Here is a 109,249-nt window from a genome sequence, read left to right on the forward strand (position 1 = left end):
AAAAGCACCCCGACGAGGGGAGTGAAACAGTACCTGAAACCGAACGCCTACAATCAGTCGGAGCCCCCTTGCGGGGTGACGGCGTACCTTTTGTATAATGGGTCATCGACTTGGTCTCACGAGCAAGCTTAAGCCGTTAGGTGTAGGCGTAGCGAAAGCGAGTCTTAATAGGGCGCATGAGTTCGTGGGATCAGACCCGAAACCGAGTGATCTAGGCATGGCCAGGTTGAAGGTAAGGTAACACTTACTGGAGGACCGAACCCACATCCGTTGAAAAGGATCGGGATGAGCTGTGCCTAGGGGTGAAAGGCCAATCAAACTCGGAGATAGCTGGTTCTCTGCGAAATCTATTTAGGTAGAGCGTCATCCGAATACCCCGGGGGGTAGAGCACTGGATGGGTAATGGGGCCCCACAGGCTTACTGATCCTAACCAAACTCCGAATACCCGGGAGTACTAGATGGCAGACACACTGCGGATGCTAACGTCCGTAGTGGAGAGGGAAACAACCCTGACCTACAGCTAAGGCCCCCAATTCATGGCTAAGTGGGAAAGCAGGTGGGACGACCAAAACAACCAGGAGGTTGGCTTAGAAGCAGCCATCCTTTAAAGATAGCGTAACAGCTCACTGGTCTAAACAAGTTGTCCTGCGGCGAAGATGTAACGGGGCTCAAGCCATGAGCCGAAGCTTAGGATGCCGTAAGGCATGGTAGCAGAGCGTAGTGTGACATAGTCTCATTCCTCCTTCACGTCTTCGGGCGTATTGGAGGAGAGAGGCTTTCGATGAAGCCGGCGCGTGAGCGATCCGGTGGAGAGATCACTAGTGAGAATGATGACATGAGTAGCGACAAAGAGTGTGAGAGACACTCTCGCCGAAAGTCCAAGGGTTCCTGCTTAAAGCTAATCTGAGCAGGGTAAGCCGGCCCCTAAGCCGAGGCCGAAAGGCGTAGGCGATGGGAACTAGGTTAATATTCCTAGGCCAGGAGGATGTGACGGATCACAGGTGTAGTTCAATCTTATCGGATTGATTGGGCTGCTGAGTGGTTCCTGGAAATAGCCCTCCATCAGACCGTACCCTAAACCGACACAGGTGGACTGGTAGAGCATACCAAGGCGCTTGAGAGAACGATGTTGAAGGAACTCGGCAAAATACCTCCGTAAGTTCGCGAGAAGGAGGCCCGGTTCCTAGGCAACTAGGGGCTGGGGGCACAAACCAGGGGGTGGCGACTGTTTATTAAAAACACAGGGCTCTGCGAAGTCGCAAGACGACGTATAGGGTCTGACGCCTGCCCGGTGCCTGAAGGTTAAAAGGAGAGGTGAGAGCCTTGAATTGAAGCCCAGGTAAACGGCGGCCGTAACTATAACGGTCCTAAGGTAGCGAAATTCCTTGTCGGGTAAGTTCCGACCTGCACGAATGGCGTAACGACTTCCCCGCTGTCTCCAACATCGACTCAGCGAAATTGAATTGCCTGTCAAGATGCAGGCTTCCCGCGGTTAGACGGAAAGACCCCGTGCACCTTTACTACAGCTTCGCACTGGCATCAGGATTGTGATGTGCAGGATAGGTGGTAGGCTTTGAAGCAGGAACGCCAGTTCTTGTGGAGCCTCCCTTGAGATACCACCCTTCGCACTCTTGATGTCTAACCGCGGTCCGTTATCCGGATCCGGGACCCTGCGTGGCGGGTAGTTTGACTGGGGCGGTCGCCTCCTAAAGCGTAACGGAGGCGCGCGAAGGTTGGCTCAGAGCGGTCGGAAATCGCTCGTTGAGTGCAATGGCAGAAGCCAGCCTGACTGCGAGACTGACAAGTCGAGCAGAGTCGAAAGACGGCCATAGTGATCCGGTGGTCCCGAGTGGAAGGGCCATCGCTCAACGGATAAAAGGTACGCCGGGGATAACAGGCTGATACTGCCCAAGAGTCCATATCGACGGCAGTGTTTGGCACCTCGATGTCGGCTCATCTCATCCTGGGGCTGGAGCAGGTCCCAAGGGTACGGCTGTTCGCCGTTTAAAGAGGTACGTGAGCTGGGTTTAGAACGTCGTGAGACAGTTCGGTCCCTATCTGCCGTGGGTGTAGGAGACTTGAGAGGAGTTGCCCCTAGTACGAGAGGACCGGGGTGAACGATCCACTGGTGGACCAGTTGTCGTGCCAACGGCAGTGCTGGGTAGCTATGATCGGACAGGATAACCGCTGAAGGCATCTAAGCGGGAAGCCCCCCTCAAAACAAGGTCTCCCTGAGGGCCGTGGAAGACCACCACGTCAATAGGCCGGAGATGTAAGCGCAGCAATGCGTTCAGTTGACCGGTACTAATCGCCCGATAGGCTTGATTTGATCCAGTAACAGAAAGACAAATCAAAAACATACACACCTTGGACCAAGGATGGCTGTGTCGCGCCAAGCGACACTGTTGATTGACATAATAACCGTGCGGGAACGCGCATTCGCAAGCGAATACGCTGCCTCCCGCGCGTCGCCTTTTTGCAAAGCAAAAAGAGCGACGGGGGCTTTTCCTCGGTTTGGTGGTCATAGCGCAAGTGAAACACCCGGTCCCATCCCGAACCCGGAAGTTAAGCACTGCCGCGCCAATGGTACTTGGGCTCAAGCCCCGGGAGAGTAGGTCACCGCCAAACCTAGAAAAAGCCCACAATCAAAATTCTCTCTTACGATATCGAACTCATTCGACCCCGGCCTCAAGTAGCGTAAGCAACAGGCCGAAAAACGGTCTCAAGTAGCCGAATAGGCGGTAGACCACCAAAGTGTCGCGGGATGGAGCAGCCCGGTAGCTCGTCAGGCTCATAACCTGAAGGTCGTAGGTTCAAATCCTACTCCCGCAACCAAAAATACCTGCATGATTACAACACACTAGCGCCCCAAGGGGCGCTCTTGGCGTTTGGGACGTTTGGCCTCGGTGCTACAACGGTGCTACGCTGTGGGGCAAACTTCAAATACCTCAACGTAGCGACACCGACAGTCGCTGACGCCGAACCTTACCAAACAAAGAAAACTAACGCGCGTCCACCGTCAGTGCTGTCAGCACCGTCAGCCAATAGAAAGTTTGCCGTCTGTATCCCTTGAAGGTCAGCTTGGAGCCCTTAGTGCGCATTATTCCGTCCCAAAGAGATTCGCCCTTACGGCGAGACAAGTTCAGCCGTGAGGCATCCCGGCCTCTTCCATGGCGGTAAGCCAGCGTTCCAGAGCGCCGGAGGCATTCCACATCCTGGTTTCCATGTCTCTTACCCGCGCGACGGTCCAGTCCGGGTTCTCTGAAAGGTAGTTGGCCATCGCTAGTGCCGCAGCGTTTTCGTCGCCAACGCAATGGTGGATGGCCGCGAGGAGCTTATTGGCCGCGGTTGGCATTGAGGGCACTGACTTGAATGCGTCCAGGGCCTTGTCGCACTCTCCTTTCTGCCAAAGCGCCCAGGCCTTGTTCCATTGCAAGTCAAAGTGCTTGAGCGGATCAATGCGTTCGAGATTTGCAAGTGTCTGCAAGGCCTCGTCCGTCTTGCCCATGTATATTTGAGAAACCGCGAGCCCATTGCCAACGATCGTCGACGAAGGGTTCAATTCGATCCCACGCTGAAAGGCACGTTGCGCGTCTTCGACTTCGCCATTGAACATCAGCGCCCGTCCGAGGGCATGGTAAGCGAGGAAATTGTTTGGATCGAGCTCGACGCCACGACGGGCCAGATTGTACATCCGTTCACGAAGTGCCGACTCATCGCCGTCGACCCATCCGTAATGGAGGCCGATACGCAACGACAGGGCTTGGCCCAAAAACCCCCACGCAGAGTCGGGATAGTTCCGTATGGATTTCTCCTGTTCCTCGATATTGGTCAGGAGGTTTTCGCGGGTAAAGCTGCGCATGATCCGGCTTTGTGCCGCATTAGAGATCATTAGGGCGCTGACATCCCCGGAGGTCATGCTGGCCTCGGCGGTGTCAATCACACTTGTCCCAACGGCCAGGGCAATCTTTCGGCTGATTTCACTGTTGGCCTCCAGCATCGCACTTAGAGGAACGTCAATCTCGTCCGCCCAGATATGAGCCTCTGTGGCACCCTCGATCAGTTGGGCTGTGATCTTTAATCGAGAGCCGTTGTACTGCTGGCTTCCTTCAAGAACAAAATCGGCTCCAAGCGCCTCAGTGATTTCTGCAATCCCTTGCGGCGAATCGCGAAACTGGAAACTGGAGCGGCGGGAGATGACGGTCATCTGCGGAAACCGCGCCAATGCAGTTATAATGTTCTCGCTTATGGCGTCACTCAAGAAACCAGTGTGTGGTGCAAAGGAGAAATCTTCGAAGGGCAGCACCGCAACCACAGGTGCATGGACCGTGTCGTCAGAGCGCGCCAAAACATAGGCGCCGATCAGTGCTGCAAGCATTAAAACGGCCACCAACAGTAAGGAAATAGGTAGATTCAGCAATCCCACGTTTGCGGCGTCCGGGACGGGCAGAATTAGCCTGTAACCTTGACGCGGAACAGTCTCGACAAGGCGTTTTTCAGAATCGCCCACGACACGCCGAATCTCGGCAATGCATTGCGCAACGCTGTCGGCTGCAACGGCTCGGCCCGACCAGACCTCGTCGATCAGCGCTTCGCGCGATACTGTCCTGCCTTGGTTTTCCGCCAATGCCTTGAGCACTTCACGGGACTGGTGCCGCAGCTCGGCTTCATTTCCCTCCAAGTCGTAAATCCGTCCGGTGGCCGGATCGACCTTCACCATTCCAAGGCGGATTTCAGAAGATTTCAAGTTATTTCGTTTGGCAAAACGCAGTATCTCGCCCTCCAGTTGGACTATCACCCACGGGCGTCAGGTCCATATTCCAAAAGACGCCCTTCAGAAACTGGGAGGGGCACCAACCTCTCCCTAGATGGAGAATAGCTTATGAAATGCTCGGCGAGAATAGCGAGACTTCCCTTGTTCGGAACGGCGCGGGCGATTGCTCCGCCTCGGATTCTCGCAATCATTGCAGCAGTAGCCATCTCCAGTCCTGCAATTGCCAATAGCTTTGACCTCAGCACGCCGCGCGAGAATGCGCCCCTTCGCCAATCCGACGGAAGTGAAACATTTCAGCTACGTCCGGGCGAGTGCAGCGACCTTGAATACTTCTCCGACGAATTGCAGATCAGCACCTCCGATTGCGGACGCTCACGGAACAGGATCGAGTACTTTGAGACATCCACGTCGAGAGCCGGAGATCGGCGTTTGTACGAGTGGGAAATCCTCATTCCGGAAGACTTTAGCTACAATGCACTCAACGCGCGGTTGACCGCCGGCCAATTCGAGACTGGCACCGATATGCTTTATGGTTTCGAACTGAACAACGATGGCTACACGTTCCGCGCCAAGGACTGCATTTCCGCGGAGGATTTCGGAGAATGGCACAAGGTCTCAGTGCGCATCCAATACGATTCAACGCCACGCAAATCCCTCAAGGATCAGACCCCCGGTGTTTTTGTCGTCGAATGCAACGGTGAGGTGATCTCGGACTCAACCGGCAGACCCAACATTACCGAAGGTGGTGAAGTGCAATTCAGATATGGTCTATTTGGCGCCAAGGATATCCCTGCCACGGACAATGTCTCTGTTTCGTTTCGGAACGTCCGAGTGTCGGACTGGTAAGACTCGGCAGCTTGGCGGAACCGATATTTTAATCTTCAGAGTTTTCACAACTCGGCGTGGTTTACATCGCGTGTCGGGAATCCGATGGCGGCTTTGTCCGCGTAGCAGACGCGAGCCCACCCCCGGCATCCGCAACGGCAAGCACAAACAAAAAACGCCCGACCCAAGGAATCGAGCGCGTTAGCCAAAAAATTGTTGAGCGAACTTTCAGCGATTGCTCAATTCAATCACCCGCATCCCGGCCTTTCCTTCACGGCTGAACGCGATGTTCACGCCCTGTCGCCGCAAGACAGGTTGTACCCGTCGCAGCGCCGCGCCAAACCGTGCCTCGTTGCGCGGAAAACTGTGGCTGTCCTCTGTCAGTGCCGGGAAACGATCCCGCAAGGTTTGCTTCAGCTCGGTTGCGGTGCCGCTCCAATGCTGCCGCCCTTCCATTAATGAAAGGATCGCCAGCGCGACCGGGTTGGCCTCAACAGCGGCTTGGTCACTGCGCGCGCGATTGGCCGCGTAGGAGTCCAGAAACGCGCCCTGAGACCATCCAAGGGAGCCTTCGGCAGCAACCACCCATTTAGCGAAGTCTGCCATCCTAGGGGCTTCTGAGAGGCTCACTGAGTCAATCCGGCCCAAGGCGCAGGACACCGCGTCCAACAGAGCGCCCAGAATATAGGGCTTGGCCTTGGCAAAATCGCGGTTAAACGCGCCCAAGGTTTTGCGCCTACCGGGTGGGATCACCGGCAGATGAACGCCAATGGCGCGATCCGCCAGATCAGGTCGCGCCGCCAGATCGGGAATACCGTTCAGCAAACAGGGCCGCGTCGCGTTGAACAATACCTCGTCGCTGTCAGTGTGCAGCTTGCGGGTACCAAATCCGCCACCCGTAGCAATCCGGCAGAACGCATCTGCCATCATTGGGCGGATGGTCGAGAGATTGTCAAAGCTCAGAACGTGGTTGTGCATGGCAGCAATCACCAAATCCTGTTCGGAATTGGGCGTGCTGCGCGTGCTTGGGCTGGCCGGGTCAATCAGATCGCGCAGGGTTTGCGCGGTGGTGCTTTTGGCGCTGCCCTGTTCACCTGACAGGATCAGGATAGGGTAGGGGCCTTTGGGGTGGAAACATCCCAGAACCCATGCCACCAGCATGCGGAAATCATCTTCGCTGTCGACATTCAGAAAATCGCGCAGAAACTCGATGCCATTCTCATGCCGTTCCGGCACTGGCAACGCCTGCATGGCTGGTGAGCGTCGAAACCGCGCGGGCGGGTGGCTGACCACCTGCCAGCCCTCGGACGTGATCGCCACAGCCTGCCAATCGGTGTCGCCAAGGTCGAGATAGACCGTGCGCCCGATCGAGGCGATGCGGCTGGACACCGGATAGGTCTCGCCTTCGAACCGCGCCACCCCTTCCAGCATCCGGCGTTTGTCATCCAGCGCGGCATTGGAGGGCGCTTTGCCTTCGGCCTTGTAATGGGCATAGGCCAGATAGTTGCGGAAGGTCGATGATCCGACAGGCCAGTGCTCAAAGTGACCCTTGGCCCGTAACGTTACATAGGGCTCACCCTGCGGCGTGTTCCAAAGCTCAAGCCCATCCACCAGCGCCGCACTGCTATCGTTACGTATAGGTGCAGGTTCATCCCTATGTATAGGTAACGTATACGGGTCGGGGTTTTCCTTATGATACATAGGGGGATGCGGGTCATTGGCGGCAGGCCGAACCTTACTTGTAAGGTAGGCGGCAGTTGCATCCGGCAAATCACACGCAACGCTGTTTATCAGGGCGTCAATCTCGCCTAGTCCCCAACCTGCGGCAATGGCGTCGGCCACGTCCCAGCCCCTATGTATTGGTTTAGGGATCAGACTCGATGAATCATGCGCTTGAATCAGTGCGTCACTGATCGGAAGGATCAGAGGTGTCGCCCTATGTAATGTAACGAGCTCTTCGGCCAGTTTGGCGGCATAGCTCTGTCCCGGCTCATCGTGGTCAGGCCAGATAATGACAGTACGGCCTGCCAGCGGTGACAGGTCAGTTTTTGCCAGCGCCTTGCTGCCGCCAAAGCTGGTAGAGGCTAGATACCCCAAGCCCGTCAGAACATCGGCACACTTCTCCCCTTCAACCCAGATCACCGGCTGATCCGGGTTCGCCTGGGCGATCCGGTCCAGATGATAGACCGGGCGCAACTGGGGTGCTTTCCATGCGTCCTTGGTCACGTCGTAGGGCAGAAAGAACTTGCCCCTGCCGTTGCCCTCATAGCGATTGGCGACGAGCACAGGCGCACCCGTTCTGCTGCGATAAACATGCTGAGTGTCAGCGACACCGGCTGTCGGGTGGCGAAGGTCGGGCAGCGCGCTCATGCCTGCACCCCCAGACGTTGCGCCAGTGCACGCGCGGCCTGTCCTTGCTGGACCCCGTTCAGATAGGCAAAGAGGCTGATGGCATCCCCGCCTTTGTCATCTGTGGCAAAGTCTGCCCACAACCCGCTGTCGAGATTGATCCGAAACGAACCCCGCGAGCGATCTGCACGGGTGGGGTTCAGCGCCACCCATTCGCGGCCAATGATCCGGCCATCCGGCAACCATTCGGCCAGAAGGCTATGCAGATTGATCCGGGCCAGTTCAGCAATGGCCGCGAATTCGATAGGCTTCCAACTACCAGTCATTTGCAACCACCTCCTGAAGACGCGCGATCTCGAACGCTTCTACATCTCCCATGCGATAGCGGACCAAGCGGCCAACTTTGACATAAGCCAGCGGGTAGCGTTTGGTGCAACGCCATGTGGCAAGGGTGGTTGTGGACACGCCGAGGCGTTCCGCGACTTGCTCGGGTTTGAGCAGGGTGTCTGCCTGTTTTGCGATCATGATAACCTCCATCAATTTAGATCGATGAAGGGAAACCTAGAGAGCGATTGGGCAGGCCGAAACGCGTGAAGCAGGAAAGAAAAACTGCTTCCTACATAGGAAAACATGCCGGTTAACTGCCACGTAATGTGGCGAAAATATGTCTATATCACCCGCATTACCGTGACCACACGCGCGCGCGTCAGGTCCGGATCAAGTTTTTGGCCGATCAAATGAATCACATCTACAGCCGTTGCTTTGTTTTGCTTTGTGGCCGGATCGTAGCGGCCCGCATTAAAGGGGCGCATGGCGTTGCGCTCCCAATAGGGGCGAAAGGCGCGGGCTAACGCCGCAATCGGCTGGCTTTCGGTTTTCTTCGGCCTGCGCGACCAACGATCCAGATCGGCCTCATGATAGCTGCTTGGGGTGTCATGCTCGCCCAAAGCAACCGTTTCTGCGGTCGCCTTATGCAACAGTTCGAGAAACGCCGCGACATGGCCGACAGGATCGCCGGGGCCAAATGCACCTTCGATCAGGTTTGCAATTCCGGCGGCGCTTGGGTCGGCTGATCGGGCTTGTTTTTCCAGCGCGTCGGCCAGTTTCCCGGAACAGTTTGGTGAAGCCTGCACACGGGCAAGGTCCACTAGTACCGGCTCAAGCTTGGCAGACAATGCGGACAGGCGGCGGTATTCCATTGCCCCCGGTTTGCGTCGGCGCATTTTGCGGCGTTCGCGGACGTAGGCTCGCGCCGCTGCCTCAACCCCTTTGCGCAGTTCGTCAACATTGGCTTTGGGTCCCATCAGCATCTCAAGTTCAAGCATGAACCGGGCATCGTAGAGGCGGTGTAACTCAGACAGGAAACCGTGGCCCACCATGAGGCGCTGCCACGGTGCAGTTGGTCTTGCTTCGATGTCGGGGAGGGTGTTGTCAGCCTGTTCCATTATGCCGCTTGTTCAGGAAAACCAAGTCAAACGCCAGAGGCTGACAGGACTGACAGTGCAGACGGTGAAACTAGGGGTGGTCTGCCTGAAGCGATCTTTCCTGAATTAGTAGGTCTTTGGTGAATGCGAACAGCTCAGCCTTGGTTGGTTCTAGCAGGAAGGCTACACATCAGTCGTTCGCTGCTAGCGCAGGACTGGGCCTCAACGTCGGCGACAATGCACAGGAAGCGGGCTTTGAATCAAAGATGTAGTGATTTGGAGCCGTGGACAGCGGCTATGCGGGCAAAGCTGCCATTTGTGTCGTCCAACCGCTATATTATTTTGTCCAAGTTTCCGCGTGTTGCCGCGATCTTCTGAGCATTAGATGTTTCTTTCACGCCCTCAGTAGTCAGGCGTTTCTGCTGTCTTGCTATCTCAGCCCGAGATTCGACAAAACGCTCGAAAAACCAAGTGATTAGGGCAGGAAAACCAAAACGCAGCAGTAGAATGAGTACGGCGGGTGGGATTATATATTCCATCCAATAAACATCGTTCTTACCAACGAAGAATTCAACCAAACTGCGAAATTGAAACGGACAAGCCAATTCTCAGGGGGCGTACACTGGGCTCTAAAAGCTGTCATCCGCATTGTTTGGTCGCTCATCAGGTATTCCAACGTCGACTGTGCGGACAAAACCGACTTTGGATTGTAAGGAAGATTGCCCTTCGGTAGTCTTGGATTATTGTCCTGATATCCATCTCAAAGGGTAACTGTCTGAGTATGAAACAGATAATTTGGCCAATGGCACTACTGATGCTTATTGCGTTAAGCACTCAAACGGCGGCAAGTTTTCCGCCAATAATCCGCTTTATCGAACAACTGCTTGACCACCCAATCTGCGGATTTCCCAAGGCTTCAAAAATTGAAACCGCCAAATTAGCTTATTTCACATTGTACCGCGATCCAAGCGACTGCAATGGCAGCGGATCTGGCCGGTTCTGCAAAACACTAATTCGCGACAATATCAGTGGAAGCTGCCGTGAATACGGCCATACAAAGGGCCACATAGGAGTCGATGACAATATTCCACCAACCGTGACCCCACCGAAGGGGTGGGCACCATCTGTCACCGGTTCCTGGCCATTGTATTTAGTGGATTCTGAACGTGGCAGCATATTGTATGAGCAGCCCCAAATTTATATTCGGGTACCCGATAAAGCGGAACTGAAAGAGGAAGTATCCTTCAAGTAAGTTCGTATGGTCAGGTCGCAAAGGGCTCTTTCCGCCCTAGGTAGACTTTGAAAACATCAACTCTGTCGCCTTGTCCACACTCTCCCTGACCGGGTCTAGGTTTAACCTTGCGTAGATTGCTGTGGATTGTTGGGACCGATGCCCGAGAGACTTACCAATAATGTATCCATTGGCCCCCGTTGCCGCCTGATAGCTGCCCAAGGTGCGACGCAGGTCATGAATGCGCAGGTCTTCAATCCCTGCCTCTTTCAGGATCCGGCTCCAAGCTTTCTTGGGATCGGCAAGGTGGCCGCTTTTGCCCGAGCCTTCAAAAACGTAGGGGCTGTCTGACTTGAGCTTTCGTTCGATTAGCAACTCAACTGCCTGTTGGGGGAGATGAACCGTCAACGGGTCTGCATTCTTGGTTTCTTCGATCCGCCATGTGGCCGATGTGAAGTTGATTTCTTTCCACATCATTGCCAGCGTGTTTGACTTTCGTGCCCCTGTCAGAAGGGAAACCATAAAGAAATCTCTTGCGGCCTCGTTGGGCTCCTTGGCCAATGCCTCAAAGAAGCGAGGCAGTTCGTCAGGCTGCAAGAATCTGTCGCGGCTTTGTTCCCGAAACTTTTTGATACCAACAGCGGGGTTCACACCCTTCCACCCCCATTCAATGGCCTTGTTGAATATGGAGCGAATACGTTCAAGCAAACGGTTGGCCTGATACAAGCCGTTGTCCTTGCCGATCTTTGCATGAAGCCTTTCTACCTCAGCCCGATCAATGCTGGAAATCTTTCTGCGGAACCAATGCGACAGATATTTGTTTACTTCCCGCTCGTCATATATCCACGACTTCTTATGCACCTTGGAATACTTGTCCATGTATTCGGTAAAAAGCGCCCCAAAGGTCATTTCATCCCGAATGGCCTTTTTCTCTTTCTGAGGGTTCGCCCCAGACGCGATGCCGCCCTTGGCCTTTGCTGCCGCCTTGCGGGCCTGTTCCACGGTCATGTCAGGAAATTTGCCAAGCAACAGGCGTTCGGGTCGCCCTTCGATCCGTTTGTACAGGTAAAAGCTCTTCGATCCTGCCGCCGTCACAGCCAAAACCAATCCCGCTTCCCGTTCGTCATAGTAGTAGTCCCGTGATCCTTTCTTGGCGGCAGGGGCTTTCGAAAGGGCTGCTTTGGTGAAGTTCAAACGGTGACTGGCCACGGTATATCCTTTAGGTGTTTTGGTGCTACCGAAAGTTGACGGTGCTACACTGGTGCTACACCGGAGAGCAATTTTGGACAATGTGGAGAATGCTTACAACAAGCTAAAGCATAGGTAACATATTGATAAATCATGCAAGAAATAACCTTAGCAAATAACAGCAAACATACGACAATGAGGCTCATAACCTGAAGGTCGTAGGTTCAAATCCTACTCCCGCAACCAAAAATAACAGCCAAATATCAAACTCTTAGCATCGAATAACGCGAGGCTCTTTGCATTGCGCAAACTCAACTGGAAGCACTGTGGAAGCAAACTGCGCGCAAAATGGGTGTGGTGAACGCGCAACAGGGGCACCCCAGTCAGTCTTTTCTGCCGACGTTTTCTTCGAACGCAACCTTGAAAGCCGCCTGTTTCTCGGGGCCAGCCTCGGTTTGATACTTGGATTTCCATTCGTCCATCGTCATGCCGTAGAAAATCTCGCGGGCTTCATCCTTGCCCAGTTCGATTCCCTTTTCGTTTGCCGCTTCCTGATACCAGCGCGACAAACAGTTGCGGCAAAACCCGGCGAGGTTCATCATGTCGATGTTCTGAACGTCCGTGCGGTCTTCCATCAGGTGCTTTTGCAACCGGCGAAATGCGGCAGCCTGAAGTTCAATTTCGGTTTGCTTGTCCATGAAGTGGCTCCGGATGGCGATTGAGTTGCTTCTGACCTAACAATCCAGTGGACCCGTTACAAGAATCAGACGTGCCGAAGCGCCTTTTCACATCAGTTTCAATGCCAGCCACGGCACGATGCAGAAAACCAGCGTCAGGATTTTGTAGTTCGCAAGATACCTGAAATAGGCGCGTTTCACGTCGGGGCGTTCCATCCGAAACATCCTGCCGTGAATGTCGGCAATCCAATCCTGCAATAGCAGAACCATCAGGGTGGTAAACAGAAGCACCGCTATATTGAGCACGGCCATCCAACCAAAAAACGTCGTCAAAAACTCTCGTGTCATAATGACCCCCTTTCCCAGTTTATATGGGGAATGAAGGCCGTGCTCACAACAGCGTGATGCGCGGTAAAGCACACGAAAGACTTGCGGTCAAAGGTCGCTGGCTGCCAATGCATCTTCCAGGATTGGAGCCAATCGCTCGGCCCATTCCCTTTGCCCCGCATGGTCTGCGATCAAGTCGTTGCGCAGCTCGATCAGTGCGTTTGGGCGTCCGAACGCGGTACAGTGTTTGTCGATCGCATCCCCCGGCAGTATTCCGGTATACGGCTCGTTGACGCCAACGCACAGATCATCCTCGGCCTGAAGCCTTTCGATCAGAGGGCGTGAGAACCGCTGGTCCAAGGTGTGCAGCACGCCAATATGCCATGGGCGCGGTTCACGACCACGCAGTTGGCGGGTGAAGGAATGCATCGAAACGATCACCGCATGGGGCAGGGCAGCCATTTGTGCCAGTGCCTCGTGGTAGGGGCGGTAACACATATTCAGGCGACGTTCGCGTTCGACATCATCTGCATGGCGATTTCCCGGGATGATTGACCCGTCATAGAGCTTCATCAACAGCGTCGGATCGTCTTCACCCCGGTTCGGGTCGATGACCAACCGCGAGAAGTTGGCGGCAATCACCGGCGCGTTCAGGATCTCACCCAAGTGTTTCGACACCTCATACGCGCCGACATCATAGGCGATGTGGCGTTCCATATCCTCGCGCGGCAGACCGAGGTCGCCGCCATTTACGTCTGGGGGAACAGTATTGGTTGCGTGGTCGCATGTGATCAGCCAGCGCGACGGGCGATCCGCACCGTGGACGAAAAACGGAGTGTATGTCATGAGCCTGTCATCTAGTTTGCCGCAGGTGTAGGGCAGTTGCTTTGAAAAGGGAATTGCGCAATAAGCACCGAAACGATGTTTGCGGTAACATTTTGCGGAAGCTGATCCGCAAACCTGAGATGACGTAAGGAGGTCTTTGCTAATGCGACGCCTGAGAAATGTGAAAATCGTGGCGACGCTGGGGCCAGCGTCAAATGACTATGACACGATTCGTGCCCTGCACGAGGCTGGTGCGGATGTCTTTCGTCTGAACATGAGCCATGGCAGCCATGATGAGATCCGCGAACGGCACAAGATCATTCGGCAGGTGGAAAAGGACCTGGACAGCCCGATTGCCATTCTGGCCGACCTTCAGGGGCCCAAGCTGCGCGTTGGTGTCTTTGCCAACGAGGCCGAGGAACTGGAAGAAGGTGCAGCTTTCCGGCTCGACCTCAACACTGATGCTGGCGACGTCAACCGGGTCTGCCTGCCGCATCCCGAGATCTTTGCGGCGCTGGAACCGGGCGCGCGCCTGCTGGTGAATGATGGCAAGATCCGTCTGATCGTTCAGGACTGCGGACAGGATTATGCAAATTGCGTGGTTGAGGTGGGTGGCACGATCTCGAACCGCAAGGGCGTCAACGTTCCTGACGTGGTGCTGCCGCTGGCGGCTTTGTCGGCCAAGGACCGAGATGATCTGGAGTTTGTCTGCCAACTGGGTGTGGACTGGTTGGCGCTGAGCTTCGTGCAGCGCGCCAAGGACGTTTTCGAGGCGCGCGCGCTGGCCGATGGCCGCGCGGCGATTCTGTCCAAGATTGAAAAACCTGCGGCAGTAGAGGCGTTTGACGACATCCTTGATGCGTCGGACGGGATCATGGTGGCCCGCGGCGACCTGGGTGTGGAACTGCCTGTATCTGCCGTGCCTCCGATCCAGAAACGCCTGGTTCGAAAATGCCGTGGGGCAGCCAAGCCCGTCATCGTCGCCACCCAGATGCTGGAAAGCATGATCGAAAGCCCGATGCCGACCCGTGCCGAAGTGTCGGACGTTGCGACGGCGATCTACGAAGGCACCGATGCCATCATGCTCAGCGCGGAATCGGCAGCCGGTGCCTATCCGATCGAAGCGGTGCAGACGATGAACAAGGTTGCCATCGAAGTCGAAGCCGACCCGACATATACGCAGATCATCGCCGCCTCGCGTACCGCCAAGGGAACCACCGTTGCGGATGGGATCGTTGCCGCGGCGCGCGAAATAGCCGAGAAGACCGAAATCAAGGCGATCTGCTGTTTTACGCAAAGTGGCACGACAGCCGCATTGACCGCGCGCGAACGTCCCGGTGTTCCGATTATCGCAATGACGTCGCTGATGGGAACGGCGCGCAGGCTTTGCCTGACCTGGGGTTGCAACTGCGTCATGACGCCCGAGCTTGAACGGTTCAAAAGCGCGGTTGTAAACGCAGCGCGCGCCGCAAGGGCAGGGGGATTTGCAACCGAGACCGATCAGATCGTCGTCACTGCCGGCGTGCCGTTCAACGTGCCGGGCACGACCAACATTCTGCGCGTGGCCCCGTGTGACGAGCGACTGATCTACAGCACGGATCCCGAATAATCAGAACGGGTATCAAAGCCCGGACACCCGTTGGCCAACAGGCTCTTTCACGGCTTCCATGACCGTGAAAGAGCTGGTTTGGTGAATCCCGGGCAGCTTGTTGATTTTCTCACCCAGTATCATCCGGAAATGCGCGATATCGCGGGTGCGGACAGTCAGCAGGTAATCGAACGACCCTGCCACCATCAGGCAGCTTTCGATTTCCGGCACATCGCGTACGGCCTCGTTGAATTTATCCAGGGATTGCTCGGCCGTTGCGGTCAGCGACACCTGTACGACGGTCAGAAGGGCCAGCCCCATTCTCTCTTTGTCGACGATGGCGCTGTAGCCCTTGATATAGCCGTTCTTTTCCAGCCGTTTCACGCGTTCCGAACAGGGCGTGTTTGTAAGGTTTACGCGCGCCGCAAGCTCAACTATTGAGAGCCGGCCATTGGCCTCAAGCTCGTGCAGGATGCGCTGATCGATATTGTCCAATTCTCTACTAATCAGTAAATCTTCCTGTTTTTTTAGTGCAGAACGATAATTTACACTGAGTATAGGCCAAAAAAATCCCCAATTCCTAGTGAAAATTCCTGATACTTACCAAAGGGCGGTCTTATTGAAAGTTCCAAGTTCCGGCTGCCCTGCCGGGGGCACGGGCCCCGGCCAAATGAAAAAAATGGAGGAACGACATGACAACAAAGATTGTCATAGGACTCGACGGGACAGAGACCGGTGAGCGCGTGATTGCCTTTGCCAAGGATTTGGCAAGGTTGATCGGCTCGTGTGAACTGGTGGTCGCTTATGTGATCGAATGGTCCCCTTACACCTTTCAGACACCGGAAGAAAACGCGCAGCGTCACAAGCGAAGGGAAGAAGAGGTTGATCTGGCAACGTCGCGTATCGTGACGCCTGCCGTTGAGGCCCTCAGAGAGGCTGGTTTCGAAGCGCAGGGTGTTGTTCGTCATGGCGACGTGGCGGAGACCTTGAACGCCATTACAATGGAAATGGGCGGCTCGCAGATCGTTGTCGGCCGGTCTTCGGCAGACGGGATCAAGAAACGTATCTTCGGCAGTTCGACCCAGAACCTTGTGATGCATGCCGATGTTCCGGTCACGGTTGTGAACTGAAGGGAGGGACAAAATGAGAATGCTTAAACAACTCGGCGCCTCAACGGCCGCCGCTATTGTCGCCAGCCCTGCCTTTGCGCAAGATGCTCCGGGGCTTGATGAAAAAATCAACCAGGCTTTCGCTGACCTGACCGGCCCATTCGTCAGCTTCATCTTCGCACCATTCCCCGGGACCAGCTTCCCGTGGATCGTGATGTGGCTGGTCATCGCAGCGACGGTCTTCACTCTGTACTTTGCTTTTGTGCAGATGCGGTTCTTCAGTCACGCAATCAGTCTTGTCAAAGGTGACTATTCCGACCCCAACGATGCAGGCGAGGTCAGCCACTTTCAGGCTCTGGCCACGGCGCTTTCGGGCACAGTCGGCCTGGGGAATATCGCGGGTGTCGCTGTTGCCGTCGGCATCGGCGGACCGGGTGCAACCTTCTGGATGATCCTGGCGGGTCTTCTGGGGATGGCGTCGAAATTCACCGAATGTACGCTGGGTGTGAAATACCGCAACGAGTACGAAGATGGCACCGTTTCGGGTGGCCCGATGTACTATATGTCCAAAGGGTTCAACGAATTGGGCTTGCCGGGTGGCAAGATCCTTGCGGTTTTGTTCTCGATCTTCTGTATCCTTGGCGCGCTGGGTGGGGGCAACATGTTCCAGGCCAATCAGGCGCATCAGCAGATCGCGGGCATCGTGGGCGATTATCCGGGCTGGATTACAGGGCTGGTCTTTGCAGCGGTTGTTTTCATGGTCATCGTCGGCGGCCTGAAGTCCATCGCACGGGTGACTGAAAAGGTCGTACCGTTCATGGGCGTTCTCTACGTTCTGACCGCTCTGGTCATTATCCTGATGAATGCGGATATGATCGGCTGGGCCTTTGGCCAGATCTTCGCCGGTGCCTTCACCGGTCTGGGTGTTGCAGGCGGCATGGTCGGCGCGCTGATCCAAGGCTTCAAACGTGCGGCGTTTTCGAACGAAGCGGGTGTTGGCTCGGCAGCGATTGCACACTCGGCTGTTCGGACCAAGGAGCCGATCACCGAAGGCTTCGTTTCCTTGCTGGAACCGTTCATCGACACCGTGGTGATCTGCACAATGACCGCTCTGGTCATCATCATCACCCAGCAATTGATCATCGACCCGGAAACCGGCAACTACATGCTGAATGAGGCCGGTACGGCGATTGCCACTGTTGACGGCAACTCGGGTGTCAGCCTGACCTCTGCCGCCTTCGGCAGCGCATTCGGTTTCTTCCCGTATATCCTGGCGGTTGCGGTGATCCTGTTTGCCTTCTCGACTATGATCAGCTGGTCCTATTACGGCCTCAAGGCCTGGACCTATCTGTTCGGTGAGGGCCACACCAAGGAACTGGTGTTCAAGGTCATTTTCTGCATCTTCGTTGTCATCGGGGCGGCGGCCAATCTCGGCCCGGTCATCGACTTCTCGGATGCGGCGATCTTTGCGATGGCGGTTGTGAACGTCTTTGCGCTCTACTTCCTGATGAAAGTGGTGCGTCAGGAGCTGGCGTCCTACTCCGAGCGTCTGAAGAGCGGCGAAATCCGTAAATTCAGCCACTGAACCCTTCCACCGGGGCGATCAATATCGCCCCGGTGCCTGACCGGGCTGTAAAAAGCGCAGATTCTGGTCCAAACCCCCTTGTCAGCATAGGCGAACTTGCGTAAACGGCGCTTCTGATCGCGTGACCGGCCGAGATGGCATGCCGAGTCGCGTCTGAAACCGAACCCGAAAAAGGAGACGGAAATGCCTAAGATGAAGACCAAGTCGAGCGCCAAAAAGCGCTTTAAGGTGACTGCGACCGGTAAGGTCCTTGCTGGCCAGGCCGGCAAACGGCACGGCATGATCAAGCGGACCAAGAAATTCATCCGCGACGCCCGTGGCAACACCACCCTGTCCGCCCCCGACGCCAAGATCGTCAAGGGCTACATGCCCTACGACCGCTAAGAGGAGATTAAGACATGTCCCGCGTTAAAGGTGGAACCGTAACTCACGCCCGTCACAAGAAGGTCATCAAGGCCGCCAAAGGTTACTATGGCCGCCGCAAGAGCACCTTCAAGGTTGCCCGTCAGGCCGTCGACAAGGCCAACCAGTACGCAACCCGCGACCGCAAGAACCGCAAGCGCAACTTCCGCGCGCTGTGGATCCAGCGTATCAACGCTGCTGTGCGTTCGCATGACGAAGCACTGACATATTCCCGTTTCATCAACGGCCTGAACCTGGCTGGTATCGAAGTGGACCGCAAAGTTCTGGCCGACCTGGCCGTGCACGAACCGGAAGCGTTCGGCGCGATCGTCGCCAAAGCTCAGGCTGCTCTGACAGCCTGATCCTCTTTCGAGAGACAATGAAAGAAAGGCCGTCCCATTTTGGGGCGGCCTTTTTCTTGTGGCCAGCGGCGTAATCCGTGCGCTTGTTGGACCAGAATGATCCCGCCTTGTCGCATCGGCGTTTGCCCAACATTCTTCATGCATGCGCGGTTTGATCTAGATCATGCAGTTATTACTCCAAGATGATGTATATGATTTTTTGAATGTTTAGGGGAAAGGTGAAATCATGACACTAAACTGGAAAATTGGAGGTGTGCTGCTGGGGCTCGTGTTCTTCGGAGCCGTTCTTCTGGTCAAGCCAATCGGTGTTTCGACCCAATTCGTCATTCTCGACGGGATCATCGCGGATGCCGTCAATCCGGAATTCGTAACTCAGACGGATGACGGCTACAGTTCAACCAATGCCTACTTGGCGAAATCCAATGGAAAATACGCCAAACACGTATCCAATCCGTTGAACTACAGCTTTGTCTTCGTTCTGGCGATGGCTGTGGGGGCATTCTTGTCGGTCAAGGCCCGTGGCGGTCTGGAACCCGAAGAAAGCAAGCTGCCCAAGGTCTGGCGCGAAAACTATGGCGATACCCCTTGGGCCCGATACGCGGTCGCGCTTCTGGGCGGCTTCGTCGTTCTGTATGGGGCCAGGTTGGCCGGAGGGTGCACATCCGGTCACATGATGTCCGGCATGATGCAGATGGCACTGTCCGGATATATCTTTGCAGCTGGGGCATTTGCGGCGGCAATTCCCACGGCAATGCTGGTCTATCGGAAAGGATAAGGCGATGGAAATCATTCTTGCGATCATCATTGGTGCCGCTTTCGGAGCCGTTCTCGACCGGGTCGGCGCGGCAAACCCAAATTGGATTGTCGGCATGTTGACGCTGCGGCGGCTCCACTTGATGAAAACGATCCTCCTTGCAATCGGAACCGGTTCGATCCTGATGTTTGGCGGGCAGATGCTTGGTTTTGTGGATGTCGGCCACATGTCGGTGAAGTCGGCATATGTCGGCGTCTTCATCGGCGGGTTGTTGATGGGTGCGGGCTGGGCTGCATCGGGGTACTGCCCAGGAACAGGGGTTTGCGCAGCGGCCTCGGGTCGCCGTGACGCCTTGTTCTTCATCTTCGGAGGTCTGCTCGGGGCCGCGGCCTATATGGCGACATATCCGGCCTGGAAGGCCACGGGCCTTCTCGATGGAATTGCGGGTGGCAAAGTTACCCTCGGTACAGTTCCGGGGTCAGCTTACGAGGGCGTCTTGTCAGTATCTGGCGACATTCTCGGTATCGCTCTGGGGGCCGTTTTCGTTCTGGTTGCATTCATTCTGCCGGACAGCTTGATCGGAACGGACGAAAAAGTTGGCGTTGCGGCCGAATAACCGCGACGGGGCCGTACAGATTCAAGATCGGACACCCGACAAAAAAACCGGCGCGAAATGCGCCGGTTTCAGTTTTACTTGCCAAGTTCGGCGAACTTACCCGAACACACGCCCCAGCGCGCCATCCACAGCGTCGGTGATCTGGTCAATGTCATCCGCCGTCGCGATCAGGGCGGGCGAGAAGCAAAGCGTGTTGTTGCGGCTTGGGATCGAGCGGTTTGTGACACCGATGATCACGCCCTGGTTCATACAGTCGGCCACTACCGCCTGTGCCAGTTTCTCGTCCACAGGCTCTTTGCTAGCACGGTCTGCAACCAACTCGGCACCCAGGAACAGGCCCTTGCCGCGCACGTCGCCGATGACCTTGTGCTTTTCCATCAGTGCCTGAAGGTTGCCCATCATGCGGTCACCCATGGCCGCGCAATTGCCCAGCAGGTTTTCATCCTCGATGATGCGCATGTTTTCGATCGCAGCAGCCGGACCGGCAGTGCAACCACCAAAGGTCGAGATGTCGCGGAAATAGCTCATCGGGTCCGAAGCATCATCCTTGAACATGTCAAAGACCTCCTCGGTGGTGACCATGCAGGCAATCGCGGCATAGCCCGAGGCCACGCCCTTGGCCATGGTCACGAAATCCGGCTTGATGCCGTATTGCTGATAACCGAACCATGTGCCGGTGCGGCCCACGCCGCAGACAACCTCGTCGATATGCAGCAGCACGTCGTATTTTTTGCAGATCTCCTGCACGCGCTGCCAGTAACCCTCGGGCGCTTCGATCACGCCGCCACCTGCGGTCACCGGCTCAAGGCACAGCGCGCCAACGGTGTCGGGGCCTTCGCGCAGGATGACCTGTTCGATCTGGTCTGCCGCCCATTCGCCGAAATTCTCTTCGGGGGCACCGTCCAGTTCGTGCTTGCGATATTCCATGCAGTGGGGCACGCGCACGAAATCAGGTGCAAAGGGGCCGTATTGTGCGGTGCGCTCGTCCTGACCGCCTGCCGACATGGTTGCCAGCGTCGAGCCGTGATAATCGCGGTCACGATACAGAATCTTGGTCTTTTTGCCGCCGTACTTCTTGTGCGCGATCTGGCGCACCATCTTGAAGGCTTTCTCGTTCGCCTCGCTGCCTGAGTTGGTGTAATACACGCGGCTCATGCCGGGCATCTTGTCGATCAGTTGCTCGGCAAAGATCGCGCCGGGGATCGAGCCGGCCGAATTGGCGAAATAGCACAGCTTCATCAGCTGGTCGTAAACGGCCTTGCAGATCGATTCGCGGCCATAGCCGACGTTGACGGTCCAGACACCGCCGGAAACCGCATCCAGATGCTCTTTGCCTTTCTGGTCCCAGACGCGCATGCCCTTGCCTTCGACAATGATGCGGGGGTCATTGGTTTCAAAGGGTTTGTGCTGGATCAGATGATGCCAGATATGGGCGCGGTCGGCCTCGACCACGCGGGAAAGATCGTTTTCGTTGAACGTGCCGTCCATGACAAGTCCTTTCAGTGAGGTGCGGTGCACGGGGTGCGGAAATGGTGTGCCCCGGCATATGTTTAAGATGCTTCAGATCACCGCGAATGGCCGGATCTAAGTAGGGCCAGATCGCACCATCCCGTATTGCCAGTCAATTAGGGCATCGAAATACTACGGATTTGTCAGAGCACCAAGTTTGTGCTCAAGTCGCGCAAATCGAGTGCAGGGAGGATCAGCAGTTGGCAGCGACCAATATCTATGAGCGTCATTTGGACAAATGCCGGGCGAATTACACACCCTTGTCGCCCCTCTCGTTCATCGAGCGCACGGCGCAGGTTTATCCCGATTACCCGTCGGTCGTTTATGGCGAGCGGCGGTATACCTGGGCTGAAACCTATGCCCGGTGCCGCCGGCTGGCAGGTGCCCTGAATGCGCGGGGTATCGGAAAGGGTGATACCGTATCAGTTATCGCTGCAAACATCCCCGAACTGTACGAAGCGCATTTTGGTGTGCCCATGGCGGGCGCCGTATTGAACGCCATCAACACGCGCCTGGATGCGCCGATAGTCGCTTTCATCCTGAACCACGCCGAAGCCAAGGCGTTGTTGGTTGACCCCGAGTTTTCCGGTGTCGTGAAAGAGGCGCTGGAGCAGGTTGATCATGACATTCTGGTAATCGACATCGAGGATCCCAGCTTTGAAGGCGGTGAAAGGCTGGGCAGCCTGACCTATGACGCCCTGATTTCAGAGGGAGACCCGGAATTTGACTGGTCACTGCCCGAGGATGAATGGGACGCGATCACGCTGAACTATACGTCCGGCACAACGGGCAATCCCAAGGGCGTGGTCTATCACCACCGCGGCGCCACCCTGAATGCACAATCGGATTTGCTGGACTGGGATATGCCCAAGCATTCGATCTATCTGTGGACCTTGCCGATGTTTCACTGCAATGGCTGGTGCTTCCCCTGGGCCATGGCCGCCAATGCGGGCGTGTCCGTCTGTCTGCGCGCCGTGCGCGCCGAGCCGATCTATGCGGCATTCCGGGATGAGAAAGTCACCCATTTCTGTGGCGCTCCCATCGTTTTGAACATGTTGGCCCACGCGCCGGATGAACTGAAGGACTTTGACCATCAGATCAAGGTGATGACCGCGGGCGCTCCGCCGCCGGCCGCCGTGATCGAAGCGATGGAGGCGATGGGGGTCGAAGTCACGCACGTTTATGGCCTGACCGAGACCTATGGGCCTTCGGTCGTTTGTGCCTGGAAGGATGAATGGAACGACAAGGGACCCGAAGACCGTGCTGCCCTGAAAGTACGGCAGGGCGTGCGGTATACGGCGCTGTCTGGTCTGATGGTGGCCGATCCCGAAACGATGGAACCCGTGCCCGCAGATGGCGAAACCATGGGCGAGATCTTTATGCAGGGCAACGTGGTGATGAAAGGGTATCTCAAGAACCCTGATGCCACCGATGGGGCCTTCAAGGGCGGCTGGTTTGCATCCGGCGATTTGGGCGTCATGCACCCGGATGGCTATATCGCGCTCAAAGACCGGTCCAAGGACATCATCATTTCAGGCGGCGAGAATATCTCGTCCGTCGAGGTCGAGGGTATCCTCTACAAACACCCGGCAGTCATGGAAGCTGCGGTTGTGGCCCGGCCAGACGAGAAATGGGGCGAAACCCCCTGCGCCTTTGTCGAGCTGAAGCCTGACGCAACCGCGACCGAGGCAGAGCTGATTGCTTTTTGCCGAAACAACATGGCCCATTTCAAAGCGCCCAAGACCGTGGTGTTTGGCACCCTGCCGAAAACGTCAACCGGCAAGGTGCAGAAATTCGTTCTGCGGGATCAGGCGCGGGCGCTAGGCTGAAGCGTGCCAAAGATCGACAGGTCCAGATCCAGCATTTCACCCATCCAAATCGCGCGATCGCGGTGATCGGCCAGATGGTCGCCGGTTTCCGGGTGGGTGAAAACGGTAAGGCCCCGCCGGTTCAGCATCAACCACGGTGTGACCTGGTCGAAGGCATCAGCCGCAAAGCTCAACTGGCAGCTCCAGCGCGGGTGGGGGCCGACATTGCGGCAATGCATGCGTCCCATCCGCACGGGGAACAGACGGGCGGCCTCTTCGCAGACCTGTTGTGCCGTGTTCTGCGTGTCGGCGTCAAAATAGACATGGGCGTGGTATCCGGTGATCTGGGGCATCAGAACCTCTTTTGCTTTGATGAAACAAAGCTAAGTCCGATCGGGCCAGACGCCTAGGCACACAGGCACACAGGGCCTGTGCAAGCTTATTGGGGTGCGTGCCTGTCAGGATGCGCCGCGACAAATGCCGGGTGACCGGCGCAGGCCTTTTCGACACCCAGCAGACGCGGCATGTCGGACAGGTCGACTTTCCACCGGCGCGCATTGTAGATCTGGGGGATCAGGCAGATGTCGGCGAGGCCGGGTTGTGAACCGACGCAATAGGGGGTTTGTTCAAACTCACCCAACATGGTCTCGAAGGCCTGCAACCCCGGCCGGATGAAGTGTCGCATCCACTCTCCGGGCATGTCGGATGGGTCTTTGCTGAGGGCGGTCGCATGACGTGCAACTGAAAGGTTGCAAACAGGGTGAATGTCCACCGCAATCGCATAGGCCAGCGCCTGCACGCGCGCGCGCCCTGCTGCATCGTCGGGCAGAAAGTTCAATTCACGTGTCTTGTCCAGATAGTCGAGAATGGCCAGAGATTGCGTCAGCCGCAGCCCGTCAATATCCAGAACCGGAACGAACCCTTGTGGGTTTCGGGCAATATGTGCATCGCCCTTGTGTTCGCCATCCACCAGGTCGACCACAACCGCGCGATAGTCGATCCCGGCCAGATTCAGGGCGATCCGCACCCGATAGCTGGCCGAGGAGCGCCAATAGTCATAAAGGACGGTTTTGCTCACATTCGAATCCGTCACTTGTCGGCCAGGGTGGCGGCGCGAATGGCGTCAGACAACACCGCCTTGTCGCCGATGTGATTGGCCAGCACCAGAACCAGCCGGGCGTTCAGCGCGTCACTGTCGGCTTTATCAAGCCCTTCATGCGCGGCCAGCAGCTCGGCATAGAAGTCGTCGGCATCGTCGATATTCGGGGATAGGATCAGGTCAGACATCGCGCTTACTCCTTGCCGCAGGCTCTGCGGATCGCATGGCGGAAACTGTTTTCTTCATAGCTGTCCCGCCGCGCCGCCACGTGCTGATCGGGGCGGATCAGATAAACGGCGCTGGTTGCGTCGCCCAGATAGCGACGTTTCAGCGCCAGGGTCAGATCATCCTTGACCGACAGCGCCAACCGCGTGACCTCGACCCCGTCTTCTTCCAGCACCTCCGGGGCATCCGCGTCAATCGTCAAAAGGGTGAATTTGCCTGCCAGTTTGGGCAACAGGAACGCATCACCCAGCGGCGCGTCCGGGCAGGCCGAGCCGGGGCGCGTCTCGGCTGGGCCATCCAGCGCGTCGGCAGAATTCAGGGTCGAGCCGTCATAGGTGCAAGGTTGACTCAGGCGTCCTGAATTCACCAACGGACGGGCAAACTCGTACTGCTCGCTCAGGTCCAGAACCGCATCCCGCAGAACCCGAGACATTTCGGATTTCGGAGTGATGAAATCGGTGGACCGGCTGGATTTCTGGATGTTCTCATCAGCCCCGTGCACGCGTTCCGCGTCGTAGCTGTCCAGCAGGCTTTCGGGGGCTTTCCCATCCAGGACCAGTTTCAGTTTCCAGCACAGGTTGTCAGTGTCTTGCAGGCCGGAATTGGCACCGCGCGCGCCAAAGGGGCTGACCTGATGCGCGCTGTCGCCTGCGAAAAGGACCCGTCCTTTGCGGAAGCTTTCCATGCGGCGGCACTGGAAGGTATAAATCGAGACCCACTCCAGCTGAAACTCGACGTCGTCGCCCAGCATCGCCTTGAGGCGCGGGATCACATTCTCGGGGCGCTTTTCGCGTTCCTTGTCGATGTCCCAACCCAGTTGCAGGTCGATACGCCAGACATTGTCGGGCTGTTTGTGCAAAAGCGCGGATTGCCCGCGATTGAACGGAGGGTCAAACCAGAACCAGCGTTCCGAGGGGAAATCGGCATCCATGATCACGTCCGCGATCAGGAAATTGTCTTCGAAAACACGCCCTTCGAAATCGATGCCCAGCATCCGCCGGGTGGGCGACGCGGCACCATCGCAGGCGATCAGCCACTCGGCCTCGAGTGTATAAGGGCCTTCGGGGGTTTCGACCTCCAGCCGAACGTGATCTTCGTGCGTACCGATTGCATCAACCTTGTTGCGCCCGCGAATCTCGATCGGTGCGCCGTCTGCCTGCAACTCGCGCACGCGTTCCACAAAGAAGTTTTCAAAATGGTATTGCTGCAAGTTGATGAAGGCCGGGTTGGCGTAACCTTCGTCCGGTTGCAGGTTGAATTCATAGACCTGACGATCATCGAAAAAGACTTTGCCGCGGTCCCATAGAACGCCTTTGTCGACCAATCGCTGGCCGCAGCCCAGCCGGTCTGCAATTTCCAGCGTGCGTTGAGAAAAACAGATGGCGCGGCTGCCAAAGCTGACCTTGTCATTTTCGTCCAGAACCACAACTTCGACCCCTTGCTGAGCCAGGTCGATGGCGGCGGCCAGACCAACCGGCCCCGCACCGATCACGATGACCTTGTGCCTGACGGGCGTCGGGCTGTCCTGATCCGGGCTGCGTTCATATCCGTAAAGCGGCGTTTCAAAGATCTTGTTCATGGGCTCCCCCCAAAACAGATGCACCGATGTGCTGCATGTCCTGTCCCCCGGCGACGGGCGCCGGAGGTCTTAGATTATGGTTTCATCGAATCCCGCCGCACAAAACGATCTGGATCAAACTCGACCGTTTTTCGTCAGCCTTGCAGCGCTTCCCACATCTCGAGGTCGCGCTGGGCGGTCCAGATGCGGGGCGTGTCAATGCCGCGCGCCTCGTCATAGGCGCGGGCCACGTTGAACGGCAGGCAGTGCTCGTAGATCGCGTAATCGGCAAATTTGGGGTCACATTCAGCGCGGACTGCGTCCCAGGCCTCTTTCAGGGAGCCGCCGCGCGCCGCGACCTTCGCCGCCGGCCGGTATGTGCTTTCGACAAAATCGCGGGTGTTCTCGATGGCCGCATTCACCATATCCTTGCCGACCAGCGCATCGCCGCGCCCCGGTGCAATGGCGTCGACATCGAACCACTTGATCTCGTCCAGCGTGTCACCCCAGTCGCTGAAATGACCATCGCCGCAATAGCAGGCCGAGTGATATTCGACGATATCGCCGGTGAACATAACGTTCTGATCCGGCACATGGATGACGATGTCGCCTGCCGTATGCGCGCGACCCAGATGCATCAGGTCGATCCGGCGGTTGCCCAGATACACCGTCATCGTATCGCTGAAGGTGGTGGTGGGCCAGGTCAGGCCGGGGATGCTTTCATGCCCTTCGAACAGGCGCGGGAAGCGCTGGAATTCGCTGTCCCAGTCTTCCTGACCCCGCTCGACGACCATGGCGCGGGCCATGTCCGACATCAGGATCTGCTGCGCGCCGAACGCGCTTGCGCCCAGAACACGTACTGCGTGGTAGTGGGTCAGGGCCACATGCGTGATCGGTTTGTCGGTGACGGAACGCACGCATTCGATCACCTTGTTTGCCAGACGCGGAGTCGCCTGCGCCTCGACGATCATCACGCTGTCGTCACCGATGATCACACCCGAGTTCGGGTCGCCTTCGGCGGTAAAGGCATAGAGCCCTTCTCCGACTTCAGTGAAGCTGATCTTTTTTTCCGACATGTCCCCCTGGGACGCGAATGCTTTGGCCATCTTGGTTTTGTCCTTTTGCGGTTGCGCGGAAGGCAGAGGTTGGATGCCTCCGGCGGGAGTATTTGGGAAAAGATGAAGATCAGTGCGTCATCTTTCGTAAGGGTTCTCGAGCGCGGGCAGCAGCTTGCCCACACAGTCGCCGAAGCCGATCGTGTAGCCATCGCCCTTGGCAGCCCCTTTAAGGGTCAGGGTATCGCCGTCCTCGATGAAGCTGCGGGATTCGCCGGTATCCAGTGTGATCGGTTCCTTGCCGCCCCAGCTGAGTTCCAGAAGCGAACCGCGGCTGTCCTTCGTCGGCCCCGAGATCGTGCCCGACCCCAGCAGGTCGCCCGTGTTCATCGGGCATCCTGATGTGGTGTGATGCGCCAATTGCTGCGCAGCGGAATAGTACATCTGGTTGTAGTTGGTCCGGGCAATCGTCGTGGCGGGTTGCCCGGCAGGTGCCATGGTGATCGCCAGATCGATGTCATAGAGCATCGGGCCGCAATCCTTGAGGTGATCCAGCAGTTCGAATTCGCGGGGCGGCGTGTCACAGCGGAATGGCTCGAGGGCCGCCTTGGTCACGATCCATGGGCTGATCGAGGTTGCCGTGGCCTTTGCCTGAAACGGGCCCAGCGGCTGATATTCCCATGCCTGGATGTCCCGTGCGGACCAGTCATTCAGAAGCACGTAGCCGAAAATATTGTCATCCGCTTCCTGCACGGTGATCGGACCATCTGAGGGTGTTCCGACAATCGCGCCCATCTCAAGCTCGATGTCAAAGCGACGGCTGGGCAGGAAGGCGGGCAAGTCCTGATCGGGGGCTTTCAGCTGACCCCAGGGGCGGCGAATATCCGTGCCCGATACCACGACCGAAGATGCACGTCCGTTGTAACCAATGGGAATGTGCAGCCAGTTCGGCGGCAGGGCGTTTTCCGGCCCCCGGAACATGGTGCCCACGTTGAAGGCATGGTTTCGGCCTGCGTAGAAATCGGTGTATTCGCTGACCGCAAAGGGCAGATGCATTTCCGCATCTTCTTGTTTGACAAGCAGCGGCTCGACCTTGGCTTGTTCATCTGAACCTTCGGCCAGAAGGCTGATCAGCCGTTCGCGCAGCGCGGTCCAGACGGCCGGACCTTCCTCCATCAGAGGGTTCCAGAACGGCATGTCGAACAGAGGCTCATCGGTCAGGGAGATCAGACCCTCGGCCTCGGCTGTGGTAACGTCAAGGATCATGTCACCGATGGCCACGCCGCAGCGCGGATCATCGCCTTCGGTCGAGAAGACACCATAAGGCAGGTTGTTCAGTGGGAACGGATGTGTCGCGTCATTGGCCGACGCAACCCAGGAAGTCATCAAAGGCATGTCTTGCCCCTATTTTGTTATGTTCTAAGAGGTTCGGAAGGATTTTGGCTTTGGAACGGAGATAGCAATAGCACGAAGCCGCCGCGGTTGTGGCATGTCATATGCACGAGGCATCGCTGCACACCGGTTGCCGAGGCGTGTCGGGTCGGCAACCGGTTCAACTCCGGCATGTTCAGCGCGGGCAGGACGACGGCAATGAAACTGAACCAATGGCGGTTCATTTCTTGCCCGGCGTTCCGTCGAACTTCTTCTCAAGCGATGTCCAGCAGTCGATGTAATCATCCTGCAACGGCGCCTCGGTGGCGGCAAACGGGGTCAGGTGCTGCGGGAAACGGGTTTCGAACATGAACGACATCGTCTGGTCCAGCTTGTCCGGCCCCAGGTTGGAATATGACGCCTTGTCAAAAGCCTCCCTGTCGGGGCCGTGTGGGATCATCATGTTGTGCAGGCTTGTGCCGCCGGGAACAAAGCCCTGCGGTTTCGCGTCGTACTGGCCGTAGATGTTGCCCATCAGCTCGGACATGATGTTCTTGTGGTACCACGGCGGGCGGAACGTGTCTTCCATCACCATCCAGCGTTCGCGGAACAGGACAAAGTCGATATTGGCCGTGCCGGGCTGGCCGGACGGGGCCGTCAGAACGGTAAAGATCGACGGGTCGGGATGGTCAAACAGGATCGCGCCGACGGGGCAATAGTTGCGCAGGTCGTATTTATAAGGTGCATAGTTGCCGTGCCATGCAACGACATCCAGCGGGCTATGGCCGATCCTGGTGGTGTGGAATTGCCCGCACCATTTGATTGTCACGGTAGATGGGGTTTCACGATCCTCGTAAGCCGCCACAGGTGCCTTAAAATCGCGTGGGTTCGCCATGCAATTGGCCCCGATCGGTCCGCGACCCGGCAGCTCAAACTTCTGACCGTAATTCTCGCAGACAAAGCCGCGTGCGGGGCCTTCCAGAACCTCAACCCGGTATAGCAAACCACGCGGAATGATCGCGATTTCCTTGGGCTCCAGGTCGATGATCCCCAGTTCCGTCGCAAATCGCAGGCGCCCTTCCTGTGGCACAACCAGCAATTCGGAATCAGCCGAGAAGAAATAGTCATCGACCATGGATTCCGTGACCAGATAGATGTGGCTTGCCATGCCGACCTGCGTGTTCACATCACCTGCGGTTGTCATGGTCCGCATACCGGTCATCCAGTTCAGACCTTCATCGGAATGCGGGATGGGATCCCAGCGGTACTGGCCAAGGCTGATCACATCCGGATCAATGCAGGGGGCCGATTTCCAGTAGGGAAGATCGATTTTTTCATAACGATGCGAGTGCTTTACGGACGGGCGAATGCGATAGCACCACGTACGCTCAGGTGGGTTGGCGGTAAAGGCCGTGCCGCTCAGCTGCTCTCCGTAAAGACCATAGTTGCACCGTTGCGGGCTGTTCATCCCTTGCGGCAGGGCCTCGGGCAAGGCCTCGGTTTCAAAGTCGTTCCCAAAGCCTGGCATATAACCTGCATGAGTTCCGACAGGCGTCGCAGCCTGTGTCAGCGTATGCGGATCAGTCGGACGATTCATTGCGTTTTCCTCCGTTTGCTGCTTGTCGGTTAATAGTTGATTTTGTAACTAACAAGCATGACACACGATGAATCCGAAAAAAATGATGACTTTGATTTGCAGAATTTTCTGCCCTTCCTGCTGAATCAGGCGGCCGAGCGGGCTTCGCTTGAGTTTCAGGCCGTTTACAAGGGCCGCTATGGGATGCTCAGAACCGAATGGCGGGTGTTGTTCCATCTGGGGCTGTTTGGCGAGATGACCGCCAAGGAAATCGGCGCGCGTGCCAGAATGCACAAAACCAAGATCAGCCGTGCGGTCGCCAAGCTGGAAGAGCGTCGATATCTGAAACGCACGCGGGACGAAGCGGATCGGCGGGCGGAATGGCTGACACTGACACCGGCAGGACAGGCTGTGTATCGTGACCTGCGCGGTGTTGCTGCCAAGTACGATGCGAAACTGTCAGGCCTGTTCAAACCGGAAGAGGCCGCGTTGTTGCGTCAAATGCTGCAAAGGTTGTCCGGTTTGGACTGACCTATGGCAATTGATGCGTGTAGCCCCCAAATGGGGATCATGCTTGATACGGACATTAAAATGACCTCGCTAGATTCCGCTTCGGCTTCCACAGATTCTCTGATCGATTGGCTGGTCAACAAGGGGCTTGAGGGCGCCGGGCAAGAAGAGTTGTTGGAAGGGTTTTGTACCCGATTGGTAGATATGGGTGTTCCGTTGATGCGCTTTCATGCGGCGCAATCGACCCTGCATCCGGTTTACGGCGGCACCGGTTACAGCTGGTACAACGGCGCGGGTGGCGAATCCGAGACGTTTGAATACACGGACACGCCCAGCGAAGTTTGGCAGCAAAGCCCTCTCTATGCGCTGCTGAATGAAGATCTGGATGAAATCCGGGTCAAACTGGTCGAGCACAACGAACCCAGCCGCTTTCCCCTGCTGAACGATCTGCGCGAAGTCGGAGCAACCGATTATTATGCCACGGGCCTGTCATATGAAGGGGCGAAACAGCTGCGCCCGGACGGCACGAAAAAGGTCAGCGATGGCGTTCTGATGTCCTGGACCAGCGACGCGCCGAACGGATTCGAAGACAGTGATCTGAACCGAATACAAACTGTACTGCCGCATCTGGGGCTGGCGCTCAAATCCGCCAAGAACCACGATCTGGCCAAGGATCTGATGCGGGTCTACCTGGGCCGGGATGCCGGTCGCCGGGTTCTGTCGGGTGAAATTCGGCGCGGGTCCTTGCAGCAAATCGATGCGGTGATCTGGAATTTCGACCTCGAAGGCTTCACCACGCTGTCCGAAGACCTGCCGGGCCATGAGATCATCGACATGCTGAACGACTATCTGGCCGTTGCCGTGGGTGTGGTGCATGACAAGGGCGGTAACATCCTGAAATTCATGGGTGACGGGCTGATGGCAATGTTCGATGTCGGAGAGATCGACGAAGACGCCCGTGCCGCGCTTGATGCCGTGCCCTTGTTGCAGTCCCGCATGGATGAATTGAACGCAAGACGCCGCGCGCAAGGTCTGCCGGTGGTCAACTACACGCTGGCCCTGCATTCGGGCGAGATTCTCTATGGCAATATCGGGTCCGAAACGCGGCTGGATTTCACCGTGATCGGCCCGGCTGTCAACCAGGCCGCCCGCATCGCGGGAATGCACCGGTCTTTGGGTCAGAGGATCCTGATCTCGGACGACGTCGCCCGCGCTGCACAGCGCTGCGCGCAGGAACTTGTCTCGGTCGGCCGCTACATGCTTCGCGGTGTGAATGAGCCGAAGGAGCTGTTTACGGTATACAGTCCCGGCGGGCCATCAGAAACCAAGTAAAACTGCGGTTATTTCGTTCAGCGGTACCGAAGCTGAAAGACGTGATGGCGCGTCTCGGTTCAGCTGGACATGAGCGGCGGGTTAGCCCGAATGTTCAAGAAAAATGCGACTTTAATCCAATAGCTGGTTTGAGCTTCCAGCGGAGGTCGTGGCAAGACTGTCGGGAGGCTATCGTCCTGCGCAAAGAGCGCTTCCATTGGCTTCAGAAAATTGCTGATGCTACGCTGGCCTGTTTTTGAGGATGCATGACCGACCTCAATGATTTTGAGAAGATGGAGCGCGAAAGCCGGGCCAATCCAGCTAACCGCTTCTTGCCAGCCTCAAGGACCTCCTTCGACCAACTGTAATACAGGCTCGTGGCTATTCTTTCGCGGCGACACAACTCCGCTATGCTGTCCTCACCACGAAGCCCATCCAAAACAATGCGGATCTTTCCCTCTGCTGAATGTTGTCGCCGCGTCTTCCTGCGGATGTCTTTGACGACCCTCTCTGCCGGTGCTTTGTGTTTCCAGGATTTCATTCTCATCTCCACTATCTAATGGTTACGATGAGCCTGAAATCCTCCGCTACGCAATCAACCTATTCTGTTCCATGAGCGCTGATGTCAGACATGCGCAGCATCGCTTTTGGGAGCGTAGCCAGTCATAAAGCGAGACGCAATTCGCTCTGATCTGGCGGCACATACTCGCTCTCAAGGTATGAAACACAATGGCGGTTTTCTGGTCCCGGCTCCGTCCGTCATCGTTTCGGCCGTTCGCTGCTGACTTTTGCAAATTCTTTGTGATTATGCGTGTGCACCGACTGGCATCTTTGTCCCGCTAGCCGGATTTTGATTTCGCCTGAACCGAGCGGATGACCTACAGAAACCGTCAGATGAACAGTTCGAGCCAAATCGGCAGAGGCCGCAATTCGCGCCTTTGTCTGGTTATCGATACGCTTTGCCGGCCGCGAGACAGCTTCGGGTTTCTTGGGCTATATTTCTCCATAAGACATAGGAGAACTGTATGCGCGAGTTTAGAAATGCCCAAGCCGCCGATGCGGATCGCTGCTTCGAAATCGAGACCGCGGCTTACGAAGGTGAAGAGGCTGCGACACACGCCAAAATCTGCAAACGGATCGAGACCTACCCCGATGGCTTTCTGATCCTTGAAGTGGATGGAACGGTCGTTGGCTTTATCAACTGCGGATGCGCTCATGTGGTTGAAATGTCTAACGAGGAGTTCAAGGAACTTATCGGCCACGACCCTGACGCGCCCAATGTGGTCATCATGTCCGTCGTCGTAGACCCGACCGAACAAGGCAAGGGTTATTCAAGGTCTCTGATGGATGAGTTTGTCAGGCGCATGCAGCAGATGAACAAGGCAACGATCCATCTGATGTGCAAAGAGCATCATGTGTCGCTCTACGAGAAGTTCGGCTATAGCTACCTGAGACGGTCTGCCTCCGACCACGGAGGAATGGCATGGCATGAGATGAGTATGGGACTTTGAAGCAAAGCTTACTGACCCTCAGCTAAACGGACATACGGCCCTCCAAACGGAACGGCAGCTTTGTCCGCAGAGCGGCCGCCGAAACAACAGATCAGAAATCAATCTCCACACCCGGCAGGTTCAGCTCTTTCATCATGTCACGCAGTTCCTGCCGGGCGGCGATGTTCGAGATGTTCAGCTGTTTGACGCCGATGTCCTTCAGGTCCAGCAGGGTCAGGCCGCGCGGGAACAGTTCGCGGAAGATAACCCGCTCGGAAAAGCCCGAGGCGACCCGAAAGCCGATGCGCTGGGAGAGCATCTCGATCGCGCGCTGCATCTTTTCCTTGTTGACCATGCGCTGCGTACCGACCCGGTTGCGAACGACGACCCAGTCGATGGGCTTCAGCCCAGCCTGTGCCCGCAGTTGACGAGCGTTCCAGACCATTTCGGAATAGACGGACGGGCCAAGGATCTTCTCTCCCTTCGAGTCGATCCGCGCCAAAAGGTCGAAGTCAATGAAGCTGTCGTTCAACGGGGTGATCAGCGTGTCGGCCAGTGAATGCGCCACCTGACTCAGACGGGTATGAGACCCCGGGCAGTCGATCAGAATAAAGTCGCTGTCGCTTTCCAGTTGGGATACGGCAGCAGACAGGCGATGGTCATAGATGTTCTCGCCCGGTTTCAACGTTGCGGCGTCGATCTCGGGCAGGTCATGGTGGCGCGGGCTGGGCAGAGTCAGGTCCGAGCTTTTGAGGAAGTTGTTGCGGTTCTCGAAGTATCGTCCCAGACTGCGCTGGCGCAGGTCCAGATCCAACGTGCTGACCTTGTGTCCCAATCGGGCCAGCGCGGTCGCCACATGCATCGACACGGTCGATTTGCCTGCGCCACCCTTTTCGTTCCCGACCACAATGATATGTGCCATGCTTGTATTCCCAAGTCTCGCCGTGCTTCACTACACGTTGTTGTCAGCCACTATATGTTGTGTCGGCGGCGAAGGAAAGAACCTCAAGCGGCGCTTTCGGGCATTATCAGACTCTAATCGGGAAAACCCAACGCCGTGCACGGGTTACACAGGGTGCTTGCCATTGCAATGGCGCTGATTCACTGTCGAAAAACGGTTTCAGCAAGGAGAATTCTGTTTGGAGCACCTGTTCCTGAACGTACTGAACGTGGTTTTGCCAGTTCTGATCTGCGCTGGAATTGGCTATGCTCTGGCCGTGATTCAGGCGCCTTTCGACAACAGGGTCATTGGCGGGATCGTCTCAAAAGTCGGCTATCCGACATTGATCATTTCTCATCTGTCGAACACCAAACTGGCCGTGGGCACGTTTCTTGACATGATGACCGCCGCTGCCCTTGCGGTGGCCGGTTTCGGGGTTTTGGGATATGTCGGGCTCAAGGTTCTTCGCTTGCCGGTGAGGGCGTTTCTGACGCCGTTGATGCACGGGAATGTCGGCAATATCGGCCTGCCAATCACTTTGCTGGCGCTGGGCGATGCAGGTATGGCCTATACCATGGCGTTCGTGGTGGTGGTGCTGATCAGCATCTTTACCGTCGGCATGTGGATCCCGGCCGGAGAATTCTCGCCCAGGAAACTGGCGACGTCCCCGATTATCTACGCCGTGGGCCTCGCTCTGATCCTGATGGCAACGGGGCAGAGCCTGCCGCAACCGGTCGCGAAGTCCTTTGACATCTTGGGTGGATTGTCGATTCCGCTCATGCTGCTGACACTGGGGCATACGCTCGCGACGCTGCGTGTGAAAAGCCTGGGTCGCGCGTTTCTGCTGACGGCCCTGCATCTGGCGATGGCCGTTGCAATTGCCAGTGTTCTGATCTGGTTGTTTGGTTTCACGGGAACCGAGCGGGGTGCGCTGATTCTGTGTTGCTTGATGCCTTCATCCGTGGCGACTTATCTGTTCGTCGACCAGCATGTTCCGGAATACGGGCCAGATGTGGCCGGGTTCATTCTTGTCTCGACGCTCAGCACCGTCCTGGTGCTGCCCGTTGCGCTGTCTTACTGGATCTGACGCATCCCTATGCGCAAGGCCAGAAATCGTTAAACTGATGTTGATTGTATTCAACAGTCTTGGTCAGTGGGTGTTTTATGGGCGACGAGAGCTCGGCGAATGTATCTCCGCAGTCCCGCGCCCGCGTGGTGCTGGCCATGACGGCCATCTGCATGATGGTCGTGGGGTTCAACACCACTGCTGTGACCACCATCTTGCCCAACCTCAAGGCCGAGTTCGATTTGACCCCTTCAGGAGTGCAATGGGTGATGGCCGCGTATTCCGTGACCAGCGCGACGCTTGTCTGTATCGTTAGCCGGTTGGGGGACATCACCGGCAAGATGGGTGTTTTCTTCATTGGCATGATCGTCTTTGCAATCGGGTCGACCTCGGCCCTGTTGGCGCAGGATGGGGCCATGCTGCTCGTCGGGCGCTGCGCGCAAGGTGCAGGCGCGGCGGCGTTGTTTGGCACCTCTTTGTCATTGTTGACGGCAGCCACGCCCGAGGAGCAGCGCGCCAGCGTCACCGGCATCTGGGGGGCGATTGTCGGACTGGCGATTGGTGTCGGGCCTGTCGTCGGCGGCGCATTCGGCCATTATGTCAGTTGGCGCGCGATTTTTGCAGCCGACCTGGTTCTGCTGGCTGTGGCCTTTGCCATCGGGCTGCATGTCAGCAAACGGAAATATGTTCCCGATACCCGCCTTGCCGGGGCAAAGTTCGATTATGCGGGGGCCGTTGCCATATTGTTTTTCCTCGGGCCATTGTCCTTTGCGCTCAGCAACGGTGAAAGCGGCGGGTGGACTTCGCCTCTGACACTGGTGCCTTTGGGCGTGGCGGCCGTGTCGGCAATTGCCCTTGTCATCGTATCCCGCCACAGCGACGACCCCCTGATCGAGCTTCGGTACTTTCGCCATCCGCGTTATCTGATGGCGGCGGCGGGGATGTTCTTTACCGGCTTTACGCTGTTCTGCTTCTTTGTCTATTTCAACACGTTCGTCCAATCGCCCGATGCTTTTGGGTATTCGTCCATCGGTGCGGGGCTGGCGATCATGCCGCTCAGCCTCAGCATGTTTGTTATATCGGTCACCGCGCCCCGCTTTCTTGCCCCCTACAGCTTTCAGTGGCCGATCGCGATTGGCCTGGGGGCAATGGCCTGCGGGTTTCTGCTGTTGATGGCAACCACGAACACCACGCAGTTTTCCGAAATCTGGTGGAAGCTGCTGATCGTCGGGGTCGGGCTGGGCATCTGCTTTTCGCTGTTGCCTCGTCTTGGTCTGCGCCTGCTGCCCGAGCAACACGTCGGGCAGGGTTCGGGGGTCATAAATGCCTGTCTCTATTTCGGAGCAACACTTGGCGCCGTGGTCGGAGGCCTGGCTGAAGCAATCACGAAACGCCGTGGTCTGTCCGAGGTGATCGACGCGTTGCCTGCCGGGTCAACCCAGCGCGAGGATCTGGCCCATGCGCTGACACATGGAACGCCGAGCCAGATACAGCAATTGATCTCGGGGATGGATCCGGCTGCAGGAGATGCACTGGCGAAGGCCCTGCGGGATATGCAGGACAACGCCTTTGACAATGCCATGTTGGTTGCCGCGATTGCGGCGCTGGCCGGGATGGCTCTGGCACTGATGTTGTTGCGTGGGCCGGTTCCGCCCGTACACAGTGCGGCGGACTTGACCCGCAAACCGCGATAACCTTGTCCCTAACCGCCGAGGTACACCCCCTTTTGAGGACGAAAAAAGACCTTCTGATCGTGCAGCTTGCCCAGAAGTTCGTGAATGCGCCGCAATGTGTCTTCCCGGCTGGTCCTGCTGTTCTCTGGTTCGTCCAGTGCAGCTTGTGACAACGTCGCGATCGAACCGCGCAATGCCGTTTCAATCAGATCCATATCCTCGACCGATAGCTCGATCATGTCGTTGTACTGGGGCATGTCCGGGTCTCCGTGGAAGCTGGGCGTTGGTCACCCGGAGTGTAGCATCACTGGGCCTGTGCCAAAACGCATCTTGTCCGCTGTCGCGTCCATAAGACACATGGAAGCTTCCAAGAAAAAGGCCGCCCCCAAGGGACGGCCTTTCGAATGCGAAACCAGTCAGACTTAGAAGCCCAGACCTTCGTATTTCTTTTTGAACTTCGACACGCGGCCGCCGGCGTCCATCAGGCGCGACGAGCCACCAGTCCATGCAGGGTGCACGGAGGGGTCGATTTCCAGAGCCAGCTGATCGCCTTCGGCGCCCCAGGTGGACTTCATCTGAACCACGGTGCCATCGGTCATTTTGACGTCGATGACGTGATAATCGGGATGGATGTCTTTTTTCATCTTTCCGTTCCTTACGCTTCGGCGCCAGCCTTGGGCTTGTAGTTGGTGACTTCTGCGATACGCGCGGATTTACCGCGGCGGGTGCGCAGATAGTACAGTTTGGCGCGACGAACGCGGCCACGGCGGACAACGGTGATGCTGTCGATGTTGGTCGAATACAGCGGGAACACACGCTCCACGCCTTCGCCAAACGAAATCTTGCGAACGGTGAACGACCCGGCAATGCCATTGCCGTTGTTGCGCGCGATGCAGACGCCTTCGTAGTTCTGCACACGGGTGCGCGACCCTTCGGTCACCTTATAGCCGACACGGATGGTGTCACCGGCTTTGAAGTCGGGGATGTCTTTCCCCAGGGCGGCAATCTGTTCCGCCTCAAGCTGTGCGATCAGGTCCATCGCAGGTTCTCCTATCTGCTCGTGGTTGGTCCACGAAGTTTGGGCACGGCCTGAGAGCTCTTGGTCTTCACCGGGTCCTGCACGCAGCCCGCCAGAGGTCAGATCGAATGTTCCTTTGGTCTGGTCTGATCTGACACATCCCCGCCGAAGAAAGCCGGGCTTCAAGCCACCAATCAAACCAAAACACCGGAGTCGCAGAATGCGGCACCGGATTGCGGTCGTTTAAGGGTATTGTGTGCCGGGATCAAGGACAAATCGTGTGGCAGGCAGTGGGAATCCGCCTTTCGAAAATCACACCGTTGCCACAGCGGTCAGATCAGGCATTCTGAAGAAAATTGAAAGAGCAGAAATTTCAGACAGGACCCAATGATGCGAATTGCACTTACGCTGACGATTGCAGCCGCCTTGCTTATGTCGTGCGGACGCGGCGGCCCGAAACCGCAGGTCGTGGAACCCACGCCGGGCGTGGACAGGACAGCACCGTCCGTAATCTACCCTGATTTTGGTGACGCCGATCCGCATGACTGGGACGGTCGTCATCCCGGATTGTATCCGATCCATGGGCTTGACGTCTCGCGCTGGCAGGGACCGATAGACTGGCGCACGGCCAAAGCTTCGGGCGTGAGCTTTGCGTTTCTGAAAGCGACCGAAGGCGGCGATGTGGCGGATCCGATGTTCGACGACCACAGGCGCGGTGCGCAGGCGGCGGGCGTACCCTGGGGGGCGTATCACTACTATTATTTCTGCCGATCGGCTCGGGAACAGGCGCGTTGGTTCATTCAGAACGTGCCGAAAGGGGCAGACCTGCCGCATGTGCTTGACATGGAGTGGACACCGCATTCCAAGACCTGCACGTTGCGGCCCGATGGCAGAACCATCCGCGCCGAAGCGCAGCGCTTTCTGGACATTCTCGAACGACACTATGGCCGGCGTCCCATCGTCTATACGACAGTGGATTTCTTCGCGGATACGGATATCGGGCGTTTGCCCAAAACCGAGTTCTGGTTGCGATCCGTTGCGGGCCACCCACGTCAGGTCTATCCCCGCACCGTCTGGCGGTTTTGGCAATACACCGGCACCGGACTGGTGCCGGGGGTTCAGGGCCGGGTGGACATCAACACGTTCAACGGCACCCCAGAGACTTGGGCCAGTTGGAAAGCACGGCGTTAGGAGTTCGGTGTTCCGTAGGTTTCAATAGTGCCGCCCCCGACCAGGTGGTCCAGCCGCCGTTCGCGTTCGTCACCGAAAGCATTGCGCACCCAGAACGACTCACCCGCGGTCAGTTCGCGTCGTTCGAAACCGCGTGCACGCAGGCAGCGGTCAACCTGATCGATTTCACCCTGCGCGCGCAACTCGTCCTGAAACGGTGCGGTGACCGCAGGCCCGATGACGATGCCCCAAAGCAGGATATTGGTTGCATATCCACCGATTACGGCGCTGTTGCCGCCCTCGTCAGCTTCCTGAGAACAGGAATCAACGGCAACCTTCGCAGAATGCAGATTGTGACCGGCTTGCGTCGGAACGGACATCCCGAGCGGTTTGGTGGTGCAGGCGGAGGCAACCAGTAACATACCAAGAAATAGCTTTTTCATAATGCCTTCTGTTTCACTTCTTGTTGCCCAAAAAAACCTATGGGACCTGGAGGTGAATAAGTTCAGGTACGTTCAACTTCAAATGGCATTCTGACAAACATCGAAACTGAGGCATCCCGGCCACAACAAGTGGGTCTAGTCCTGGGTTTCCGATGTGGCTTTGACATATTCCGTCCAGATATCAGGACGCCGTTCGCGCGTGATGTCTTGTGCCATTTTATGCCGCCATTCCGCGATCCGGCCATGATGGCCCGACATCAGAACCTCGGGGATCGGACGCCCTTTCCAATCTGCGGGGCGGGTATACTGGGGGTGCTCCAGCAGACCCGAGGCAAAGCTTTCCTCTTCGGTCGAAGCCTGATTTCCAAGCACTCCGGGAATTAGCCGTACTGTGGCATCGATCAGGGCTTGTGCCGCGATTTCGCCGCCGGTCATGACGAAATCACCCAACGACACCTCTTGCACGCCATAATGTTCCAAAACGCGCTCGTCCACGCCTTCAAAACGACCGCACAGAAGGGTCATGCCGTCACAACGGGCAAGATTCTGCATCATGCGCTGATCCATGCGGCGCCCGCGCGGGCTGAGGTAGATCAGCGGCCAGTTCCCTTGAACGCCTGCCATCGCATGCTCGATCGCGTCACCCAGAACATCGGCCCGCAGAACCATGCCGGCGCCACCCCCGGCCGGGGTGTCATCAACGTTGCGGTGTTTGCCTATACCGAACTGTCGCAAATCCACTGTTTCCAGTTGCCAGAGCCCTTCCTGCAAGGCCTTGCCTGTCAGGCTTTCGCCAAGAACACCGGGAAAGGCGGACGGGAACAGAGTGATGATCTTGGCTTTCCAGACCCCGTGCAGGTCAGGGCTCGGCGTCATCAACTCGCGTGGTTTCAGGGCAGGACGGATCGCCTTGCGGCCATGGGATCTGCTGGGTTTCTCTGTCATGTCTGGCGGGCCAGTTCGTTCTGTGCGGAGTGAATCAGTGCTTTCTTCTGGGCGATCATGGCGGCGTCGTCCAGCGAGGATCGGTTCAGCGCCAGGATTTCCTGTAGCACATCGTCTGAAAATGCAGGCGTGCCATGAGCAGGCCCGACAAGCTGTGACGAAAGCTCGGGCGGCAGGTTCAGAAATTCGGCCAACGGCGCACCCGCACCAAGGCGGTGATTCTGCAACGCCTCCATCCATTCCGTTCTGACGGTAACGGATGGCAGCCGGTTTCGGACGGCGTCAGCGGTTTCCTGAAGGGATGGCAGATGGGCAAGGTCGGAAGAAAAGGTGTCCAAATCCTGCACCATGCGTGATTTCTGTAAGTCATGGGCCCACAGGCTCCGCAGCCATTGATCGCGGGCGCGCAAGGATATGTAGATCGTGATATCGGTCTGATTGCCCAGGAACCGCCGCCGCACGACGCTGACCAGAGTTTCCGCCAGTTCCGGTGCGGCGCCGTAACCTTCATGCTTGTTTCTGCTGGGGCGCAAGCCTGCGAAATTCTCTTCGCTCAGGATCAACCCCCGGCGTGCGCCGAAATCCAGATCGTCCAGAAACGCGTGCAGGTGGCTTCCAAAACCCGCCAATGTGGAACCCAGCCGGTAAAGCGAGTGACGCGTGGCCGCCTCGCTCAAGCCGCTGTTGCGCGTCTTGTAGGGCAGAACCAATGCGAAGCGTGGCCAGATCAGTTTCCGGTTTTCGTGGAGGAAGGACTGTGCTGCGGTCATGCCTGTCTTGTGCAGGCCCAGATGCAGCAGGACCCGACGCATCAGATCAGGCCTTCGGGCGGGTCGGCCACGATACGGCCTTGTTCCAGATCCACCGTGGGTACAGCTTGCATCGTGAAAGGCAGAAAAACCGTGGTTTTCAGGCCCGGCCCGTGCAATTCCAACAAGTCCGCGGCCCCGTGGTTCTGCACCGATTTGACCTTGCCCAGCAGGGTGCCTCCGGTGTCATAGACATCCAGCCCGATCAGATCGTTGTGGTAGAACTCATCATCGGGCAGCGAAGGCAGCTGATCGCGCCTTGCATAAAGGCGCAAACCATTCAGGGCATCCGCCTGTTCCTTGGTTTCAACGCCACCAAGGCGGGCCGCGAATCCGTTCTTGATGGTGCGCGTCAATACCACCGGATAACGCTCTTTGCCCGCTTCATCGGTCAGCGGCGAATAGGTCTCGATATCTTCGGGAACGGCGCAAAAGCTCTTCAGCCTCACCTCGCCTCGCACACCGTAAGCCCCGGCAATGCTGCCGACGCAGATCAGATCAGTCATTGGCTGCCCCAGTCGTCAAACATATCCCGTTTCTCCATTCGCCAAGCCCGTTGCAGGCTTCGCGCTGGTTGTTGCGCTCGAAGAACACGCCCACAATAAAGGCGATCAGCAGCAGAATGGGAAGTCGTATCAATCCGAACATGAGGTCCTACCGTGTTTCGATCGCCAGGCCCTGCGCCCGGGTTTCCCAGCCGACCTGTTCCAGTTCAGGCGTATCCGACATCTGTTCCGGCCGGCCGACACAGAAATAGCCGATCAGGCGCCAGGTTTCAGGAACATTCAGATCGCGCTTCATCTTGTCGGGGTCCAGAATGGAAACCCAGCCCAGCCCCAGCCCTTCGACCCGAAGTGCAAGCCAGAACAAAGTGATCGCGGACACGACAGAATAGCGCCGCATCTCGGGCATCGTGCCGGCGCCAAGTCCCAGCCCTTTTTCGGTGCTGTCGTCGCAGAAGACGGCCAGTTGCACGGGCGCTTCCTGCATCCCGGACAGCTTCAGGCTGCTGTACAGCTGCGCCTTGTCACCCGAGTAGCCCGCCAAGGCGTGGTCATTGGCGGTGCGAAAATTCTTCAGCGCTGCGGCCCTTGCCGCTTCGCTTTCGACGCGGATCACGCGCCAGGGTTCGCTGAGCCCCACCGAAGGGGCCAGTCGAAATGCGTCGAGGCAGCGCGCCAGCACTGCCTCGTCAATCGCATCGGTGCGGAACCGGCGCACATCCCGCCGGAGCCGCAACAACAGGTCGAACTGCGTGCGAAAATCGTCTGTAAAGGGGTGATCCCGCACGCGTGCGCCTGCTTATTCTTCTGCTGCGGCTTCTTCTGCCGGAGCAGCAGCGGCCTCGGCTGCTTCAGCAGCCTTGGCGGCTTTCTCTTCGGCGCGCTCCTGGGCTTTCTTGCCCGGGGTGCCCTTGTTGGGGTTGTTGCGCTCGGCCTTGTCACGGGCACCGGCCGCTTCCAGCATACGCGCGATACGGTCGGTGGGCTGTGCGCCCTGGTCCAGCCAGTACTGGATGCGCTCCATGTTCATTTTCACGCGCTCTTCGCTGTCTTTCGGCAGCAGCGGGTTGTAGGTGCCCAGTTTCTCGATGAAACGGCCATCGCGCGGCATGCGGCTGTCAGCAGCCACGATGCGGTAGAAGGGACGCTTTTTCGAGCCGCCGCGGGCGAGACGAATTTTCATTGCCATGGTGGTATCTCCTTTGAATGGCGTATCCGGCGTGGGTGCCGGTTAGTTCTGGTGTTTGTTGAACCGGAGGTTCACTCTTGATGCTTCCGGTGGTGTCGGATGACTTCCTGAATGATGAAATTCAGGAAAGCCTTGGCGAAATCGGGGTCCAGATCGGCTTCATTCGCCAGGTCTTCTAACCGTGCGATCTGCGCAGCTTCGCGCGAGGGATCGGACGGGGGAAGGTCGTGTTCGGCCTTGAGCTTGCCAACGGCCTGCGTGTGCTTGAACCGCTCGCCCAGCGTATAGACGAGGATCGCGTCCAGCCGGTCGATGCTTTCGCGATGCTCTTTCAACAGCGTGGCAGCCTGTGTCACGGGGTTGGTCATTGGCCGGTCCTCTCGGTGGTCAAGTCTATCTGCGGGTGGCGCCAGATCTGAGCGTGCTTGCCCAGAAGTTCGGCATTCTCAAGCTCAAGCGTTGCACCAAGCCGTTCAGCCAAAGCGCGCGAACGATCGTTTGCATGGGCGATGTACGAGATCAAACCGTTCAGGCCCTGGTGCCGGGCGGCATGGTCACGCGCAGCCGATGCAGCTTCAAAGGCCAGCCCCTTGCCTTCGGCTTCTTCCATCAGGGTCCAACCCAGTTCCGGTTCGGCCCAGCCCGGCACGTAGATCATTCCGGCCCAGCCGACGAATGTGCCGCCGGCCTTTTCGGTCAGGTGCCACAGGCCATAACCCCGCAGCGCCCAATGACCCAGCCGGTTCGACAACGAGTTCCAGCATTCGAACGCATCCCTGGGGCCGCCCACCATATGGCTGCGCGCGGTCGCGAAGAATGCGGTCATCGCCGGCAGGTCATCCAGATGCGGCGCACGCAGGATCAGGCGTTCGGTCTCGAGCGTGGGGATGGTGAAAGAGGTCATGCGTAAGCCTCCACTCCGCCATTCACCAGATCCGAGGGTGCCGGGTGCCGCCAGATTTCGGACTTTCCGAATTTGGGGTGGTCATAGTGATGCTCGAACTGTGCGCCCAGACGCTTGGCCACGGCCTTGCTGGCGTGATTGTCCTGGTCGATCAGTGAAATCGCGGTTTCCCAACCCAGTACATCATAGGCGTAGGCGCGTGCAGTCAGCGCGGCCTCGGTCGCATAGCCCTTGCCTGTGGCGTGGTTCAACAGGGTCCAGCCGACCTCGGGTTCCGGCCAGCCTTCGGGAAACCAAAGCCCGATCCGCCCGACATAGGTGCCGGTGTCCTTTTCATCGACGCTCCAATACCCATAGCCGCGCAGGGCCCAGTGGCCCAGCAGAGAGGCAACCACCCGCCATACCTCATCCTTGCGCAGGGGACCGCCGACGAACTTCGCAGCGTCGCTGGCAAAGAAGGTAGTGTCCGCGCTGACATCAGCCTCGGACGGCGCACGCATGATCAGACGTTCGGTTTCCAGCGTCGGGATTGGCATCGCGAATGTCATTCCTGCACCTCGCTGTACCGCCAGACATGCTGGGTTGGTCCAAAGGCGCTTTCTGCGTTGGCATCACGCGCTGCGCCCAGTCGTTGTGCAAGTGCGTTCGAACGGGTATTGGATTGAGAAACGTAGCTTACGAACTGCCCCGATCCGAGCAGGTCAAATCCGAAATCACGCACGGCGGCGCAAGCTTCGGTGGCATAGCCCTGCATGCGGTTTTCAGCGCTGAACATATAGCCAAGTTCCGGTTCGTGATCGTCCCATTCCAGGCCCAGAACGACGAAGCCAATTGCCCGATCATCATCCCTGAGCGTGACCGAGAACAGCCCGTGACCATGCAGAAGCCAGCCCGAGGTATAATAGGAAAACTCGGTCCAGGCTTCTCGGTCGGTATCGCCAAAGCTGTCTTTGCAGATCGACGTCCACACCGGCAGGTCGTCCAGAGTGGGCACACGCAGAACCAGCCGCCGGGTCTGAATGACCGGCAGAGCTGCGCGGTATCGCGCTGCTGCCATCGCCGCCTTTCCGGACGGGGGCTGGGTGCAGCGTGCTGGCGTCACTTTTTCTTTCCGAACCCGCTCAGGCCCGGTGGCAGACCCATGCCGCCACCCAGACCGGGCATCTTGCCGCCCATGGCCTTGGCCGCCTGTTCCAGCGCCTTGGGGTCCATGCCTGCGGCCATGTCCTCGGGGCTGGGGCCGCCTTTGCCGAACATGCCTTTCATGGCCTGTTTCAGCATCTTGCCTTTGCCCATCTTGCCCATCTTCTTCATCATGTCCGACATCTGCCGGTGCATCTTGAGCAGCTTGTTGAGGTCGCTGACCTCCATCCCGGAACCCGCCGCGATGCGCTTTTTGCGGCTGGCCTGAAGGATCTGCGGGTTCGCGCGTTCGCGCTTGGTCATCGACTGGATCATGGCGATCTGCTGGCGCAGAATCCTGTCGTCCAGACCGGCCTGATCCATCTGCTTGGCCATCTTGCCCATGCCCGGCATCATGCCCATCATGCCCTGCATGCCGCCCATCTGGATCATCTGTTCCAGCTGCATCTTCAGGTCGTTCATGTTGAACTGACCCTTGACCATGCGCTTCATCATGCGCTCGGTCTGTTCCATCTCCATCGTTTCCTGGGCCTTTTCGACCAGGGCAACGATGTCGCCCATGCCCAGAATACGACCGGCGATCCGGTCCGGCTCGAATGTTTCGAGCGCGTCCATCTTTTCACCCAGACCGACAAAGCGGATCGGCTTGCCGGTCACGGCGCGCATCGACAGGGCCGCACCGCCGCGCCCGTCACCGTCCATCCGGGTCAGGACCACGCCCGAGATGCCGACCTTGGCGTCGAACTCCTCGGCCACCTCGACGGCGACCTGACCGGTCAGGCCGTCAACCACCAGCAGCGTCTCGCGCGGGTCAACGGCGTTGCGGACCTGCTCGACCTCGTCCATCAGAACCTCGTCGATATGCAGACGACCCGCGGTGTCCAGCATATAGACGTCATAGCCGCCCAGCGTCGCCTGTTGCTTGGCGCGTTTGGCAATGTCGACAGGCTTCTGGCCCGGCACGATCGGCAGAGTGTCCACACCAACCTGCGTGCCCAGAACCGCCAGCTGATCCATCGCCGCCGGACGGTAGACGTCCAGCGAGGCCATCAGGACCTTCTTGCCCTCTTTCTCTTTCAGTCGCTTGGCAAGCTTGCCGGTGGTCGTCGTCTTGCCCGAGCCCTGCAAGCCGACCATCAGGATCGGGGCAGGCGGGTTGTCGATCTTCAGCGCACCGGGGTCTTCCTCGCCACGCAGGGTGTCAACCAAAGCGTCATGCACGATCTTGACGACCTGCTGGCCGGGTGTGATCGACTTGGTGACCGCCTGACCGGTCGCCTGTTCCTGCACCTTCTTGACGAATTCCCGGGCAACCGGCAGCGAGACGTCGGCCTCAAGCAGGGCAACGCGGACCTCGCGCAGGGCGGTTTTGACGTCTTCTTCAGACAGGGCGCCCTGTTTGGTCAACCGGTCGAAGACGCCAGAGAGGCGTTCGGATAGATTTTCAAACATGCCTGCGGCCTCCTTAGCCGGTTCTGATTTGGCGCCCCATAGATAAGGGCAGACGGGTCAATGCACAAACGCCCCCACGGGCGAAACTCGCTGGTGGGGGGCGATCCCTGAACGACTCGAGGGACCGGAAGATCAAACGCTTCCGGATGTTGGGGCGTCATCTACGCCTCTGGGCCGCGTGAGTCAAGATAAGCTGTATGGGTGTCACATTGCGGGTTATTCTGCGTGAATGCAGCAGAGGGAGGGGGCAATGAAGAACGGTCCGCCGCGAAAGACGACCGACTATGTCGGCGAAGTCACCAACACCGATATCTGGTCCGGATTCGAGATACGGCCCAGCGACGTCTTTGTGTGCACACCGCCCAAATGCGGCACCACTTGGACGCAAACACTGGTGCGCATGCTCATCACCGAAACGGCCGACCCCAGCGTGTACGACAACAAGGTCTCACCGTGGCTTGATTGCAGTTTTCGCGATCGGGTCGAGCAGGCGGATGACCTGAGTGCGCAAAGCCATCGGCGCTGTATCAAGACACATACCCCGCTTGATGGCATCGCATTCTCGCCAAATGCGCAATATCTGGTTGTTCACCGCCATCCGGTTGACGTTCATTTTTCAATGCGTCGCCATGTCGAGAATATGAAGCATGACTGGCTTGATTACCTGTTCCCCGACGATCTGTCGGAAGCTTTCGACATGTTTTTGACCCGGCCCGCGTCGTCCAAGGGCACAGATGACCTGACCCTCAGATCGATCATTCATCACTTCCATTCCTTTTGGGTGTATCGCGACCTGCCCAACATACATTTTCTGCACTATGCCGAGCTCAGCCGGGATCTTCCGGGACAGGTCGCGCGGCTTGCACGGATCATGGACATCGAAATTGACGCGGACCTGGTCAAGGATATCGCCGAAGCCGGCAGTTTCGGATCGATGAAAAACAATGCCATACGTCTAAAGCAAACCCCCGGATTCACCAGTGGTTTTCACGACTTTGCGCAGTTCTTCTCTTCGGGCACAAGCAACAAGTGGGAGGGCAAGCTGACCGAGCAGGACATGGCACGATATGACGCCTGCATGTCCCGGCTGGTCTCAGCCGAAGAACGCTTGTGGCTGGAACGCGGCCTGGCCGCTTAATCCGTCCCGGCTTCGCGATGGTCTTGGGCAGGCTTCGATGGAAGCCAGTCATTCACCGCCTCGGCCAACCGGTGAGAGCCGGAGCCGCTGGAAAACGCTTCGACAATGGGATGGCGACCCGCACTCATGCCTTTCTCAAGAACAAGGACCGGGCGATACAGCGTCGAGGTGCCGTTTTTGCTGCGGGATGTCGTACTTTCGACTTCAGCGTGGGACAGGTTGGACAGTTTGTGTTCAACCGCTTCATACCCGAAAACGGATTGGCGGCGGATCAGGATACTGTCCTTGTGCCGATCCAGGATGATCTGAACCCGCCTTACGAAAACGCAAAACGCACCAAAGCCAAGACCACCTCCGCCAAGGGCGAAGATCAGGCCGAACCAGATGCCTTCGCCGCCCGTGCTCATCAGGAAAATACCGGGGCCGACAAAGGCCAGAATGAAAATGACCAGCATGATACCGATGAACCAGGGCGTATTGGCGATGATCAGTTGGTTCGGGGTGTCTCGGGTCACTTTCATGGCGGTACGCTAGCACCGTTCCAACACCCTGTTCCAGTTTGATTTGCCCGCGCCTTGCGCGAATGGAGTTGCAAGCAGGCAGGCAAAAGCAGGCGGGCAAAAAGACCGCATCTCGTTGATTTCAGGCAGAGCGGTTGCCGGGGTCACTTCCACGCGCAGCGAGCCAGTCATTGACCGTGCCGGTAATGCGTTCGGCACAGGTTCCGGTCGAAAAAGCTTGGATGATCGGATGACGACCCGCACTCATACCCTTGTCCAGCAACAGAACCGGACGATGACGGCTTGCGAACAACCATGCGGGCTTGTTCAGTATGGTTTCTACTTCTGCATGGGACAGGTCGGACAGAGCGTGCTCTATGGCTTCATATCCGAAAATGGATTTCTGACGGATCACCAACGTGCCCTTGGTCCGGTCAAATATTACCTGAACGCGTCTCACCAGCAGGTGAAAGCTCCATAAACCCATAGCGCCACCAAAGATGATCATGCTCAACCCGTACCAGAAAGCCGACCCGCCAGCCCATGTCAGCAACAGGCCAAGCGCTGCGAAAATCAGGGTGTTCAAAGCAAACAGAATTCCGAAGAACCAAGGGGTATCGCTGAGGATCAGCTGTTGGGGTGTGTTGCGCGCGACTTTCATTCGGGCAGGATATCACCCGGGCGATTGTATGTCCCGCGCTTGAATTCCAAGCCTTGGTGCGCGATGAGCAGTCCAAACAGGAGGGTTTCATGGACGCTTCATCCGCCTATCAGGACACACTACCGCTGAGCTCCGACGCATTGTTGACGCAGATGGAAGATTGGGGGCTGGCCTATCGCCTGCATACCCATGTGCCTTTGCGTACGGTTGAGGATGCCAAGGCCGTCGAAGACCAGTTCAAGGTGCCGGGAGAGAACGCGCTGCGGGTCAAGAACCTGTATCTGCGCGACAAGAAAAAGCGCAACTATCTGGTGACCTTGGAACAAAGCCGCGAGATTGATCTCAAAGCTTTGGGGGCCGAGTTGGGCCTAGGCAACCTGTCCTTCGGCTCGGCGGACCGGCTGTTGCAGAACCTCGGCATACGCCCCGGCGCGGTCAGTCCGCTGGCGATGATCAACGGAGTTCAGAATGGTGTACGGTTCTTCATGGATGCGGCGGCACAGCAGGCCGAGGTGATTTACATGCACCCCCTTGTCAATGACCGCACCGTGGCCCTGACGCGGACCGATATGATGGCCTTCTTCGATCGCATCGGGTGCGAGATCACCTGGTTGCCCTGATTACGTCAGTGCCTCTTTCAATGCGGCGGCGACATGCGCGGCTGACGGGTTGACGAACAGGTGTCCGTCAGCCTCGAACACCGGATCGTCCAGGTGGTTCGGAAAAGCCAGCGGAAGCTCGGTACAGGCCAGCAGGATCGCGGTTCCGGGGCTGGCATGCTTGTCGCAAAACGCCAGAAGTCGGGCGCGGGCCATGTCAGACGCACCACCATAGAAATCACTGTCGATCATGGTCTGCATCTGGGAAATCTCGGGTTCGGGCAGCTGTTCATTCGCGGCAATGCCTTCGGCGGCCAGACGATCGGCATAGTTGGTGGCCTGCATCGTCACGGCTGTTCCCAAGACCAGAGCCTTGGACGCGCCGGTTCTTGCAGTGGCTTCGGCGGTCGCGTCAAAGATGCTGAGGATCGGCATCGAGACACCCTGCCGTATCGCGTGAAGCCGCGCATGGGGGGTGTTGGACGCGATGATGCCGAAATCGCACCCGGCGCGTTCGAGAGTCAGCAGGGCGTCGCGGAACACCGCGTCAAAATCCGCCCAGCTTGCCTCATCCCCGGCGACACCGCGCAGGGCGCGCGTTCTGGCCTGCGTAACGGATTCGATGGTCATCGGTGGGATTGGCAAAGGCGAGCCGTGACCACGTTCAGCGAAACAACGCCCAGCCCCTTCGGCAATCGCCCGGTAGTAATCGACGGTCGAGGCCCAGCCCACACCGCCCAGAATGCCGATTTTCTTCATGCGGCCCATCCAGTCTGCCTGTTTGCTCGCTGGCAGACTGGACGTTTCAGCGCCTGTTGGCCAGAGGCGATCAGGCAGCAAGCTCGGCTACGGCCTTGTGGGCATGTTCCAGCGCCGCATCCGGGTTCACGGCCATCTGATCCGCGGCGATGACGTCGACGTCATGAATGCCGATGAAACCCAGAACGTGGCGTGCGTAATTGGTGGCGAAATCTGCTTCGGATCCGACGGGAACACCGCCCGATGCGATGGCCAGAATGGCACGTTTTCCTTCCAGCAGGCCTTTGGGGCCGTTTTCCGTGTAGGAAAAGGTCAGACCCGCGCGGGCAACCAGGTCGATCCACGCCTTGAACGCCGCAGGGACCGAGAAGTTGTAGATCGGCAGGCCGATGACGATGGTGTCGGCGTCTTGCAATTCGGAAACCAGTTCATCCGACAGGGCCAGCCGGTCGCGTTGAAGATCGTCGCGCTGGTCGGCGGGGGTGAAATTGGCGGCGATCCAGTCTTCCGTCAGCAGGGGTAGGGGGGTAGCCAGATCACGACGGATGATGCGATATGCGCCCAGTTGCTTGACCACACGGTCAGACAGATCGCGCGTGGTCGAGTTCACGCGGCGGGCGGAAGAGTCGATATGAAGGATAGTTTTAGCCATTGTTCTGGTCCTTTGGGTCACGGGAATCTTGTCCTGCGCCCAATATGATTATTGCGCTGGTGAACAAAACTCGGATATATCAACAGTTATTGTTGGAAATTGCACAGTGACGACATTGCCATGGACAATTGGGATGAAGTGAGAACCGCCTATCAGGTGGCGCGCATGGGGACGGTCAGCGGCGCGGCAGAGGTTCTGGGTGTTCACCATGCCACCGTGATCCGTCACATCGATGCGATCGAGTCGCGGTTGGGTGTCAAATTATTCCAGCGCCACGCGCGTGGGTATACGCCGACCGAAGCAGGCGACGATCTGCTGCGTGTGGCGCAGGCGACCGAAGATCAGTTCAATCAGCTTGTCGGCCGGATGAAGGGTCGCGGAGACGACGTCTCGGGTGAATTGGTCGTGACTTCTCTGGGGTCTCTTGCGCCGTTGGTCGTGCCGACGCTCACCACGTTTCAAATGATGCATCCGGACCTGATCGTGCGATACCTGACGGGCGACCGGCTGTTCCGGCTGGAGTATGGCGAGGCGCATGTGGCGATCCGCGCCGGATCGGCCCCCGACCAACCTGACAACGTTGTCCAGCCTTTCCGGCAGCAGGAGGTTGGTCTTTATGCCAGCACCTCGTACATCGAACGGTTCGGCAAACCATCCGGAATCGAGGATTTCACACGCCATCACTTCGTCAGTTCCGATGATGAGACCAGCCGCGCGCCGTTCACACGCTGGCTGCACGCGACGGTACCCGCCGAACGCATCACTTTCCGCTGCACCAACAACTTCTGCATGCGCGAGGCCGTTCTGGCTGGTGCCGGCATCGGCTTCATGGCCCGTTGGGAGGCCGCCCGCCACGACAATCTGGTCGAGGTGATTGATCCGCTGCCGGAATGGTTCGGCAATCTGTGGCTGGTGACCCACGTGGATTTGCACCGCACCACAAAGGTACAGGCGTTCCTGAGCTTTCTGAAGAAAGAAGCCAAAGGCTGGCAGCCATGAGCCCGCAGATGCGTGGCCATCTGGCCATGCTCGCTTTTTCAGCCCTTGTGGCAGGCAGCTTTTCGCTGGGGTCCATGATCGCCAACGAAATCGCCCCGGCTGCTCTGAACGCGGTGCGCTTTGCCATTGCCGCTGCCGTGATTGGTTTGGCCGCACTGGCGACAACCGGCCTGCCGCGCAGTGCCGCGCAGGCCCCTTGGCGCTATCTGGTGCTCGGGGCTTTGTTCGCCACCTATTTCGTCCTGATGTTTTATGGGTTGCAAACCGCCCCGCCTGTCAGTGCGGCGGCGGTGTTCACCCTGACACCAGTTGTCTCTGCCATTGCGGGGTGGGTCCTGTTGCGTCAGATCACCACGCCGCGCATGGCGCTGGCCCTGAGCATTGGCGCTGTGGGCGCGCTATGGGTGATCTTTCGGGCCGACTGGCAGATGTTCCGCGCCTTTGAAATCGGTGGCGGAGAAATCATCTATTTCTGGGGCTGCGTCGCCCATGCGATCTACACGCCCATGATCCGCAAACTGAACCGAGGAGAGCCCGCCGTGGTGTTCACCTTCGGAACGCTGGTCGCCGGGTGCCTGTTGTTGGTCGTGTTCGGCTGGTCCGACCTGATGGCCACCGATTGGGCTGCGCTTCCGGCTATTGTCTGGATCGGCCTGTTCTATATTTCGTTCTTTGCAACGGCAGCCAGTTTTGTGCTGGTGCAGTTTTCCTCACTCCGGCTGCCGTCGGCCAAGGTCATGGCCTATACCTATCTGGTACCCAGCTGGGTCATTCTGTGGGAGATTGCGCTGGGCAAAGGCGTGCCAACCGGTTTGATCCTGGGTGGTGTGGCGCTGACAATCATCGCCCTGCTGATGTTGTTGAAAGAGGAAGTCCCGCCCTCGGTTCCAGTTCGTCGCGCCAGGGAATAAGCCACATCTGCGCTGGAAATACACGGCAGGTCCAAGATGTATTCCAGAGGTGGAATTTGTTGAGCCAGATCAAGGCGCCCCTGCGGCACCTCCATTAGCTTCGTCAGCAGGCTAAAGGAGGAGATCATGTTCAAACACATCATGTTGCCGGTTGACCGGCATCTACCGCCCGAGGTTCGCAAAGCGGCCGATGTCGCTGCACAAGTTGCGAAATGGCAGGGGGCCAAAATCACTCTGGTCAGCGTCACCGGGGCCCATATGGGCGAATCCTCGGAAACCGAAGCCGAGATTGACAAGGAACTGGCAGAGTTCACCGAACAGTTGGCCGCAGAAAGTGGATCAGACGTTTCCATGCGCAAAATCCACTCGGTCGACGTTGCCGCAGAGGTGGACAGCGATCTGACCCGCGCGGCCGAGGAGATCGGCGCAGATCTGGTCATTGTCGGCACCCACGCGCCCCGGATCACCGACTATATTTTTTCCAGCCACGCCGGGTATCTGGCGAAACACGCCAGCATGTCGGTTTTTGTGGTGCGCTAGGCCTCGCCCGACTTTGGCAGTTCAGCTTCCAGAAACCGCTCGAACGCGTCCAGATTGACGGGCTCGAATTGTCCGAACCCCTGCATCCAGACCGAGGCGGCGCGCAAGGCGTCAGGTTCCAGCTTGCACCATTTTACCCGCCCGCGTTTTTCCTGACTGATCAGACCGGCCTTGGTCAGGATGACCAGGTGTTTGGAGATCGCGGCCAGCGACATCTCGAACGGTTCGGCCACATCCGTCACCGCCATGTCATCCTCCAGCAGCATCGCCAGAATGGCGCGGCGGGTGGGGTCGGCGAGGGCTGCAAAGACTGTGTCGAGATCGTTGGACATGTGTCCGCTCAACCATAGCCGTCGGGATTGGTCAACCATTTGGTTGAATATGCGGATTCAGGGCTTTGGCGGTGCAACGGCGGTCATCGAAACGAATGGCGCGTCTTGGGTCTTATGAAAATCATAACAAATTCAATATTTTAGGCTGCGTCAACGAGGGCATTCAAGGTCGTTGACTCTGCGCGCGCCGCGCCTTAGCACCATGCCCAAGACTGTACGAGGGAAACGCCCGTGACCGATGATGACCAAAAGCAGCGTATGGCGCAGCTGGAGGCCAAGATCGAGGCGGCGAAAAAGGCCAAGGCGCCAAAACCTCGTGCGGACGCTGACGTGTCCGGGGGCGAGCTTGCCTGGCGGATGGTCATCGAAATGGTTTCCGGTCTTGGGATCGGATTTGGCATCGGATACGGGCTGGACAGCCTGCTCGGGACGATCCCGATCTTTCTGGTGCTGTTCACACTGCTGGGCCTTGTCGCGGGCGTGAAGGTTATGCTCCGCAGCGCGAAAGAGGCTCAAGATAAACAAACGGCGGCATCGGCTGCCGAGAAGGACGAGAGGGACTGAACGTGGCAACTGAGACCACCGCAGCAGAAGGCAGCAGCCTGGTATTCCACCCGATGGATCAGTTCATCGTCAAGCCGCTGTTCGGCGACGGTGCGGTAGGCATGTTCACGGTCACCAACGTGACTCTGTGGTTGTTCTTTGCGGTGCTGGCCGTAACAGCTCTGCTGGTTCTGCCCACATCCAAACGTGCCATTGTGCCGACGCGTATGCAGTCGGTGGCCGAGCTGGCCTATGGCTTCATCTACAAGATGCTGGAAGACATCTGCGGCAAGGAAGGCGTCAAGTACTTCCCTTATGTCATGACCCTGTTCATGTTCATTGTCGTGGCGAACTTCCTGGGTCTGATCCCGACCTCGTTCACCACCACATCGCATTTCGCCGTGACCATCCCGCTGGCACTGGCCGTGTTCCTGACTGTGACCATTCTGGGTTTCGTCAAGAACGGCGCCGCGTTCCTGGGTCTGTTCTGGGTGTCCAGCGCGCCGCTGGCGCTGCGTCCGATTCTGGCGATCATCGAGCTGATCTCGTACTTCGTGCGGCCGGTCAGCCACTCCATTCGTCTTGCCGGCAACGTCATGGCAGGCCACGCGGTTATCAAGGTTTTCGCAGGCTTCGCCGCGATTGCCGTGATCTCGCCCGTGTCGGTTCTGGCGATCACCGCTATGTATGGTCTTGAGGTCCTGGTGGCCTTCATTCAGGCCTACGTATTCACCATTCTGACCTGTGTTTATCTGAAAGATGCGCTGCATCCTTCGCACTAAGGTCCGATACCCCAACATCGAAACTTCCAATTCGTAAGGAGATACATCATGGAAGGCGATCTCGCACACATCGGCGCAGGCCTGGCAGCAATCGGTTCCGGCGCAGCCGCAATCGGGGTGGGCAACGTAGCAGGCAACTTCCTGGCCGGCGCCCTGCGCAACCCTTCGGCGGCTGCTTCGCAGACCGCGACCCTGTTCATCGGTATCGCATTCGCAGAAGCGCTGGGCATCTTCGCATTCCTGGTCTCGCTGCTGCTGATGTTCGCCGTCTGATCTGCGGAACCTGATCCTTACGCGCAGGTGGGCCCAAGCCATAGCGGCCCACCTGTTGTAAAGACAACGTTCCGACGGAGGACATCATGGCGACTGAACCCATTAGCGAAGAAGTGGTTGGCTCGTGCGTCGACTCGCATGGCTCTGCCATCGGGATGCCGCAGCTCTGCTTCGATTGGTTCCCCAACCAGATTTTCTGGCTGGTCATTACGCTGGTCGTCATCTTTCTGGTCCTGTCCCGCGTGGCCCTGCCGCGCATCGCGGCAATCCTGGCTGAACGTCAGGGGACCATTACAAATGACCTGGCTGCGGCCGAAGATCTGAAGGCCAAGGCGGTCGAGGCCGAAGAGGCCTATAACAAGGCGCTGGCCGATGCCCGTGCCGAAGCGCAGCGGATCGCTGCCGAAGCACGCGCTGAAATTCAGGCTGGACTGGATGACGCGATTGCCAAGGCGGATGCGGAAATCGCTGCCAAGGCGGCTGAATCGGAAAAGGCAATCGCCGAAATCCGTGCCGGTGCGCTGGAAAGCATTCAAGTGGTTGCCAAGGATACGGCGGCTGAACTGGTCACCGCACTGGGCGGCGAGGCAGATGCCAAAGCCATCAACAGTGCAGTAGACGCACAGACGAAAGGATAAGTGACATGCGGAACACTCTTGCCCTTATCCTGACCGTTGGTGCAGCCAGCCCCGCGCTGGCGGCAAGCGGCCCGTTCTTTTCGCTTGGCAATACCGACTTTGTCGTCCTGCTGGGCTTCATCGTCTTCATCGCGGTCCTGTTCTACTTCAAGGTCCCCGGTATGATCGGCGGTGCGCTGGACAACCGTGCCGAAGGCATCAAATCCGAACTGGACGAAGCCCGTGCTCTGCATGAAGAAGCACGCAGTTTGCTGGCCTCGTACGAGCGCAAGCAGCGTGAAGTTCAGGGGCAGGCCGATGCGATTGTCGCGGCAGCGAAGGAAGACGCAGCCTTGGCGGCAGAACAGGCGAAAGCTGACTTGGAAAAGTCGATCGAGCGTCGTCTTGCCGCAGCTCAGGACCAGATCGCTTCGGCCGAAGCGTCTGCACTGAAGGAAGTGCGTGATCAGGCCGTTTCGGTTGCGGTTTCGGCGGCCAGCTCGGTTCTGGCAAAGCAAATGACCGCAGCGCAGGCCAACAAGCTGATCGATGCATCGATTGCAGACGTGGATGCCAAGCTGCACTGACGGGTGACCCCGACAGACAAGTGATACAGACGACCCGAGAGCTTTTGGCTGTCGGGTCTTTTGTTTTTGTCGTGCTTCTGTTTCTGTTGTTTCAAACACTCCGAATCCTACGACCTGCCGGGGATCAGGTTGATAGGAGCGCCCTGATGGGGGCGTGACATTTACAGGGAAAGACAGGCGGTGTCAGGCAACGCAGTTTCGATGAATATTGTCGGTGTCGTCCGAAATGGCGGGTCGGCGCTGATCGACACGATCAACAGGATCGAAAACCTGTCTGCGCAGTTGCATCGGTTCACCGTCACCATTGCAACGAACGACAACACGGATGGCACGGATCAAGTGTTGTCCGACTATGCGGGCCAAAGCAGGCATGTCGATATCATGCGACTGGATGGTCTGGCGTCAGAATTGCCAAACCGGGTCGAGCGTATCACGGCGGCCAGAAACGCGGTTCTCAAAAAACTCGAGGATCAGGACAGGGACCTGGAGTTGACGCTGGTGTTGGATCTGGATGGGCCGAATACCTGTCTGGATGCTCAGGCGGTTCTGACAGCAGCGCAGCGGGTCGCCCCTTTGTGGGAGGGCGTTTTCGCCAACCCCAAACCAGCGTATGACGATATCTACACTCTGCGGTGTTCGGGTTGGTGTGATGAAGACGTGTGGCAACGCATTCAAAGCACACGCAGGCCGCTGTTCGGGCGTCGCAAGTGGCGCCGGTCTGTCATGAAGTCCGCAGTTTTCGACCGCCAGTTTCACATTCCTGCCGACACGCCCCTGATCCCTGTCGACAGCGCATTCGGCGGCGCCGGGTTGTATAAATCCCGCGCGCTGCGGGGGTTGCGCTATTCTTGCCGGGACGAAAAAGGCCAACAGGTGTGCGAACATGTTATGCTGCACAAACGTCTGAGGGATCGCGGCGCAAGGCTGTTCATCGACCCGTCGCTGACAACTCTGGCCACTGAGGACCGTCTGGGAGAAGGCAGCGGCGCGCCGTTCCCCCGACATCTGCTGCCAGCCGCGTCAGGGGCTGCCTAGTCCCGGCCTTGCGCTGCACTGTCTGAAAAATCGGGATGGCCCTTAGGTCCGCCCGGTTTCGTGTTGCAGCCTTTGTTGCGCAATAGCTTCGTTTCGGTCGGCCTTTTGCTGGTCAGCCATGCAGCGTTCCACAAAGTCCAAATGGCGTTCAATTGCATTTCGTGCAGCCAAAGGATCACGCTCTTGCAGCGCCACATTGATGGCGCGGTGCTGATCCAGGATGGCCTCGCGGGTGGCGCGCTGACGGAACATGGTCTGACGGTTGTAGAACACCCCCTGCACCAGAAGGTCATACATCGACCGCATCATGTGCAGCATCACCACATTGTGGCTGGCTTCGATGATGGCCATGTGGAACTCGGCGTCCAGCTGCGCCTCGTCATTCGCGGCGTTTCGGTTGTGGGCCGCCTGCATCTTGTCAAAGATCGCCTGAACGACTTTCAGGTCGCTGTCTGATCCCAACCGCGCGGCCCGTTCTGCCGCCAGCCCTTCCATGTCACGGCGAAAGGACAGGTAATCGAATACGGCTTCCTCGTGGCTGCCGAACAAACGGATCAGCGCCGGGGAAAAGGCAGAGCCCAGAACCTCGGCCACATAGATCCCGGATCCGGCTTTTGCAGTCAAAAGCCCCTGTTCCTGAAGTTCGGAAATTGCATCACGCAAGGACGGGCGCGAAACGCCCATGCGCTCTGCCAACTCCCTCTCTGATGGCAGGCGCTCGCCGGGGCGCAGGATGCCACGCAGGATCAGAAGCTCGATCTGGCGAACGACCGCAAGCGACAGCTTTTCCGTCTGAACTTTGTGAAAGGGCATCTCATCTTCCGAAATTGGTCAATTCATTTGACCATGGACGCCGGTGCTGTTCAAGAAACCCCGTTCATATCCGCTGAAAAATAAGGTCAGCAATGTTGACTTTAATACAAGAGGGCATAAGCTGCGTCGAATTGAGATCGGAGGAGCCTCATGTCCCAACACCCTTTGTTTGCCACCCGGACTTCGCGGATGAAAGCGTCAGAGATTCGCGAATTGCTGAAGCTGCTCGACCAACCCGGCATCATTTCCTTTGCCGGTGGGATTCCTGATCCCGCCCTGTTTCCCGCCGATGCATTTGCACAGGCGTTTCAGCAGGCCCTGGGGCCGGATATGCAAGCGCAGGCGCTGCAATACTCGGTCAGCGAAGGCTATGTCCCCTTGCGGCAATGGCTGGTGCAGCACATGCACGAAATCGGGGTGGAGTGTGACATCGACAACATCCTGATCACCTCGGGCTCGCAGCAGGCGCTGGACTATCTGGGAAAGCTGTTCCTGTCCCCCGGCGATACGGCCCTGGTTGGGTGGCCCACTTACCTGGGTGCGCTGGCGGCATTCAACGCTTATGAGCCGCGCTTTGACCGGCTCAATGGCAATCAGGGGGCCAAGGAATACAAGGCCGCAGCAGGCGAAGGCGCAGTTAAATTTGCCTATCTGTCGGCGGATTTTGCAAACCCGACAGGAGAAACCGTGGATTTGCAGGGCAGGGAGGCTCTGCTGGATCTGGCCGAGGAACTGGATTGCGCGTTGATCGAGGACGGAGCCTATCAGGCGCTGCGCTACGACGGGGACCCGATCCCCCCAATACTGTCATTGGAGCAGGCCCGCAAAGGGTCAATCGAGGACTGCCGGACGATCTATTGCGGCAGTTTCTCGAAAACGCTGTCGCCGGGTTTGCGCATGGGATGGGTCGTTGCATCCAAGCCAGTCATTTCTCAGATGGTACTGCTGAAACAGGCAGCCGACCTTCATTCCGCGACCATCAACCAGATGGCCGTGCATCAGGTGGCGCAGGCCTGTTTTGACACCCATATTCCGAAAGTACGAAACGTCTATCGCGCCCGTCGTGATGTGATGCTGAACGCGTTGGAACAGCATATGCCGGAGAGGGTGGATTGGACACGTCCCGAGGGTGGAATGTTCATCTGGGTCACGTTGCCCGAGGGGATGATTGGCTCTGACCTGCTGGCGCGTGCGCTGGACACCGTCAAAGTGGCATTTGTTCCGGGCCAGGCGTTTTTCCCGGATGGCAGCGGTGCAAACACGATCCGTCTCAGTTTTTCAAATTCCGACGAGGCGACGATCCGCGAAGGCATTCGCCGACTGGGAGAGGTGCTGCGGGCCTGACGCCCGGAAAGGTTCTGTTAACCAAAATGCTGCAATTCTGCGGCATGATCCGGTTTCTCGCACCTCTCTTTCTGGCCGCCTGTGCCGCCGGCACTCCGCATTTTCGCGATGTTCCTGCCACACGCGTGGCCGTAAACGGCAGCGTGTTCGACGTGCGCGTGCGCGGCGATCTGGCCGAGGCTGTGCGGATCAATGCACAATACGCCCCTCGGCTGGGACCGGTCCGGGATCGGGCCGGGTTGGCGATGGCGCAGGTTTCAGGCTGTCCGATCCTGGATGTTCTGGGTGATGCGGCGGTCACGGTTGGTGTTCTGGGGTGTGACCGGGAAGCGGGTGAACGGCTGTTGCTGACGGCCGTCTCGACCCCGAACTACGAGTGCATCGACTATGGTACCTATGAAAATGTCGGTGACGACTTCGGTTACCAGGTCTTTGAATGCACCCCTTATTAAAACACGCGCATTCTTGCGCATTTCGGCAAGATGTTGTGGATAACTCGGGGTGATATCCCATATCCTGCGCAACTCCGTTGACTCAGACCCCATCCCTTGCGCAGACTTCCAATGCACAGGAATCATGGGACACGCAGCCATTGCGTTTCAGCAAGCTCAAACTGACCGGCTTCAAAAGCTTTGTTGATCCGACCGATCTGATCATCGCGGACGGGTTAACCGGTGTGGTGGGTCCGAATGGCTGCGGCAAATCCAACCTTCTGGAAGCGTTGCGCTGGGTGATGGGGGAAAACCGCCCCAAATCCATGCGCGGCGGCGCGATGGAAGACGTGATCTTTGCCGGTGCGGCGACACGCCCGGCGCGCAATTTTGCCGAAGTCGTTCTGACCTTGGACAACTCGGAAAGGCTGGCACCGTCGGGGTTCAACGACAGCGATCAACTGGAAATCGTACGCCGCATCACCCGCGATGTGGGCAGTGCCTACAAGACCAATGGTAAAGACGTTCGGGCGCGCGATGTGCAGATGCTGTTTGCCGATGCTTCGACCGGTGCGCATTCGCCCGCGTTGGTCGGACAGAACCGCATTGCCGAGTTGATCAACGCCAAGCCGCGCGCCCGTCGCCGCATTCTGGAAGAGGCCGCCGGGATCTCGGGCCTGTATCAGCGTCGCCATGAGGCCGAGCTCAAGCTGAAAGGCACCGAAGCCAACCTGACCCGCGTCGATGACGTGCTGGAGCAGTTGGGAGGACAACTGGCCCAGCTTGCGCGTCAGGCCCGTCAGGCGGCCCGCTATCGTGAAATTGGCGAACAGCTGCGTCAGGCCGAGGGGATGCTGCTTTATCGACGCTGGAAAGAGGCCGACATGGCCCGCCAGCAGGCCGAAGAAAAACTGCGTGAGCGGATCACCGAAGCGTCCCGTGCCGAGGCTGAAGCCCGCGCTGCTGCCGCGAAACGTGCCGAGATCGAGGAAACCCTTCCGCCGCTGCGCGAGGAAGAGGCCATTGCCGCCGCCGTGCTGCAACGCCAGCAGGTGCAGCGCGATCAATTGTCCGATCAGGAAACCCGCGCGTGTCAGACGATCGAAACACTGACCAACCGAATCCAGCAGCTGGGCAACGATATCGAACGCGAAGCCGGTCTGAACCGGGACGCGGGACAAATGATTGAACGGCTGGAATGGGAAGCGCGCGAGTTGGCCAAGGCAGCTGAAGGTCACGATGAAAAAGTGGCCGAGGCGGCGGAAATCGCCCGCGAGGCGGCCTCGATCCTACAGGAACGCGAAGACCACCTGTCGCAGCAAACCGAGGATATGGCCCGCCTGGTCGCCCGGCACCAGTCAGCCCAGCGTCTGGTCGAAGACAGTCGCAAGACGCTGGCCCGATCCGAGGGTGAAGAGGAAAAAGCCCGGCAGGCCGTGGACGAGGCGAAAACCGCCCTGATCCGCGCCAGCGAGGCGTTTGCAGAAGCCCAAATGGGCGAGGAAGAAGCCCGAGAAGCGGTCGAAGCCGCTGAAGAGGCACTTGCCGCGGCGGATGAACTGCGCAACGAAACGCAAGGGCGCGAAGCCGAGGCCCGGGCGCGACGTTCCGAAGCGGAAGGCGAGCTGGGGGCGATCCGGGCCGAAACCACGGCGCTGGCCAAGCTGGTGGAACGCGACACGGCGGAAGGTGGTCAGGTGCTGGATCTGCTGCGCGTCGAACCCGGCTATGAAAAGGCTCTGGGTGCTGCTCTGGCTGATGATCTGCGCGCACCGCTGGTCGAGGGCGACGGCCCGTCCGGCTGGGTGCAGGTGGCTGGATATGACAGCGACCAGCCATTGCCTGAAGGGGCTGAACCACTGGCGCTTCATGTGTCGGGGCCGGATCGTCTCAGCCGCCGAATTGCCCAGATCGGGTTGGTGGATGCGGATCAGGGCGCACGGTTGCAGGCGTCGTTGAAACCCGGCCAGCGTCTGGTGTCCCGCTCGGGCGACCTGTGGCGCTGGGATGGGTTCCGTGCCTGGGCAGAAGACGCGCCAAGTGCTGCTGCTCTGCGGTTGGAGCAGCTCAACAGGCTGGAAGCGCTGAAACAGGACCTTGCCCGTGCCGAAGCACAGGCTGACGGTGCCCGTGCCGCACATGAAGCACTGTCTCAGCAATTGGCGGATGTGACCAAGGCAGACCGCCGTGCGCGAGAAGCCCGCCGTGCTGCTGATCAGCGCATGGCCGAAACTGCGCGCGCACTGTCGCGGGCCGAGGCCGACCGCAATCTGGCGCAGGGCAAGCTGGAAACCCTGACCCTCGCCGTTGATCGCCACAAGGACGATGCCATGGCCGCCCGTGCGCAACTGCGCGAGGCCGAAGCGGCTTTGGCCGGTCTGGGCGATCTCGACAGCGCCCGCGCAGAAGTGGAAGACATCAAGCAGACCGTCGAGGCGGCGCGGATCACCATGCTGACCCACCGCTCGACCCATGACGAATTGCGCCGCGAAGGGGACGCCCGCACGCGTCGTACCCAGGAGGTTGCGAAAGATCTCAGCGGATGGCGCCACCGCTTGGAAACGGCTGAAAAGCGGATTTCCGAACTTGCCGAGCGCAAGGAAAGCTCGGAAGAAGAACTGACCGAGGCCATGGCCGTACCCGGCGAAATCGCCGAGGCGCGTGAGGAACTGAACGAACTGATCGAAGCCGCCGAAGCACGGCGCGCCGAAGCCGCCGACAAATTGGCCGAGGCCGAGGCCATGCACCGTGAAATCGTTCTGGCCGAACGGGAAGCCGAGCGTCTGGCATCAGAAGCGCGCGAAAGCCGTGCCGCGGCCGAGGCGCGCTGTGACGCGGCCAAGGAAAGTGTTGTCGCGGCGGCCGAACGGATTGCCGAAGATCAGCAACTGACCCCGAACCAATTGCTGAACCAGCTGGACGTGAGCCCCGACCAGATGCCAGCTGCGGACGTTCTGGAATCCGAAGTGAACCGTCACAAACGTCAGCGCGATGCGATGGGGGCCGTGAACCTGAGGGCCGAAGAAGACAGCAAGGAAGTTCAGGAAGAATTCGATACGCTCAGCAGCGAAAAAGCCGATCTGGAAGAGGCGATCAAGGCGCTGCGCAGCGGGATCGCCAGCCTCAACCGCGAAGGGCGCGAGCGTTTGCTGACCGCGTTTGAACAGGTGAATTCCAACTTCGCCATGTTGTTCAAGCATCTCTTTGGTGGCGGCGAGGCCAATCTTGTGATGGTCGAAAGTGACGACCCTCTGGACGCGGGGCTCGAGATCATGTGCCAGCCGCCGGGCAAGAAGCTCTCGACTCTCAGCCTGTTGTCGGGCGGTGAGCAGACCCTGACGGCGACCGCGCTGATCTTCGGCGTCTTCCTCGCCAATCCCGCCCCGATCTGTGTGCTGGACGAGGTTGATGCGCCACTGGACGACGCAAACGTAACGCGCTTCTGTGATCTGCTGGACGAAATGTGCCGCCAGACCGACACGCGTTTCCTGATCATCACCCACCACGCGGTGACCATGGCGCGCATGGATCGCCTGTTCGGTGTCACCATGCAGGAACAGGGCGTCAGCCAGCTGGTTTCGGTCGATCTGAAGAAGGCCGAACAGATGGTCGCGTGACCCCGCTCACTGCAAGTTTATGACGGGTGGGACTCTTTCGCGCTAGTCTGGGTGCATGACGCGCTTTCTGATCCCCGCCCTCATCGCCGCCAGCCCTGTCTTCGCAGCCGACTGGCCCGTCAAGACCGGGGACACGCCCCTTACGGCCGCAGAGCTTGGTGCTTTGGCGGGGCAGACGCTGACCTTTTACGACGATGGGCAAGCGAAATTCTCAGCGGGCGGGGCCTATTCCTACACATACGCGAGCGGAGATTCTGCTTTTGGCACCTATTCCATTGCCGAGGATGGCAGTGTCTGCATCGCCTACCGCAACGGGTTCAGCCGGTGCGATTTGTACGTGCGCAGGGGGGAAAGGTTGATCCTGATTGACGAAAAAGGCGACCGGTATCCGGTGCGCAGTGAATAAAATGATCTGAAATTTTCGTGATTCCAGCTCATTTGATAGACAAAAATCGACAATCAAGATGATGTAAGGGAGGAAACCTGACAACCAAGGCGGTATCGTCCCGGAGAATCTTATTTGATGTACGGGAAAAAAAATGTGCCGATTTTTGGCTTGGGTTGGTCAGCAGCGATACCTGGACGAACTGGTCCTTGAGCAAGAACAATCGCTTGTTATTCAAAGCCGAAACGCATTGATTGGGAAAACACCGGTAAATGCCGATGGGTTCGGTCTGGCATGGTATTCTGATCGTGACATGCCGTGCTTTTACAAGGACACCCATCCAGCGTGGTCTGATGCCAATCTGAAGCAATTGGCGCATCACACGAAATCCCGGCTGTTTCTGGCCCATGTACGGGCCTCGACGGGTACGGCGACCTCACGCAACAACTGTCACCCTTTCGGCGTCGGCAGGTGGAGTTTCATGCATAACGGTCAGGCCGGGGGTCATGAACGAATCCGGCAAGAGCTTGATGCCATGATCCCGGCGCACCTGTACCAACATCGTATGGGCGCAACCGAGAGCGAGGCGATCTTTCTCATCGCTCATGGCGAAGGGCTGGACGCCGATCCTGTTGGTGCAATGGCCCGTGCGGTCGGTCGGGTCGAAGCCCTTTCCAGGCACCGCGGAGCATCACCCTATCTTCGGTTTGCCGCCTGCTGGTCGGACGGCAAACGGGTTTTTGCGGCCCGATATGCCTCGGATCGGTTTGCGCCCAGTTTGCATTACAAGGTCTGCAAAGACGGTATCATCATTTCGTCCGAGCCACTGGATGCCAATAACGAGGGATGGCTCGAGATACAGCCCAACACGGCAATCGAAACCGAGGGTGCCGCGGTGGTGACGCACGCCTTTGTACCCCATGTTCCGCTGGAACGGGAATGGGTCGCGTGAGCGTGGTTGCTGCCTAAAGCCGGTTTAGCAAATCCACTGTCGGCCACGCGTCGGCCGGCAGGCCAAGCCGCTTCTGTTCTGCCTGCACGGCCGCTCTGGTACCAGCCCCCAGGATCCCGTCGATCTTGCCAACGTCATATCCTTTGGCCTGAAGCTTGCTTTGCAACTGCTTCATCTGCGCCCCGTTCAGACCCTGTGCGGGATTGCCGGCATCGTAGATTTGTGCCCCTTCCAGACGTGTCCCGAAATAGGCGGCGGTCAATACATAGACAAAGCTTTGGTTCCATTCGAAATAGACGTCGAAGTTTGGATAGGCCAGAAAGGCCGGGCCGTTGCGCCCCTGCGGCAGGATCAGCGAGGCCGGAAGGTTCGCCAGCGACCCGCTGCGCGCCTCAACGCCCATGGCCTGCCAGTCCGCTACCGACCGGGGCTTGCCGGGGCCGGACAGGGACCAATCCATCTGCGCGGGCACCGTGACCTCTTGCAGCCATGGTTCGCCTGCGCGCCAGCCCAGATGCGACAGCATCTTGGCGCCGGACATCAGCGCATCGGGGGCCGAGGTTTTCAGGCGGACATGCCCGTCGCCATCCCCATCGACACCGTTTTCCAGAATGTCCCGCGGCAACATCTGGACCATGCCGATTTCCCCGGCCCACGCGCCCGTTGTGCGGGCCGGGTCGAAGTCACCGTTTTGATAGAGTTCGATGGCCGCGAAGATTTGGGGGCGGAACAGGTCGGGTCGACGGCAGTCATGGGCCAAGGTCACCAGCGCGTTGCGGGTGTTGAAGTCGCCCTGGAATGATCCGTAATCGGTCTCGAACGCCCAGAAAGCCAGCAACACCCCGCGCGAGATGCCGTACTCCCTCTCGATCCGGTCAAATACCGCATCGTATTTGCGCGACATTGCCTGCCCGCGTTCGATCCGGTTGGCCGAGATCAGACGACGGGAAAACTCGATGAAGGGCTTCTGAAACACCCCCTGCGCCCGGTCGGCCTTGAGCACGGCGCCATCCTGCTGCACGCCTTTGAAAAACGCGTTCACGGTGGATTTGTCAAAGCCTTGCTGTACGGCCTCGGCCTTTAGCCCTTTGACAAAAGAATTGAAGCCACCGCCACATTGGGCAAGGGCAGGTTGGGCAAACAGGGCAGCGGCGATCAGGCCGGAAAGAAAACGCATGACAAGTGTCCGTCAGTAAATCAGGTCGATCCCAACCGACACCGACACGAGCCCAAGCGCAAGCCCCCAAACACGCCACAACATGCGACATGCGCGGAAAACGTCTGACGCCCCGATCTCGCGCGGGGCATCGCCATTGACCCATGCCAGATCCCGTACCTTACCGTCATAGCTGCGCGGTCCGGCCAGGGCGACGTTCAGCGCGCGGGCCATGGCGGCCTCGGGCCAGCCTGCATTGGGCGAGATATGACGGTGCGCGTCTGCCACGATTTCGCGCCAGCGCGACCACTGGCTCGACAGCGCCACGATCATCACGCAGGTCAGGCGGGCCGGGATCAGGTTCAGCAGGTCATCGAACCGGGCCGAGGCCCAGCCAAACGCGCGGTATTTTTCATTGCGATACCCGATCATGCTGTCGGCGGTATTTACCGCCTTGTAGACCAGCAGCCCCGGCAACCCCGCGACCAGAAACCAGAACGCAGGCGCGATGACACCGTCGCTGAGGTTCTCTGCGGCGCTTTCGACGGCCGAGCGTGCCACCTGCGCCTCGGTCATGTCCCGTGTATCGCGCGAGACGATCATGGCCACTTGCGCCCGTCCCTCTGCCAGCGAGGCCATCAGCCCTTTGCCCACGGCGCGAACATGGGCGACCAACGATTGTTGCGCCAGCAGGATCGCGCAGACCAGGATTTCGACAACTGGCCCCAGCAGGGACAAAGCCCACCCAAGCCCCCATGCGCCGCAAACCAGCAGGACAAGCACACCCACCCCTTTTGCCCGTCGTGCGGCCCCGTGATTCAGACGTTTATCCAGCCAGCCAATCAGGCTTCCGATCATTACCGCCGGATGCTTGATACGCGACCAGAGCCAGTCGGGCTCTCCCAGCGCTGCGTCCAGACACATGGCACAGACCAGTATCAGGCCAAGGCTCACTGCGCGGCCTCCAGCCGGTCCCACCCGTTCACAGGTGGCAAACCGAGGCGCAGATAGGTGTCGGAATAGGGGAAGATGCGGCTCCAGATATGGTTCTGTGCCAGCTGTTCCTGCCAGCGGGAGGCATCATCGACCTTGTACAATCGGAACAGGCTTGTGCCGCCAGCGACCTTGGCCCCCCTGGCCGTCAACAGAACATCCAGCCGAGCGGCCTCGTCCGCCAGTCGCTTACGCGTGGCGCTTGCCCAATCCGTATCTGCAAGGGCCCGTGTGCCGATCCGCAAGGCAGGGCCTGATACAGACCAAGGGCCAGTCAGATCGTTCAACCGGCTGATCATATCCGGTCGTCCGATGGCGAACCCCAGTCTTACCCCGGCCAGCCCCCAGAATTTGCCAAAACTCTTCAGCACGATCACGCCGGGGCGGTCTGCCAGGTGGATCAAGGACTTGTCCGGCATGACGTCGCAAAAGCTTTCGTCAATCACGGTAAGTGGTGCCGATACGTCGCCTTCCTGCCAGATACGCCCGTCCGGGTTGTTCGGATGGACGATCACGCGGGCGTCACACGGACCGTCTTGCCGTACCTTCCATCCCTGCGCCGAAAAGGCGGCGGCGTGTTCGTTATAGGTGGGCGGCGTGATCTGTACCGTACCCGCCGCAGTTAGCGCGGGAAGGCGCGCGATGATCGACGACGCTCCGGGCGCGGGCAGGATCGCTGCACGCTGCGGCACGTTCCAGAACCCGCGCGCGGCACCGCTGAGCCGTTCAAACGCCCCGTGATCCGGCAATTCAGCCCAATCCCCCGCAGTCAGCCCGGACACGGGGTAGGCATGAGGATTGATGCCGGTGGACAGATCGATCCAGTCGGTGCGTTGTCCACCATATTGTGCAATCGCCCTGTCCAGCCCACCGCCGTGGTCGCGAACCGTGCGTGGATCCAAGTCTTGATCCGGTGTGTTCATCTGCTCTCTCTGCGAGAAAATACCGCTTTTAGCCTGCTTCAAGCGGATTTTCGCCTCTAATACAAGCAAATCCGCCTGTTCACGGACCTGTAGGGCCGCTGTTAACACTTTGTTAAGGAAATAACGAGATCACGGACCACGGGGGTCGGCACCACTCACCATATCAAGTGCCGAGGTTGTTGCAAATGAAAGTTCTGATTGTTGAGAGTAATCCCGACCTTGGTCGGGTATGGAAAAGGCATCTGGAACGGCAGGGCGCTGACGTCACGCTGGTCGAGACGCAGGAAGCCGCCATTCTGGCGCTGTACGGCACGGATTTCGAAATCATCGTGCTGGATCTGGTTCTGGAAACCGGAAGTGCTCTGGCCGTGGCCGATTTTGCCAGCTATCGCCGCCCCCAGGCGCGGGTGATCTTTGTCACCAACACCACCTTCTTTTCGGATGGATCGATATTTGCCCACAGTCCGAATGCCTGTGCTTATGTGCAAAGCGAAACGCCGCCAGAGGATCTGGCGGCGATGGTCGAGCATTACGCAGCGGGGCGCTGATCGCGGCGGTGCGGTTCTGCATAATCCAGCACCGGGTTCACCGGAATGATCCGGTATGGATTGATGCTGTCATGGCTGTAGTGATAGTGGCGCACGATATGTGTCATGTTCACGGTGGGGGCCACGCCGGGCCACTGGTACAGTTCACGCGTATAGGACCATAGGTTCGGGTAATCGATCAGTCGCCGCTTGTTGCATTTGAAGTGCAGGTGATAGACCGGATCAAAGCGGATCAGCGTCGTAAACAGCCGCCAGTCAGCCTCGGTGATCCGACCCCCCATCAGGTAACGGTTCCGGTTCAGACCATCTTCCAGCCAGTCCAGCGTGTCGAACAACGGGCCCACGGCGGCGTCGTAGGCCGCTTGCGAGGTGGCAAAGCCGGACTTGTACACGCCGTTGTTGACATCTGAATAGATGCGCGCGTTGACCTCTTCGATTTCATCGCGCATCGTTTCGGGCCAGTAATCATCGGTATTGCCGGTGATCCCGTCGAAGGCCGAATTGAACATGCGGATGATTTCCGAGCTTTCGTTCGACACGATGGTTTCCTGCCGCTTGTCCCACAGGATCGGCACGGTCACGCGGCCTGAATAGGCTGGATCGGCTTTCGTATAGATCTGGTGCGCAAAGCTCAGCCCATAGAGATCGTCGCCCGTCGCGCCATGGCCGTCTGTCTCAAAGGTCCAACCCTGGTCCAGCATGTCCGGATGCACGACCGAGACTGAGATCAGATCGCTCAGCCCTTTCAACTCGCGAAAAATCAGCGTGCGATGCGCCCAGGGGCAGGCATAGCTGACATAAAGGTGATAGCGCCCGGGTTCCGCCTTGAACCCGCCTTTGCCTGATGGCCCCGCCTCGCCGTCAGCTGTCAACCAGTTGCGAAACTGCGCGGCGCTGCGCTTGAATGCACCGCCCGTGGATTTGGTGTCATACCAGGTGTCGTGCCATTTTCCTTCGACCAGCAGGCCCATATCTTTTCCTCCGCATGCGCGTTTCGTCAAAGATAGGCCCGGACCCGGCGTCTTCCTATGCGAGTGCCCGCGCAAATGCCCTGCATTCGCGCACAGTCGAGGCCGGGATTTCTGTGCAACAAAGCTCCGCCAGATCGCAGTCTGTGACGTGGTTCACTGGATTTTTACAACTTTTCCCGCACAATAGAAGTCATTCACGGGGGAACGGATTTATGAGTACCTATGTTTCAAAGGAAATACGCGCCGAGTTGGACGCGGCCCGAATCGCGACATTGAAAAAAGCCAGCCGTTTACGGGTGGAAATGGGCGACAATACCTACAAAATACTCAAATTGTGGAAAGACGGTTTTACGGTTGAGGCGGAAACCACGCCGCGCCTGCGTGGGCTTGTGGATATCTATGACGGGGCCAACCACCTCTATCAGTGTCTCATCGTCGCGGATGAGGATGAGGGCGGTGAGATGCGGTATGAATTCAAACGCAGCACGGCGGCCCATGACAGCGCTCCGCTTGACTTTTACCGCGCGCCCGATGCGCCGATCGCCCTGCTGGGGCATGACGACTGAGGGCGAATTTCAACCGGAGTTCCGGTTTCGGTCAGGGTTTGGTCGACACCAGAGGCTTGCGGTGCCACCATAAAGGCAGGCCCGCGCGGGCCAAGCAGCGTCAGCCAATCAACCGGCCCCTGTAAACAACAGGGCAGGGCTTGCAAGCCCCGGCCGACGCATACTTATTGCAGATCCCCGAAAGCTCGTTTCAGCCGCAGGCAAGCTTCCTCGACCCGCGCCCGTTGCGTGGCGAGGTTGAACCGTTCAAACGTCTCGCCTCCAGTGCCGAAACCCGGACCCGACGATGTTGCGATCCGTGCGTCCTCGCGCAGACGGCGGACAAATTCGGCGTGATCCATGCCGGTGCCCGAGAAATCGACCCAGGCCAGATAGGTCGCCTGCAAGGGCATCGACCAGAGCCCCGGAATCTCGGCGATGGTCTGATCGAACAGACGCCGGTTTTCCTCCAGATGCGCGATCTGGGCATCCACCCATTCGGCCCCTTCGGGGCTGTAGGCAGCAGTGATCATCGCCACGCCCAGGGCGCTGGGATCGTAATCCAATGTTTGCAGCCGTTGCTTCATGGCCGCGCGCAGTTTGGGATCTGGAATGATCATGTTGCCGGTCCGCTGCCCGGCGATGTTGAAGGTCTTCGATGCCGCAGTCAGCGTCACGGTCCACGGGCGTGCATTCGGGGCCGCCACGTCCATTGGCACAAATTTTGTGCCGGGATAGACCAGATCGTGGTGAATCTCGTCGGATACCAGGATCAAACCGTTCCGTTCGGCAAACGCGGCCACGGCCTGCAACTCATCGGGTGTCCAGACACGACCCGACGGGTTTTGCGGCGAACACCACAGCAGCATCTTCTCGGACCCGTCCAACCGGGACTGGGCGTCGTCCAGATCAAGGCCGTAACTGTCCCCGTCCCGCACCAAAGGGCATTCCACGACCCGGCGGCCCGATTTGTTCACCTTGTGGGCAAACTCGTGGTAAACGGGGGTGAAGATCACGATGCCATCACCAGGATCGGTCCAGACATCCAGCGACAGGGCGATTGCATTGCCCAAGCCCTGCGTGGTCAGAATCCAATCCGTGTCGATTTCCCAATCGTGGCGGGTTTTCATCCACCACTGAACCGAGGCCAGGTAATCCGGGTGCATCCATGAATAGCCGAACACGCCGTGATCTGCGGCTTTGCGTACGGCCTCGATCACGCAGGGTGCCGTTTGGTAATCGGAATCGGCCGTCCACATGGCCAGACCGTCCTCGGGCGAGACGCCATACAGCATCTCCATCTTGTCCCATTTTGAACTGTTGGTGCCTCGGCGGTCGATCAGGTCGTTGAAAGTCATGTCTGCTCCATTTTCTCGACCGAAAGCTAACCGCAAATCGGGCAGGTGCAAGGGGGGCGTTGCGGCGCGGGGCGGGATGGCCTAAATCAGCCTCATGAAACGCACTATCCTGATCCATCCCGATCCCCGCCTGAAAAAGGTCTGCGCGCCCGTGTCCGACCTGACGGACGAGCTGCGCACGCTGGCTGACGACATGCTGGAAACCATGTATGACGCGCCGGGGATTGGCCTCGCCGCGCCGCAGATCGGTGTGCTGGAACGGTTGATCGTGCTGGATTGCATCAAGGAAGAAGGCGAGACCCCGCGCCCGCTGATCATGTTCAACCCTCAGGTCATCGCCTCTTCCGAGGAAACCAATGTGTACGAAGAAGGGTGCCTGTCGATCCCGGATCAATATGCCGAAGTGACCCGCCCCAAGGTGGTCGATGTCACCTGGATGGACGAGAAGGGAAACCTGCAACAGGAAACCTTTGACGGGCTTTGGGCCACTTGCGTGCAGCATGAAATCGACCATTTGAACGGCAAGCTGTTCATCGACTATCTCAAACCGCTGAAACGGCAGATGATTACCCGCAAGATGCAAAAGCTCAAACGTGAACGGGCGCGCGCATGACCGTCCGTACCTGTCTGCCCTGGCCCGACAAACGCTTGCGCACCAAGGCGGATGAAGTGACTGAAATCACCGATGACATTCGCCGGATCTGGCAGGATATGATCGACACGATGGAGGCCATGCCCGGTGTCGGTCTTGCCGCACCGCAGATCGGAGTGATGTTGCGGCTGGCCGTTGTCGATGGGTCGACCGAGCGGGGCAAGGCCGTGCGTCTGGCGAACCCGGAAATCCTGCACAGTTCGATCGAGTTGCGTGAACATGAAGAGGCCAGTCCGAACCTGCCGGGCGTGTCGGCCACGGTAAAACGCCCGCGTGCGGTGACTGTCAAATTCCTGAACGAGCAGGGCGTGGTGGACCGTCGCGATTTTGTCGGCATCGAGGCCACCAGTGTCCAGCACCAGATCGACCATCTGAATGGCCGGATGTTTTTTGACCGGCTCAGCAAGGTCAAACGCGACATGCTGCTTCGAAAAGCCAAGAAACAGGGGTAAAGATGCGCGTTGTTTTCATGGGAACCCCGGACTTCTCGGTGCCGGTTCTGGATGCACTGGTCGAGGCCGGGCATGAGATCGCCGCCGTCTATTGCCAGCCCCCGCGTCCGGCGGGGCGGGGCAAGAAGGATCGCCCAACGCCGGTTCACGCGCGGGCCCAGGCGCTGGGTCTGGACGTGCGTCACCCAACCTCGCTGAAACCGGCCGAAGAACAGGACAGTTTTGCGGCACTGAACGCGGATGTGGCGGTGGTTGTGGCTTATGGTCTGATCCTGCCCCAGCCCATCCTCGATGCACCGACTCATGGCTGCCTGAACATACATGCCAGCCTGTTGCCGCGCTGGCGCGGGGCGGCTCCGATTCATCGCGCGATCATGGCAGGCGATGCGCAAACCGGCATCTGTATCATGCAAATGGAGGCGGGCCTTGATACCGGCCCCGTTCTGCTGCGGCAGGCCACCGATATCGGGCCCGAGGAAACCACTGCGGACCTGCATGACCGGCTCTCGGAGATGGGCGCGGCCTTGATTGTCGAGGCGTTGGCAAAGCTGCCCGACCTGACCCCTGATCCGCAGCCCGAGATTGGTGTCACCTATGCCGCCAAGATCGACAAGTCCGAGGCCCGCGTGGACTGGTCGCGCCCCGCGGTCGAGGTCGATCGGCAGGTCCGCGGCCTGTCGCCCTTTCCCGGGGCCTGGACCGAGATTGACGGCAACAGGGTAAAACTCCTCGCTTCGCGCCTGGCCGAAGGGCAGGGCGCGCCGGGCGAGGTTCTGAATGACGATCTGTATGTGGCTTGCGGGCAGGGCGCCATAGAACTGCTGCGCTTGCAAAGGGCGGGCAAAGGCGCGCAGGATAGGGAAACGTTCCTGCGGGGCTGGCCAATCCCGATCGGCACCCGGATGTCTTCGGAGTAAAGCCATATGTTCATGGTGATGATGGGTACTGTCGTGATTGCCGGGATCGTCGGGTATCTGTCCGAACAGACCGGTTTCACCCATAACGGCTATTTGCAATCCATCATCATCTGTGTGGGCGGGGCGTTCCTGTTCTATTTCGTCCGTATCATGTTCGGTATCAGCTTTGGTCCTCCGGGGCTGGATGCGGTGATTTCCTCTGTTGGTGCCCTGATCATCGTGCCGACCCACTGGAGGAAGTGACATGCCAATCGTCGCCCTGATCATCATCGGTGCAGCGGCAGGGTTTCTGGCCACCCGCCTGATGCGGATCGAGGCGGATATCCCGACGACCATGCTGATCGGTATCGCAGGCGCCCTGATCGGAGGGATGCTGCTGCGGTTTCTTGTAACCGTTATGGGGTGGCTGTCTGGTTTTGTCGGGGCGGTTCTGGGTGCGTTGCTGGTGATTTGGATCTGGCAGACCTACCTGCGCCGCTAACCCCTTGACCCGGCGTCCTTCTTCCGTCCAGATCACATCCAACGAAAAAGGGAAATGATGATGCCGTATGGTTTGAAGCCGGGTGATGTCGCTCTGATGGGCGTTCCTTTGGATCTGCATTCCTCGTTTCTGCAAGGGCCGGCCTTCGCCCCCGGACGCATCCGCGAGGCGCTGCATTCCGGTGCCGCCAACCTGACGGCCGAGGATGGCACCGATCTGGGGGCAAGCAGCCAATTCCGGGATACCGGCGATCTTGATGTGTTCGAAATGCGCGGGCAGGAACCGATTGACCGGATCGAGGCCGAAGCGGCGAAACGGATCGCAACCGGCGCGCGCCTGTTGTCGCTGGGCGGCGACCATTCCGTGGCCTATCCGCTGATCAAGGCCCATTCAGACAGGTACGAAGACCTGAACATCCTGCATATCGACAGCCACCCGGATCTGTACGACACGCAGGATATCGGACCGCTCGGCCATGGCTGCCCCTTTGCCCGGGTGATGGAGACCTGCCCGGTCAAGCGTCTGGTGCAGGTCGGCATCCGCACCATGAACGCCCATCAGCGCGAACAGGCCGACAAGTTCGGCGTCGAGGTGATCGACATGCGCAACTGGAGCCCCGATTTGCAGATTGCCTTCGATGGCCCGGTCTACCTGTCACTGGACCTGGATGCGCTGGACCCGGCCTTTGCCCCCGGCGTCTCGCATCATGAACCCGGTGGGCTGAGCACGCGCGAGGTTGTCGACCTGATCCACCGGTTCAAAGGCCAGCTGGTCGGTGCGGATATCGTCGAGCTCAACCCGCATCGCGATCCCCATGGCATGACGGCGATGGTGGCCGCGAAGTTCGTCAAGGAAATCGGCGCGCGCTTGTTGAACGGCTAGTTTACCTTTCGTCGCACTCCGTCGCAGACCCAAGCGCCGGAGCACCTCTGGTGGTCAAACCGAAACGGTTCGCTTCGGTGGCGTTCATCCAGTGCATACTGTCGGCCGGGGCAGCGAACAGGGTGTACCAGTAAAACTCCTCATCCACGCCGATGTCTTTGAAATAGTCCAGATATCGATCATGTTCGGGGTCGTCCTCGGGCAAGTCGGTGGCCACCAGACCCGACCCGGCCCAGCTGTGGACACCGACACAGGCCCCCGGTTGCAGCACGCGGCGGTTTCCGGCCAGAAACAGATCGGTACCCCCGCTGGCAACCAGACCGTTCGAGGGCACGACAGTGTCGAACCCGGCCCTGTGCACTTCACGGGCGAAGATGACACTGGCGTCATCGTCAACAGATCCTTCAATGTACCGCAGAACCAGAGTGCGGGCTTCGGGGTTTTGGGCTTTCACTTCCTCAAAGGCAGACAGCGTCGTCTCGTCAATTGTGCCCGAGGCGATGATCTGGTCGCCCTGCGCAACAAAACTGACGGGGGTGTAATACGCACCGCATGAGGCGAGCAGGGCCAGGCAGGCTGTGATGGATGCAAGTCTGAATGTCACGTTGGCCTCTGGGCTGTGCTTTCAAAAGGGGTATCAGCATGCCGCTTTGGCGTCCACTGTCGGGCTCAGTTGCGCGGCGGCCGGCTTTTGTAGACCGGCAATTGCCAGCCAAACGTCAACGATCCGGCGCGCAACGCCCAGCACACCAGGGCGCAGAGGCCCAGGGAAAACGCAGGCGCCGCCCCCAACCCGGAAGCCAGCACCGCAGTCAGAGCACCTGTAAAGGCGCAGGACACATAAAGCTCGCCCTGTTTCAGCACCAGCGGTACTTCGTTGCAGACCACGTCACGCATCAGCCCGCCCAGGCATCCGGTGGTCACACCCATCAAAACGACAATGACGCCGGACTGATCCAGCGACAGCGCCGCGCCGGTTCCGGCCGCGACAGCCACCGACAGTGCAAAACTGTCCAGCCAGACCAGCCAGTTATAACGGCTTTCCACCAGATGTGCTGTAAAGAAAACCAGGACCGAAGCCGCGACTGCGATCAGGATGTAATCCGGCTGCCCAACCCAGAAGATCGGGTGACGATCCAGCAGAAGGTCGCGCACCGTACCGCCACCGACGGCGGTCAGGCAGGCCATGAAGGCAAATCCTACCAGATCCAGCTGGGCACGGCTGGCCACCAGTGCCCCTGTCAACGCGAAGATCAGAACCGAGGCATAGTCCAGCAGCGTCAGTGCAGTCACGCCTGTGCCTTTTTCGGTTTGAACGGCGCCATTCCGGCCCGGGCCAGCTCATCGGCCTTTTCATTCTCGGGATGGCCTGCGTGCCCTTTGACCCATTCCCATGTCACATCATGCCGTTCCTGCGCTTCATCCAGACGCTGCCACAGATCGACATTCTTGACCGGCTTCTTGTTCGAGGTTTTCCAGCCGTTGCGTTTCCAACCGAAAATCCACCCGGTGACGCCGTTCTTCACATAGGCGCTGTCGGTGACGACGGTAATCTTCGACGGTCGCTCCAGCGCTTCAAGCGCGCTGATGGCGGCCAGCAGTTCCATCCGGTTGTTGGTCGTCTCGGCCTCGCCCCCGTTGAGCTCACGCTCTTTCAGAACCCTGTCCCCGTCCATCGCGCGCAGTAGCACGCCCCAGCCGCCGGGGCCGGGGTTGCCGGAACAGGCACCGTCCGTATAGGCAAACAATTCAGGCATGGGCGAACACCAGAATGTACCCGTCATACGATCCGGCCAGGCCTTTTCCGATGCCGTGGACTGCGCGATCAATCGTGAACCCGGCCTTGTTCAAGGCGTCCTCGATCTCGGCCTCCGTGTAATAGGAATAATAACGATCCAGATCATCCCGGTGTTCACCAGTGCCCAGCTTCATCCCCAGAAACAGCTGTCCACCGGGTTTCAGAGCCCTGTGGATCGCTTGCAGATGGCGCGGGAAATCTGCGCGCGGCGCGTGCAACAGGGAAAAGCTGGCGTAAATCCCGTCATATTCGGCCGTCTCGGTGACGTCATCGAACGTACCCAGATGTGCATCCACACCGTTTTCGCGTGCATGTTCGACAAAGGCTGGCGTGGCATCCAGCGCGCGAACCTTCAGCCCCTGACGCATCAGGAACCCGCTGTCCGACCCCGGTCCGGACCCCAGATCCAGCACATAGCCGCCTGCGCCGACCGCATCGGCGAAAGCCTGACGGGCCTCAAGCTGCTCGGGCGGCAGAGGGATCTTCAGATATTCGGCCACCTTGTGTGTATAGGCGTTGATCGTACGTTCATCGGTCACAGGTACACTCCGACTGCAAGGCTGGCCAATACGACCGCGGTCAGCAGGATGCGCAACCGCATCCACCAGACCGGTGTCAGGCGCCAGTAGGAAAACAGGGCATCCAGCAACAACAAGCCAGCGAAGCCATACATCAGATTGGTGCCCGCATTTACCGGCCCGCCCCCTGTCATGGCAAAGGCCCAAAGCGCGGGCAGAACCGACAACAGATAACACAGGGCCGCCTTGCTGCCTGATGTCTTGGTGGCAAAACCCCAGAGAACACCGGACATGAAGCTGAGGATGACCGATCCATAGAACAGTTGCACATAGGGCCCCACGAAACGTGGGCCAAAGGTTTGCACGCCCCAGGCATTCAGGTCGCCGTTCAGATAGGTCAGGACGCCCCAGACAAACGGGATCAGTCCCGCCAGCCCCAGATAGAGCGGCGCTTTCGGCACTCCGTTCACGCCGGTTGCCTCAACACGCGGGGGACTTTGAACTCGACGTTTTCAACAGCGGTCTCGACCGGCTCGACGGTGACATCATAATGCGCGCTGAACGCTTCGATCACCTCGTTTACCAGAACTTCCGGGGCCGACGCGCCTGCGGTGACAGCCACGGTCGAGATACCCTCGAGCGCGCGCCAGTCAATCTCGGTGGCGCGCTGGACCAGCTGCGCGTACTGACACCCCTCGCGCGAGGCAACCTCGACAAGGCGGCGCGAGTTCGATGAGTTCGGAGCGCCCACAACCAGCAAAGCATCCGCCTTGGGGGCCACGGCCTTCACCGCTTCCTGCCGGTTGGTGGTGGCGTAACAGATATCTTCCTTGTGCGGTCCGACAATGGCTGGGAACCGGGCCTGAAGGGCGGCGATGATATCCTTGGTGTCATCGACCGAAAGGGTGGTTTGGGTGACAAAGGCCAGCTTATCCGGGTCACGCACCTGCACCTTTGCCACGTCGTCCACAGTTTCGACCAGCAGCACATCGCCCTCGGGCAACTGCCCCATGGTGCCAACGGTTTCGGGGTGGCCCTTGTGGCCGATCATGATCATCTGCAACCCCGCTTCCGCGTGGCGCTGCGCCTCGACATGCACCTTGGAAACCAGGGGGCAGGTGGCGTCCACATAGATCATCTCGCGCTGGGCAGCCTCGGCGGGAACGGATTTCGGCACCCCGTGGGCGGAAAAGATCACCGGGCGGTCATCGGGGCATTCCTGCAATTCCTCGACGAAAACGGCCCCTTTGGCGCGAAGGCCATCGACCACGAATTTGTTGTGCACGATCTCGTGGCGCACATAGACCGGTGGGCCCCATTTCTGCAAAGCCATCTCAACGATTTTGATGGCACGGTCCACACCGGCGCAGAACCCGCGTGGGGCGGCAAGGTAAAGTGTCAGTGGCGGCTTTTTCATCAGGCTGTCTCCTTATGGCACAGGTAAGTCTTTTCCCGGCCTTGGTCCAGACAGGACATCGTCATTCCTCTGACACGAATCGTTGCTAATCGGGTGATGTTTAAGCACCTGTACCTTGTTAAAGAAGCGCGGCCAGGACCGATGTCCTGACCGCGCGATTTTTCCCCATCATGACAGGCCTGTCGCCTTGTCAGCTGTTGCTGGCAACAGCGACGCTGCGATGCTCCGTCGGCATTTCACGCGGCGGGCGGCCGATGACATCGCGCAGGTCTTCCAGCTCGATGAAATTGTCGGCCTGGCGGCGCAGTTCGTCCGAGATCATCGGCGGCTGGCTGCGGATGGTCGAAACCACCGATACACGCACACCCTGCCGTTGCAGGCTTGCGATCAACGGGCGGAAATCCCCATCACCCGAGAACAGCACGATATGATCGACGCGCGGCGCCAGTTCCATGGCATCGACGGTAAGTTCGATATCCATGTTTCCTTTGACTTTCCGACGCCCCATGCTGTCGGTGTATTCCTTGGCCGGTTTCGTGACCATGGTGAAGCCGTTGTAATGCAGCCAGTCAACCAATGGACGGATCGGCGAATACTCGTCGTTTTCCAGCAGCGCTGTATAGTAGAAGGCCCGCAGAAGCTTGCCGCGGCGCATGAATTCCTGCCGCAGAAGTTTGTAGTCAATGTCGAAACCGAGTGCTTTTGCCGCGGCATAAAGATTCGAGCCGTCGATGAACAGCGCTAGCCGTTCGTCTTTATAAAACATAAATGTTCCCTTCCGGTATAATCCAGTGCGTGCCGCGTTACGTGAGTGAGTGAGTGATAAAATGACGCGCGCTGGTAGGCCTATAATTAGAACTTCTGTCGGTTATCGCAAGTATGCAATGTGTCGAATGTAGGGTATCACATGAGCAAATCCATGCCAAATGCCGTTGTTGCGCTGGGCGCAAATCTCGATTTGAGAGGAAACGGTCCCGCTGTAACACTTCAGAACGCGCTTGACGCGTTATCGCGTCACGATGTGGTGATTCGCTCTGTCAGTCGTTTTTTTGCTACCCCGTGCTTTCCCGCCGGGGCCGGCCCGGATTATGTGAATGCCGCGGCGCTGATTGCAACCGAGAAATCTCCTTCGCAACTGTTGCAAGTGCTGCACGAGGTGGAACAGGAATTCGGGCGCGAACGGGTGCAGCGCTGGGGGATGCGGACGCTGGATCTGGATCTGGTCTGTTTCCAGGATCTGGTCCTGCCGGATCGCGCCACGTTTGATCGCTGGCTGACCCTGCCGACCGACGCGCAAAGGCAAGAGGCGCCGGATCAGTTGATCTTGCCGCATCCGCGCCTTCAGGATCGCGCCTTTGTTCTGGTGCCGATGGCCGATATTGTGCCCGACTGGCGTCATCCGGTTCTGGGTCGCACGGTCTGCGAGATGATCCAGACCCTTCCCGCGGCAGAGGTTGCGGCGGTCACGGCGCTGTAATCCGTGCAAATGCAGCATTTCCTGCTTGTCAAGGCGCGGATTCGCGCTTAGATAAACCCCTTCCTGACATGGATTCAGAAACGGAGAGCGCCCAATGGCCCGCGTGACGGTTGAAGATTGCGTAGACAAGGTTCCAAACCGGTTCGAGCTGGTGATGCTCGCCGCCCATCGGGCGCGTGAGATTTCCGCCGGTGCAGCGATTACCGTTGACCGCGACAACGACAAGAACCCTGTCGTGTCTCTGCGTGAGATCGCCGACGAAACCCAAAGCGCGGACGAGCTGCGCGAGCGCCTGATCGAGGCCAACCAGACCCAGATCGAGGTTGATGAGCCCGAAGAAGATCAGATGGCGCTGCTGATGGGTGCCGAAACGGACAAACCCGCCATGGACGACATGTCCGAAGAGAAGCTCCTGCGCGCTCTGATGGAGGCTCAAGGGCAGGGGTAAGCCCTGAAGACGAAGGTGCGGACCGGATGATTTCTGCTGACGATCTGATTGCGCTGGTCCGCAACTACAATCCCAAGACGAATGCCGACCGCATTGCGCTGGCCTACGAATTCGGCCAGCAGATGCACGAAGGGCAGTTTCGCCATTCCGGCGAGCCCTATTTCACCCATCCCGTTGCCGTTGCCGCCATCCTGACCGAACAGCGTCTGGATGATGCGACCATCATCACGGCGCTGCTGCACGACACGATCGAAGACACCAAGGCCAACTATGGCAAGGTGGCTGAACTTTTCGGGGATGAGGTCGCCAAACTGGTCGACGGCGTCACCAAGCTGACCAATCTGCAACTGTCCAGCCGCGAGACCAAGCAGGCCGAGAACTTCCGCAAGCTGTTCATGGCCATGTCCAAGGACCTGCGGGTCATTCTGGTCAAGCTCGCCGACCGTTTGCACAACATGCGGACGATCAAGGCGATGCGTCCCGAAAAACAGATCGTCAAAGCGCGCGAGACGATGGATATCTACGCACCGCTTGCGGGCCGGATGGGCATGCAGTGGATGCGCGAGGAACTGGAAGACCTGGCTTTCCGTGTCCTCAACCCTGAAGGCCGCCAGTCGATCATCCGCCGCTTTATCACTTTGCAACGGGAAACCGGCGACGTGATCCACCGCATCACCGGCGACATGCGGCACGAGCTGGAGAAAGTGGGCATCGAGGCCGAGGTGTTCGGCCGCGCCAAGAAACCCTATTCGATCTGGCGCAAGATGCAGGAAAAGGATCAGGGCTTCTCGCGCCTGTCCGACATCTACGGGTTCCGCATCATCACCCAGACCGAGGAAGACTGCTATCGAACCCTGGGTGCCATCCACCAGCGCTGGCGCGCGGTGCCGGGGCGCTTCAAGGACTATATCAGCCAGCCCAAATCCAACGGCTACCGCTCCATCCATACAACCGTTTCCGGCCGGGACGGTAAACGGGTCGAGGTCCAGATCCGCACCCGCCAGATGCATGACGTGGCCGAAACCGGCGTCGCGGCGCATTGGTCCTATCGCGACGGTGTGCGCACGGAAAACCCGTTCGCCGTCGATCCTGCCAAGTGGATTTCCAACCTGACCGAGCAGTTCGACAACGAGGAAGATCACGAAGACTTCCTCGAAGCCGTCAAGCTCGAGATGTATTCGGACCAGGTGTTCTGTTTCACCCCCAAAGGCGACGTGGTGAAACTGCCACGTGGCGCGACACCGATCGATTTTGCCTATGCCATTCACACCCGGATCGGTCATGCCTGTGTCGGGGCCAAGGTTGACGGTATCCGCGTTCCGCTCTGGACGCGGCTCAAGAATGGCCAGTCCGTGGACATCATCACCGCCGATGGTCAGACGCCACAGGTCACGTGGCTGGAGATTGCAGTTACCGGCAAGGCCCGTACCGCCATTCGCCGCGCCCTGCGCGAGGTGGATCGGGAACGATTTATCAAGCTGGGCAAGGAACTGGCCCGTTCCGGTTTCGAGCACGTGGGCCGCAAGGCGACCGACAAGGCGCTCGATACCGCGGCGAAACACCTGCGCCTGAAAGATCGGCACGAGCTTCTGGCCCGCCTTGGCAGTGCCGAACTGACTGCGCATGAGGTGGTTCAGGCCGTCTATCCCGAACTTGCCAAGGACGACGGCGACGCCATTCCGCTGCGCCGTGCAGTGATCGGTCTGGAGCCGGGACAGAAGTTCGACCGTGCCCCCTGCTGTCAGCCGCTGCCGGGGGAACGGATCGTCGGCATCACCTATCGGGGCAAGGGCGTGGTTGTACATGCCATCGATTGCGACCGGCTCAGCGAGTTCGAAGGCGAACCTGACCGTTGGGTCGATCTGCACTGGCATTCGGGCACGCACCCGGCCGTCTATGGCGCGACTTTGGATCTGACCATTGGCAACGATGCCGGGGTTCTGGGGCGTATTTGCACATTGATCGGCGAGAAAAAGGCCAATATCTCGAACCTCGAGTTTGTCGATCGCAAACCGGATTTTTACCGCCTTCTGATCAATGTCGAACTGCGCGACCTTGAACAGCTTCACTCACTCATGCTGATGCTGGAGGCGGAAAGCGATGTTGCTGCGGTCGAACGGTATCGGGATCAGGTCAAAACTTCGGTTGCGGCTGGCTGAGAAGGGGTGATCACGGGTGGTATTCAAGCGCCGAGACCGACGCTCTCCAGTCCAGATCGCATCGGATTTCGTCTATCCGCGTGGCGGATGGACCCGCGCCTTCCATTACGTGAAACACCGCGTCCGGCGCTTGCCGGATACCCCTGACCGGATCGCGCGCGGTATAGGGGCGGGCGTCTTTGCGGCCTTTACGCCGTTTTACGGGTTGCATTTTCTTGTCGCCGCCATCGGTGCCCGGCTGATCAAGGGGAACATTCTGGCCGCGCTCAGCGGCACGTTTTTCGGCAACCCGCTCACCTATGTTCCGATCGGAGTGATCTGTCTTCAGACCGGGCATTTCCTGCTGGGCACCGAATACGAAGAAGGCGACACACAGGGGCTTATGGGCAAATTCGCCAGTGCCCTGGGGGATCTCAAGAACAATTTCCTGGCGTTGTTTACGGATCGCGTGGCCGACTGGCACGGGCTGTCGCAGTTCTACGACGACGTCTTCTACCCCTATATGATCGGTGGGATCATTCCGGGCCTCGTTGCGGGGGTGATCTGCTATTACCTCAGCCTGCCGCTGATCCTGACGTATCAGCAGCGTCGTCGCGCCAGAATCAAGGCGAAGTTTGATGAAATCAAGCGTTTGGCCGAAGATTCGGCTGCCGTTTCTTCGGCAGAGCCTCTAGGCTCGGGCCAAAGCATGCAAAAGGAATCGAGGGATGTCTGAGAACCATCTGCGTCTGGGTGTGAACATCGATCACGTGGCCACGGTGCGCAATGCGCGGGGCGGGGACTATCCGGATCCGCTGCGCGCTGCCAAACTGGCGGAAGAAGCGGGCGCGGATGGCATCACCGCGCATCTGCGCGAAGATCGACGCCATATCTCGGACGCCGATATCGACGGGCTGATGGAAGTTCTGTCGGTGCCGCTGAACTTTGAGATGGCCGCGACGCCCGAGATGCAGCAGATCGCCTTGCGCCACAAACCGCACGCGGTCTGCATCGTTCCCGAAAAGCGCGAGGAGCGCACCACCGAGGGCGGTCTTGAAGTCGCGCGCGAGGAAAACAAGCTGGCGCATTTCATCGCCCCTCTGCGTGATGTCGGCTGTCGCGTTTCGATCTTCATCGCCGCCGATCAGCGTCAGATCGAGGCCGCGCATCGCATCGGTGCCGAAGTGATTGAGCTGCACACCGGCGCCTATTGCGATGCCCATGCCGAAGGCCGCATGGAAGATGCCGAACGCGAGCTTGAATCGCTGCGCCAGATGTCCTCTTTCGCCCATTCGCTGGGGCTTGAGGTTCATGCGGGCCATGGCCTGACCTATGACACGGTGAAGCCGGTCGCCGCTTTCCCAGAGGTCAAGGAACTGAATATCGGTCATTTCCTGATTGGCGAGGCGATTTTTCTGGGCCTGACCCCGGCCATTCAGGAAATGCGTCGCCTGATGGACGAGGCGCGGGCGTGATCACCCCAGGCTTTGTCGCCATCTGGCTGGCCTGGCTGATGGCCGGAGGCTCTCCGGGCCCCGCCACGATGGGCATTGCCGGAACCGCCATGAACGAAGGCCGCACCGCTGGGCTGGCCTTTGCACTGGGCATCTGTGCCGGGTCCGCCGCCTGGGGCATTGCCGCAGCACTTGGCCTGTCGGCGATCATGCTGGCCAATGTCTGGGTGTTCGAGGTGATCCGCTATGTCGGTGTGGCCTATCTGGGTTGGCTGGCGCTGAAGGCCTTGCGCCGCGCGATGACCTCGGACGAGGTCGCTTTGGGCAAACCGGTCACGGGCGCGCTGCCGACCATCTTTGCCAAAGGCGCGGCCATTCACCTGACCAACCCCAAGGCGATCCTCAGCTGGGGCTCGATCTATGCCATCGTCGCGCCCAATGATGCCAGCCTGTCGATGCTGCTGGGCTATTTCGCCATGCTCTATGCCGGATCGTTGATGATCTTTATCGGCTACGCGTTTCTGTTCTCATCCGAGCGCATGGTCCGCATCTACCGCCGCGCCCGCCGCTGGTTCGATTTCGCCTTTGCAGGGTTCTTCGGAGTGGCGAGTTACAAGATCCTGACGGTGCGGTTGTCATGATACTTGGCATCGGCACAGACCTCGCAAACATTGACCGCATTCAGGGCACGCTCGACCGTTTCGGCGACCGGTTCCGCAACCGGGTCTTTACTGACACCGAACAGCGCAAAGCCGAACGCCGCGCCGACACCGCGGGTACGTATGCCAAGCGCTGGGCCGCGAAAGAGGCCTGTTCCAAGGCGCTGGGCACCGGTCTGCGCATGGGCATCGCGTGGAAAGACATGGCCGTCACCAATCTGCGCACCGGCCAGCCCGTGATGCATGTGACAGGCTGGGCCGCCGAACGCCTGAATGAAATGACCCCCGAAGGGCACGAGGCGATCATCCATGTCACCCTGACCGATGACCATCCTTGGGCGCAGGCTTTCGTGGTGATCGAAGCGCGTCCGCTTAAAGATCACACCACGCAGCCTTGACTTGCCCCCATCGCCCCCGCATGTAGCAGCGAAGCCAAGCAAAGAACTGGAGAGAGCAGTATGGCCGAGGAAGCCAAGACCGGAAATCCCGTCTGGGAGACGATCAAGACTATCGTCTATGCGCTGCTGATTGCCGGCGTGTTCCGTACCCTCTTCTTTCAGCCGTTCTGGATCCCCTCGGGCTCGATGAAGCAGACGCTGCTGATCGGCGATTTCCTCTTCGTCAACAAGATGGCTTATGGCTATTCCTACGCATCCTGCCCCAGCCTGATCATCCCCAGCGTCGGCCTGAACGTGGATGCCGAAGATATCTGTGGCTGGATGCAGGGCGAAGACAATACCCGTATCTGGGGCGGTGATCCGGAACGTGGCGATGTCATCGTCTTTCGCCATCCGGTCACCGGGCGTGATTATATCAAACGCCTGATTGGCTTGCCGGGCGACCGGATCCAGGTCCGCAATGGCCAGATCATCCTCAATGGCACTCCGGTTCCTCAGCAGCCCGATGGCGTGTTCACCGAAGTCGCGGAACCGCAAGGCCCACAGCGCCTACGCCCGCGCTGTGAAAACGGCCCTGTCGGTATTGGCGGCACCTGTGAAAAATCGCGCCTGATCGAAACCCTGCCCAATGGCGTGTCCTACGACGTGCTGAACATCGGCAACCAGGCATCGGATAATACCGGCATCTACACCGTGCCCGAGGGCCATTATTTCTTCATGGGCGACAACCGTGACAATTCCAGCGACAGCCGTCTGCCGCAATCTGCCGGCGGTGTCGGATACGTGCCTTACGAAAACCTGATTGGTCGCGCCGACCGGATCATGTTCTCGTCCGCGGGCCGTTCGATGCTGTTCTTCTGGACATGGCGCGGTGATCGGTTCTTCAAGGCGGTCAATTGAAGCTTTCGTCTGAGATAAAGGCGTTCCAGCGGCGATTGGGGTATGAGTTCAAAAACCCCGAACTGCTGGTGCGCGCGCTGACCCATGGCTCGGTGTCTTCGTCCACCCGACCCGACAACCAGCGGCTGGAGTTTCTGGGTGACCGCGTTCTGGGCCTGGTCATGGCCACCGCGTTGCTTGAAGCTGACAAAAAAGCCTCCGAAGGCCAGTTGGCCCCCCGGTTCAACGCATTGGTCCGCAAAGAGGCCTGTGCAGATGTGGCCCGCCAGATCGATCTGGGCGCGGTGTTGAAACTCGGCCGGTCCGAGATGCTGTCCGGTGGCCGTCGCAAGCAAGCGCTGCTGGGCGATGCGATGGAGGCCGTGATCGCCGCCATCTATCGGGATGCCGGGTTCGAGGCTGCCCGCGATGTCATCCTGGCGCTTTGGGGGGACCGCATCCACAAGGTCGAGGCAGATGCGCGTGACGCCAAGACCTCGTTGCAGGAATGGGCGCAGGCGCGTGGGCAAAAGCCGCCCTCATACGTCGAAATCAAACGCATCGGCCCGGACCACGCCCCGATCTTCACCATCGCCGCCCGCCTTCAGGACGGCACCGAGGCACAGGCCACCGCAGGATCCAAACGTCAGGCCGAACAGGCCGCGGCGAAAGCTTTGCTGGAGCGGTTGAGTCCGGCCAGCTCGTCCTAGGGGCATGAAGCTCAGACCAGCCCGGAAATCGGACGCGGCCAGCCTGGCCGCGTTGTCGATCGAAGTCTGGATCGGCACCTACCTGCGCCATGGCGTAAGTTCTTTCTTCGCCGAGTTTGCATTGTCCGAGTTCACAACCGCACGGTTCGAAGCGCTGCTTGAGGAAGAGAGTGATCTTCTGGTGGTGTCTGAAAACCGCGATGGAATCGATGGCTACATTCGGTTGGCAGAGGGCCGTCCCGCCCCCATCGACGGGCTTTCCGATCTTGAGATCGTGACCTTTTACGTGCAGCCGCGCCACCACGGAAAGGGCATCGGGTCAGCGTTGTTGCAGGTGGCCATTGACCATTGCCGGAACAAAGGCCGCCCCGAAATCTGGCTGACGACCAATTCCCAGAACGCTCCGGCCATTGATTTCTACCTGTCCAAAGGCTTCCGTCAGGTCGGCGTCACGGATTTCCGTATCGCGGACCAAGCCTATCCGAACCACGTTCTGGCGTTGAACATGTCACCACCGGGCTAGGGTCAGATTACCCGGATGAACCCGGCCAGTCCGGTTTTCTGGTGTTCGATCACGTGGCAATGAAACGCCCAGTCGCCGGGATTGTCCGCGACCAGCGCGATGTCGACGGTCTCATCTTTTAGCAATAGCATGGTATCGGACAGCAACGGTGGCAGTTTGCGCAGGTTCGACGTCAGCGGAACAAAGGCCAGCCCGTGCAGATGGATCGGGTGCAGGTTGGGCGATTCATTGCGCAGTCGCAGAACATAGCTCTTGCCTCGTTGCAGCACGGCCAGTGGCCCGGTTCCCTGCGCCGCATCGCCCGGCCAGGGCGTTCGGTTGATCGACCAGAAACTATAGCCCAAAGACCCGCAGAACCCGTCATTCGGGGCGCCGCCTTCCGGGGTCCAGCCGAACACGAACTCATGCAACTCGGCCTGACCCAGATCAGGGCGCGCGACAGGGTTTGCCTGCAATGGGCGCAGCTCTCGCAGATCACGCGCAATGGACTGTCCCGTGGCCCGCAACCGGACCATGGCGCGGTGTTTCTGCCCGGGAAACTTTGCCATCAACTGGGCTGACTGCCCCTCGTCGTCCGGCATCCGAACCGCCAGGTCCACCCTTTGACCCGGGGCCAGCAAGAGCGGCTGGGCTGCTGTGGGCCGTGTCACGTCTGTTTCTACCGGATGTCCGTCCCATGCGATGATCCGGGTCTCGGCCCCTTCGGGATGCAAGTTGTAGATACGGGTCGTGTCCGTGTTGACCACCCGTACGCGCACCAGGCTGCCCGCGGCGTGGTCATATACTGCCTCGCTCTGCCAATTGGCGGTCTGCACGTTGCCGAACGTGCCGGCCCGCGCCGCGCCGCGGGCGGTATAAGCGGGCAGAAACGCGCCATCTTCGTCCAGCCGGAAATCCCGCAGATTGATCACCTGTTCGCTGTCGAATCCCGGGTCTTCCGGTTCGGCAATCACCATCACACCGGTCAGCCCATGGGACATCTGGTCCATCGTCATGCAATGGGGATGATACCAATACGTGCCCGCATCCGGCGGCGTGAGTTCATAGGTAAAGCTTTCGTTCTCGCCGATGGGCATCTGGGTCAGATAGGGCACACCGTCCATTTCGTTGCGGATGCGCAGCCCGTGCCAATGCATCCCAGTATAATCGGGCAGGGTATTGCGCACCGTCAGGCGCAATGTTTCGCCCTGGCGCCCGTAAAGAACCGGCGGCGGCGCATCCGGTGACAGGCTGACCATCCCCATGGTCGGCTGATCGCGCAACCGATAGCTGGCAGGTTGCAACACCAGCTCCTGCGCAGCATCGCTGGCCGTCAGAGGCAACGCTCCCAACCCCAAAACACTTGCAGCGGCGCTGCTTCCAAGAAGAAACTCGCGACGTTTCATGAAAACCTCACTGAACGGATTTGATGCCGGGCTGTGAATGGCTGGGCGTCTGCGTTCATCTGACATCGAACCCGCATGGCCGCAATGCGACAAATCCCTCTGGCCCGTCGAAGCTTTCTGCTATAGGGGTGCGCACTTGCAAACAGGATCGCCAGACTCATGACCACACGCGCCGGATTTATCGCCCTGATCGGAGAGCCCAATGCGGGCAAGTCAACCCTGCTGAACCGCATGGTCGGGGCCAAGGTTTCCATCGTGACGCATAAGGTGCAGACCACCCGCGCGCGTATCCGCGGCGTGGCGATGGAAGGCGACGCGCAGCTGGTCTTCGTCGACACGCCCGGCCTGTTCAAACCCCGCCGCCGCCTGGATCGCGCCATGGTCGCTGCTGCATGGGGCGGGGCCGCAGATGCGGACGTCGTAGTCCTGATGGTTGAAGCGCATCGCGGTATCACCGAAGGGGTCGAGCGCATCCTCGAAGGTCTGGAAGAAATCGGACAGGGCCGCACCATCGCGTTGGCGATCAACAAGATCGACAAGGTGCCGTCCGAAAAGCTGCTGGCGCTGACCAGTGACCTGAACGCACGTTACCCGTTTGCCGAAACCTTCATGATCTCTGCTGAAAAGGGCCACGGTGTCGAAGACCTGCGCAAATGGCTGGCCTCTGAACTGCCTGAAGGCCCCTGGCTCTATCCCGAAGACCAGATCGCCGACCTGCCCCTGCGCATGATCGCCGCGGAAATGACGCGCGAGAAGCTCACCCTGCGCCTGCATCAGGAATTGCCCTATCAGTTGACCGTCGAGACCGAGAACTGGGAAGAACGCAAAGACGGCTCTGCTAAGATCGATCAGGTCATCTATGTCATGCGTGACGGCCACAAAGGCATCGTGTTGGGCAAGAAGGGTGAGACCATCAAGGCCGTCAGCCAGGCTGCGCGGGCAGAACTGGAAGAATTCCTCGACCGCAAAATTCACCTGTTCCTGCAAGTGAAGGTCCGGCCCAATTGGCTGGAAGAATCCGAGCGGTATTCGGAAATGGGTCTGGATTTCAAAGACGGAAACGCATGACCCGCCTGACCGCCGAATTCTGGGTCCACGCCTATCTGGCGCGGCTGCGATTCCAGGATATCCCGGCCTATGTGGTGGCACATGGCGATGACACGGCAGGCGCAGTTCTGGTCAAGCTGAACACGCTGGACGGGCAGGCCGTTGCGTTCCAACGCAGCTTTGATCTGATGAGTGGTGAACGAAAATGGGTCGAACTCTCGTCTGGCCCCGAGGGCGACGTGGACCAGGCCATCCAGCGCCAACGCAGCTTTGACCCCGACCTCTGGGTGATCGAGGTCGAAGACCGGCAGGGGCGGCACCTGCTGGGCGAAGAGGGGCTGGAATGACCACGGTACTGAAGGGTCTTTGACGCCGAGATCAAAGCGACTATTTTGGTGCTGCAAATGGCCTGTCAGCACTGACGTGTCCTACGGACCGAGCGCAACCAAGAGGTGCTTTCCTGACTGAAACGCTTGCAGAGAAACTGGAAAAATCGGAACTCGGCCACTGGATGCAGCGGTTCGAGGGCTTCATGGTCTTTGTCGGCGTTGTCGGCCCTTTTGCCACGCTTCCACAACTGATCAAGCTCTACTTTACCCATTCCGAACACGCGACCGGTCAGTCGCTTCTGTCCTGGTCGCTTTATGCCGGGCTGTCCTTCCTGTGGTTTGCCTATGGTATGGTGGTGGGCAAGCTGCCCATTTATGTGGGCAACGGACTCTCGATGGTGCTGAACTTATTGATGGTCATCGGCATCCTAATTCACGCAGGTGTGACGTTCTGAACCTCCTGTTGCCTTGGGTTTTTCTCACTACCAAGCTTGCAGTGGTTTTCAGCGCCATCAACCTGCGTCGCCAAAATAGACAAAGCTCATCTTGTTCCCATCCGGGTCGCGTGCGTAGGCACCAAAAAAGCTTGGGCCATATTGGGGCCGGTCGCCCGGATCACCTTCGTTTGTTCCACCATTTGCAAGCGCGGTTGCATGCGCATCGCGAACTTCCGCTTCGCTTTGGCACAGCAGGCCAACCATGTTCCCGTTTCCGATCGTCGCGACTTTTTTGTCGAACGGTGTCGCGACCCATATGCATCCGCCGCCACGCAGCTCATAGCAGACAGCATGCGGCATATACTCGGCGATGACCTTTCCGCCGATCCGGGGCACAACCGCGTCATAATAGCCGCGTGCCTTGGCAACGTCGTTGGAACCGATCATGACATAATTAAGAGACATTTTTGGAATCCCACTTTAAGAACATAAGCAGAACATTAATACCTGAACTGGTTTCAAGCAATGCGTTTTTCGGAATGGTTTTGGCGACCCCCGACCTACCCGAACAGGGCAACTGACGGGGTTTCCATCGGTCTGTGGGTCAGCTGACGCGTTCTACCGGGCCTTTGGAATGAAAGGCTGATAGTCTTCCCCACGGTCTTCGCACGCCTTTGAATCACGCGCCACGTCCGCCGTTCCATCCGTCTTCGTACTCGCCCAACACCCTGGACAGGTGCAGCAGAGACGCAAAAAAGCGGGCGTAGACATCCCGCGACAACATCGGCTTGTTGTCATCCAGCACCTGCACAAGTTCAACGACGGCCGAAGCGAACGTCTCATAGACCTGCATGTCCGCGGCTGTCGGATCCGGCGTCCAGATTTCGTGTTCGTCGTAATACGCGGCAGGTTGCGGTTCGTCATCGATCATGGTGCGGCCCCTTCTGTTTGAAGCGCAGGTGGGGGTTGCGAGAACGCGCACAAGACGGGTGGCACGAAGTCACAAAACTATGGCGCCTTCGGAAAAAGAACTCTCGTCGAAAGGGGGAAAAGAAGTTCCGCTCTTGCGCGCCGACGTCGCTTGGGATTTTCTGCGATCCAACCCAACCAACAGCAGGGCCGAGTTTTGGACTGGCGCGATCACGGAATACTCCTGACTTTACGCCGCCATGGTGAAACAGCGGCGATCATCGAAGTCTTTACCGAAGGCCATGGGCGTCATGCCGGTGTGGTGCGCGGTGGGACCAGCCGCAAGATCGCGCCGATCCTGCAACCCGGCGCGCAACTGGACGTGCTGTGGCGCGCGCGACTGGAAGAACATATCGGAACCTTTCAGGTCGAACCCCTGCGCTCCCGCGCGGCCGCCGCGTTTTCAGGGCGGCTGGCACTGTCCGGGCTGAACGCTGTCGTATCTCTGCTGTCCTTCTGCCTGCCCGAACGGGAACCACACGCCTCGCTCTATACGCGGACGGAGCAGTTGATGGACCTGCTGGGGCAGGACGAGGTCTGGCCTCTGGCTTATCTGCGATGGGAACTCGCGCTGCTTGACGAGCTTGGCTTTGGCCTTGATCTGACAGCCTGCGCCGTGACCGGTGTGACCGAAGGATTGATCTATGTATCGCCCAAAACAGGCCGTTCCGTCAGTGCGAAGGGCGCCGGGGATTGGGCGGACAAGCTGTTGCCCCTTCCGCCTTGTCTGCGCGGGGAAGGCACTGCGCCCGATGCCGAGATCGCAGAGGCCTTGCGCACGACCGGGTATTTCCTGGAGCACCGCGTCGCGCCGTCTTTGGGGCATAATCCGCTGCCCGAAGCGCGGGCCCGGTTCGTGGATCAGGTCACTCGGCGGCTGTGAACACCATCTCGTGCCCATCCTCGCTTCGCAGGATCAGCACATTGCCTGACACTTCGGATTGGGTCATGGCCATGAGGGCGGCAAAGTAGACCCCTTCCGCTTCGAGCCCCGCGCAGGCGGCGCGCGTCGCATTGAGGTTCTGAACCTCAAACCACGGGTAGGGCGCGTTGAGTGTTCCGTCATAACTGTTGCACGGAGCGTTCCCGGCAATCCTGCCTTCTTCGCGAAACCGCAGCAGAGCGCTCGCCTCATAGGGCTGACCATCTATTTCCTGCAAAACCCAGGTCTGGTCCGCAGCACCATAGGCGGCGACGGTTTCGTCCTTGTCGCATTGGAACAATGCCATCAAGGGCAGGGTCAGGATCAGGCGAGTCATGGCTGGGTCTTAGCGCATAGGGGATGTCGTTGGAACCGGATCAGTAGGGAAGAGACCCGTTCAGCAGTTGCGCACGCACTTCCTGCCGGGGTTTCCAGTTGTAGCGCGTATCTTCACGCACCGGCGCCCAGAACAACGCGCCACTGTTGCGCCAGGGATCAAGGATGATGCCGTCATACATCGAATCCCCCTTGGCGCTGATCGACGCCGAATGGTGGATGATGCGAAAAGAAGTCGGCGGCGACGTGGCCCAGTGCAGATCCAGTGTTCGGAAGTTCTCCTGCCGCAGCCGCTTGGTCATGGCTTCGGCCCAGTCATTGCACAACCCCTTTTCGCGGAACCCGTTGATGACCTTGGCGTTGTGGATGATGGCCGGGTCGGTGACGTTCCAATCCCGCGCCAATTGCTGCGAATAGGAATAGGCGATTGTGGCCGCCCTCTGTGCCTCGGCCGGATCGACTTCCGGCCCGAGCATTCGGATCGACTGCGCAAGCGCTTCGACATCGCTCTGATCGGCCGTTGGCGTAGGGGTGGTGCAGCCCGCAAGAACGAGCACCGCCAGAGTGGCGCAAAGTGCAAAGATGGATCGGGTCATGCGGTGTACCAGGTGCTGATCGGGTTTGGGTCGGGTCAAACTGATGCTCTAACGGCGAATGGGTCGGGATCAAAGGGGGAAGTTTGGATTGGTGCGGACACAGCTAGTCGTTGTTCAGCCGGTCAGAGATGCGGAAATTGTCCGTACAAAACGGAAGGTCCGCAGGTAGGCGGTGTACAAAACCTCAAAAATCAAGAAAAAGACCCGGCGCAATGGCCGGGTCAGTTGGGGAAACGGGGCGCCGGTTCCGGTCACCCGAGCAGACGTCGTGCGATGACCTGTGCCTGAATCTCGGCCGCCCCTTCGAAAATGTTGAGAATGCGCGCGTCACACAGAACGCGGCTGATCTTGTATTCCAGCGCAAAACCGTTTCCGCCGTGGATTTGCAGCCCGTTATCGGCGGCTGCCCAGGCCACACGGGCGCCCAGCAGCTTGGCCATGCCTGCCTCAAGATCACAGCGCTGGCCGTGGTCTTTCTCCCACGCGCTGAAATAGGTCAGCTGGCGTGCGATCATGATCTCGACCGCCATCATTGCCAGTTTGCCGGACACACGCGGGAAGTTGATCAGAGATTTGCCGAATTGCTTGCGGTCGATGGCATATTGCGTGGCGATATCCAGCGCGCTTTGCGCCACGCCGATGGCGCGCGCAGCAGTCTGGATGCGGGCGCTTTCAAAGGTTTCCATCAGCTGTTTGAAGCCCTTGCCTTCTTCACCCCCCAGCAGGTTTTCACCCTTGACGTGGAAGCCGTCAAAGCCCAGCTCGTATTCCTTCATGCCGCGGTATCCCAGAACCTCGATCTCACCACCGGTCATGCCGGATGTGGGGAAGGGGTTCTCGTCCGTGCCCGGTGTCTTTTCGGCCAGGAACATGGACAGGCCGCGGTGATCGGTGCTGTCGGGATCGGTCCGCGCCAGCAAAGTCATGACATGGGTGCGCGCGGCGTGGGTGATCCAGGTCTTGTTGCCGGTGATCCGGTAATCACCGTTCTCGTCCTTCACGGCACGGGTGCGCAGGCTGCCAAGATCCGAGCCGGTATTGGGTTCAGTAAAGACAGCGGTCGGCAGGATTTCGGCGCTGGCCAGTTTCGGCAGCCAGTTGGCCTTTTGCTCTTCCGTGCCGCCGGCGATGATCAATTCGGCTGCGATTTCCGAACGGGTGCCCAGCGAGCCGACGCCGATATAGCCACGAGACAGTTCTTCGGACACAACGCACATCGAGGCTTTGGACAGGCCGAAACCGCCAAACTCCTCCGGGATGGTCAGCCCGAAAACGCCCATTTCCGCCAGCTCTTCGATGATTTCCAGCGGGATCAGCTCATCCTTGAGGTGCCATTCATGGGCATACGGTTCGACCTTTTCCTGCGCATAGCGGCGGAACTGGTCGCGGATCATCTCAAGTTCTTCGTCCAGGCCCGACGCGCCGAACATGGTGGCGCCGGCCTGATCCTGCATCAGCTCGACCAAACGGCTGCGTGCGGCTTGTGAATTTGCCTGCGCCATCAAGGTCTGTACTTCGGTCGACTGAAAGCCCGACAGCGCATCCCAGCCGAGGCCCATATCCTGAAGGCGCACGACCTCGCCCTGATTCATCGGGATGCCACCTGCGACCTGATGCAGGTACTCACCAAAGGCTATCTGGTGAAGCAACTGCTCGACTTCGCCGAATTTGCCTTCGGCCTGAAGTGTTTCGGCCCAGCGCTGCATCTGTTGCAGCGACTGATTATATGTGGCCAGCCATGCCAGACCATGTGCGGCGGTCTGGTTGGCCTCGATCAGAGCGCCAGAGATACGGCCATCCGCCGAGACCATGCCGCGCACGGATTCACGGGCTTTTTCAAAAACGGCTTCTACCGCGGGTAGGGCAGCCCGGGTCATATTCAGAAGATCGGGCAAAACTGAAGCAGTTGTCATCTCGGTCATATCCTGTCCGTCGTGGGCCATGAATCGCGTCCTTTCCTCGGTCGTCTGGTCATATCATGCTGCACGTGCAGCGCAACAAAAATACCTATTACGCTGCGAAAAAGTTCAAATATTACCCCATCATTTTTGCAATGCAGAAGAAAATCCAGATGTTATCTAGGGGACATGACCCTGTTTTCCATTCTTTCCCCGCAGGAACTGCTGTTGGCCATGGCAATCGCTTTTGCCTCAGGATGGGTCAAGGGGATGGTTGGTTTCGCGATGCCCATGATTTTGGTATCGGGGTTGAATTCATTTCTGCCGCCGGAACTGGCCTTGGCGGGACTTATCCTGCCGACGCTGGTGGCCAATGGGCAGCAAGCCCTTCGCGGCGGTCGCGCTGCGGCGGTTGCCTCGGTTCGGCGGTTTCGGGTTTTTCTTGTTGTCGGCGGTCTCTTTCTGCTGCTGAGCGCACAGTTGGTCGCTTTGATCCCGGGGTCTGTCTTTCTGGTTCTGATGGGCGGTTTCGTGTCGGTCTTCGCGCTGTTGCAGGTTCTTGGGTTCAGAATGGCGCTGAGCCAACCGTCGACCGCAGTCGAGGCCGTTGTAGGTGGCCTGGCGGGGTTTGTCGGCGGCATGTCAGGAGTTTGGGGGCCTCCGACAGTTGCCTATCTGACGGCGCTGAACACCCCCAAGACCGAACAGATTCGAATTCAGGGCGTTATCTACGGTTTGGGAGCGGTCTTGCTGCTGGCCGCACATCTTGGCTCAGGCATCCTGCATGCAGAAACACTTCAGTTTTCCGCAGCTCTGATCGTTCCGGCCGTGGCCGGGATGTGGATCGGCATGAAATTGCAGGACCGTATCGATCAGGCAAGTTTTCGCAAGGCGACCTTGTTGGTATTGCTGATCGCCGGCCTGAACCTGCTGCGACGTGGTTTGGTGGGGTGACAGGTCAGCCCGTGCGCTTGTCGGCAAACCGGAAAGCAAAGTACAGACCCAGCATCAGGAAGAATAAACCCGAGATATCGCCGATCAGGAACGCGATGTATTCGACCGTCGCACTGCCAAAAGCCAGGTTGGTCAACCCGGAGACAAGGATGGACGTTACGAAACCGACGCCCATCACACATATCCAACAGGGTTTGCGTTCCGGACGGGGAAACAGATCCCACCCGATTGCTTTGAGAAGATAGAAAACGGCCGGGACAGTCAGAACTGCAATCGCCATGGCCATCAGGCGGCTGGGCAGGAACACGTCCGTTCCACCCAAATAGGCGAAAACGATGAACACGCCAGGCAACAATGCGAAAATGGCGCGCCACCCCAACAGCCACGCCGACAGAACCCGTACGCCATGCGGCAGAAACAACAGGCTCGCCCTGCTTGGGTATTCCGGGAAAAACACGTTCTGCAATGGCATGAGGACGGCGAATGTAAGGAACGACGCCAGCACATAGGCCAGAGAGGCCAGAAGTGTTTCAGTAGCCCACCCGCGCAACGTAGTCACGGCCTCTTGCGCGTGTGGATCGCGTCATTTGGGTGCATGAACGATGTACCGTCCCCGGTTGGCGCTGCCGCTTTGAGAAAGATAGCCTTTTTCGACCAGCGATTTCAGCGCGCGAAAGAATGTTGGGCGCGAAACACTTTGAACCAACGTGTGCTCGATCAAGCCGAATGTGCGAACTTCCTGATCGGACTTTGAAAGCTCTTCGGCGGCATAGTAGATGTCGCGTTCAACCGGAGATAGTTTTTCCAGGCCTAAAGTACGCTCCATGCTTTGCATCAATTTGCGCAGTTCGGCGAGTTTCGAGATCTCAGTCATAGATTTACCCATCTTTTACTGTGCCAATTGGCGCGCAATTGCGACCAGTTGAGCCATGCTGAATGATGCGTTATTCAGCATGTATCGTATTGACACTCATCCCCTTTCACTTAGACTAGGTGACTGATTAGGTTGCTCAATCCTGCGTTGTGAGTGTGCGCACATGAGCGACCCCCAATCTTATTTCAGCCAATGCCCGGCGCAAAAGTGCCGGGTTTTTTCGTCTCAGCGGTTAACAGAGCTAGCGCAAATTGCATTTTGAAACAACGCAATTGTATGTGCTTTTAGCGGCAAACAACCATAGATAGAAATGCGGTAGGTGCAGTGAAAAAGGGGCGCGGTGGCCCCTTTCCCCAATTTACCCAATTGCGACGGCTTTGATGTCGTCGTCGATGAAGGGCAGATACTGTTCGAAGTTCTCGGCGAACATCTGCACCAGTTTTTCGGCCTGTTTGTCGAATGCGGCCTGATCGTCCCAGGTACGGCGCGGGTCCAGCAGAACTTCGGCAACTCCCGGCACCGAGACCGGAACGTCAAAGCCGAAATTGGCATCCTTGCGGAACTCGGCGTCGCGCAGCGAGCCGTCCAGAGCGGCGGTCAGCAAGGCGCGTGTCGCGCGGATCGGCATCCGGCTGCCCACGCCGTAGGCGCCACCGGTCCAGCCGGTGTTCACAAGCCAGCAGGTCGCGCCATGCTGAGCGATCTTGTCCCGCAACAGGTTGCCGTATTCCTCTGGGCGACGGGGCATGAACGGCGCGCCAAAGCAGGTCGAGAAAGTCGGCTGCGGCTCGGTGATGCCACGTTCGGTCCCGGCCACTTTTGACGTGAAACCCGACAGGAAGTGATACATGGCCTGTGCCGGCGTCAGCCGCGCGATCGGAGGCAGAACGCCGAAGGCATCGCAGGTCAGCATGATGATGTTCTTCGGGTGGCCACCCAGTGCGCTTTTGGATGCGTTCGAGATATACTCGAGCGGATAGGCGCAGCGCATGTTGGCGGTCAGCGAGTCGTCGTCGAAATCCAGTTCCTTGGTTTCGGGGTCGAAGACCATGTTTTCGATCACGGTACCGAATTTCGAGGTGGTCGCGTAGATTTCCGGCTCTGCCTCGGCATTCAGGTTGATGGTCTTGGCATAGCAACCGCCTTCGAAGTTGAAGGTGCCGCGATCGGACCAGCCGTGTTCGTCGTCACCGATCAGAGTGCGCGCCGGATCGGCCGACAGTGTGGTTTTGCCGGTGCCCGACAGGCCAAAGAACACGGCGGTGTCGACCGGGTTGCCAACGGCATGGTTGGCCGAGCAGTGCATCGGCATCACGCCTTTTTCGGGCAGCATGTAGTTCAGCAGGGTGAAAACGGACTTCTTGTTTTCACCGGCATATTCGGTGCCGCCGATCAGGATCAGCTTGCGGTCGAAGTTCATTGCAATCACGGTCTCGCTGCGGCAGCCATGCTTTGCCGGGTCGGCCTGAAAGCTGGGGCAGTTGATGACGGTAAAATCGGCCGTGAACTCATCCAGATCTTCGCGGTCCGGGCGACGCAGCAGGTGGCGGATGAACAGGTTGTGCCACGCCAGTTCGGTAACCATTCGTACATTGATTGCGTAAGCCGGGTCCGCGCCACCGACGAGGTCCTGCACGAAATAGTCACGGCCTTTCATATGGGCCAGCATATCATTGTACAGTGCGTCAAAGCCTTCGGGGCTCATTTCGGCATTGTTTTCCCACCAGATGGTGTCGGCAACGCTGTCGGTCTTGACGACGTGTTTGTCCTTGGGGGACCGGCCGGTGAACTTGCCAGTGGTAACGAGGAACGCGCCACCATTGCCAAGAGTGCCTTCGCCGCGCTTCAGCGCCTCTTCGATCAGCGCTGGTTCCATGAAGTTGTAATAGACATTGCCCAGACCCTCGATGCCCTGATCTTCGAGGCGGAATTGCGGGTTAACCCGTCCAGATGTCATGTGTGTCTTCTCCTGTGGCGGCGCGAAGGTCGTTGGCCGTTGCGCCTTTGGGGCAGTGAGCCGGGAAAACCGGCGGCTGAGCGCGTCTTATCACGGTCATTCAGGGCATGAACAGGCGGGTTTGACGCAGTTAGCGCAACCAAGTCCGGGTTTAGCGCCATCAGAAATTCAATGTCGGAAAAGCGGGCAGATTTTTGCGGGCATCAAGGCAAATTTGCCGCAGACCTGCCGCAACAAAGGCATGATTCGCAGTTACGGATTGATTCGGCGTCTTAAAACCGCCAACAATGCCTTACAAATAAGCGAATTATTGCGCGAGTGAGCAGGAATAGGGGTGAGCCCGATGTCAAAGATTGCACTTGTGGATGACGATAGAAACATTCTGACGTCTGTATCCATGACCCTCGAAGCCGAAGGTTTCGAGGTTGAAACTTATAATGATGGCCAGGCCGCGTTGGATGCGTTCAACAAGAAACTGCCGGACATGGCTGTTCTGGATATCAAGATGCCGCGAATGGACGGCATGGATCTGCTGCAACGGCTGCGTCAGAAGACGCAGATGCCGGTGATCTTCCTGACCTCGAAGGACGATGAGATCGACGAGGTGCTGGGCCTGCGTATGGGCGCGGATGACTATGTAAAGAAGCCTTTTTCACAGCGTTTGCTGGTCGAACGCATTCGGGCTTTGCTGCGCCGCCAAGAGGCGACCAGCGGCGACGCGGTCGCAACCAACAGCAATGACACCAAAGTCATGGAACGCGGCGACCTGAGAATGGACCCGCTGCGCCATGCGGTCAGCTGGAAAGGGAATGATGTGTCCCTGACCGTGACCGAGTTCCTGTTGCTTCAGGCGCTGGCCCAACGTCCGGGCTTCGTCAAAAGCCGCGACCAGTTGATGGATGTCGCCTATGATGATCAGGTCTATGTGGATGACCGCACGATCGACAGCCACATCAAGCGCCTGCGGAAAAAAATGCGCGCGGCTGACCCCGAGTTCTCGGCGATTGAGACCTTGTATGGTATCGGTTACCGGTACAACGAAGAATAGGCGCGGCCGCCTGCAAGAGGTAATGGGGTCTCGTGCGCGACACCGAACAAGCCAGCGAAATGCGCGACGGTGACGTCGTTCTAGGGGATGACTGGGTCATTCCTCAGGACCCCGAGTCAGCGGAGCTGAGGGAAAAGCGATCCCGGAGGAACCTGTTTTCTCTGCGTGGTTCACCTCTGGCGCGCAAAATCATCACGTTCAACTTGATCGCTCTGGTGATTCTGGTCACTGGGTTGCTGTATCTGGACGACTCGCGAAAAGAAAAGGTTCAGCAGACCGCCCGCAATCTGCTGGGCGATGCGCAGCTTGTCAGCAACGTGTTTGAAACCCAGCTGCGTCAGGGCGCACAGCAATCCGGGCAGAATGCCGGGAACCTGGACGTCAAGGATACCTTGTCTGGCCTCACCCTGCCCGAAGGGGGCGAGGTTTTTGTATATGACGCCAGCGGCACGTTGATCGGCTGGACACGTGGTGCCCCGCAAGCCTCCGACATGCCGGTTCTTCTGCAATCCGAGGCCGAGATGCAGACCGGCAGCACGGTGATCAGCGACACGCTGAATGCCGTCTGGACAGGTTTGTCGAACCTGCTCAACTGGTCAACTGAAACCGAGGCACCGACGTTGGCGCAGCGTGTTCAGACCATTATTCCGCAAGCGATTGCCGGTAACAGCCAGGTACAGGCGGTACAGGACAGCGCGGGTGAGACGGTCATCGTGGCTGCCGCACCGATCCTTTATGCGGATGTTCCCGCCGGAGCGGTGGCCATTACCGGCCCGGCCGGTGAAATCGACGCGCTTGCCCGCCGCGAGCAGGAGCGCATTCTTCAGATGTTCGTGGTGGCGCTGCTGGTTTCCGTGGGCCTCAGCCTTGTTTTGGCCTCGACCATTGCCAACCCGCTGGCCGATCTGGCATCCGCGGCAGAGATGGGCAAAGACCGGGGCACGGGTGTCAATCCCGGGCGCATCCGCATTCCCGACCTCAGCGCCCGTCCTGATGAGATCGGACGTCTCAGTCGCGCTTTGCGGGGTATGGTGACCGCGCTGTACAACCGGATCGACGCAAACGAACAGTTTGCCGCCGATGTCGCCCATGAAATCAAAAACCCGCTGGCCAGCCTGCAATCCGCCGTGGGAACCCTGCGGATGGTCAAACGCGAGGATCAGCGCGACAAGCTGCTGGACGTGATCGAGCATGACGTACGGCGTCTGGATCGGCTGGTCAGCGACATATCAAATGCGTCGCGTCTGGATGCGGAACTGGTCAAGGAAGAAGAGCAGCCCTTTGACCTGCTCAAGCTGCTGGGCAATCTCGGCCAGTATCTGGGCGAGGATGCGCGCTCCAAGGGCATCGATTACATTACGGATCTGCCCTCTGAGCCGATTGTGATCAACGGGTTGGAAGCGCGTCTGGCGCAGGTCTTCGTCAACCTGATCACCAACGCGATTTCCTTCTGCGAAGAAAACGACGCCATTCGCGTCTGGGTCCGGCAGCGGGACAACCGTGTGTTGGTCGTTGTTGAAGACACCGGCCCTGGAATTCCCGAACAGGCGCTTACCAAAGTGTTCAAGCGTTTCTACTCGCAGCGTCCGGCGGAACATTTCGGCAATAATTCGGGCCTGGGGCTGGCGATCTCGAAGCAGATTGTCGAAGCCCATGGCGGAGTGATCTGGGCTGAAAACATCCGCCCGACCGAGGCCGATATCACATCGGATCCTCTGGGTGCCCGCTTTGTCGTGGGGTTGCCCGTCTAAGTCCATGCATATTGATTCGTTGTCACTCGCGAAAGATCAGGACAGCGCCTGTGTTCATGCCTCCTGCGTATCGGTTGCCGGACGCGGGCTTTTGATCATCGGTGCGTCCGGCACAGGGAAGTCCGGACTGGCGTTGCAAATGATGGCGTTCGGTGCGGAACTGGTAGCCGATGACCGCGTCAATTTGGAGATGCAGCAGAACCGGGTGATCGCCTCGGCAGTTTCGCAGATACGCGGTTTGATCGAGGCGCGCCAGATTGGCCTGATCAAAGCCGAACCCAGTGGTCCGGTTCCGCTGGATTACGTGGTGGATCTGGATCAGCCAGAGCCTCAGCGTCTGCCCGACCCTTTGACGGTTTCCGTGCTGAGGCAAACTGTTCCCTTGCTTCGGGGTGCGGGCGTGCCCAACTTGGCTGTAGCGATGATGCAGCTTCTAGGAAATGGGCGCGTAAACCCGGAATGACCGAACACATGACATCGCAAAGGCGGATCGTACTTGTCACCGGGCCCTCCGGGGCAGGAAGATCCACGGCCATTCATGTGCTGGAAGATCTGGGCTTTGAAGCCATCGACAACCTGCCGATGGGGCTTTTGCTGCGCTTGCTCGACAGCGCGGACAGCGACCGTCCGATGGCTTTGGGTATAGATGCCCGCAATCGCGATTTCTCGACGATCGGTTTCATAGAACTGGCTGAAAAGCTGGGCCGGTTGGCGCAGGTCGATCTGACGGTTCTGTATCTGGATTGCACGGATGATGTTCTGGTGCGCAGGTTTTCAGAAACCCGAAGGCGGCATCCCGTCGCCAAGAATGCCAGCCCGGAAACCGGCGTTCAGCGTGAAAAAGAGCTGCTGGCGCCGATACGAGAGATTGCGGATACGCTGATCGACACCAGCCTTCTGAACGTGCATCAGCTGCGGGAAGAGGTCGAGAACTGGTTCGCCCCGCAAGGCGGGCGGCATCTGGCGGTTTCCATCGAATCCTTTTCTTACAAACGCGGCCTGCCGCGCGGATTGGACATGGTGTTCGATTGCAGGTTTCTGGCGAATCCGTACTGGCGCCCGGAATTTCGCGCAGCGGATGGTCGACACCCTGACGTTGCGCACTATGTGCAGTCAGACGCAAACTACTTACCGTTTTTTGAACGTGTGCTGGACTTGCTGACCCTGCTGTTGCCGGCCTTTCGGGCCGAGGGCAAAGCGCATCTTTCCGTGGCGTTTGGGTGCACGGGGGGGCAGCACAGATCAGTTGCCCTGGCAGAAGCTGTTGCAAAGGCTCTTGCGGAAGACGGGCAGCAGGTGGCAATTAGGCATCGCGAGATGGAACGTCGGTCGTTGAATGTGAGGTCGGATTGATCGGAATTGTGATCGTTGCACATGGGGGGTTGGCTCAGGAATACCTGGCCGCCACGCAACACGTGGTCGGACCACAGGCCAGCCTCGTGGCGGTCGCGATAGAGGCTGACCATGACCGGGACGAAAAACAGGCCGAAATCTGCCGGGCCGCGGACGAAGTGGACACCGGCGATGGTGTCGTTGTCGTCACCGACCTCTTTGGCGGCAGCCCCTCGAATCTTAGCCTGCGTGCTTGCGCGCCTCAGGACCGGCGTATTCTGTACGGGGCAAACCTGCCGATGCTGATCAAATTGGCCAAAAGCCGCCACTTGCCCATTGGTGATGCGGTCCGTCAGGCAATGGAGGCTGGACGGAAGTACATCAATGCGCAGAATGTGACATTGGATTGAAAGCGGATTATTGAATATGACGAGCCGAAGCCTGAAAATCATCAATGAAAAGGGCCTGCACGCACGGGCCTCGGCAAAGCTGGTTGAGGTTGTAGAGGGGTTTGATGCGCATGCTGAGGTGTCAAAAGACGGACTTTCTGCATCAGGCGACAGCATCATGGGCCTTTTGATGTTGGCAGCATCGCGCGGAACAACTATTGACGTCGAGACGTCCGGGCCGGATGCTGAGGCATTGGCAGAAGCTCTGGAAACGCTTGTGAACGACAAGTTCGGAGAGGGGTTCTAAGCCGCCCCGCCGGGACAGGAAGAACGGGAAGACCAGGAATTGGCGGAAACAACGCACGAGACCAAGACAAGCCCGGTGGTGGATGGAACCGCAGATCAGGGTGAGATCTACGACCGTAGAACGCTGACCTACGCGAATTCATTCGATGATGCCTGGACTGCGACTGCCATTCGGGCCATCGAGTGGTGCACAGGCAAGCTGACCATTTTGCGCATGGTCAACAAGTTCGAAAAAAAGAACGAATACTATCGCGGCCAGCGGTTCTGGGGGGGTGCCCTCAAGACTATGGGAATCGATCTGACCACACCGCAGGAACAGATTGACCGCATCCCCAAGACCGGCCCGGTTGTCGTCGTCGCCAACCACCCGCACGGTATGGTCGATGGCATGATTTTGGCAGAACTGATCGGTCGGGTGCGCAGTGATTACCGCATTCTGACCCGTTCGGTCCTGACAGGGCTGGACGAAGCGGCCACGTCATTCATGATTCCGGTTCCGTTTCCACACGACCCCGAGGCGCAGGCCAAGATGCTGGAAATGCGCGGCAAAGCCATGGAACATCTCAAGAACGGTGGCGTTGTGGCGCTGTTTCCATCCGGTGTTGTGATGTCCTCGGATGATTGGTTCGGGCCCGCGATCGAGCGGGAATGGAACGTGTTCACCGCCAAGATGATCCGCCGTTCGGGCGCGCGCGTGGTGCCGATTTTCTTTCCGGGCAGCAATTCGCGCTGGTATCAGATCGCCAACCGCGTCTCTGCAATTCTGCGGCAGGGATTGTTGCTGCACGAGATCGTCCGATCCTGCAACAAACCCCAGTCGCCGGTGATCGGCGAACCGATTTCGGACCGCGACATGGAGCTGTTGGAGCGCGACCCGCGCGGATTCATGGCCTGGCTCAGAAATCACACCATGTCTCTGGGCAAGTCGGAACAGACCTGATCTGCGTCTTCATCTGGCCCAAAATATCCCGGGGGTGAGCCCGGACAAAGTCCGGGCGAGGGGGCTGGCCCCCTTCAGCGTGTCGGTACCGGAACTTCGCCTCGGTAGTCATAAAAGCCACGCTCGGTCTTGCGCCCCAGCCACCCGGCCTCGACATATTTCGTCAGCAGAGGGCAGGGACGGTATTTGGTATCGGCCAACCCGTCATGCAGCACGTTCATGATCGCCAGACAGGTATCCAACCCGATGAAGTCCGCCAATTCAAGCGGGCCCATGGGATGATTCGCCCCAAGCTTCATTGACTGGTCGATGGATTGTACGTTCCCCACACCTTCATAGAGTGTGTAGACCGCCTCGTTGATCATGGGCATCAGGATCCGGTTCACGATAAAGGCCGGAAAGTCCTCGGCGCTGGCGGCCGTTTTGCCCAACCGGTCCACCACCGCTTTGCAGGCGTTGAAGGTTTCTTCATCCGTGGCGATGCCGCGGATCAATTCCACCAGCTGCATAACAGGGACAGGGTTCATGAAATGAAAACCCATGAACCGTTCGGGCCGATCCGTGCGGCTTGCCAGCCGGGTGATGGAAATCGAGGATGTATTTGACGTCAGAATCGTATGCGGCAGCAGGTGCGGTTGCAGGTCCTCGAATATCGCCTGTTTGATCGTTTCCCGCTCGGTTGCCGCCTCGATAACCAGATCGGTTTGGCCCAGTTTCGGCAGCTCAAGCGTGGTCGTAATCCGTTTCAGCGCGGCCTTCATCGCTTCGTCGGTGATTTTGCCACGTGACGCCTGCCGCGCCATGTTGCCTTCGATTGCGGCAATGGCGCTGTCCAGAGCATCCTGGCTGACATCGTTCAGCAAGACGTCGTATTCCGCCAACGCCATAACATGGGCAATGCCGTTGCCCATTTGTCCCGCGCCAATCACACCGACCGATTTGACTTCCATGTTCAGCTGCCTTTGCCCTGGAGGATACCGCGACAGTATCGGCAGACCGGGGCGGGCGGCAAGAGGTTCGCGGCGATCAATTTTGCTTCAAATGCGCGCATTAGGAAAATCTCAATATCTATGGCCGCAAGATGGCACCGGGTGAGAAAACGGGGGGCTTGATATGAGCTTTCATCAGACAAACAGCGGCAAGGAGTCCGCCTGCCAGTATACCAATTCGAAACTTTGGTTCCGGGGTCCATCCGGCAGGTTGGACCAACCCTATGTGGCCTGTCTGGGAGGAGAGGAAACTTTCGGCAGATTCGTCGATTGCCCGTTTCCTGCCGTGCTCGAGAAGCGATTGGGAAAGCCATGCGTCAACTTCGGCAGCCTGTTTTGCGGAGTCGAAGCGTTGTCCACTGATCCGGGAGTGCTGAATCTGGTCAATCAGTCAGACCTATGCGTGTTGCAGGTGCCCGATCTTCTGCGCCAATCGAACCGGTTTTACCGCGTGCACCCGCGTCGCAACGATCGGTTCCTTGAACCCACCGCGGACTTGCTGGGGCTGTACCCGGATGTTGACTTCACGGAAATCCATTTTGTGCGCCATTTGTTGGAGCAGTTGAGCGCAACAGAAGACGCACGTTTCGAAGTCGTAGCGCAGGAACTGCGAGAGGTCTGGATACGCGCCACCGGGGAACTGATAGAACGGATCGAACCCGGCGTTGTCCTGCTTTGGTTGCATGTGCAGCGGCAAACCGGATCGCATGTTGACCATATCGTGCCCGACGCCGCCATGATCGAACAAATGCGCCCGCTCTGCGCCGATGTCGTAGAGGTTTCGGTAGCTGTATCCGCTCGATCGGATGCTCTCGAGGATGTCATGTTCGGAACGCTTCAGCAGCCGATTGCGGAACATATGATCGGCCCGTCCGCGCATCGAGAAATTGCCGAGCATCTGCTGATCGCTTTGCGGAACCTGAACTGAAAAAGGCCCGCCTGTTGGCGGGCCTTTGCAGATCAATCCGGATATCCGGTTCAGCCGAGCTTTTCGGTCAGTTCCGGCACCGCCTGGAACAGGTCTGCGACCAGGCCGAAATCGGCGACCTGGAAGATCGGCGCCTCTTCGTCCTTGTTGATCGCCACGATGACCTTCGAGTCCTTCATGCCGGCCAGGTGCTGAATCGCGCCCGAGATGCCGACGGCAACATACAGATCCGGGGCAACAACCTTGCCGGTCTGACCCACCTGCCAGTCGTTCGGCGCATAGCCCGAGTCAACGGCCGCGCGCGACGCACCAACCGCGGCGCCCAGCTTGTCGGCCAGGTTTTCGATCAGTTTGAAGTCTTCTTCCGAGCCGACACCACGGCCGCCCGAAACAACGACGCCGGCCGAGGTCAGCTCGGGACGGTCGCTTTCGGCCACCTTGTCTTCGACCCATTCCGACAGGCCGGGGTTTTCGCCGACTGACACGGTCTCGACCGTGGCCGAACCGCCTTCGCCGGCCGCGTCAAAGCTGGCGGTCCGGATGGTGACGACCTTCTTGGCGTCGTTCGACTTGACGGTCTGGATCGCGTTGCCCGCGTAGATCGGGCGCTCGAAGGTCGAGCCATCAACAACGCCGGAAGCATCCGAGATCACCATCACGTCCAGCAGGGCTGCAACGCGAGGCATCACATTCTTGGCGTCGGTGGTGGCCGGCGCCACGATATGCTCGTAGCCATCGGCCAGGCCCACGATCAGGGCCGCGGTCGATTCCGCCAGGCGGTGGCCCAGCGACGGGTCTTCGGCGACCAGAACCTTCGACACGCCGTCTATCTTGGCCGCAGCCTCACCGGCAGCAGCGGCCGAGCCGCCCGCGGCCAGAACGGTCACGTCGCCCAGCACTTTCGCGGCGGTCACGGCCTTTGCGGTCGCATCCATCGCCAGTTCGCCGTTGTTCACTTCGGCAAGCAGAAGTACAGCCATTACACAGCCCCCGCTTCTTTGAGTTTCTCGACCAGCTCGTCCACCGAGCCCACGATGATGCCAGCCGCGCGCGCCGGCGGCTCTTCGGTCTTGACGATTTCCAGACGCGGGGTGACGTCGACGCCGTAGTCGGCGGCAGTTTTTTCGTCCAGCGGCTTTTTCTTCGCCTTCATGATGTTGGGCAGCGAGGCATAGCGCGGCTCGTTCAGGCGCAGGTCAACGGTGATGATGGCGGGCATCTTGACGCTGATGGTTTGCAACCCGCCATCGACCTCGCGGGTGACCTTGGCGGTGTCGCCTTCGATGTCCAGATCGGATGCGAAGGTGCCCTGGGACCAGCCCAGCAGCGCCGACAGCATCTGGCCGGTGGCGTTCATGTCGTTGTCGATCGCCTGCTTGCCGCACAGCACGATGCCCGGCTGCTCTTCCTCGACCACCTTGGCCAGGATCTTGGCAACGGCCAGAGGCTCGATGTCCTGGTGGACGTCATCCGCCGCGACCACAAGAATGGCGCGGTCCGCACCCATGGCCAGCGCGGTGCGCAGGGTTTCCTGCGCCTGCTTCACGCCGATCGAAACCGCAACGACCTCGTCGGCCTTGCCGGCTTCTTTCAGGCGGATCGCCTCTTCCACCGCAATCTCGTCGAACGGGTTCATCGACATTTTGACATTGGCGAGATCAACACCGCTACCGTCCGCTTTCACGCGGACCTTCACATTGTAGTCAATCACGCGTTTGACAGGCACCAGTACCTTCATTGTAGCGCTTTCTCCTCAAAAAAACGGTAAGCCGCGAAGGCGACTCCACCAATGCTCTCGACCGACTAGATAGCGCCTGCCGCAGTGGCACAACAGAGCAAAATCGTCACGTCATGGCGTCGGGACGTCGCGTTTTGCAATTTTTTTGCAGATAGGCGAAAGAATATTACCCACGACCTCTGTATTTCGCGATCACCGGTTCGCGCCGGGAACCCACAACACGTCGTCTTTGCCGTTTGCGTTTGCGCAGCGCGCAGCAACAAAGAACCAGTCGCTGAGACGGTTGAGGTATTTGACCGCCACGTCGTTGACGGGTTCCATATTCGTCAGTTCGACCGCAAGCCGTTCGGCCCGGCGCGAAACGGTGCGGCACACATGCAGATGTGCTGCCAGACGCGAGCCACCAGGCAGGATGAAGCTGCGCAGAGGTTCCAGCGCCTCGTTCATTGCGTCGATCTCGGCTTCCAGCCGGTCGATCTGGGCGGACACGATGCGCAGGGGGGGATAGTCGGCCTCGGCATCTTTTTCCATGTCGGGTCGGCAGAGGTCGGCC

At 58.7% G+C, this 109,249-nt stretch carries 129 protein-coding genes, 1 tRNA gene, 2 rRNA genes and 1 pseudogene (2 of these 133 running past the window's edge); 67 read left to right on the plus strand and 66 right to left on the minus strand.

Annotated elements, in window-relative coordinates; all coding sequences use genetic code 11:
* The 3 genes from NOR97_RS02105 to NOR97_RS02115 all read left to right on the plus strand — a co-directional run.
* Positions 1-2,330: ribosomal RNA gene (locus NOR97_RS02105) — 23S ribosomal RNA — on the plus strand (it extends 497 nt beyond the left edge of the window).
* A gap of 184 nt (positions 2,331-2,514) precedes the next feature.
* A 5S ribosomal RNA gene (rrf, locus tag NOR97_RS02110) occupies positions 2,515-2,629 on the plus strand.
* Between the two features lie 130 nt (positions 2,630-2,759).
* A tRNA-Met gene (locus NOR97_RS02115) sits at positions 2,760-2,836 on the plus strand.
* Between the two features lie 307 nt (positions 2,837-3,143).
* On the opposite strand, the gene NOR97_RS02120 is transcribed toward NOR97_RS02115, so the two are convergent.
* The gene (locus NOR97_RS02120; protein ID WP_257600065.1) at positions 3,144-4,799 is read right to left on the minus strand and encodes a winged helix-turn-helix domain-containing protein; all 1,656 of its coding nucleotides are present in this window, start codon (positions 4,797-4,799) and stop codon (positions 3,144-3,146) included.
* A 117-nt stretch (positions 4,800-4,916) separates the two neighbouring features.
* Between NOR97_RS02120 and NOR97_RS02125 the strand changes: the two genes are divergently transcribed.
* Positions 4,917-5,621, plus strand: coding sequence for a hypothetical protein (locus tag NOR97_RS02125; protein ID WP_257600066.1), 705 nt, complete (start codon positions 4,917-4,919; stop codon positions 5,619-5,621).
* Between the two features lie 207 nt (positions 5,622-5,828).
* Here the strand turns inward: NOR97_RS02125 and NOR97_RS02130 are convergent, their stop codons facing one another.
* The 4 genes from NOR97_RS02130 to NOR97_RS02145 all read right to left on the minus strand — a co-directional run bounded on the left by NOR97_RS02130 (position 5,829) and on the right by NOR97_RS02145 (position 9,394).
* Positions 5,829-7,970 (minus strand): hypothetical protein, encoded by a 2,142-nt coding sequence (locus tag NOR97_RS02130; RefSeq protein WP_257600067.1) that lies wholly within the window; start codon positions 7,968-7,970, stop codon positions 5,829-5,831.
* Positions 7,967-8,275: a hypothetical protein gene (locus tag NOR97_RS02135; protein WP_257600068.1), complete on the minus strand. Its 309-nt coding sequence runs from the start codon at positions 8,273-8,275 to the stop codon at positions 7,967-7,969. The genes NOR97_RS02130 and NOR97_RS02135 overlap by 4 nt, the downstream gene beginning before the upstream one ends.
* The gene (locus NOR97_RS02140) at positions 8,265-8,474 is read right to left on the minus strand and encodes an AlpA family transcriptional regulator (protein WP_257600069.1); all 210 of its coding nucleotides are present in this window, start codon (positions 8,472-8,474) and stop codon (positions 8,265-8,267) included. Before NOR97_RS02140 ends, NOR97_RS02135 begins: the two co-directional genes overlap by 11 nt.
* 143 nt (positions 8,475-8,617) lie before the next feature.
* Positions 8,618-9,394 (minus strand): hypothetical protein, encoded by a 777-nt coding sequence (locus NOR97_RS02145; RefSeq protein WP_257600070.1) that lies wholly within the window; start codon positions 9,392-9,394, stop codon positions 8,618-8,620.
* 781 nt (positions 9,395-10,175) lie between these two features.
* Here NOR97_RS02145 and NOR97_RS02150 point away from each other — a divergent pair.
* Complete coding sequence (locus NOR97_RS02150; RefSeq protein WP_257600071.1) at positions 10,176-10,625, plus strand: hypothetical protein; 450 nt, start codon at positions 10,176-10,178, stop codon at positions 10,623-10,625.
* A 36-nt stretch (positions 10,626-10,661) separates the two neighbouring features.
* Here NOR97_RS02150 and NOR97_RS02155 read toward each other — a convergent pair whose 3' ends face one another.
* From NOR97_RS02155 to NOR97_RS02170, 4 genes are all read right to left on the minus strand, one after another.
* A complete protein-coding gene (locus NOR97_RS02155) occupies positions 10,662-11,813 on the minus strand; it encodes a site-specific integrase (protein ID WP_257600072.1) in 1,152 nt (383 codons plus the stop codon).
* Positions 11,814-12,175: 362 nt separating this feature from the next.
* The gene (locus NOR97_RS02160) at positions 12,176-12,490 is read right to left on the minus strand and encodes a DUF1244 domain-containing protein (RefSeq protein WP_257600073.1); all 315 of its coding nucleotides are present in this window, start codon (positions 12,488-12,490) and stop codon (positions 12,176-12,178) included.
* A gap of 87 nt (positions 12,491-12,577) precedes the next feature.
* On the minus strand, positions 12,578-12,817 hold the full coding sequence (locus NOR97_RS02165) for a DUF6868 family protein (protein WP_257600074.1): 240 nt from the start codon (positions 12,815-12,817) through the stop codon (positions 12,578-12,580).
* 87 nt (positions 12,818-12,904) lie between these two features.
* Entirely contained in the window at positions 12,905-13,642 is a 738-nt protein-coding gene (locus NOR97_RS02170; protein ID WP_257600075.1) for an N-formylglutamate amidohydrolase, read from the minus strand.
* Between the two features lie 142 nt (positions 13,643-13,784).
* Between NOR97_RS02170 and pyk the strand changes: the two genes are divergently transcribed.
* Entirely contained in the window at positions 13,785-15,230 is a 1,446-nt protein-coding gene (gene pyk, locus NOR97_RS02175; protein WP_170344757.1) for a pyruvate kinase, read from the plus strand.
* A gap of 12 nt (positions 15,231-15,242) precedes the next feature.
* Here the strand turns inward: pyk and NOR97_RS02180 are convergent, their stop codons facing one another.
* Positions 15,243-15,704 (minus strand): Lrp/AsnC family transcriptional regulator, encoded by a 462-nt coding sequence (locus tag NOR97_RS02180; RefSeq protein ID WP_174818381.1) that lies wholly within the window; start codon positions 15,702-15,704, stop codon positions 15,243-15,245.
* Between the two features lie 197 nt (positions 15,705-15,901).
* Here NOR97_RS02180 and NOR97_RS02185 point away from each other — a divergent pair, with 197 nt between their 5' ends.
* The 6 genes from NOR97_RS02185 to NOR97_RS02210 all read left to right on the plus strand — a co-directional run bounded on the left by NOR97_RS02185 (position 15,902) and on the right by NOR97_RS02210 (position 20,037).
* Positions 15,902-16,339 (plus strand): universal stress protein, encoded by a 438-nt coding sequence (locus tag NOR97_RS02185; protein WP_170344758.1) that lies wholly within the window; start codon positions 15,902-15,904, stop codon positions 16,337-16,339.
* A gap of 13 nt (positions 16,340-16,352) precedes the next feature.
* On the plus strand, positions 16,353-17,903 hold the full coding sequence (locus NOR97_RS02190; RefSeq protein WP_257600076.1) for a sodium:alanine symporter family protein: 1,551 nt from the start codon (positions 16,353-16,355) through the stop codon (positions 17,901-17,903).
* A 183-nt stretch (positions 17,904-18,086) separates the two neighbouring features.
* Entirely contained in the window at positions 18,087-18,287 is a 201-nt protein-coding gene (gene rpmI, locus NOR97_RS02195; protein ID WP_010443552.1) for a 50S ribosomal protein L35, read from the plus strand.
* A 14-nt stretch (positions 18,288-18,301) separates the two neighbouring features.
* Positions 18,302-18,667, plus strand: coding sequence for a 50S ribosomal protein L20 (gene rplT, locus NOR97_RS02200; RefSeq protein ID WP_152457001.1), 366 nt, complete (start codon positions 18,302-18,304; stop codon positions 18,665-18,667).
* A 226-nt stretch (positions 18,668-18,893) separates the two neighbouring features.
* Positions 18,894-19,442 (plus strand): YeeE/YedE family protein, encoded by a 549-nt coding sequence (locus tag NOR97_RS02205; RefSeq protein ID WP_257600077.1) that lies wholly within the window; start codon positions 18,894-18,896, stop codon positions 19,440-19,442.
* 4 nt (positions 19,443-19,446) lie between these two features.
* Positions 19,447-20,037, plus strand: a complete 591-nt coding sequence (locus NOR97_RS02210) for a YeeE/YedE family protein (protein ID WP_257600078.1) — start codon at positions 19,447-19,449, stop codon at positions 20,035-20,037.
* Between the two features lie 96 nt (positions 20,038-20,133).
* Here NOR97_RS02210 and NOR97_RS02215 read toward each other — a convergent pair whose 3' ends face one another.
* Positions 20,134-21,525 (minus strand): aspartate aminotransferase family protein, encoded by a 1,392-nt coding sequence (locus NOR97_RS02215; protein ID WP_152457003.1) that lies wholly within the window; start codon positions 21,523-21,525, stop codon positions 20,134-20,136.
* Positions 21,526-21,746: 221 nt separating this feature from the next.
* On the opposite strand from NOR97_RS02215, the gene NOR97_RS02220 reads away from it, so the two are divergent.
* Positions 21,747-23,375, plus strand: a complete 1,629-nt coding sequence (locus NOR97_RS02220; protein ID WP_170344763.1) for an acyl-CoA synthetase — start codon at positions 21,747-21,749, stop codon at positions 23,373-23,375.
* Here the strand turns inward: NOR97_RS02220 and NOR97_RS02225 are convergent.
* The 7 genes from NOR97_RS02225 to hmgA all read right to left on the minus strand — a co-directional run bounded on the left by NOR97_RS02225 (position 23,354) and on the right by hmgA (position 30,259).
* Entirely contained in the window at positions 23,354-23,707 is a 354-nt protein-coding gene (locus NOR97_RS02225; protein ID WP_257600079.1) for a DOPA 4,5-dioxygenase family protein, read from the minus strand. The two genes, NOR97_RS02220 and NOR97_RS02225, sit on opposite strands and share 22 nt — an antisense overlap.
* An 86-nt stretch (positions 23,708-23,793) precedes the next feature.
* Positions 23,794-24,432 carry a maleylacetoacetate isomerase gene (gene maiA / locus NOR97_RS02230; RefSeq protein ID WP_257600080.1) on the minus strand — a complete coding sequence of 213 codons (639 nt, stop codon included), beginning with the start codon at positions 24,430-24,432 and terminating at the stop codon, positions 23,794-23,796.
* Positions 24,433-24,443: 11 nt separating this feature from the next.
* Entirely contained in the window at positions 24,444-24,641 is a 198-nt protein-coding gene (locus tag NOR97_RS02235) for a DUF2783 domain-containing protein (protein ID WP_170344766.1), read from the minus strand.
* 5 nt (positions 24,642-24,646) lie between these two features.
* On the minus strand, positions 24,647-26,257 hold the full coding sequence (locus tag NOR97_RS02240; RefSeq protein ID WP_257600081.1) for an FAD-dependent oxidoreductase: 1,611 nt from the start codon (positions 26,255-26,257) through the stop codon (positions 24,647-24,649).
* A 134-nt stretch (positions 26,258-26,391) separates the two neighbouring features.
* Complete coding sequence (locus tag NOR97_RS02245; protein WP_039541551.1) at positions 26,392-27,342, minus strand: MBL fold metallo-hydrolase; 951 nt, start codon at positions 27,340-27,342, stop codon at positions 26,392-26,394.
* Between the two features lie 87 nt (positions 27,343-27,429).
* Complete coding sequence (gene fahA / locus NOR97_RS02250; RefSeq protein ID WP_257600082.1) at positions 27,430-28,686, minus strand: fumarylacetoacetase; 1,257 nt, start codon at positions 28,684-28,686, stop codon at positions 27,430-27,432.
* 217 nt (positions 28,687-28,903) lie between these two features.
* A complete protein-coding gene (gene hmgA / locus NOR97_RS02255) occupies positions 28,904-30,259 on the minus strand; it encodes a homogentisate 1,2-dioxygenase (RefSeq protein ID WP_170344769.1) in 1,356 nt (451 codons plus the stop codon).
* A 57-nt stretch (positions 30,260-30,316) separates the two neighbouring features.
* Here hmgA and NOR97_RS02260 point away from each other — a divergent pair, with 57 nt between their 5' ends.
* Together NOR97_RS02260 and NOR97_RS02265 are read left to right on the plus strand one after the other, a co-directional pair.
* Positions 30,317-30,769: a MarR family winged helix-turn-helix transcriptional regulator gene (locus NOR97_RS02260; protein WP_170344770.1), complete on the plus strand. Its 453-nt coding sequence runs from the start codon at positions 30,317-30,319 to the stop codon at positions 30,767-30,769.
* Positions 30,770-30,829: 60 nt separating this feature from the next.
* Positions 30,830-32,080: an adenylate/guanylate cyclase domain-containing protein gene (locus NOR97_RS02265; RefSeq protein WP_257600083.1), complete on the plus strand. Its 1,251-nt coding sequence runs from the start codon at positions 30,830-30,832 to the stop codon at positions 32,078-32,080.
* A 285-nt stretch (positions 32,081-32,365) separates the two neighbouring features.
* Here NOR97_RS02265 and NOR97_RS02270 read toward each other — a convergent pair.
* A pseudogene (locus tag NOR97_RS02270) lies at positions 32,366-32,606 on the minus strand (transposase); the annotation flags it as partial.
* Between the two features lie 478 nt (positions 32,607-33,084).
* On the opposite strand from NOR97_RS02270, the gene NOR97_RS02275 reads away from it, so the two are divergent.
* Positions 33,085-33,570 (plus strand): GNAT family N-acetyltransferase, encoded by a 486-nt coding sequence (locus NOR97_RS02275; protein ID WP_170344772.1) that lies wholly within the window; start codon positions 33,085-33,087, stop codon positions 33,568-33,570.
* A gap of 91 nt (positions 33,571-33,661) precedes the next feature.
* Here NOR97_RS02275 and NOR97_RS02280 read toward each other — a convergent pair whose 3' ends face one another.
* Positions 33,662-34,471 (minus strand): division plane positioning ATPase MipZ, encoded by an 810-nt coding sequence (locus NOR97_RS02280; protein ID WP_152457022.1) that lies wholly within the window; start codon positions 34,469-34,471, stop codon positions 33,662-33,664.
* A 217-nt stretch (positions 34,472-34,688) separates the two neighbouring features.
* Between NOR97_RS02280 and NOR97_RS02285 the strand changes: the two genes are divergently transcribed.
* Positions 34,689-35,576 (plus strand): AEC family transporter, encoded by an 888-nt coding sequence (locus NOR97_RS02285; RefSeq protein WP_257600084.1) that lies wholly within the window; start codon positions 34,689-34,691, stop codon positions 35,574-35,576.
* Between the two features lie 77 nt (positions 35,577-35,653).
* Positions 35,654-37,249 carry an MFS transporter gene (locus NOR97_RS02290; protein ID WP_257600085.1) on the plus strand — a complete coding sequence of 532 codons (1,596 nt, stop codon included), beginning with the start codon at positions 35,654-35,656 and terminating at the stop codon, positions 37,247-37,249.
* An 8-nt stretch (positions 37,250-37,257) separates the two neighbouring features.
* On the opposite strand, the gene NOR97_RS02295 is transcribed toward NOR97_RS02290, so the two are convergent.
* The 3 genes from NOR97_RS02295 to rplS form a co-directional block, all read right to left on the minus strand.
* On the minus strand, positions 37,258-37,485 hold the full coding sequence (locus NOR97_RS02295) for a hypothetical protein (protein ID WP_257600086.1): 228 nt from the start codon (positions 37,483-37,485) through the stop codon (positions 37,258-37,260).
* A gap of 165 nt (positions 37,486-37,650) precedes the next feature.
* Positions 37,651-37,872, minus strand: coding sequence for a 50S ribosomal protein L31 (gene rpmE, locus NOR97_RS02300; RefSeq protein WP_050605278.1), 222 nt, complete (start codon positions 37,870-37,872; stop codon positions 37,651-37,653).
* Between the two features lie 11 nt (positions 37,873-37,883).
* Positions 37,884-38,267: a 50S ribosomal protein L19 gene (gene rplS / locus NOR97_RS02305; RefSeq protein ID WP_152457026.1), complete on the minus strand. Its 384-nt coding sequence runs from the start codon at positions 38,265-38,267 to the stop codon at positions 37,884-37,886.
* A 369-nt stretch (positions 38,268-38,636) separates the two neighbouring features.
* Between rplS and NOR97_RS02310 the strand changes: the two genes are divergently transcribed.
* Positions 38,637-39,437 carry a glycoside hydrolase family 25 protein gene (locus NOR97_RS02310; RefSeq protein ID WP_257600087.1) on the plus strand — a complete coding sequence of 267 codons (801 nt, stop codon included), beginning with the start codon at positions 38,637-38,639 and terminating at the stop codon, positions 39,435-39,437.
* On the opposite strand, the gene NOR97_RS02315 is transcribed toward NOR97_RS02310, so the two are convergent.
* From NOR97_RS02315 to ffh, 12 genes are all read right to left on the minus strand, one after another.
* Positions 39,434-39,859, minus strand: a complete 426-nt coding sequence (locus NOR97_RS02315; protein WP_257600088.1) for a hypothetical protein — start codon at positions 39,857-39,859, stop codon at positions 39,434-39,436. The genes NOR97_RS02310 and NOR97_RS02315 overlap by 4 nt on opposite strands.
* 135 nt (positions 39,860-39,994) lie before the next feature.
* Positions 39,995-40,804, minus strand: coding sequence for a tRNA (guanosine(37)-N1)-methyltransferase TrmD (gene trmD / locus NOR97_RS02320; protein ID WP_257600089.1), 810 nt, complete (start codon positions 40,802-40,804; stop codon positions 39,995-39,997).
* Positions 40,801-41,616 (minus strand): hypothetical protein, encoded by an 816-nt coding sequence (locus NOR97_RS02325; protein WP_257600090.1) that lies wholly within the window; start codon positions 41,614-41,616, stop codon positions 40,801-40,803. Before NOR97_RS02325 ends, trmD begins: the two co-directional genes overlap by 4 nt.
* On the minus strand, positions 41,616-42,119 hold the full coding sequence (gene rimM, locus NOR97_RS02330; RefSeq protein WP_257600091.1) for a ribosome maturation factor RimM: 504 nt from the start codon (positions 42,117-42,119) through the stop codon (positions 41,616-41,618). Before rimM ends, NOR97_RS02325 begins: the two co-directional genes overlap by 1 nt.
* Positions 42,112-42,261 (minus strand): hypothetical protein, encoded by a 150-nt coding sequence (locus NOR97_RS02335; RefSeq protein WP_257600092.1) that lies wholly within the window; start codon positions 42,259-42,261, stop codon positions 42,112-42,114. The genes rimM and NOR97_RS02335 overlap by 8 nt, the downstream gene beginning before the upstream one ends.
* A gap of 6 nt (positions 42,262-42,267) precedes the next feature.
* Positions 42,268-42,903 carry a 5,6-dimethylbenzimidazole synthase gene (bluB, locus tag NOR97_RS02340; protein ID WP_257600093.1) on the minus strand — a complete coding sequence of 212 codons (636 nt, stop codon included), beginning with the start codon at positions 42,901-42,903 and terminating at the stop codon, positions 42,268-42,270.
* A 12-nt stretch (positions 42,904-42,915) separates the two neighbouring features.
* Complete coding sequence (rpsP, locus tag NOR97_RS02345) at positions 42,916-43,305, minus strand: 30S ribosomal protein S16 (protein WP_010437590.1); 390 nt, start codon at positions 43,303-43,305, stop codon at positions 42,916-42,918.
* A gap of 71 nt (positions 43,306-43,376) precedes the next feature.
* A complete protein-coding gene (locus NOR97_RS02350) occupies positions 43,377-43,673 on the minus strand; it encodes a chorismate mutase (RefSeq protein WP_170344783.1) in 297 nt (98 codons plus the stop codon).
* A complete protein-coding gene (locus NOR97_RS02355) occupies positions 43,670-44,209 on the minus strand; it encodes a GNAT family N-acetyltransferase (protein WP_257600094.1) in 540 nt (179 codons plus the stop codon). The genes NOR97_RS02350 and NOR97_RS02355 overlap by 4 nt, the downstream gene beginning before the upstream one ends.
* Positions 44,206-44,757, minus strand: a complete 552-nt coding sequence (locus tag NOR97_RS02360; RefSeq protein WP_257600095.1) for a GNAT family N-acetyltransferase — start codon at positions 44,755-44,757, stop codon at positions 44,206-44,208. The genes NOR97_RS02355 and NOR97_RS02360 overlap by 4 nt, the downstream gene beginning before the upstream one ends.
* A complete protein-coding gene (locus NOR97_RS02365; protein WP_257600096.1) occupies positions 44,754-45,266 on the minus strand; it encodes a GNAT family N-acetyltransferase in 513 nt (170 codons plus the stop codon). Before NOR97_RS02365 ends, NOR97_RS02360 begins: the two co-directional genes overlap by 4 nt.
* 41 nt (positions 45,267-45,307) lie before the next feature.
* On the minus strand, positions 45,308-46,804 hold the full coding sequence (gene ffh / locus NOR97_RS02370) for a signal recognition particle protein (RefSeq protein WP_170344787.1): 1,497 nt from the start codon (positions 46,802-46,804) through the stop codon (positions 45,308-45,310).
* 250 nt (positions 46,805-47,054) lie between these two features.
* Here ffh and NOR97_RS02375 point away from each other — a divergent pair, with 250 nt between their 5' ends.
* The gene (locus NOR97_RS02375) at positions 47,055-47,942 is read left to right on the plus strand and encodes a sulfotransferase domain-containing protein (RefSeq protein ID WP_257600097.1); all 888 of its coding nucleotides are present in this window, start codon (positions 47,055-47,057) and stop codon (positions 47,940-47,942) included.
* Here the strand turns inward: NOR97_RS02375 and NOR97_RS02380 are convergent.
* The gene (locus NOR97_RS02380) at positions 47,939-48,463 is read right to left on the minus strand and encodes a hypothetical protein (RefSeq protein ID WP_170344789.1); all 525 of its coding nucleotides are present in this window, start codon (positions 48,461-48,463) and stop codon (positions 47,939-47,941) included. The two genes, NOR97_RS02375 and NOR97_RS02380, sit on opposite strands and share 4 nt — an antisense overlap.
* A gap of 121 nt (positions 48,464-48,584) precedes the next feature.
* On the minus strand, positions 48,585-49,103 hold the full coding sequence (locus NOR97_RS02385; protein WP_257600098.1) for a hypothetical protein: 519 nt from the start codon (positions 49,101-49,103) through the stop codon (positions 48,585-48,587).
* Positions 49,104-49,192: 89 nt separating this feature from the next.
* Here NOR97_RS02385 and NOR97_RS02390 point away from each other — a divergent pair, with 89 nt between their 5' ends.
* A complete protein-coding gene (locus NOR97_RS02390; protein WP_257600099.1) occupies positions 49,193-49,723 on the plus strand; it encodes a prolyl-tRNA synthetase associated domain-containing protein in 531 nt (176 codons plus the stop codon).
* On the opposite strand, the gene NOR97_RS02395 is transcribed toward NOR97_RS02390, so the two are convergent.
* Positions 49,724-50,461 (minus strand): aspartate/glutamate racemase family protein, encoded by a 738-nt coding sequence (locus NOR97_RS02395; protein ID WP_257600100.1) that lies wholly within the window; start codon positions 50,459-50,461, stop codon positions 49,724-49,726. It lies immediately after the preceding gene.
* A 70-nt stretch (positions 50,462-50,531) separates the two neighbouring features.
* Entirely contained in the window at positions 50,532-51,113 is a 582-nt protein-coding gene (locus NOR97_RS02400) for an FMN-dependent NADH-azoreductase (protein ID WP_257600101.1), read from the minus strand.
* 120 nt (positions 51,114-51,233) lie between these two features.
* Between NOR97_RS02400 and NOR97_RS02405 the strand changes: the two genes are divergently transcribed.
* The 3 genes from NOR97_RS02405 (at position 51,234) to NOR97_RS02415 (ending at position 53,563) form a co-directional block, all read left to right on the plus strand.
* Positions 51,234-52,112: a LysR family transcriptional regulator gene (locus NOR97_RS02405; RefSeq protein ID WP_257600102.1), complete on the plus strand. Its 879-nt coding sequence runs from the start codon at positions 51,234-51,236 to the stop codon at positions 52,110-52,112.
* Positions 52,109-53,023, plus strand: coding sequence for a DMT family transporter (locus NOR97_RS02410; protein ID WP_257600103.1), 915 nt, complete (start codon positions 52,109-52,111; stop codon positions 53,021-53,023). Before NOR97_RS02405 ends, NOR97_RS02410 begins: the two co-directional genes overlap by 4 nt.
* A 126-nt stretch (positions 53,024-53,149) precedes the next feature.
* Positions 53,150-53,563, plus strand: a complete 414-nt coding sequence (locus tag NOR97_RS02415) for a universal stress protein (protein ID WP_170344796.1) — start codon at positions 53,150-53,152, stop codon at positions 53,561-53,563.
* Here the strand turns inward: NOR97_RS02415 and NOR97_RS02420 are convergent.
* Entirely contained in the window at positions 53,560-53,895 is a 336-nt protein-coding gene (locus tag NOR97_RS02420; protein WP_170344797.1) for a metalloregulator ArsR/SmtB family transcription factor, read from the minus strand. The two genes, NOR97_RS02415 and NOR97_RS02420, sit on opposite strands and share 4 nt — an antisense overlap.
* 231 nt (positions 53,896-54,126) lie before the next feature.
* Between NOR97_RS02420 and NOR97_RS02425 the strand changes: the two genes are divergently transcribed.
* The 6 genes from NOR97_RS02425 to NOR97_RS02450 all read left to right on the plus strand — a co-directional run bounded on the left by NOR97_RS02425 (position 54,127) and on the right by NOR97_RS02450 (position 57,732).
* A complete protein-coding gene (locus tag NOR97_RS02425; protein ID WP_170344799.1) occupies positions 54,127-54,459 on the plus strand; it encodes an AtpZ/AtpI family protein in 333 nt (110 codons plus the stop codon).
* Positions 54,460-54,461: 2 nt separating this feature from the next.
* Positions 54,462-55,220: a F0F1 ATP synthase subunit A gene (locus NOR97_RS02430; RefSeq protein ID WP_171205725.1), complete on the plus strand. Its 759-nt coding sequence runs from the start codon at positions 54,462-54,464 to the stop codon at positions 55,218-55,220.
* A 48-nt stretch (positions 55,221-55,268) separates the two neighbouring features.
* The gene (locus tag NOR97_RS02435; RefSeq protein ID WP_005981269.1) at positions 55,269-55,493 is read left to right on the plus strand and encodes a F0F1 ATP synthase subunit C; all 225 of its coding nucleotides are present in this window, start codon (positions 55,269-55,271) and stop codon (positions 55,491-55,493) included.
* A gap of 86 nt (positions 55,494-55,579) precedes the next feature.
* Entirely contained in the window at positions 55,580-56,131 is a 552-nt protein-coding gene (locus tag NOR97_RS02440; protein WP_171205726.1) for a F0F1 ATP synthase subunit B', read from the plus strand.
* Positions 56,132-56,136: 5 nt separating this feature from the next.
* Complete coding sequence (locus NOR97_RS02445; RefSeq protein WP_170344804.1) at positions 56,137-56,697, plus strand: F0F1 ATP synthase subunit B; 561 nt, start codon at positions 56,137-56,139, stop codon at positions 56,695-56,697.
* A gap of 180 nt (positions 56,698-56,877) precedes the next feature.
* Positions 56,878-57,732, plus strand: a complete 855-nt coding sequence (locus NOR97_RS02450) for a hypothetical protein (protein WP_257600104.1) — start codon at positions 56,878-56,880, stop codon at positions 57,730-57,732.
* Positions 57,733-57,774: 42 nt separating this feature from the next.
* Here the strand turns inward: NOR97_RS02450 and NOR97_RS02455 are convergent, their stop codons facing one another.
* Positions 57,775-58,545, minus strand: coding sequence for a FadR/GntR family transcriptional regulator (locus tag NOR97_RS02455; RefSeq protein WP_257600105.1), 771 nt, complete (start codon positions 58,543-58,545; stop codon positions 57,775-57,777).
* A gap of 150 nt (positions 58,546-58,695) precedes the next feature.
* Here NOR97_RS02455 and NOR97_RS02460 point away from each other — a divergent pair, with 150 nt between their 5' ends.
* The 5 genes from NOR97_RS02460 (at position 58,696) to NOR97_RS02480 (ending at position 65,274) form a co-directional block, all read left to right on the plus strand.
* Positions 58,696-59,889, plus strand: a complete 1,194-nt coding sequence (locus NOR97_RS02460) for a PLP-dependent aminotransferase family protein (protein ID WP_257600106.1) — start codon at positions 58,696-58,698, stop codon at positions 59,887-59,889.
* 44 nt (positions 59,890-59,933) lie between these two features.
* Entirely contained in the window at positions 59,934-60,341 is a 408-nt protein-coding gene (locus tag NOR97_RS02465; RefSeq protein ID WP_257600107.1) for a hypothetical protein, read from the plus strand.
* A gap of 140 nt (positions 60,342-60,481) precedes the next feature.
* Positions 60,482-63,937: a chromosome segregation SMC family protein gene (locus tag NOR97_RS02470; protein WP_257600108.1), complete on the plus strand. Its 3,456-nt coding sequence runs from the start codon at positions 60,482-60,484 to the stop codon at positions 63,935-63,937.
* A 55-nt stretch (positions 63,938-63,992) separates the two neighbouring features.
* Entirely contained in the window at positions 63,993-64,343 is a 351-nt protein-coding gene (locus NOR97_RS02475) for a hypothetical protein (protein WP_257600109.1), read from the plus strand.
* Positions 64,344-64,476: 133 nt separating this feature from the next.
* On the plus strand, positions 64,477-65,274 hold the full coding sequence (locus tag NOR97_RS02480; protein WP_257600110.1) for a class II glutamine amidotransferase: 798 nt from the start codon (positions 64,477-64,479) through the stop codon (positions 65,272-65,274).
* Positions 65,275-65,287: 13 nt separating this feature from the next.
* Here the strand turns inward: NOR97_RS02480 and NOR97_RS02485 are convergent, their stop codons facing one another.
* Genes NOR97_RS02485 through cobD form a run of 3 tightly spaced genes read right to left on the minus strand, consistent with a single transcriptional unit; the run spans position 65,288 to position 68,346 of the window.
* On the minus strand, positions 65,288-66,451 hold the full coding sequence (locus tag NOR97_RS02485; protein ID WP_257600111.1) for a lytic murein transglycosylase: 1,164 nt from the start codon (positions 66,449-66,451) through the stop codon (positions 65,288-65,290).
* A 12-nt stretch (positions 66,452-66,463) separates the two neighbouring features.
* Positions 66,464-67,384 carry an adenosylcobinamide-phosphate synthase CbiB gene (gene cbiB / locus NOR97_RS02490; protein ID WP_257600112.1) on the minus strand — a complete coding sequence of 307 codons (921 nt, stop codon included), beginning with the start codon at positions 67,382-67,384 and terminating at the stop codon, positions 66,464-66,466.
* Entirely contained in the window at positions 67,381-68,346 is a 966-nt protein-coding gene (cobD, locus tag NOR97_RS02495; protein ID WP_257600113.1) for a threonine-phosphate decarboxylase CobD, read from the minus strand. The genes cbiB and cobD overlap by 4 nt, the downstream gene beginning before the upstream one ends.
* A gap of 185 nt (positions 68,347-68,531) precedes the next feature.
* On the opposite strand from cobD, the gene NOR97_RS02500 reads away from it, so the two are divergent.
* The gene (locus NOR97_RS02500) at positions 68,532-68,894 is read left to right on the plus strand and encodes a response regulator transcription factor (RefSeq protein ID WP_171205733.1); all 363 of its coding nucleotides are present in this window, start codon (positions 68,532-68,534) and stop codon (positions 68,892-68,894) included.
* On the opposite strand, the gene NOR97_RS02505 is transcribed toward NOR97_RS02500, so the two are convergent.
* Positions 68,876-69,865 carry a glutathione S-transferase family protein gene (locus NOR97_RS02505; protein ID WP_257600114.1) on the minus strand — a complete coding sequence of 330 codons (990 nt, stop codon included), beginning with the start codon at positions 69,863-69,865 and terminating at the stop codon, positions 68,876-68,878. The genes NOR97_RS02500 and NOR97_RS02505 overlap by 19 nt on opposite strands.
* Before the next feature lie 212 nt (positions 69,866-70,077).
* On the opposite strand from NOR97_RS02505, the gene NOR97_RS02510 reads away from it, so the two are divergent.
* Positions 70,078-70,431, plus strand: coding sequence for a hypothetical protein (locus NOR97_RS02510; protein WP_257600115.1), 354 nt, complete (start codon positions 70,078-70,080; stop codon positions 70,429-70,431).
* Between the two features lie 164 nt (positions 70,432-70,595).
* On the opposite strand, the gene NOR97_RS02515 is transcribed toward NOR97_RS02510, so the two are convergent.
* Positions 70,596-71,768 carry a MalY/PatB family protein gene (locus NOR97_RS02515; RefSeq protein ID WP_170344818.1) on the minus strand — a complete coding sequence of 391 codons (1,173 nt, stop codon included), beginning with the start codon at positions 71,766-71,768 and terminating at the stop codon, positions 70,596-70,598.
* 94 nt (positions 71,769-71,862) lie between these two features.
* Between NOR97_RS02515 and def (NOR97_RS02520) the strand changes: the two genes are divergently transcribed.
* Genes def (NOR97_RS02520) through speB form a run of 6 tightly spaced genes read left to right on the plus strand, consistent with a single transcriptional unit; the run spans position 71,863 to position 75,152 of the window.
* Entirely contained in the window at positions 71,863-72,381 is a 519-nt protein-coding gene (def, locus tag NOR97_RS02520) for a peptide deformylase (RefSeq protein WP_171364547.1), read from the plus strand.
* Entirely contained in the window at positions 72,378-72,872 is a 495-nt protein-coding gene (gene def, locus NOR97_RS02525; RefSeq protein ID WP_257600116.1) for a peptide deformylase, read from the plus strand. The genes def (NOR97_RS02520) and def (NOR97_RS02525) overlap by 4 nt, the downstream gene beginning before the upstream one ends.
* 2 nt (positions 72,873-72,874) lie before the next feature.
* Complete coding sequence (gene fmt, locus NOR97_RS02530) at positions 72,875-73,789, plus strand: methionyl-tRNA formyltransferase (protein WP_257600117.1); 915 nt, start codon at positions 72,875-72,877, stop codon at positions 73,787-73,789.
* Positions 73,790-73,795: 6 nt separating this feature from the next.
* Positions 73,796-74,032: a hypothetical protein gene (locus NOR97_RS02535; RefSeq protein ID WP_170344822.1), complete on the plus strand. Its 237-nt coding sequence runs from the start codon at positions 73,796-73,798 to the stop codon at positions 74,030-74,032.
* A gap of 1 nt (position 74,033) precedes the next feature.
* Positions 74,034-74,270 carry a GlsB/YeaQ/YmgE family stress response membrane protein gene (locus NOR97_RS02540; protein ID WP_171120279.1) on the plus strand — a complete coding sequence of 79 codons (237 nt, stop codon included), beginning with the start codon at positions 74,034-74,036 and terminating at the stop codon, positions 74,268-74,270.
* Positions 74,271-74,324: 54 nt separating this feature from the next.
* Positions 74,325-75,152, plus strand: a complete 828-nt coding sequence (gene speB / locus NOR97_RS02545; RefSeq protein ID WP_257600118.1) for an agmatinase — start codon at positions 74,325-74,327, stop codon at positions 75,150-75,152.
* A 1-nt stretch (position 75,153) separates the two neighbouring features.
* Here speB and NOR97_RS02550 read toward each other — a convergent pair whose 3' ends face one another.
* From NOR97_RS02550 to NOR97_RS02580, 7 genes are all read right to left on the minus strand, one after another.
* Entirely contained in the window at positions 75,154-75,756 is a 603-nt protein-coding gene (locus NOR97_RS02550; protein ID WP_257600119.1) for an alpha/beta hydrolase, read from the minus strand.
* Positions 75,757-75,821: 65 nt separating this feature from the next.
* Positions 75,822-76,445: a trimeric intracellular cation channel family protein gene (locus NOR97_RS02555; protein ID WP_171169182.1), complete on the minus strand. Its 624-nt coding sequence runs from the start codon at positions 76,443-76,445 to the stop codon at positions 75,822-75,824.
* Positions 76,442-76,909 carry a ribonuclease HI gene (gene rnhA / locus NOR97_RS02560; protein ID WP_171232686.1) on the minus strand — a complete coding sequence of 156 codons (468 nt, stop codon included), beginning with the start codon at positions 76,907-76,909 and terminating at the stop codon, positions 76,442-76,444. Before rnhA ends, NOR97_RS02555 begins: the two co-directional genes overlap by 4 nt.
* Positions 76,902-77,489 (minus strand): bifunctional 2-polyprenyl-6-hydroxyphenol methylase/3-demethylubiquinol 3-O-methyltransferase UbiG, encoded by a 588-nt coding sequence (locus tag NOR97_RS02565; protein ID WP_170344827.1) that lies wholly within the window; start codon positions 77,487-77,489, stop codon positions 76,902-76,904. Before NOR97_RS02565 ends, rnhA begins: the two co-directional genes overlap by 8 nt.
* On the minus strand, positions 77,486-77,938 hold the full coding sequence (locus tag NOR97_RS02570; protein WP_257600120.1) for a DUF3429 domain-containing protein: 453 nt from the start codon (positions 77,936-77,938) through the stop codon (positions 77,486-77,488). The genes NOR97_RS02565 and NOR97_RS02570 overlap by 4 nt, the downstream gene beginning before the upstream one ends.
* Positions 77,935-78,885: a 4-hydroxy-3-methylbut-2-enyl diphosphate reductase gene (ispH, locus tag NOR97_RS02575; RefSeq protein WP_257600121.1), complete on the minus strand. Its 951-nt coding sequence runs from the start codon at positions 78,883-78,885 to the stop codon at positions 77,935-77,937. The genes NOR97_RS02570 and ispH overlap by 4 nt, the downstream gene beginning before the upstream one ends.
* A 190-nt stretch (positions 78,886-79,075) precedes the next feature.
* Positions 79,076-79,651: an NYN domain-containing protein gene (locus tag NOR97_RS02580; protein ID WP_117869875.1), complete on the minus strand. Its 576-nt coding sequence runs from the start codon at positions 79,649-79,651 to the stop codon at positions 79,076-79,078.
* A gap of 141 nt (positions 79,652-79,792) precedes the next feature.
* Here NOR97_RS02580 and folK point away from each other — a divergent pair, with 141 nt between their 5' ends.
* The 10 genes from folK (at position 79,793) to NOR97_RS02630 (ending at position 87,571) form a co-directional block, all read left to right on the plus strand.
* Positions 79,793-80,362: a 2-amino-4-hydroxy-6-hydroxymethyldihydropteridine diphosphokinase gene (folK, locus tag NOR97_RS02585; RefSeq protein WP_257600122.1), complete on the plus strand. Its 570-nt coding sequence runs from the start codon at positions 79,793-79,795 to the stop codon at positions 80,360-80,362.
* Positions 80,363-80,456: 94 nt separating this feature from the next.
* Positions 80,457-80,810, plus strand: coding sequence for a DNA-directed RNA polymerase subunit omega (gene rpoZ, locus NOR97_RS02590; protein WP_117869873.1), 354 nt, complete (start codon positions 80,457-80,459; stop codon positions 80,808-80,810).
* A gap of 26 nt (positions 80,811-80,836) precedes the next feature.
* Positions 80,837-82,969, plus strand: coding sequence for a bifunctional (p)ppGpp synthetase/guanosine-3',5'-bis(diphosphate) 3'-pyrophosphohydrolase (locus NOR97_RS02595; RefSeq protein ID WP_170344831.1), 2,133 nt, complete (start codon positions 80,837-80,839; stop codon positions 82,967-82,969).
* Positions 82,970-82,985: 16 nt separating this feature from the next.
* Positions 82,986-83,684 (plus strand): DUF2062 domain-containing protein, encoded by a 699-nt coding sequence (locus NOR97_RS02600; RefSeq protein ID WP_170344832.1) that lies wholly within the window; start codon positions 82,986-82,988, stop codon positions 83,682-83,684.
* Positions 83,677-84,423 carry a pyridoxine 5'-phosphate synthase gene (locus NOR97_RS02605; protein ID WP_170344833.1) on the plus strand — a complete coding sequence of 249 codons (747 nt, stop codon included), beginning with the start codon at positions 83,677-83,679 and terminating at the stop codon, positions 84,421-84,423. The genes NOR97_RS02600 and NOR97_RS02605 overlap by 8 nt, the downstream gene beginning before the upstream one ends.
* Positions 84,420-85,043: a LysE family translocator gene (locus tag NOR97_RS02610; RefSeq protein WP_170344834.1), complete on the plus strand. Its 624-nt coding sequence runs from the start codon at positions 84,420-84,422 to the stop codon at positions 85,041-85,043. Before NOR97_RS02605 ends, NOR97_RS02610 begins: the two co-directional genes overlap by 4 nt.
* Positions 85,040-85,459, plus strand: coding sequence for a holo-ACP synthase (gene acpS / locus NOR97_RS02615; RefSeq protein ID WP_257600123.1), 420 nt, complete (start codon positions 85,040-85,042; stop codon positions 85,457-85,459). Before NOR97_RS02610 ends, acpS begins: the two co-directional genes overlap by 4 nt.
* Positions 85,460-85,519: 60 nt before the next feature.
* Positions 85,520-86,359 (plus strand): signal peptidase I, encoded by an 840-nt coding sequence (gene lepB, locus NOR97_RS02620; protein ID WP_171617536.1) that lies wholly within the window; start codon positions 85,520-85,522, stop codon positions 86,357-86,359.
* Positions 86,356-87,048 carry a ribonuclease III gene (gene rnc / locus NOR97_RS02625; protein WP_257600124.1) on the plus strand — a complete coding sequence of 231 codons (693 nt, stop codon included), beginning with the start codon at positions 86,356-86,358 and terminating at the stop codon, positions 87,046-87,048. Before lepB ends, rnc begins: the two co-directional genes overlap by 4 nt.
* Positions 87,049-87,052: 4 nt before the next feature.
* Complete coding sequence (locus tag NOR97_RS02630) at positions 87,053-87,571, plus strand: GNAT family N-acetyltransferase (protein ID WP_170344838.1); 519 nt, start codon at positions 87,053-87,055, stop codon at positions 87,569-87,571.
* 2 nt (positions 87,572-87,573) lie between these two features.
* Here NOR97_RS02630 and NOR97_RS02635 read toward each other — a convergent pair whose 3' ends face one another.
* Positions 87,574-88,956 (minus strand): multicopper oxidase family protein, encoded by a 1,383-nt coding sequence (locus tag NOR97_RS02635; protein WP_257600125.1) that lies wholly within the window; start codon positions 88,954-88,956, stop codon positions 87,574-87,576.
* A 159-nt stretch (positions 88,957-89,115) separates the two neighbouring features.
* Here NOR97_RS02635 and era point away from each other — a divergent pair, with 159 nt between their 5' ends.
* The 3 genes from era (at position 89,116) to NOR97_RS02650 (ending at position 90,787) form a co-directional block, all read left to right on the plus strand.
* Entirely contained in the window at positions 89,116-90,024 is a 909-nt protein-coding gene (gene era, locus NOR97_RS02640) for a GTPase Era (protein WP_117869864.1), read from the plus strand.
* Positions 90,021-90,350, plus strand: coding sequence for a DUF1491 family protein (locus NOR97_RS02645; protein WP_170344840.1), 330 nt, complete (start codon positions 90,021-90,023; stop codon positions 90,348-90,350). Before era ends, NOR97_RS02645 begins: the two co-directional genes overlap by 4 nt.
* 164 nt (positions 90,351-90,514) lie before the next feature.
* The gene (locus NOR97_RS02650; protein ID WP_257600126.1) at positions 90,515-90,787 is read left to right on the plus strand and encodes a SemiSWEET transporter; all 273 of its coding nucleotides are present in this window, start codon (positions 90,515-90,517) and stop codon (positions 90,785-90,787) included.
* A gap of 57 nt (positions 90,788-90,844) precedes the next feature.
* Here the strand turns inward: NOR97_RS02650 and NOR97_RS02655 are convergent, their stop codons facing one another.
* Together NOR97_RS02655 and NOR97_RS02660 are read right to left on the minus strand one after the other, a co-directional pair.
* Positions 90,845-91,234 (minus strand): VOC family protein, encoded by a 390-nt coding sequence (locus tag NOR97_RS02655; protein WP_257600127.1) that lies wholly within the window; start codon positions 91,232-91,234, stop codon positions 90,845-90,847.
* 214 nt (positions 91,235-91,448) lie between these two features.
* Positions 91,449-91,700 carry a hypothetical protein gene (locus tag NOR97_RS02660; protein ID WP_170344843.1) on the minus strand — a complete coding sequence of 84 codons (252 nt, stop codon included), beginning with the start codon at positions 91,698-91,700 and terminating at the stop codon, positions 91,449-91,451.
* Positions 91,701-91,895: 195 nt separating this feature from the next.
* On the opposite strand from NOR97_RS02660, the gene recO reads away from it, so the two are divergent.
* A complete protein-coding gene (gene recO / locus NOR97_RS02665) occupies positions 91,896-92,621 on the plus strand; it encodes a DNA repair protein RecO (RefSeq protein WP_257600128.1) in 726 nt (241 codons plus the stop codon).
* Here the strand turns inward: recO and NOR97_RS02670 are convergent.
* The 3 genes from NOR97_RS02670 to NOR97_RS02680 all read right to left on the minus strand — a co-directional run bounded on the left by NOR97_RS02670 (position 92,605) and on the right by NOR97_RS02680 (position 95,535).
* Positions 92,605-92,997, minus strand: coding sequence for an META domain-containing protein (locus tag NOR97_RS02670; RefSeq protein WP_257600129.1), 393 nt, complete (start codon positions 92,995-92,997; stop codon positions 92,605-92,607). The two genes, recO and NOR97_RS02670, sit on opposite strands and share 17 nt — an antisense overlap.
* 40 nt (positions 92,998-93,037) lie before the next feature.
* Positions 93,038-93,592: a hypothetical protein gene (locus tag NOR97_RS02675; protein WP_257600130.1), complete on the minus strand. Its 555-nt coding sequence runs from the start codon at positions 93,590-93,592 to the stop codon at positions 93,038-93,040.
* A 251-nt stretch (positions 93,593-93,843) separates the two neighbouring features.
* Complete coding sequence (locus NOR97_RS02680) at positions 93,844-95,535, minus strand: acyl-CoA dehydrogenase family protein (protein WP_257600131.1); 1,692 nt, start codon at positions 95,533-95,535, stop codon at positions 93,844-93,846.
* A gap of 144 nt (positions 95,536-95,679) precedes the next feature.
* On the opposite strand from NOR97_RS02680, the gene NOR97_RS02685 reads away from it, so the two are divergent.
* On the plus strand, positions 95,680-96,444 hold the full coding sequence (locus NOR97_RS02685) for a sulfite exporter TauE/SafE family protein (protein WP_257600132.1): 765 nt from the start codon (positions 95,680-95,682) through the stop codon (positions 96,442-96,444).
* Positions 96,445-96,448: 4 nt separating this feature from the next.
* Here the strand turns inward: NOR97_RS02685 and NOR97_RS02690 are convergent, their stop codons facing one another.
* From NOR97_RS02690 to NOR97_RS02700, 3 genes are all read right to left on the minus strand, one after another.
* Positions 96,449-97,003, minus strand: coding sequence for a hypothetical protein (locus tag NOR97_RS02690; protein WP_257600133.1), 555 nt, complete (start codon positions 97,001-97,003; stop codon positions 96,449-96,451).
* Positions 97,004-97,027: 24 nt separating this feature from the next.
* Positions 97,028-97,318 carry a hypothetical protein gene (locus NOR97_RS02695; RefSeq protein WP_170344849.1) on the minus strand — a complete coding sequence of 97 codons (291 nt, stop codon included), beginning with the start codon at positions 97,316-97,318 and terminating at the stop codon, positions 97,028-97,030.
* A 358-nt stretch (positions 97,319-97,676) separates the two neighbouring features.
* Entirely contained in the window at positions 97,677-99,275 is a 1,599-nt protein-coding gene (locus tag NOR97_RS02700; RefSeq protein ID WP_257600134.1) for a phosphoenolpyruvate carboxykinase, read from the minus strand.
* A 55-nt stretch (positions 99,276-99,330) separates the two neighbouring features.
* Between NOR97_RS02700 and NOR97_RS02705 the strand changes: the two genes are divergently transcribed.
* Genes NOR97_RS02705 through NOR97_RS02740 form a run of 8 tightly spaced genes read left to right on the plus strand, consistent with a single transcriptional unit; the run spans position 99,331 to position 105,041 of the window.
* The gene (locus NOR97_RS02705) at positions 99,331-99,597 is read left to right on the plus strand and encodes a hypothetical protein (protein WP_170556094.1); all 267 of its coding nucleotides are present in this window, start codon (positions 99,331-99,333) and stop codon (positions 99,595-99,597) included.
* A gap of 21 nt (positions 99,598-99,618) precedes the next feature.
* On the plus strand, positions 99,619-100,323 hold the full coding sequence (locus NOR97_RS02710; RefSeq protein WP_170344852.1) for a response regulator transcription factor: 705 nt from the start codon (positions 99,619-99,621) through the stop codon (positions 100,321-100,323).
* Positions 100,324-100,382: 59 nt separating this feature from the next.
* Positions 100,383-102,074 (plus strand): sensor histidine kinase, encoded by a 1,692-nt coding sequence (locus NOR97_RS02715; RefSeq protein WP_170345114.1) that lies wholly within the window; start codon positions 100,383-100,385, stop codon positions 102,072-102,074.
* A gap of 19 nt (positions 102,075-102,093) precedes the next feature.
* On the plus strand, positions 102,094-102,537 hold the full coding sequence (locus tag NOR97_RS02720; RefSeq protein ID WP_257600135.1) for an HPr kinase/phosphorylase: 444 nt from the start codon (positions 102,094-102,096) through the stop codon (positions 102,535-102,537).
* A gap of 8 nt (positions 102,538-102,545) precedes the next feature.
* Positions 102,546-103,427, plus strand: coding sequence for an RNase adapter RapZ (gene rapZ, locus NOR97_RS02725; protein ID WP_257600136.1), 882 nt, complete (start codon positions 102,546-102,548; stop codon positions 103,425-103,427).
* Positions 103,424-103,816, plus strand: a complete 393-nt coding sequence (locus NOR97_RS02730) for a PTS sugar transporter subunit IIA (RefSeq protein WP_152457103.1) — start codon at positions 103,424-103,426, stop codon at positions 103,814-103,816. The genes rapZ and NOR97_RS02730 overlap by 4 nt, the downstream gene beginning before the upstream one ends.
* A 16-nt stretch (positions 103,817-103,832) precedes the next feature.
* A complete protein-coding gene (locus tag NOR97_RS02735; protein ID WP_152457104.1) occupies positions 103,833-104,102 on the plus strand; it encodes an HPr family phosphocarrier protein in 270 nt (89 codons plus the stop codon).
* Positions 104,103-104,141: 39 nt separating this feature from the next.
* Positions 104,142-105,041, plus strand: a complete 900-nt coding sequence (locus tag NOR97_RS02740; protein WP_170344855.1) for a lysophospholipid acyltransferase family protein — start codon at positions 104,142-104,144, stop codon at positions 105,039-105,041.
* 74 nt (positions 105,042-105,115) lie between these two features.
* Here NOR97_RS02740 and NOR97_RS02745 read toward each other — a convergent pair whose 3' ends face one another.
* Entirely contained in the window at positions 105,116-105,991 is an 876-nt protein-coding gene (locus tag NOR97_RS02745) for a 3-hydroxybutyryl-CoA dehydrogenase (protein WP_257600137.1), read from the minus strand.
* A gap of 163 nt (positions 105,992-106,154) precedes the next feature.
* Between NOR97_RS02745 and NOR97_RS02750 the strand changes: the two genes are divergently transcribed.
* Positions 106,155-106,958 (plus strand): DUF6473 family protein, encoded by an 804-nt coding sequence (locus tag NOR97_RS02750; protein ID WP_257600138.1) that lies wholly within the window; start codon positions 106,155-106,157, stop codon positions 106,956-106,958.
* A gap of 50 nt (positions 106,959-107,008) precedes the next feature.
* Here the strand turns inward: NOR97_RS02750 and NOR97_RS02755 are convergent, their stop codons facing one another.
* From NOR97_RS02755 to NOR97_RS02765, 3 genes are all read right to left on the minus strand, one after another.
* Positions 107,009-107,938 carry an electron transfer flavoprotein subunit alpha/FixB family protein gene (locus NOR97_RS02755; RefSeq protein ID WP_257600139.1) on the minus strand — a complete coding sequence of 310 codons (930 nt, stop codon included), beginning with the start codon at positions 107,936-107,938 and terminating at the stop codon, positions 107,009-107,011.
* The gene (locus tag NOR97_RS02760; RefSeq protein WP_170344858.1) at positions 107,938-108,696 is read right to left on the minus strand and encodes an electron transfer flavoprotein subunit beta/FixA family protein; all 759 of its coding nucleotides are present in this window, start codon (positions 108,694-108,696) and stop codon (positions 107,938-107,940) included. Before NOR97_RS02760 ends, NOR97_RS02755 begins: the two co-directional genes overlap by 1 nt.
* A gap of 192 nt (positions 108,697-108,888) precedes the next feature.
* On the minus strand, positions 108,889-109,249 hold the 3' portion of the coding sequence (locus NOR97_RS02765; protein ID WP_170344859.1) for a cob(I)yrinic acid a,c-diamide adenosyltransferase. It continues 212 nt past the right edge of the window; only the last 361 of its 573 coding nucleotides appear in the window; its start codon lies beyond the right edge, outside the window; its stop codon occupies positions 108,889-108,891.

Source organism: Ruegeria sp. YS9, assembly GCF_024628725.1.
Classification (GTDB): Bacteria; Pseudomonadota; Alphaproteobacteria; order Rhodobacterales; family Rhodobacteraceae; genus Ruegeria; species Ruegeria atlantica_C.

Coding starts and splice junctions, on each gene's coding strand:
- NOR97_RS02290 (WP_257600085.1), top strand. CDS start 35,654: ATGGGCGACGAGAGCTCGGCGAATGTATCTCCGCAGTCCCGCGCCCGC.
- fahA (WP_257600082.1), bottom strand. CDS start 28,686: ATGCCTTTGATGACTTCCTGGGTTGCGTCGGCCAATGACGCGACACAT.
- NOR97_RS02515 (WP_170344818.1), bottom strand. CDS start 71,768: ATGACTTTCAACGACCTGATCGACCGCCGAGGCACCAACAGTTCAAAA.
- NOR97_RS02435 (WP_005981269.1), top strand. CDS start 55,269: ATGGAAGGCGATCTCGCACACATCGGCGCAGGCCTGGCAGCAATCGGT.
- def (WP_257600116.1), top strand. CDS start 72,378: ATGACCGTCCGTACCTGTCTGCCCTGGCCCGACAAACGCTTGCGCACC.
- NOR97_RS02145 (WP_257600070.1), bottom strand. CDS start 9,394: ATGGAACAGGCTGACAACACCCTCCCCGACATCGAAGCAAGACCAACT.
- NOR97_RS02475 (WP_257600109.1), top strand. CDS start 63,993: ATGACGCGCTTTCTGATCCCCGCCCTCATCGCCGCCAGCCCTGTCTTC.
- NOR97_RS02385 (WP_257600098.1), bottom strand. CDS start 49,103: ATGAAAGTCGCGCGCAACACACCCCAACAGCTGATCCTCAGCGATACC.
- ffh (WP_170344787.1), bottom strand. CDS start 46,804: ATGTTTGAAAATCTATCCGAACGCCTCTCTGGCGTCTTCGACCGGTTG.
- NOR97_RS02695 (WP_170344849.1), bottom strand. CDS start 97,318: ATGACTGAGATCTCGAAACTCGCCGAACTGCGCAAATTGATGCAAAGC.
- NOR97_RS02650 (WP_257600126.1), top strand. CDS start 90,515: ATGCAGCGGTTCGAGGGCTTCATGGTCTTTGTCGGCGTTGTCGGCCCT.
- NOR97_RS02170 (WP_257600075.1), bottom strand. CDS start 13,642: ATGACATACACTCCGTTTTTCGTCCACGGTGCGGATCGCCCGTCGCGC.
- NOR97_RS02595 (WP_170344831.1), top strand. CDS start 80,837: ATGATTTCTGCTGACGATCTGATTGCGCTGGTCCGCAACTACAATCCC.
- NOR97_RS02685 (WP_257600132.1), top strand. CDS start 95,680: ATGACCCTGTTTTCCATTCTTTCCCCGCAGGAACTGCTGTTGGCCATG.
- NOR97_RS02280 (WP_152457022.1), bottom strand. CDS start 34,471: ATGGCACATATCATTGTGGTCGGGAACGAAAAGGGTGGCGCAGGCAAA.
- NOR97_RS02215 (WP_152457003.1), bottom strand. CDS start 21,525: ATGGACGGCACGTTCAACGAAAACGATCTTTCCCGCGTGGTCGAGGCC.
- hmgA (WP_170344769.1), bottom strand. CDS start 30,259: ATGAATCGTCCGACTGATCCGCATACGCTGACACAGGCTGCGACGCCT.
- NOR97_RS02505 (WP_257600114.1), bottom strand. CDS start 69,865: ATGGGCCTGCTGGTCGAAGGAAAATGGCACGACACCTGGTATGACACC.
- NOR97_RS02460 (WP_257600106.1), top strand. CDS start 58,696: ATGTCCCAACACCCTTTGTTTGCCACCCGGACTTCGCGGATGAAAGCG.
- NOR97_RS02405 (WP_257600102.1), top strand. CDS start 51,234: ATGGACAATTGGGATGAAGTGAGAACCGCCTATCAGGTGGCGCGCATG.
- acpS (WP_257600123.1), top strand. CDS start 85,040: ATGATACTTGGCATCGGCACAGACCTCGCAAACATTGACCGCATTCAG.
- NOR97_RS02150 (WP_257600071.1), top strand. CDS start 10,176: ATGGCACTACTGATGCTTATTGCGTTAAGCACTCAAACGGCGGCAAGT.
- NOR97_RS02415 (WP_170344796.1), top strand. CDS start 53,150: ATGTTCAAACACATCATGTTGCCGGTTGACCGGCATCTACCGCCCGAG.
- NOR97_RS02445 (WP_170344804.1), top strand. CDS start 56,137: ATGCGGAACACTCTTGCCCTTATCCTGACCGTTGGTGCAGCCAGCCCC.
- NOR97_RS02755 (WP_257600139.1), bottom strand. CDS start 107,938: ATGGCTGTACTTCTGCTTGCCGAAGTGAACAACGGCGAACTGGCGATG.
- NOR97_RS02510 (WP_257600115.1), top strand. CDS start 70,078: ATGAGTACCTATGTTTCAAAGGAAATACGCGCCGAGTTGGACGCGGCC.
- NOR97_RS02750 (WP_257600138.1), top strand. CDS start 106,155: ATGAGCTTTCATCAGACAAACAGCGGCAAGGAGTCCGCCTGCCAGTAT.
- NOR97_RS02380 (WP_170344789.1), bottom strand. CDS start 48,463: ATGAAAGTGACCCGAGACACCCCGAACCAACTGATCATCGCCAATACG.
- rpsP (WP_010437590.1), bottom strand. CDS start 43,305: ATGGCAATGAAAATTCGTCTCGCCCGCGGCGGCTCGAAAAAGCGTCCC.
- NOR97_RS02185 (WP_170344758.1), top strand. CDS start 15,902: ATGACAACAAAGATTGTCATAGGACTCGACGGGACAGAGACCGGTGAG.
- NOR97_RS02455 (WP_257600105.1), bottom strand. CDS start 58,545: ATGCCCTTTCACAAAGTTCAGACGGAAAAGCTGTCGCTTGCGGTCGTT.
- NOR97_RS02190 (WP_257600076.1), top strand. CDS start 16,353: ATGAGAATGCTTAAACAACTCGGCGCCTCAACGGCCGCCGCTATTGTC.
- NOR97_RS02480 (WP_257600110.1), top strand. CDS start 64,477: ATGTGCCGATTTTTGGCTTGGGTTGGTCAGCAGCGATACCTGGACGAA.
- cobD (WP_257600113.1), bottom strand. CDS start 68,346: ATGAACACACCGGATCAAGACTTGGATCCACGCACGGTTCGCGACCAC.
- NOR97_RS02670 (WP_257600129.1), bottom strand. CDS start 92,997: ATGACTCGCCTGATCCTGACCCTGCCCTTGATGGCATTGTTCCAATGC.
- lepB (WP_171617536.1), top strand. CDS start 85,520: ATGGCCGAGGAAGCCAAGACCGGAAATCCCGTCTGGGAGACGATCAAG.
- trmD (WP_257600089.1), bottom strand. CDS start 40,804: ATGACAGAGAAACCCAGCAGATCCCATGGCCGCAAGGCGATCCGTCCT.
- NOR97_RS02160 (WP_257600073.1), bottom strand. CDS start 12,490: ATGGACAAGCAAACCGAAATTGAACTTCAGGCTGCCGCATTTCGCCGG.
- NOR97_RS02735 (WP_152457104.1), top strand. CDS start 103,833: ATGACGAGCCGAAGCCTGAAAATCATCAATGAAAAGGGCCTGCACGCA.
- rplT (WP_152457001.1), top strand. CDS start 18,302: ATGTCCCGCGTTAAAGGTGGAACCGTAACTCACGCCCGTCACAAGAAG.
- rplS (WP_152457026.1), bottom strand. CDS start 38,267: ATGGACCTGATCGCACAGCTTGAGGCGGAACAGATTGCCGCCCTGGGG.
- NOR97_RS02630 (WP_170344838.1), top strand. CDS start 87,053: ATGAAGCTCAGACCAGCCCGGAAATCGGACGCGGCCAGCCTGGCCGCG.
- NOR97_RS02265 (WP_257600083.1), top strand. CDS start 30,830: ATGACCTCGCTAGATTCCGCTTCGGCTTCCACAGATTCTCTGATCGAT.
- NOR97_RS02375 (WP_257600097.1), top strand. CDS start 47,055: ATGAAGAACGGTCCGCCGCGAAAGACGACCGACTATGTCGGCGAAGTC.
- NOR97_RS02315 (WP_257600088.1), bottom strand. CDS start 39,859: ATGAAAAAGCTATTTCTTGGTATGTTACTGGTTGCCTCCGCCTGCACC.
- NOR97_RS02700 (WP_257600134.1), bottom strand. CDS start 99,275: ATGACATCTGGACGGGTTAACCCGCAATTCCGCCTCGAAGATCAGGGC.
- NOR97_RS02295 (WP_257600086.1), bottom strand. CDS start 37,485: ATGCCCCAGTACAACGACATGATCGAGCTATCGGTCGAGGATATGGAT.
- speB (WP_257600118.1), top strand. CDS start 74,325: ATGATGATGCCGTATGGTTTGAAGCCGGGTGATGTCGCTCTGATGGGC.
- NOR97_RS02355 (WP_257600094.1), bottom strand. CDS start 44,209: ATGACCTCTTTCACCATCCCCACGCTCGAGACCGAACGCCTGATCCTG.
- NOR97_RS02715 (WP_170345114.1), top strand. CDS start 100,383: ATGCGCGACGGTGACGTCGTTCTAGGGGATGACTGGGTCATTCCTCAG.
- NOR97_RS02710 (WP_170344852.1), top strand. CDS start 99,619: ATGTCAAAGATTGCACTTGTGGATGACGATAGAAACATTCTGACGTCT.
- NOR97_RS02540 (WP_171120279.1), top strand. CDS start 74,034: ATGCCAATCGTCGCCCTGATCATCATCGGTGCAGCGGCAGGGTTTCTG.
- rnhA (WP_171232686.1), bottom strand. CDS start 76,909: ATGCCTGAATTGTTTGCCTATACGGACGGTGCCTGTTCCGGCAACCCC.
- NOR97_RS02350 (WP_170344783.1), bottom strand. CDS start 43,673: ATGACCAACCCCGTGACACAGGCTGCCACGCTGTTGAAAGAGCATCGC.
- NOR97_RS02360 (WP_257600095.1), bottom strand. CDS start 44,757: ATGACATTCGCGATGCCAATCCCGACGCTGGAAACCGAACGTCTGATC.
- NOR97_RS02135 (WP_257600068.1), bottom strand. CDS start 8,275: ATGACTGGTAGTTGGAAGCCTATCGAATTCGCGGCCATTGCTGAACTG.
- NOR97_RS02275 (WP_170344772.1), top strand. CDS start 33,085: ATGCGCGAGTTTAGAAATGCCCAAGCCGCCGATGCGGATCGCTGCTTC.
- NOR97_RS02245 (WP_039541551.1), bottom strand. CDS start 27,342: ATGGCCAAAGCATTCGCGTCCCAGGGGGACATGTCGGAAAAAAAGATC.
- NOR97_RS02420 (WP_170344797.1), bottom strand. CDS start 53,895: ATGTCCAACGATCTCGACACAGTCTTTGCAGCCCTCGCCGACCCCACC.
- NOR97_RS02225 (WP_257600079.1), bottom strand. CDS start 23,707: ATGCCCCAGATCACCGGATACCACGCCCATGTCTATTTTGACGCCGAC.
- def (WP_171364547.1), top strand. CDS start 71,863: ATGAAACGCACTATCCTGATCCATCCCGATCCCCGCCTGAAAAAGGTC.
- NOR97_RS02310 (WP_257600087.1), top strand. CDS start 38,637: ATGCGAATTGCACTTACGCTGACGATTGCAGCCGCCTTGCTTATGTCG.
- NOR97_RS02680 (WP_257600131.1), bottom strand. CDS start 95,535: ATGGCCCACGACGGACAGGATATGACCGAGATGACAACTGCTTCAGTT.
- NOR97_RS02390 (WP_257600099.1), top strand. CDS start 49,193: ATGGACGCTTCATCCGCCTATCAGGACACACTACCGCTGAGCTCCGAC.
- rpoZ (WP_117869873.1), top strand. CDS start 80,457: ATGGCCCGCGTGACGGTTGAAGATTGCGTAGACAAGGTTCCAAACCGG.
- NOR97_RS02140 (WP_257600069.1), bottom strand. CDS start 8,474: ATGATCGCAAAACAGGCAGACACCCTGCTCAAACCCGAGCAAGTCGCG.
- NOR97_RS02240 (WP_257600081.1), bottom strand. CDS start 26,257: ATGAACAAGATCTTTGAAACGCCGCTTTACGGATATGAACGCAGCCCG.
- rpmI (WP_010443552.1), top strand. CDS start 18,087: ATGCCTAAGATGAAGACCAAGTCGAGCGCCAAAAAGCGCTTTAAGGTG.
- NOR97_RS02605 (WP_170344833.1), top strand. CDS start 83,677: ATGTCTGAGAACCATCTGCGTCTGGGTGTGAACATCGATCACGTGGCC.
- NOR97_RS02655 (WP_257600127.1), bottom strand. CDS start 91,234: ATGTCTCTTAATTATGTCATGATCGGTTCCAACGACGTTGCCAAGGCA.
- NOR97_RS02210 (WP_257600078.1), top strand. CDS start 19,447: ATGGAAATCATTCTTGCGATCATCATTGGTGCCGCTTTCGGAGCCGTT.
- NOR97_RS02395 (WP_257600100.1), bottom strand. CDS start 50,461: ATGAAGAAAATCGGCATTCTGGGCGGTGTGGGCTGGGCCTCGACCGTC.
- NOR97_RS02400 (WP_257600101.1), bottom strand. CDS start 51,113: ATGGCTAAAACTATCCTTCATATCGACTCTTCCGCCCGCCGCGTGAAC.
- NOR97_RS02675 (WP_257600130.1), bottom strand. CDS start 93,592: ATGACCCGATCCATCTTTGCACTTTGCGCCACTCTGGCGGTGCTCGTT.
- NOR97_RS02580 (WP_117869875.1), bottom strand. CDS start 79,651: ATGTTTTATAAAGACGAACGGCTAGCGCTGTTCATCGACGGCTCGAAT.
- NOR97_RS02410 (WP_257600103.1), top strand. CDS start 52,109: ATGAGCCCGCAGATGCGTGGCCATCTGGCCATGCTCGCTTTTTCAGCC.
- pyk (WP_170344757.1), top strand. CDS start 13,785: ATGCGACGCCTGAGAAATGTGAAAATCGTGGCGACGCTGGGGCCAGCG.
- NOR97_RS02260 (WP_170344770.1), top strand. CDS start 30,317: ATGACACACGATGAATCCGAAAAAAATGATGACTTTGATTTGCAGAAT.
- NOR97_RS02645 (WP_170344840.1), top strand. CDS start 90,021: ATGACCCGCCTGACCGCCGAATTCTGGGTCCACGCCTATCTGGCGCGG.
- NOR97_RS02745 (WP_257600137.1), bottom strand. CDS start 105,991: ATGGAAGTCAAATCGGTCGGTGTGATTGGCGCGGGACAAATGGGCAAC.
- NOR97_RS02325 (WP_257600090.1), bottom strand. CDS start 41,616: ATGCGTCGGGTCCTGCTGCATCTGGGCCTGCACAAGACAGGCATGACC.
- NOR97_RS02465 (WP_257600107.1), top strand. CDS start 59,934: ATGATCCGGTTTCTCGCACCTCTCTTTCTGGCCGCCTGTGCCGCCGGC.
- NOR97_RS02365 (WP_257600096.1), bottom strand. CDS start 45,266: ATGGCAGCAGCGCGATACCGCGCAGCTCTGCCGGTCATTCAGACCCGG.
- era (WP_117869864.1), top strand. CDS start 89,116: ATGACCACACGCGCCGGATTTATCGCCCTGATCGGAGAGCCCAATGCG.
- NOR97_RS02205 (WP_257600077.1), top strand. CDS start 18,894: ATGACACTAAACTGGAAAATTGGAGGTGTGCTGCTGGGGCTCGTGTTC.
- NOR97_RS02760 (WP_170344858.1), bottom strand. CDS start 108,696: ATGAAGGTACTGGTGCCTGTCAAACGCGTGATTGACTACAATGTGAAG.
- NOR97_RS02335 (WP_257600092.1), bottom strand. CDS start 42,261: ATGTTCGGATTGATACGACTTCCCATTCTGCTGCTGATCGCCTTTATT.
- folK (WP_257600122.1), top strand. CDS start 79,793: ATGAGCAAATCCATGCCAAATGCCGTTGTTGCGCTGGGCGCAAATCTC.
- NOR97_RS02440 (WP_171205726.1), top strand. CDS start 55,580: ATGGCGACTGAACCCATTAGCGAAGAAGTGGTTGGCTCGTGCGTCGAC.
- NOR97_RS02535 (WP_170344822.1), top strand. CDS start 73,796: ATGTTCATGGTGATGATGGGTACTGTCGTGATTGCCGGGATCGTCGGG.
- NOR97_RS02130 (WP_257600067.1), bottom strand. CDS start 7,970: ATGAGCGCGCTGCCCGACCTTCGCCACCCGACAGCCGGTGTCGCTGAC.
- NOR97_RS02660 (WP_170344843.1), bottom strand. CDS start 91,700: ATGATCGATGACGAACCGCAACCTGCCGCGTATTACGACGAACACGAA.
- NOR97_RS02235 (WP_170344766.1), bottom strand. CDS start 24,641: ATGTCTGACCTGATCCTATCCCCGAATATCGACGATGCCGACGACTTC.
- rimM (WP_257600091.1), bottom strand. CDS start 42,119: ATGACTGATCTGATCTGCGTCGGCAGCATTGCCGGGGCTTACGGTGTG.
- rapZ (WP_257600136.1), top strand. CDS start 102,546: ATGACATCGCAAAGGCGGATCGTACTTGTCACCGGGCCCTCCGGGGCA.
- NOR97_RS02635 (WP_257600125.1), bottom strand. CDS start 88,956: ATGAAACGTCGCGAGTTTCTTCTTGGAAGCAGCGCCGCTGCAAGTGTT.
- rpmE (WP_050605278.1), bottom strand. CDS start 37,872: ATGAAAAAAGACATCCATCCCGATTATCACGTCATCGACGTCAAAATG.
- ispH (WP_257600121.1), bottom strand. CDS start 78,885: ATGAAAAAGCCGCCACTGACACTTTACCTTGCCGCCCCACGCGGGTTC.
- NOR97_RS02500 (WP_171205733.1), top strand. CDS start 68,532: ATGAAAGTTCTGATTGTTGAGAGTAATCCCGACCTTGGTCGGGTATGG.
- NOR97_RS02485 (WP_257600111.1), bottom strand. CDS start 66,451: ATGCGTTTTCTTTCCGGCCTGATCGCCGCTGCCCTGTTTGCCCAACCT.
- NOR97_RS02165 (WP_257600074.1), bottom strand. CDS start 12,817: ATGACACGAGAGTTTTTGACGACGTTTTTTGGTTGGATGGCCGTGCTC.
- fmt (WP_257600117.1), top strand. CDS start 72,875: ATGCGCGTTGTTTTCATGGGAACCCCGGACTTCTCGGTGCCGGTTCTG.